The 115,343-nt window shown below is 38.8% G+C and carries 97 protein-coding genes, 1 tRNA gene and 1 pseudogene (1 of these 99 running past the window's edge); 30 read left to right on the plus strand and 69 right to left on the minus strand.

Features of this window, described 5'->3' with window-relative positions:
- Positions 1-763: 763 nt before the first annotated feature.
- Positions 764-1,045, minus strand: coding sequence for a hypothetical protein (locus tag H6571_21650; protein ID MCB9326359.1), 282 nt, complete (start codon positions 1,043-1,045; stop codon positions 764-766).
- Between the two features lie 26 nt (positions 1,046-1,071).
- Positions 1,072-1,341 carry a hypothetical protein gene (locus H6571_21655; protein ID MCB9326360.1) on the minus strand — a complete coding sequence of 90 codons (270 nt, stop codon included), beginning with the start codon at positions 1,339-1,341 and terminating at the stop codon, positions 1,072-1,074.
- Positions 1,342-1,668: 327 nt separating this feature from the next.
- On the opposite strand from H6571_21655, the gene H6571_21660 reads away from it, so the two are divergent.
- On the plus strand, positions 1,669-3,132 hold the full coding sequence (locus H6571_21660; GenBank protein MCB9326361.1) for a hypothetical protein: 1,464 nt from the start codon (positions 1,669-1,671) through the stop codon (positions 3,130-3,132).
- Between the two features lie 42 nt (positions 3,133-3,174).
- Here H6571_21660 and H6571_21665 read toward each other — a convergent pair whose 3' ends face one another.
- Positions 3,175-4,791, minus strand: a complete 1,617-nt coding sequence (locus H6571_21665) for a T9SS type A sorting domain-containing protein (protein MCB9326362.1) — start codon at positions 4,789-4,791, stop codon at positions 3,175-3,177.
- Between the two features lie 606 nt (positions 4,792-5,397).
- Here H6571_21665 and H6571_21670 point away from each other — a divergent pair.
- Positions 5,398-7,161 carry an ABC transporter ATP-binding protein gene (locus H6571_21670; protein MCB9326363.1) on the plus strand — a complete coding sequence of 588 codons (1,764 nt, stop codon included), beginning with the start codon at positions 5,398-5,400 and terminating at the stop codon, positions 7,159-7,161.
- Positions 7,162-7,368: 207 nt separating this feature from the next.
- On the opposite strand, the gene H6571_21675 is transcribed toward H6571_21670, so the two are convergent.
- From H6571_21675 to H6571_21690, 4 genes are all read right to left on the minus strand, one after another.
- Positions 7,369-7,728, minus strand: coding sequence for a four helix bundle protein (locus tag H6571_21675; protein ID MCB9326364.1), 360 nt, complete (start codon positions 7,726-7,728; stop codon positions 7,369-7,371).
- A gap of 194 nt (positions 7,729-7,922) precedes the next feature.
- Positions 7,923-8,858 carry a succinylglutamate desuccinylase/aspartoacylase family protein gene (locus H6571_21680; protein MCB9326365.1) on the minus strand — a complete coding sequence of 312 codons (936 nt, stop codon included), beginning with the start codon at positions 8,856-8,858 and terminating at the stop codon, positions 7,923-7,925.
- A gap of 140 nt (positions 8,859-8,998) precedes the next feature.
- Positions 8,999-9,535, minus strand: a complete 537-nt coding sequence (locus H6571_21685) for a hypothetical protein (GenBank protein ID MCB9326366.1) — start codon at positions 9,533-9,535, stop codon at positions 8,999-9,001.
- A gap of 61 nt (positions 9,536-9,596) precedes the next feature.
- Positions 9,597-10,991: a choice-of-anchor B family protein gene (locus tag H6571_21690; protein MCB9326367.1), complete on the minus strand. Its 1,395-nt coding sequence runs from the start codon at positions 10,989-10,991 to the stop codon at positions 9,597-9,599.
- Between the two features lie 920 nt (positions 10,992-11,911).
- On the opposite strand from H6571_21690, the gene H6571_21695 reads away from it, so the two are divergent.
- Together H6571_21695 and H6571_21700 are read left to right on the plus strand one after the other, a co-directional pair.
- Positions 11,912-13,846, plus strand: coding sequence for a CBS domain-containing protein (locus tag H6571_21695; GenBank protein MCB9326368.1), 1,935 nt, complete (start codon positions 11,912-11,914; stop codon positions 13,844-13,846).
- A 68-nt stretch (positions 13,847-13,914) separates the two neighbouring features.
- Positions 13,915-14,334, plus strand: a complete 420-nt coding sequence (locus H6571_21700) for a hypothetical protein (GenBank protein MCB9326369.1) — start codon at positions 13,915-13,917, stop codon at positions 14,332-14,334.
- 59 nt (positions 14,335-14,393) lie between these two features.
- On the opposite strand, the gene H6571_21705 is transcribed toward H6571_21700, so the two are convergent.
- The 5 genes from H6571_21705 to H6571_21725 form a co-directional block, all read right to left on the minus strand.
- A complete protein-coding gene (locus H6571_21705; GenBank protein MCB9326370.1) occupies positions 14,394-15,818 on the minus strand; it encodes a redoxin domain-containing protein in 1,425 nt (474 codons plus the stop codon).
- 145 nt (positions 15,819-15,963) lie between these two features.
- Positions 15,964-28,158 (minus strand): HYR domain-containing protein, encoded by a 12,195-nt coding sequence (locus H6571_21710; GenBank protein ID MCB9326371.1) that lies wholly within the window; start codon positions 28,156-28,158, stop codon positions 15,964-15,966.
- 416 nt (positions 28,159-28,574) lie between these two features.
- Positions 28,575-33,959 carry an HYR domain-containing protein gene (locus H6571_21715; GenBank protein ID MCB9326372.1) on the minus strand — a complete coding sequence of 1,795 codons (5,385 nt, stop codon included), beginning with the start codon at positions 33,957-33,959 and terminating at the stop codon, positions 28,575-28,577.
- A gap of 342 nt (positions 33,960-34,301) precedes the next feature.
- A complete protein-coding gene (gene raiA, locus H6571_21720; GenBank protein MCB9326373.1) occupies positions 34,302-34,604 on the minus strand; it encodes a ribosome-associated translation inhibitor RaiA in 303 nt (100 codons plus the stop codon).
- Positions 34,605-34,695: 91 nt separating this feature from the next.
- A complete protein-coding gene (locus H6571_21725) occupies positions 34,696-35,589 on the minus strand; it encodes a tyrosine recombinase XerC (GenBank protein MCB9326374.1) in 894 nt (297 codons plus the stop codon).
- A gap of 183 nt (positions 35,590-35,772) precedes the next feature.
- Here H6571_21725 and H6571_21730 point away from each other — a divergent pair, with 183 nt between their 5' ends.
- A complete protein-coding gene (locus H6571_21730) occupies positions 35,773-36,228 on the plus strand; it encodes an energy transducer TonB (protein ID MCB9326375.1) in 456 nt (151 codons plus the stop codon).
- A gap of 110 nt (positions 36,229-36,338) precedes the next feature.
- On the opposite strand, the gene H6571_21735 is transcribed toward H6571_21730, so the two are convergent.
- A complete protein-coding gene (locus H6571_21735) occupies positions 36,339-37,223 on the minus strand; it encodes a DDE-type integrase/transposase/recombinase (GenBank protein MCB9326376.1) in 885 nt (294 codons plus the stop codon).
- Positions 37,220-37,642, minus strand: a complete 423-nt coding sequence (locus H6571_21740) for a transposase (GenBank protein ID MCB9326377.1) — start codon at positions 37,640-37,642, stop codon at positions 37,220-37,222. Before H6571_21740 ends, H6571_21735 begins: the two co-directional genes overlap by 4 nt.
- A 100-nt stretch (positions 37,643-37,742) precedes the next feature.
- On the opposite strand from H6571_21740, the gene H6571_21745 reads away from it, so the two are divergent.
- The 4 genes and pseudogenes from H6571_21745 (at position 37,743) to H6571_21760 (ending at position 40,691) form a co-directional block, all read left to right on the plus strand.
- Positions 37,743-38,468, plus strand: a complete 726-nt coding sequence (locus tag H6571_21745) for a hypothetical protein (protein ID MCB9326378.1) — start codon at positions 37,743-37,745, stop codon at positions 38,466-38,468.
- A 13-nt stretch (positions 38,469-38,481) separates the two neighbouring features.
- Positions 38,482-39,603, plus strand: a complete 1,122-nt coding sequence (locus tag H6571_21750; GenBank protein ID MCB9326379.1) for a Gfo/Idh/MocA family oxidoreductase — start codon at positions 38,482-38,484, stop codon at positions 39,601-39,603.
- Between the two features lie 60 nt (positions 39,604-39,663).
- Positions 39,664-39,816, plus strand: a pseudogene (locus H6571_21755) (GxxExxY protein).
- Positions 39,817-40,286: 470 nt separating this feature from the next.
- Entirely contained in the window at positions 40,287-40,691 is a 405-nt protein-coding gene (locus H6571_21760; GenBank protein ID MCB9326380.1) for a GxxExxY protein, read from the plus strand.
- A 200-nt stretch (positions 40,692-40,891) separates the two neighbouring features.
- Here H6571_21760 and H6571_21765 read toward each other — a convergent pair.
- Positions 40,892-40,960 (minus strand) — tRNA-Phe (locus tag H6571_21765).
- A gap of 142 nt (positions 40,961-41,102) precedes the next feature.
- On the opposite strand from H6571_21765, the gene H6571_21770 reads away from it, so the two are divergent.
- The 3 genes from H6571_21770 (at position 41,103) to H6571_21780 (ending at position 42,971) form a co-directional block, all read left to right on the plus strand.
- Positions 41,103-42,314, plus strand: coding sequence for a phage integrase SAM-like domain-containing protein (locus H6571_21770; GenBank protein ID MCB9326381.1), 1,212 nt, complete (start codon positions 41,103-41,105; stop codon positions 42,312-42,314).
- Positions 42,315-42,447: 133 nt separating this feature from the next.
- Positions 42,448-42,738, plus strand: a complete 291-nt coding sequence (locus tag H6571_21775; GenBank protein MCB9326382.1) for a helix-turn-helix domain-containing protein — start codon at positions 42,448-42,450, stop codon at positions 42,736-42,738.
- Positions 42,738-42,971: a hypothetical protein gene (locus tag H6571_21780; protein MCB9326383.1), complete on the plus strand. Its 234-nt coding sequence runs from the start codon at positions 42,738-42,740 to the stop codon at positions 42,969-42,971. The genes H6571_21775 and H6571_21780 overlap by 1 nt, the downstream gene beginning before the upstream one ends.
- Positions 42,972-43,083: 112 nt before the next feature.
- Here H6571_21780 and H6571_21785 read toward each other — a convergent pair whose 3' ends face one another.
- The gene (locus H6571_21785; GenBank protein ID MCB9326384.1) at positions 43,084-43,305 is read right to left on the minus strand and encodes a hypothetical protein; all 222 of its coding nucleotides are present in this window, start codon (positions 43,303-43,305) and stop codon (positions 43,084-43,086) included.
- 182 nt (positions 43,306-43,487) lie between these two features.
- On the opposite strand from H6571_21785, the gene H6571_21790 reads away from it, so the two are divergent.
- A complete protein-coding gene (locus tag H6571_21790; GenBank protein MCB9326385.1) occupies positions 43,488-45,875 on the plus strand; it encodes a tetratricopeptide repeat protein in 2,388 nt (795 codons plus the stop codon).
- On the opposite strand, the gene H6571_21795 is transcribed toward H6571_21790, so the two are convergent.
- The gene (locus H6571_21795; protein MCB9326386.1) at positions 45,870-46,643 is read right to left on the minus strand and encodes a response regulator transcription factor; all 774 of its coding nucleotides are present in this window, start codon (positions 46,641-46,643) and stop codon (positions 45,870-45,872) included. The two genes, H6571_21790 and H6571_21795, sit on opposite strands and share 6 nt — an antisense overlap.
- 321 nt (positions 46,644-46,964) lie before the next feature.
- Between H6571_21795 and H6571_21800 the strand changes: the two genes are divergently transcribed.
- From H6571_21800 to H6571_21820, 5 genes are all read left to right on the plus strand, one after another.
- Positions 46,965-47,486 carry a hypothetical protein gene (locus H6571_21800; protein ID MCB9326387.1) on the plus strand — a complete coding sequence of 174 codons (522 nt, stop codon included), beginning with the start codon at positions 46,965-46,967 and terminating at the stop codon, positions 47,484-47,486.
- 241 nt (positions 47,487-47,727) lie between these two features.
- Entirely contained in the window at positions 47,728-49,485 is a 1,758-nt protein-coding gene (locus H6571_21805; protein ID MCB9326388.1) for a hypothetical protein, read from the plus strand.
- 619 nt (positions 49,486-50,104) lie between these two features.
- Complete coding sequence (locus H6571_21810) at positions 50,105-51,640, plus strand: type IV secretory system conjugative DNA transfer family protein (protein ID MCB9326389.1); 1,536 nt, start codon at positions 50,105-50,107, stop codon at positions 51,638-51,640.
- 19 nt (positions 51,641-51,659) lie between these two features.
- Positions 51,660-52,295: a hypothetical protein gene (locus H6571_21815; GenBank protein ID MCB9326390.1), complete on the plus strand. Its 636-nt coding sequence runs from the start codon at positions 51,660-51,662 to the stop codon at positions 52,293-52,295.
- The gene (locus tag H6571_21820) at positions 52,276-53,127 is read left to right on the plus strand and encodes a relaxase/mobilization nuclease domain-containing protein (protein ID MCB9326391.1); all 852 of its coding nucleotides are present in this window, start codon (positions 52,276-52,278) and stop codon (positions 53,125-53,127) included. Before H6571_21815 ends, H6571_21820 begins: the two co-directional genes overlap by 20 nt.
- A 252-nt stretch (positions 53,128-53,379) precedes the next feature.
- Here the strand turns inward: H6571_21820 and H6571_21825 are convergent, their stop codons facing one another.
- A complete protein-coding gene (locus H6571_21825; protein MCB9326392.1) occupies positions 53,380-53,643 on the minus strand; it encodes a helix-turn-helix transcriptional regulator in 264 nt (87 codons plus the stop codon).
- 152 nt (positions 53,644-53,795) lie between these two features.
- On the opposite strand from H6571_21825, the gene H6571_21830 reads away from it, so the two are divergent.
- Positions 53,796-54,347: a hypothetical protein gene (locus H6571_21830; protein MCB9326393.1), complete on the plus strand. Its 552-nt coding sequence runs from the start codon at positions 53,796-53,798 to the stop codon at positions 54,345-54,347.
- A 17-nt stretch (positions 54,348-54,364) separates the two neighbouring features.
- Entirely contained in the window at positions 54,365-54,661 is a 297-nt protein-coding gene (locus tag H6571_21835) for a hypothetical protein (GenBank protein ID MCB9326394.1), read from the plus strand.
- Between the two features lie 11 nt (positions 54,662-54,672).
- Here H6571_21835 and H6571_21840 read toward each other — a convergent pair whose 3' ends face one another.
- The 18 genes from H6571_21840 to H6571_21925 form a co-directional block, all read right to left on the minus strand.
- Entirely contained in the window at positions 54,673-55,170 is a 498-nt protein-coding gene (locus H6571_21840) for a hypothetical protein (protein ID MCB9326395.1), read from the minus strand.
- A gap of 7 nt (positions 55,171-55,177) precedes the next feature.
- Entirely contained in the window at positions 55,178-55,438 is a 261-nt protein-coding gene (locus H6571_21845; protein ID MCB9326396.1) for a hypothetical protein, read from the minus strand.
- A gap of 1,220 nt (positions 55,439-56,658) precedes the next feature.
- Positions 56,659-58,215: a hypothetical protein gene (locus H6571_21850; protein MCB9326397.1), complete on the minus strand. Its 1,557-nt coding sequence runs from the start codon at positions 58,213-58,215 to the stop codon at positions 56,659-56,661.
- Positions 58,212-59,519 (minus strand): DUF4365 domain-containing protein, encoded by a 1,308-nt coding sequence (locus H6571_21855; GenBank protein MCB9326398.1) that lies wholly within the window; start codon positions 59,517-59,519, stop codon positions 58,212-58,214. The genes H6571_21850 and H6571_21855 overlap by 4 nt, the downstream gene beginning before the upstream one ends.
- Positions 59,520-59,636: 117 nt before the next feature.
- Complete coding sequence (locus tag H6571_21860; protein ID MCB9326399.1) at positions 59,637-60,743, minus strand: hypothetical protein; 1,107 nt, start codon at positions 60,741-60,743, stop codon at positions 59,637-59,639.
- A gap of 684 nt (positions 60,744-61,427) precedes the next feature.
- Positions 61,428-62,084, minus strand: coding sequence for a DUF3105 domain-containing protein (locus H6571_21865; GenBank protein ID MCB9326400.1), 657 nt, complete (start codon positions 62,082-62,084; stop codon positions 61,428-61,430).
- Positions 62,085-62,120: 36 nt separating this feature from the next.
- Complete coding sequence (locus tag H6571_21870; protein ID MCB9326401.1) at positions 62,121-62,837, minus strand: thioredoxin domain-containing protein; 717 nt, start codon at positions 62,835-62,837, stop codon at positions 62,121-62,123.
- Between the two features lie 22 nt (positions 62,838-62,859).
- Positions 62,860-65,001 (minus strand): heavy metal translocating P-type ATPase, encoded by a 2,142-nt coding sequence (locus H6571_21875; GenBank protein MCB9326402.1) that lies wholly within the window; start codon positions 64,999-65,001, stop codon positions 62,860-62,862.
- Between the two features lie 32 nt (positions 65,002-65,033).
- Positions 65,034-65,471 carry a hypothetical protein gene (locus tag H6571_21880; GenBank protein ID MCB9326403.1) on the minus strand — a complete coding sequence of 146 codons (438 nt, stop codon included), beginning with the start codon at positions 65,469-65,471 and terminating at the stop codon, positions 65,034-65,036.
- Entirely contained in the window at positions 65,468-66,019 is a 552-nt protein-coding gene (locus H6571_21885; protein MCB9326404.1) for a hypothetical protein, read from the minus strand. Before H6571_21885 ends, H6571_21880 begins: the two co-directional genes overlap by 4 nt.
- Before the next feature lie 13 nt (positions 66,020-66,032).
- On the minus strand, positions 66,033-66,521 hold the full coding sequence (locus H6571_21890) for a DUF1573 domain-containing protein (protein MCB9326405.1): 489 nt from the start codon (positions 66,519-66,521) through the stop codon (positions 66,033-66,035).
- A gap of 51 nt (positions 66,522-66,572) precedes the next feature.
- Positions 66,573-67,439: a DUF1573 domain-containing protein gene (locus H6571_21895; GenBank protein MCB9326406.1), complete on the minus strand. Its 867-nt coding sequence runs from the start codon at positions 67,437-67,439 to the stop codon at positions 66,573-66,575.
- Between the two features lie 28 nt (positions 67,440-67,467).
- A complete protein-coding gene (locus tag H6571_21900; GenBank protein MCB9326407.1) occupies positions 67,468-67,737 on the minus strand; it encodes a metal-sensitive transcriptional regulator in 270 nt (89 codons plus the stop codon).
- 310 nt (positions 67,738-68,047) lie between these two features.
- Positions 68,048-69,892 (minus strand): ATP-dependent helicase, encoded by a 1,845-nt coding sequence (locus H6571_21905; protein MCB9326408.1) that lies wholly within the window; start codon positions 69,890-69,892, stop codon positions 68,048-68,050.
- Positions 69,893-69,921: 29 nt separating this feature from the next.
- A complete protein-coding gene (locus H6571_21910) occupies positions 69,922-71,913 on the minus strand; it encodes an AAA family ATPase (protein MCB9326409.1) in 1,992 nt (663 codons plus the stop codon).
- A 218-nt stretch (positions 71,914-72,131) separates the two neighbouring features.
- Positions 72,132-72,314, minus strand: a complete 183-nt coding sequence (locus H6571_21915) for a hypothetical protein (GenBank protein ID MCB9326410.1) — start codon at positions 72,312-72,314, stop codon at positions 72,132-72,134.
- A 233-nt stretch (positions 72,315-72,547) separates the two neighbouring features.
- A complete protein-coding gene (locus H6571_21920; GenBank protein MCB9326411.1) occupies positions 72,548-73,027 on the minus strand; it encodes a replication protein in 480 nt (159 codons plus the stop codon).
- Positions 73,028-73,040: 13 nt separating this feature from the next.
- Positions 73,041-74,642: a recombinase family protein gene (locus H6571_21925; GenBank protein MCB9326412.1), complete on the minus strand. Its 1,602-nt coding sequence runs from the start codon at positions 74,640-74,642 to the stop codon at positions 73,041-73,043.
- Positions 74,643-74,961: 319 nt separating this feature from the next.
- Here H6571_21925 and H6571_21930 point away from each other — a divergent pair, with 319 nt between their 5' ends.
- The 3 genes from H6571_21930 to H6571_21940 all read left to right on the plus strand — a co-directional run bounded on the left by H6571_21930 (position 74,962) and on the right by H6571_21940 (position 77,850).
- Complete coding sequence (locus H6571_21930; GenBank protein MCB9326413.1) at positions 74,962-76,140, plus strand: type IV secretion system DNA-binding domain-containing protein; 1,179 nt, start codon at positions 74,962-74,964, stop codon at positions 76,138-76,140.
- Positions 76,141-76,241: 101 nt separating this feature from the next.
- Positions 76,242-76,697, plus strand: coding sequence for a JAB domain-containing protein (locus H6571_21935; GenBank protein MCB9326414.1), 456 nt, complete (start codon positions 76,242-76,244; stop codon positions 76,695-76,697).
- A gap of 217 nt (positions 76,698-76,914) precedes the next feature.
- Complete coding sequence (locus tag H6571_21940) at positions 76,915-77,850, plus strand: DUF1738 domain-containing protein (protein ID MCB9326415.1); 936 nt, start codon at positions 76,915-76,917, stop codon at positions 77,848-77,850.
- Positions 77,851-77,965: 115 nt separating this feature from the next.
- On the opposite strand, the gene H6571_21945 is transcribed toward H6571_21940, so the two are convergent.
- The 30 genes from H6571_21945 to H6571_22090 form a co-directional block, all read right to left on the minus strand.
- Entirely contained in the window at positions 77,966-78,304 is a 339-nt protein-coding gene (locus H6571_21945; GenBank protein ID MCB9326416.1) for a hypothetical protein, read from the minus strand.
- A gap of 14 nt (positions 78,305-78,318) precedes the next feature.
- A complete protein-coding gene (locus tag H6571_21950) occupies positions 78,319-80,019 on the minus strand; it encodes a multicopper oxidase domain-containing protein (GenBank protein MCB9326417.1) in 1,701 nt (566 codons plus the stop codon).
- Positions 80,020-80,148: 129 nt separating this feature from the next.
- Positions 80,149-81,453 (minus strand): APC family permease, encoded by a 1,305-nt coding sequence (locus H6571_21955; protein MCB9326418.1) that lies wholly within the window; start codon positions 81,451-81,453, stop codon positions 80,149-80,151.
- 73 nt (positions 81,454-81,526) lie between these two features.
- Positions 81,527-81,796, minus strand: coding sequence for a hypothetical protein (locus tag H6571_21960; protein MCB9326419.1), 270 nt, complete (start codon positions 81,794-81,796; stop codon positions 81,527-81,529).
- A gap of 38 nt (positions 81,797-81,834) precedes the next feature.
- A complete protein-coding gene (locus H6571_21965) occupies positions 81,835-82,062 on the minus strand; it encodes an SHOCT domain-containing protein (protein ID MCB9326420.1) in 228 nt (75 codons plus the stop codon).
- 53 nt (positions 82,063-82,115) lie between these two features.
- Entirely contained in the window at positions 82,116-82,310 is a 195-nt protein-coding gene (locus H6571_21970) for an SHOCT domain-containing protein (protein MCB9326421.1), read from the minus strand.
- Positions 82,311-82,322: 12 nt separating this feature from the next.
- On the minus strand, positions 82,323-82,847 hold the full coding sequence (locus H6571_21975) for a hypothetical protein (protein MCB9326422.1): 525 nt from the start codon (positions 82,845-82,847) through the stop codon (positions 82,323-82,325).
- 87 nt (positions 82,848-82,934) lie between these two features.
- On the minus strand, positions 82,935-85,304 hold the full coding sequence (locus H6571_21980) for a multicopper oxidase domain-containing protein (protein ID MCB9326423.1): 2,370 nt from the start codon (positions 85,302-85,304) through the stop codon (positions 82,935-82,937).
- Positions 85,305-85,633: 329 nt separating this feature from the next.
- A complete protein-coding gene (locus H6571_21985; protein ID MCB9326424.1) occupies positions 85,634-85,792 on the minus strand; it encodes a hypothetical protein in 159 nt (52 codons plus the stop codon).
- 4 nt (positions 85,793-85,796) lie between these two features.
- The gene (locus H6571_21990; protein ID MCB9326425.1) at positions 85,797-87,041 is read right to left on the minus strand and encodes an MFS transporter; all 1,245 of its coding nucleotides are present in this window, start codon (positions 87,039-87,041) and stop codon (positions 85,797-85,799) included.
- Entirely contained in the window at positions 87,038-87,181 is a 144-nt protein-coding gene (locus H6571_21995) for a hypothetical protein (GenBank protein MCB9326426.1), read from the minus strand. The genes H6571_21990 and H6571_21995 overlap by 4 nt, the downstream gene beginning before the upstream one ends.
- Before the next feature lie 22 nt (positions 87,182-87,203).
- Positions 87,204-87,902: a hypothetical protein gene (locus H6571_22000; GenBank protein MCB9326427.1), complete on the minus strand. Its 699-nt coding sequence runs from the start codon at positions 87,900-87,902 to the stop codon at positions 87,204-87,206.
- Positions 87,903-88,004: 102 nt separating this feature from the next.
- Positions 88,005-89,066 carry a class I fructose-bisphosphate aldolase gene (locus H6571_22005; protein ID MCB9326428.1) on the minus strand — a complete coding sequence of 354 codons (1,062 nt, stop codon included), beginning with the start codon at positions 89,064-89,066 and terminating at the stop codon, positions 88,005-88,007.
- A 105-nt stretch (positions 89,067-89,171) separates the two neighbouring features.
- Positions 89,172-90,098 carry an alpha/beta hydrolase gene (locus H6571_22010; GenBank protein MCB9326429.1) on the minus strand — a complete coding sequence of 309 codons (927 nt, stop codon included), beginning with the start codon at positions 90,096-90,098 and terminating at the stop codon, positions 89,172-89,174.
- Between the two features lie 72 nt (positions 90,099-90,170).
- A complete protein-coding gene (locus tag H6571_22015) occupies positions 90,171-91,007 on the minus strand; it encodes a restriction endonuclease (GenBank protein MCB9326430.1) in 837 nt (278 codons plus the stop codon).
- Positions 91,004-92,059 (minus strand): type II glyceraldehyde-3-phosphate dehydrogenase, encoded by a 1,056-nt coding sequence (locus tag H6571_22020; protein MCB9326431.1) that lies wholly within the window; start codon positions 92,057-92,059, stop codon positions 91,004-91,006. Before H6571_22020 ends, H6571_22015 begins: the two co-directional genes overlap by 4 nt.
- A 39-nt stretch (positions 92,060-92,098) precedes the next feature.
- Positions 92,099-92,371, minus strand: a complete 273-nt coding sequence (locus H6571_22025; protein ID MCB9326432.1) for a hypothetical protein — start codon at positions 92,369-92,371, stop codon at positions 92,099-92,101.
- 15 nt (positions 92,372-92,386) lie between these two features.
- Positions 92,387-92,929, minus strand: coding sequence for a hypothetical protein (locus H6571_22030; protein MCB9326433.1), 543 nt, complete (start codon positions 92,927-92,929; stop codon positions 92,387-92,389).
- 199 nt (positions 92,930-93,128) lie between these two features.
- Entirely contained in the window at positions 93,129-93,953 is an 825-nt protein-coding gene (locus tag H6571_22035; GenBank protein MCB9326434.1) for an ATP-binding protein, read from the minus strand.
- Between the two features lie 155 nt (positions 93,954-94,108).
- Positions 94,109-94,534, minus strand: coding sequence for a hypothetical protein (locus tag H6571_22040; GenBank protein MCB9326435.1), 426 nt, complete (start codon positions 94,532-94,534; stop codon positions 94,109-94,111).
- A 54-nt stretch (positions 94,535-94,588) separates the two neighbouring features.
- Positions 94,589-94,849, minus strand: coding sequence for a cytochrome c (locus H6571_22045; protein MCB9326436.1), 261 nt, complete (start codon positions 94,847-94,849; stop codon positions 94,589-94,591).
- A 31-nt stretch (positions 94,850-94,880) separates the two neighbouring features.
- Positions 94,881-96,095: a hypothetical protein gene (locus tag H6571_22050; GenBank protein MCB9326437.1), complete on the minus strand. Its 1,215-nt coding sequence runs from the start codon at positions 96,093-96,095 to the stop codon at positions 94,881-94,883.
- Between the two features lie 49 nt (positions 96,096-96,144).
- On the minus strand, positions 96,145-96,570 hold the full coding sequence (locus H6571_22055; GenBank protein ID MCB9326438.1) for a cytochrome c: 426 nt from the start codon (positions 96,568-96,570) through the stop codon (positions 96,145-96,147).
- Positions 96,571-96,698: 128 nt separating this feature from the next.
- Positions 96,699-97,532 carry a universal stress protein gene (locus tag H6571_22060; GenBank protein ID MCB9326439.1) on the minus strand — a complete coding sequence of 278 codons (834 nt, stop codon included), beginning with the start codon at positions 97,530-97,532 and terminating at the stop codon, positions 96,699-96,701.
- Positions 97,532-98,179 (minus strand): L-2-amino-thiazoline-4-carboxylic acid hydrolase, encoded by a 648-nt coding sequence (locus H6571_22065; GenBank protein ID MCB9326440.1) that lies wholly within the window; start codon positions 98,177-98,179, stop codon positions 97,532-97,534. The genes H6571_22060 and H6571_22065 overlap by 1 nt, the downstream gene beginning before the upstream one ends.
- Positions 98,180-98,199: 20 nt before the next feature.
- Positions 98,200-98,538, minus strand: coding sequence for a P-II family nitrogen regulator (locus H6571_22070; GenBank protein MCB9326441.1), 339 nt, complete (start codon positions 98,536-98,538; stop codon positions 98,200-98,202).
- A 49-nt stretch (positions 98,539-98,587) separates the two neighbouring features.
- Positions 98,588-98,851, minus strand: a complete 264-nt coding sequence (locus H6571_22075; GenBank protein ID MCB9326442.1) for a hypothetical protein — start codon at positions 98,849-98,851, stop codon at positions 98,588-98,590.
- A gap of 160 nt (positions 98,852-99,011) precedes the next feature.
- Positions 99,012-99,446 (minus strand): hypothetical protein, encoded by a 435-nt coding sequence (locus H6571_22080; GenBank protein ID MCB9326443.1) that lies wholly within the window; start codon positions 99,444-99,446, stop codon positions 99,012-99,014.
- Between the two features lie 15 nt (positions 99,447-99,461).
- Positions 99,462-101,816: a hypothetical protein gene (locus H6571_22085; protein MCB9326444.1), complete on the minus strand. Its 2,355-nt coding sequence runs from the start codon at positions 101,814-101,816 to the stop codon at positions 99,462-99,464.
- Positions 101,817-102,577: 761 nt separating this feature from the next.
- Positions 102,578-102,763 carry a hypothetical protein gene (locus H6571_22090; protein ID MCB9326445.1) on the minus strand — a complete coding sequence of 62 codons (186 nt, stop codon included), beginning with the start codon at positions 102,761-102,763 and terminating at the stop codon, positions 102,578-102,580.
- Positions 102,764-102,860: 97 nt separating this feature from the next.
- Between H6571_22090 and H6571_22095 the strand changes: the two genes are divergently transcribed.
- The 7 genes from H6571_22095 to H6571_22125 all read left to right on the plus strand — a co-directional run bounded on the left by H6571_22095 (position 102,861) and on the right by H6571_22125 (position 112,669).
- Entirely contained in the window at positions 102,861-107,171 is a 4,311-nt protein-coding gene (locus H6571_22095) for a CusA/CzcA family heavy metal efflux RND transporter (protein MCB9326446.1), read from the plus strand.
- A 13-nt stretch (positions 107,172-107,184) separates the two neighbouring features.
- A complete protein-coding gene (locus H6571_22100; protein ID MCB9326447.1) occupies positions 107,185-108,411 on the plus strand; it encodes an efflux RND transporter periplasmic adaptor subunit in 1,227 nt (408 codons plus the stop codon).
- A 66-nt stretch (positions 108,412-108,477) separates the two neighbouring features.
- A complete protein-coding gene (locus H6571_22105; GenBank protein ID MCB9326448.1) occupies positions 108,478-108,816 on the plus strand; it encodes a P-II family nitrogen regulator in 339 nt (112 codons plus the stop codon).
- 60 nt (positions 108,817-108,876) lie between these two features.
- The gene (locus H6571_22110; protein MCB9326449.1) at positions 108,877-109,530 is read left to right on the plus strand and encodes a methyltransferase domain-containing protein; all 654 of its coding nucleotides are present in this window, start codon (positions 108,877-108,879) and stop codon (positions 109,528-109,530) included.
- Positions 109,531-109,534: 4 nt separating this feature from the next.
- Positions 109,535-111,571 carry a cadmium-translocating P-type ATPase gene (cadA, locus tag H6571_22115; GenBank protein ID MCB9326450.1) on the plus strand — a complete coding sequence of 679 codons (2,037 nt, stop codon included), beginning with the start codon at positions 109,535-109,537 and terminating at the stop codon, positions 111,569-111,571.
- 154 nt (positions 111,572-111,725) lie between these two features.
- Positions 111,726-112,037: a hypothetical protein gene (locus H6571_22120; GenBank protein ID MCB9326451.1), complete on the plus strand. Its 312-nt coding sequence runs from the start codon at positions 111,726-111,728 to the stop codon at positions 112,035-112,037.
- Positions 112,038-112,120: 83 nt separating this feature from the next.
- Positions 112,121-112,669, plus strand: a complete 549-nt coding sequence (locus H6571_22125; protein MCB9326452.1) for a hypothetical protein — start codon at positions 112,121-112,123, stop codon at positions 112,667-112,669.
- 98 nt (positions 112,670-112,767) lie between these two features.
- Here the strand turns inward: H6571_22125 and H6571_22130 are convergent, their stop codons facing one another.
- The 3 genes from H6571_22130 to H6571_22140 form a co-directional block, all read right to left on the minus strand.
- Positions 112,768-113,007 carry a hypothetical protein gene (locus H6571_22130; GenBank protein MCB9326453.1) on the minus strand — a complete coding sequence of 80 codons (240 nt, stop codon included), beginning with the start codon at positions 113,005-113,007 and terminating at the stop codon, positions 112,768-112,770.
- 167 nt (positions 113,008-113,174) lie between these two features.
- Positions 113,175-113,390 (minus strand): heavy-metal-associated domain-containing protein, encoded by a 216-nt coding sequence (locus H6571_22135; GenBank protein MCB9326454.1) that lies wholly within the window; start codon positions 113,388-113,390, stop codon positions 113,175-113,177.
- Positions 113,391-113,419: 29 nt separating this feature from the next.
- Positions 113,420-115,343: the 3' portion of a copper-translocating P-type ATPase gene (locus H6571_22140; protein MCB9326455.1), read on the minus strand. 329 nt of this gene lie beyond the right edge of the window; 1,924 of the gene's 2,253 nt are visible here — the last part of the coding sequence; its start codon lies beyond the right edge, outside the window; the stop codon is at positions 113,420-113,422.

The following is a 115,343-nucleotide window of genomic DNA, read 5'->3' on the forward strand; positions in this document are numbered from 1 at the left end:
TTTTCAAATCTAGTAAGTGGGCCATAAAAATCACTAATACGTGAACAATTCGCTTTTTATACCTCGAAAATGGTAAGTAGGTATAAAACAATTTAAAATAACTATCTGGACAAAATTAAACGAATAAAATTTAGGCACTCAGCTACACCGACCTTCAGGTCGGTGTAGTTTCAAACCAGATAAATTAAGGCCTTCAGGCCTTTATTGTTGGTAAATTCAATAATAAAAGGCCAGAAGGCCCGGGTTTTACTGATTACTACTTATGCCCCAACCTGAATGTCAGGATAGCTGAAAATAATTCAATATTCATTTAATTTTGCCCAGGAACTTACAACCAAATAGTTTACAATTCTATTTTTTCGTTCATTTATAAAACTTTTTTAGTTATATTTTTGCAATAAATAATTTTATTGATTACATTTGTATTGAAAACAAAACAAACACTCTTTCACTATCAGCACTATCCGGACACCAGATGAAGTCCTTATTTATTACTTACTAAAAACCAGGAAACGCGCTTTCCAAAAATTACCCGGAACCTCAAAACGGGTGATTTACCCGGAAAATCTATTTTAACCAGTTTGACACGCGCTGTACATTTGAGATCTGAAAAAAGGTATGGCAAAAACGAAAGCCTGTCGGAGCATCAGCTCTTGGACAGGCTTTCTTCGTTTTCAAGGCGGTGGGTTAATACAAGAGACATTGGTTTTTTGGGTACAAGAGGCGTAAACGTGTTTTTAAGGGTTATCTCTGTTAATCAGAGTCATAAATAGGACAATTTCAGGGCCACAGGATCAAAGAGAAACTGTTTGCCCCGGATATCAACCTGAAGTTTTCTTTCCGGGATTGAAGCCTTCTTTTTTTTGTCGAACGAAATCACCTTTACACCATGTTCCAAATCATCTTCATCAATAAGTACAATGAGAAAGGCATTCTCCTTACTGGTGACGAGCTTGTATGTGGCACGCAAGTGGTTTGCTTCCTGAAAAATGCTGTACTCCTTTGAGAGATTTTTCAGGAAATTTTTCGGGTTCTTTTCTGCCATAGCCAAATATTGGGGGGATTAAAAAATCATTTCTTTATTTTTGTAAGTATCGGTACATCTGGATTGGTTACATCCAGATCATATTCATCCGTATCTGAATCAATAAGATTAATAATCTGCGGGATGCCGTCGGCCATGCCCACTTCAATTTCATTAAAATTTCCCTGGAGCGTTATATCGCCTTCGTCGATAACAATGAAAACCCTGCTTTCATATTCAACCACCTTCATCGGTACCGCAACACCGTTCGCGTCCGTAAAAATTCCGCTGTAAATCTTATAAGGTTTCCGTGCCATTTGTCTTGTTTTTTAGGTTTATTAAGATTTTCGTTTTATTTCCACAAAATTCGGTCAACCGGAATAAACATACTTACCATATTTTCATTTATTTTAGGTTTCTAATATTTTAAAAAATTTGATTAAACATTTATAATCAATTACTTACAATGTTATTGTATAAAATCATATTTTTACTTATTTTAAATGTCGTTCCATTATGAATGCAAAGAAAAGGGAATAAATTGAAAAAAAATTACACATTTTTTGATAATTTTAGGTTTTTAAATTTAAAATAAATTTTCTTTTAAATTGATTATCAATACTTTATAAAAACCAAAGTAAATCATGGGAAAATCAACAGAGCTCTTTGAGTTGATAAAATCGTTCAATAAAGCCGAAAAAAAATATTTCAAGGCTTTTTCAAGCCAATTCAAGTCGGAGCAGGAACTAAGTTATGTGGAGTTATTTGATTTGATCGACGCGCAGGAGGAATACGATGAAACAAAAATTGAAGCACAGTTGAGCAACAGGGTATTCGCCAAAAATCTTTCCAACGGAAAAAACTATCTCTACCATTTTTTACTAAAGTGCCTGCACAATTTCCACTCAGGAAAATCGGTGCGAATTCAAATCCGGGAGTTATATATAAACGCTGCCCTGCTCACCGAAAGGAGATTGAACACACATGCTATAAAACTCCTTGCCAAAGCGGAAAAAATCGCACTTGAGTACGAGATGAACCACGAATTACTGACCATCAATTTATTACAAAGGCACCTTTTTAGAACGTTTACTGAAAAAAACGTAAAAGAAAGGATCCATAAACTTCATAATACCTTTAACCAGGCCATACGACAAATTGAAAGAGAGCACCTGCTGCAATCCCAATATGAGAACCTGTATATCATTCACCGCCCGAATAATACTCCGATAGAAGCACTGGACGAATTGTTCCAAAAATATCAGATAGTTATTGATGCCCTCATCCCCAAAGACCCGATTACTTTTAATGAATTATCTATACGTTGCTGGACCAATTCAACCTACTACCGCAGGAAAAAGAAATACAAAGAGGCGGCGGATAGTTATGAAATGCTGAACTTATATTTTGATCAGCACTCCCGGTTTAAGATCGAATACCAGGCTCGTTATATAAACTTTGTCAGTAATTTCATAGCCTTTTTATTATACAGTTTAGAGGACGAAGATTCGATAAAAAGGGCCTCCCAGCTCATCACAGAACTTGAAGGTACGGAACCCAGTAATAGCCAGTTGAGTATCCATAAGTACGACAATCTTTATTATTGCAAAATAATTTACTATACACGTGCAAAACAATTTGAAAAAGCCGTTGAACTCGCTCCTGAAGTATGGTCCTTTTTAATCAAATACCGGCAACAGCTATCGAAAACCCGAAAGATGTCCATTTATTATAATTACGCCTTTGCGATTTTCATGGCAGGGGAATATGAACTTTCGCTGGACTGGCTCGAATATTTGCTTGACAATTTTGATCCCAAAATCGTACCCGACACCACCTTTATGGCTCAGAGGTTGCAAATTATCAATCATTTCGAACTCAATAACGATATCCTGGTAGAGCATCTCATGCGCACCATTTTACGTAAATACAGAAACCCAAAATACGGGACAGTAATTGTGCCCACGATCAAGGTAATCAAGAAAATACTTCGTCAGCCCGCTTCAAAAAAAATCCTGTTACAAGACTATTGTAAGACATTGGAGTCCACTGCTTTGCTTGGGGATGTTAAGGAGTGGATCGATTATAAGTATAACCGAAAAGACTGAGTTTAATCTCCTGCCACTCTACCCTACCCTGAAAAATCTTACTCAATGCTTGATAAATTTCTTTCCCGTTACGGCTCCTTTTTCATTGACCAGGACAAAGGAATAAACTCCGGAAGGAAAGCCGGCCACATCAAATTCGGCCCAAAATTCACCTCCAGTGGGAATGATTTCTTTGGCCAACACCATTCGGCCCATAGCATCAAAAATTTTCACCTGCATGATCTCCCCAAAGTAGGTTTTATTTTTGGCGACGAGCTTATCCGAAACGGGATTGGGATATAGTGTTAAAGGCTCATTATCGGCGAATGAAAAGACGCCGGTAAAAACATCCAGTTTCCACAATTCATGCCCGGTAACCCCATCATTTGCCTGGAAAAACAGGATGTCATTGGAAACCGTCAAAAAGGATGGATCGCAACTGCCCACCGGATTGATATCGGCCACCATTAACGTGCCCTGGGTTGTCCCGTCGGTCATCCATAATTCTTTCCCGTGCGGCCCGTCGGTGGATTGAAAAAACAACCTGTCGTTAAAACCCGTAAGATAGTTAGGCGCTGAATTAGAGCTTCCCTGTGGATTGATATCCTTGACCAGTACCGTGCCTGCTTCGGTTCCATCTGATTTCCAGAGTTCATGTCCGGTCAGACCATCCGTGGCACTGAAAAACAAAGTTCCGTTGAAAGCAGTGAGGTGCTCAGGATTTGATCCAATGGCTTCGTTGATATTTCTCACCATTACCGTTCCGGTTTCAGTGCCGTCGCTTTTCCACAATTCCACGCCCGATACGCCATCTGTGGCATTAAAAAAAAGAGTGCCTTCCACATCCGTTAATTCCTGTGGATCAGAATTTCCATTAGGATTGATGTCTTTTACCAATTGGGTGCCTTCGGCCGTGCCATCAGATTTCCACAATTCAATTCCAGCTCCCGGGGCGGTCTTGGCCTGGAAATAAAGGAAGTCTCCTGATACGGTTAACTGCTGAGGTTCGGAACTTCCTGCCGGATTAATGTCGGCAACCATCTGAGTGCCTTCGGAAGTGCCGTCAGAGCGCCACAATTCACGCCCGTGACTCACATCCTCCGCAGAAAAATAGAGCATCCCGTTGTATTCGGTCAAAAACCGGGGGGCACTGCCTCCGCCAGGTAAAATATCTAAAACCATTCCTGTGCCGGAAAGCGTGCCGTCGGATGTCCAAAGTTCTATGCCATTTTGGCCGTCGTTGGCAGCGAAGTAGAGCATTCCGCCCATCCAGATAAGATATTCGGGGTCTGAACTGCCTTCCGGGTGAATATCGGAAACCAGGTAGGTGCCTTCGTCTGTACCGTCGGTAATCCAGATTTCATTGCCGGCGTTTCCATCATTTGCCATGAAAAACAACCCCGGTCCGGCCGGCGTTAGCCAGGACGGATCGCTACTGCCGTCGGGATTGATATCCAATACCATTTGGGTGCCCTCGGTGCTGCCGTCGGAACGCCACAGTTCATACCCGTGGGCCAGGTCATTTGCTCTAAAAAGCAACACCCCGTTCCAGTCGGTCAGCTCTTCTGGTTCAGCGCCTCCTGTGGGATGTATATTTTTAACCAGGACTGGCGTCTGGGTATACATGAAACATGGAAAAAAAACGAGAACCAGCAAGGATTGGATAAATGACTTTTTCATAACCTATTGTTGTTTTGTTACACGTAATTTCTACCAGGCACAAGCCATGGTACGGCGAATATAGCCTTGTCAGTATTTAGGTTAATATGAAAATTGATCTTTACCTGTTAAGAGAAAAAACTCCTCTTGTCAGCAGAATGGACACAAAGACAAACAGGGCCACCCCATTTGTCCTAAAAAACAGGCAGTCTGATGGTTTTCCCCAAAAAAATAAAATAACGCAGGGAAAATAAGCTCGTTCCAAAAGTATAAATCTCCTGTTCAACCCTCCCTGATAAAAATCACAAAAAAGAAATGATTTTCATCAGGTTTCCATAGTTTTAAATTTCTCCGGAAATCAGAAAATCTATTTGCTTCCAGGTTGCGATTCATGGAAATTTGCCGGAATATGCATTGAATCATCTCCTGGATAGGCATTACCTATTAAATTGTTGCTACCTTCGTCCTCAGTTAATGTGCAGAGGAATTGGACCATAAAAAATGGGTAAAATTTTTAGCCCATCCTGTTTTCAAGGACCGTGAGCTAAAATGGTCAGACTAGCCGGTTCCAAAAATTCCGCTTTGTCCGACAAACAAAAGAACACCAAAGCTGTTTAAACCTAGTGTATGACGAAAAATAAAAAAAAGCTGAACCTGTCCCTCTTATGGCGTGTCATGGCACTTGCCAAACCCTATCAGATGGTCTTTGCACTTGCCGGAGTATTAGCCATTGTGCTGGCTCCACTGTCTGTGGTACGCCCGCAATTGATGAAAGTCATGGTAGATGACTATATCGTATCAAAAGATATCAACGGACTACTTTTTATCGCCCTGATCGCTTTTGGAGTGTTGATCATCGAGGGCGTGGTGCGGTACAGTTTTATTTATTCCACCAGCTGGCTCGGTCAATCCGTTATTCGGGATCTTCGGGTGCGGGTTTTTAATAAGATCGTTTCGCTCCGGCTTTCCTACTTTGACAAAACACCGATTGGCACTTCAACCACGAGAACCATTAACGACATAGAAACCGTCAATGAAATTTTTTCCCGGGGAGTCATCACCATCATTGCCGATATTCTCGCCTTCGTTTGGGTATTGGGCGTCATGCTTTATACCAGCTGGCAATTAACCTTGATCTGTCTGACCGTGTTGCCTTTTCTCATTTATGCCAGTTATGTTTTCAAAGAAAAAGTAAAAGCATCTTATCAAATCGTCAGGACACAAATAGCCCGGATGAATGCTTTTTTACAGGAGCGCATTACGGGGATGAGGGTGGTACAGATTTTTAATGCCGAAGCCCAGGAAGCCCAGAAATTCCGCACTATCAACCGGGAATACACCCAGGCCAACCTCGATTCCATTTTGTATTATGCCGTATTTTTTCCGGTGGTGGAAATCATTGCAGCGGCTGCCCTGGGGCTCATGATCTGGTGGGGTGCTAAAGATATCCTTTCAGCAGGCGGAGTCACCGCGGGGGACATGGTAGCCTTCCCTATTTACCTGGACATGTTGTTCCGGCCCATACGCATGCTGGCGGATAAATTCAATAGTCTTCAAATGGGGCTTATCGCTTCGGAAAGGGTTTTTGACCTCCTCGACCGCGATGAATATATTGAAAACAAAGGTAAGCTTCAACCCAAAAGATTTGAAGGCAAGGTTGAATTTGATAATGTAGGCTTCAGTTATGATGATGAAAATTATATACTAAAAGGGCTCAATTTTGGCATAGAGCCCGGAAAAACCCTGGCTATTATCGGCAGCACCGGCTCCGGAAAATCAACCATCATCAATATCCTGAACCGGTTTTATGACATTCAAAAAGGCCATATTAAGGTGGATGGAAAAGATATTCGCGACTATGAATTATCTGCCTACCGGGAGCGCATCGCGGTAGTTTTACAGGATGTTTTCCTTTTTTCCGGCACTGTTCTGGAAAATATTACCCTCAGAAATGACTCCATCACCCGAAAGCAGGTCATCGATGCCTCTAAAATGATCGGAGCCCATGAATTTATCGAAAAATTGCCCGGGGGCTACGATTACCAGGTGATGGAAAGAGGCGCCACCCTTTCCATGGGCCAGCGCCAGTTGATCTCTTTTGTACGTGCGTTGGTATTCAACCCGGACATTCTTATCCTGGACGAGGCCACCTCATCGATCGACCCCGAGTCCGAATCGGTCATCCAGCACGCCATTGAAAAACTCATTGAAAAAAGAACGTCCATCATCATCGCCCACCGCCTGACTACCATCCGGAATGCGAGCAATATTATGGTACTCGAAAAAGGTAAGATCATTGAATTCGGGCCCCATGAAGAGCTCCTGAAATCAGAAGAGGGCCGCTACAGGGAACTGTATGAAATGCAGTTTTTGGAAACCCAGAAAATCTAATTAACCGCAAAATGTAAAACAAGGAATGTAAAACTTGTATACTGTCAAAGGGCAGTTGTTGAAAATTGCCCAAAGTTGAACTCAGTGAAATCCAAGTTTATCATCCAGTGAAGACATCTTCGTAGACAAAGTTTTCGAGGGTGAGTTAGGAGAAGCGTGTGAGAGTACAAAAAAATTCTTTATCACTGAAAGCATGGTATTCATCCTTTATGCATTTTTCTGAGCTGTTTTTATACTTGATGTAAAGATAGCGAACAGTTCTCCACATTCGTTCAGTTTTGGCAATACTTCAGCATCGTCAAAATATTTACATTGGAGTATTATTTTAAGGCAAACCTGAGTTTCTCGCAATTCTTTCAGGCATATTTTCATTTTATGGATAAAATCCTTTGAAGATTCGGCAGCCTGAGCTTCTCCATAATTCAAAGCAGGAGAAATCCCCGATCTGACCAATTGATTTCCGGTATGGTTCCCTGCAAAATCTTTAGGCAAGCTCTGTGATAACTTGAGTATACTTACTGCAAAATTGACGAGTCTGTCTTCGAGGTCGAAAATTCTTGTTTTCATTTTAAAAAATTTGGAGTTAAGGAATAATAATTACACCTTTCCTTCAAAAAAGGTTCCTCTTGGCTTTGAAATTTCTTATAAAACCAGAAATTAACTACCCTGATCTGGTTATTGCAGCCTGACCCAACTCACTCTCAAAACTCAAACACTTTTACATTTTAAATTACTTGTTTTACATTTTGCGGTTCAATGGGTTACACCCCTTCAACCTTTTTTATCAAAAAAAACCCGTCTTCTCCTTGTTTTTGGTACAATGGCATAAGAATATGCCCATTGACGGGAGCTGTAATCGCTCCATTTTTATCATAGGCGAGCACCTCTCCGGCCTTAATCTCCTGGAAATTATTGTAACCGGGCTTCATGATAAATTCATCTTCATCGGTAATATGATGACAGCTGATGAGTTCGGCAACCTTGGGCAGGTTTTTGGAATACTTGATCAATAATTCGTCATGGCGATTTTCGACGTCGCGCGCGCTTACACAACCGATGGTACGCATACAATTGATAATAGCGGCGATGGCCCGGTTTACTGACAGAAGATCTTCGTGTTGCCCGGATTCAAAAGAAACAGGCACCATTTCCCTGTCGAAATTTTCGGTATTAAAATAGTGAAGCGTTGTGCCCTGGATGCCCTGGAGCATTCCTTTGATCACAGGTGCATGCATTTCGACCCCGATCCTGACGCTTTCAGGATCATCTGCAGCAATCACAAAGATTCCGCCATGAGCGGTTGTGGTATGCAAATCAAGGACTACTACTTTTTCGGGTTGATACATCCCGATTTCCAATTCGATGGTTGTTATGAGTTCTTTGAGTTCTTGTTCTTCAGGATTCAAATCTTCAGGAGAGGTAATCTTAACTTTCTCAACCATTTCTTTCCGCCACATCCGGTTCAGATCCTGTTTCAGGTAGCGGGTGCCCGCTGCAATGGCCTTGAGGTTCCCCCTCAAACCGATCATCCTGCCCTTGAAGATAAAATCCGGATTAACCAGAGGCTCCCGGTCCAGAAGTTTAAAAATGACCTCCAGCGCTTTTACTCCGGCCAGTTCATTCCCGTGCATTCCCCCAAAACAAATGAATAGCGGCCCTTTTTCCTTTCCTGTGTATTCCCCAATGTATCGTTCCATAAAATTTGTCCCCCAAATGTGCTTATTCGAGGAAAATGCAAGATAATTTCTTCTCCTTACTTTTCTTAGTTTTAAGGACTAAAATTATGCCTTTCACGATACTGATGATGGATATAAACTACAGACGGATCCCGCTCCCCTTACTCCGTCACTTCAAAGGTCATGTTCAAATGGCTGAGTTGATTGTAAGGGGTGATCTGGCCGAAGTTGAGAAAGAGCACCACTTCGAGTCTGAAGTATTCTCCTGACATGAGGGACTTAACATTTTGAAGTCCCGGCTGGAGATCGATGATACGATTAGCCCGGCCATTGAGGTCTTCGATGTAAAATACGCCGTCCAACTGGGCCGTACAATCGTTTTGTTCGCTGGAGCAAACACGAATTTCAACTTCCTGGATATAATAATAATCACTATCATCAAAAGAGGTGATCCTGGCATTCAACGGATAAATGCCCCCAATACGGGATAAATCAGCATTATGCAGGTCAAGAAAACTTTGGAAATTGGTCTTCAGTTCAGGAAATTCAAAGATCAGGGCCTGGGAACCGTTGATTCCCGCAGGAATTTCGAATTCCAGGTTCTGGTAGCCCATTTCAAAAATACGCACCCTTTTCTCTTTCCGACAGGAAAAGAAAAGCAATACCACGATACTAAGCAGGCCAATTTTTTTCAACATGGGAGATTTCTTTATAAAACATCAACACGAAACATCCATTATTTATTGCCCGAACGGAAATTTACCGGCGTTGCACGACCAGCTTCCTGGTCAGGGCAAAATCGTCGGATTCAATATACAAAAAATAAATTCCATCCACCAAATTGCGGCTCCAGTCGAAATCAAAACGGTTAGCACCCGCGGGCAACCGCTCAGTGGTCCGGAAAAACAGCTGCTTACCAGCCAGATCGAACAGCTTGAAATCAACCTTAACTGCCGGAGATTCCAGATTGAGCTGCACGTGAAAGCTGTTGGTTACAGGCTGCGGCCAGACAGTGATTGCTGATGTGAAAATTTCAGGAGCCTCCGTTGCCGTAATGGAAGCATCGATAGATTCCAACACAAAAAGTCCCGATTGCATATCGGACACCAGAATGTTTCCGGAAGGCAGATACGGATATACGCCCCAGGCTCCTTTAAAACCGGCAGCATCGGGCCCGGAATAAGTGTCGTAATAATATACCCGTACAGGGTGCTCCGGGTCGGAAATATCATATACCTGAACCCCGTCATAATAATAGGAAACATAAAGATAATTCCCCCGAACCAGCAAATTATGGGGAATGGAGGTCTGGGCCGGGGATTCCGCATCAAAAGTATTGACGACGTACATATCATTATGATCTTCTACGTTGACCACTTTCAGGTCCATCCCATGGGTTTCATCCCCCAGGTAATAATAAGGCAGCGATTCATGCATCCAGCCAGAGTGATTGTACCCCTGCTGTTCGTAAATGGTCATATTTCCCAGCAATTCCGGGTTTTCGATATCGGTCAGATCAACCACCCACAAGCCACTGTTTCCGCAATTCAAAAAAGCAGTATCCCCACGAACATAAAGGTCATGAGTATAGGGAACATCCAGCTTTCCATTGGGGAAAGAAGCGATCAAAACGGGATTTACCGGATCTTCAAGGGAAAGTACTTTTATCCCTGCGCTTCCCGTTGCATAAAGCCGTGCAGCCGTGGAATCGATGAAAATATTATGTGCCTTTTGAAAAAACTGGTCGCTGTCATAAACCAGAAGTGCCGTGTCCGGCAAATGTGTCATGTCGATGATCTGCAGTGAACTGGGGCCTTCATCCGCTACGGTGTAAAGATACCCGTGGTAATCATGGTAATCCCTGTGAATGATATTGGCCCCTGCCACCAACCCGGGTACAAACGCGCTTTCAATTTCATAACTGTTCACAGGATCGGTAACATCGATAAAATGCACCCCTTCCGTAGAGCCTATAATGCCTATTTCCAGGCCATTGATGGCCACCCCCCATACTTCGTTATAACGCCCTCCCGGCCAGTTGTTAACAATGAGCGTGGTATCGTTCCAGTTGTATAAAAGATTGGCTTGCTGGGCCTGGCCTGACAGCATGAAGGGCAAAAACAAAACCAAAAAGGGTTGGATCAGATTTTTCATTTGTTTAAAAATTTATTAATATTTTAAAAATGAAGTGATTAACAAATTTTAAAACAAATGTAACCACTTCGTTCCTGCCTGCTGACCGCAGGAAGGCAGGTTCGCATAAACTTTTTTAATCATAGGTGAATGGTATGTTTAATAAAGTTTATGCTCATTTCATGAATAATTTTTCTTTTTAACCGCACACTACACGGCTCATTATTTGTTCGGGTTGCGAAATTAAAATAATTTCCAAAAAAAACTGAATCGTAGAAAGGATACTGACTGTTGAACGACAGAAAAATGGAAGGTGCCCCACAAAGGAATCTTTATCCAATGGGCAGAAGTGATCCTGTTGGGTTATGCTAAAAAGTGAGGGGGAGTTCCCAAAAAACTCGAATAAAATACTTATTTACTGATGTTACGCGGACAGATCCAATAATAAATTATTTTGATTCTTTTTGGAAAATGGTTCTCGCCCGAATATCAGATAGGCACGTTGCTTTTAGCTTTTGAAATGCCTGTTTTAGATGTGTTCATTTTGAATCCTTTATCTTTTTTTCCGGCCAAAAAAAGATAGAAAAAAGGCCTGGAAATAATCAGAACCCTTCCCGGAATTAATTTAAAACAGAGTTAACGCGTAACGTCAGTTATTTAGATAAACGGGGCATGATGCTATAATACCTCTCCATATATTTCAAAAAACATATTTGAGAAAAGCCGAAAATACCGGAGAAAAAACAACTGCTAAAGGGATAACATGAAATTTATGTGCCAATACATGGATAAAAATCCACATTTTATACCGAATAAAATTTAAAAAAATTAAAAGTTTGCCGGTTATTTATTTCTTTGCAACAAAATATTCCTACTTTTAAACCTGAACATTGACGAGCCCAAATATGGTCGATCGAATCAAAAAAAAATAATAAAAACTCATGGGTGAACAGAGAGTTACCATTGCCAATGAAGAGGCAGTAATGCAGGAATTTGTCAAAAATCTTTTACGGGATGTAGAAGCCCTTGAATACATGCTCGATAACAAATGGTTCGAAACAGATACCATCCGGATCGGGGCGGAACAGGAAATGTGCCTGGTATATTCGGACACCTATAAACCGGCTCCGCTGGCGATGGAAGCCCTGGCGCAAATGCCAAATTACAACTGGGTAGAAACGGAGCTGGCCAAATTCAACCTGGAAACGAACCTTAAACCCCGAGAATTTAAAGGCAAATGCCTCAGTCAGATGGAGCATGAACTGGTAACCAATCTGGATAAGATCAGGAAAAAGGTCGCTCCCTTGAATTCGGATATTATTTTGACCGGCATCCTGGCTACCCTGCATAAAAGAGATCTTGATTACGACAATCTCACTCCCCTGCCCCGTTACAGGGCGCTGATGGATGCCTTAAAATCACAACTGATTGGCGAGCAGTTTGAATTAAGGCTCACCGGAATTGACGAGATCCTGGTCAAACACAATACGCCCATGCTGGAAGCCTGCAATACCAGTTTCCAGGTGCACTTACAGGTCACGCCGGATTCTTTTGTAAAAATGCACAATATTGCCCAGATGCTGGCAGCCCCGGTTATGGCGATTGGCGCCAATTCTCCTATCGTTTTCGGAAAACGAGTATGGCATGAATCCCGGATCGCCCTATTCCAGCAAGCCATTGATGTTCGTACTTCTCATGACCATATGCGCGAGCGGAGCCCCAGGGTAAGTTTCGGTTCCGGATGGACGGAGGATTCCGTTATGGAAATTTACAAAGAAGATATCGCACGCTTCAGGGTTCTGCTGGCAGCGGAACTCCAGGAGGATGCGCTGAAGTCGATCAAAGAAGGGATAACACCAAAATTAAGAGCATTACAGGTGCACAACTCCACCGTGTACCGCTGGAACCGGCCTTGTTATGGCATCAGTGAAAATGGAAAACCTCACCTGCGTATTGAGGCCCGTGTATTGCCAGCTGGCCCTACCGTTTTGGATGAAGTAGCCAATGCCGCTTTCTGGTTAGGGAGCATGATCGGTCTGGCCAACAAATACGATGATATCCGGGATCTCATAGAATGGGAAAATGTAAGGGATAATTTTGCCAAAGCAGCCCGATTTGGGATAGACACCAAATTTACCTGGATGAACGACAGGAAGGTCAGTGCCTGTGACCTGGTATTGGAGCTGCTGCCTATCGCCCGGGAAGGACTGGAAAGTAAAAAGGTGGATCCGGCAGATATTGATAAATACCTGGGCATCATTGAAGAACGCGCCAAAAAACAAATGACAGGTGCGCGCTGGCAATTGAGGGCCTACACCAAATTGATCAAGGAAGTAGAAAGAGATGAAGCACTAACAATATTGACCGCCTCTATTATTAAAAATCAAAAGGAAGGAAGTCCTGTACACAACTGGCCTATGCCCGAAAAAGATGATCTCGACGTTTACCGGCCCTCAATTTTGCGGGTGGAAGAATTTATGGTGACTGACCTTTTCACCGTCCAGCAGGACGACCTGATCGAAATGGTTGCCGAACTGATGAACTGGAAAAGAATCCGGCATATGCCCGTGGAAGATGCTAAAGGAAATCTCGTCGGTTTGATCACCTCGCGTACCTTGCTGAAACATTTTACCAAGCAATATCTCAGCGGAATCAAAGAAAATACTACTGCCAAAGATATTATGCAGGTCAAACCGATCACCATTGATCCAGAGGCGACCATCGTTGAGGCGATGCGCAAAATGAAAGAGAACAAAATCGGTTGTCTCCCGGTGGTCAAAAAAGGAGAACTTATCGGTATGATTACAGAAATGGATTTCCTCAGAATATCCGGGAGACTTATTGAACGTCAGGAGAACAAGAGGAATAAAAAATAATTCATAGCGCTAATCAGGTGGCTCCTCAACCCTTGATTTGTATTTATTGTAAATAAAAAAACAAACACATGTCATTCCATCAAAACAAACGCCCCCTGTCCGTTGTATTTTCAATCATTGTTTTCGCCTTTTTATTTACCGCCTGTTCCGGCAACAATTCCAAACCGGAGCAAACGGCCCCGGAGAATCCCCCGGGAAAAATGACGACGAAAGACGGCTTAAATGAAATTAATAAAACTCGCGACCATACCCTTTATGCAAAGATGCAGGATGGGCAGGTCGTAGGCTGGGAAGTCCAGGATAATGATGGAAAACCCGTTGATATCACCTTTAAAAAGGAAGAAACCCCTGGTTCCGGAGTCTTCAAATGTCTGGCTTGCATTGAAAAGACCAACGATGACAATACCACCGTGACCAAATGCTGGGAAATCCCATGTGCCTCCATGCCTGATATTCCGGCAACGGAGGAGCCAAAGGCCACTCAGTAAAAATACGCGTTAGCCTCTGTTTCTGCCTGCTAAAACCTTAATGCAATGATATCACCGTATCATTTCGATTCCTGATCTCTTTGAATCACAATCCCGATCTGGTCCACCTTCAGGTTTTTCCCAATGATGGTTCTGTCAGGATTGAGCACATAAATTTCAGGGGTATTATCGACGTAATACTTTGCGTAAATAGACTTGTTTGTGGGGTCAAAAACATGAATTCCCGGCAATCCGCTCGTCCGGATAAAATTTTTCCATTGGGCTTCATCCGTATCCAAAGCAATAGTAAAGACTTCCAGGCCTTTATTTTTCCATTCATTATAAAACCGCACGAGTTTGGGACTTTCTTCCTGGCAATGTTCGCATTCAGGATTGAACATGAATATTACGATATATGGAGCCGTAATTTCATAAATGGATCTCATCTGCCCGTTGATGTCCTTGGTTTTGACATCCGGTCCTTTTTTACCGAGCAGACTTCCTGCCATTTCATTTGCCCGCGTTTGCAAGGCTCTTATCTGCAGGGAATCTGCCCAAAAAGCACGTTGATAAGTAAAATAATTTTGGACCATAAACACATAAACGGCTTCCGGATCCATCAGGGTAGTTTTGGTCGGTTCGTATTTTATAGTAATCGCATTGGCGAAATATTTGAAATACTCAGGATATTCGAGCACCTGATCCACGAGAGCTTTGGCGGATTTAATAATAGAATCCTGATTTTGAGGTGTAATTTCGCTTATATACCGGTTCAGTTTATTGCTGATAACCGGAGTGTAAAGCAACCTTTCATCACTAAAATCGACATCCTTCCAAAATTCCTTTCGGTAGAGATAAACCTGCGTGGCATTATCCACTGTGCCGTCAGCCTTTCTCACATCCCTGACTTCAGGATTTTGTCCCGCTTTTTTGAAGATGGTAAAAAAGCTTTGAGGATATTTAGCATAAATTTCATCCAGATGGATCTTTCGTTCTTCCAGCAGCTTTTTTTCCCGGGCCTTCAAAGCATCAAATTCGGGGCTGCCCTCCTTGTGTGATTTCAATTGATTGGCAATATCATTAAACGCTGGCTGCTGTGCCGCCTGGAAATTCAGGTTTTTATACAATAATTCGTTATCTAAACTGCCTTCGACTTTCAATGATTCATAAATGGAATTCGCATTGGTGGTCATGGTAAACGTCTGATCCTTATCGATGAGCATCTGAATCGTCTTGTTACCGGGAAACCATGCCAGGTAGAATCCTGCCGGATAAGGTTCTTCCCGTGAGAAAACTAATTTGCCGGTTCCGTCTATTTGTGCCGAATCCAGACGGTATTGCTGATCCGTAAAAATACCGATCAGGTAAGACTGGCCGGAAGTTAACCCTTCCACCTGTATCACAATATTGGGAGATTCAGCCTTTTCTCCTGTGGCCGGTTCATTGGCCTGGGATTCACACGCCAGGAATAATACCGCAAGGGAAAACATTACAAAGTATCTCATAATTAAAAATTTGGCTGCCAAATTAAAAAAATATGTTCAAAGCAACACCACTATTACACTCAAAAAAAAGAGCCTGTTGCCAGGCTCTTCCTAATTCTCGATTTTCTATTTCAAAAAAATTGTTCCCTATTTTCTTAATGCCAATCTATCTGGTCAAAACAAACCGTGCACTCTTCATTTCTGTTTCTCCCTTCAGACTCACCTGATACATACCATTGGCAAACTGTGCAGACGACATGTCCAGGGATATAGTCGGAATTTCGAGCTGGTCGATCGTACTCCTCATCACTTCCTTGCCGAAGGAGTCGTACACGGTGTACTCTACTTTCTGGCCCAGGAAGTCCGTAATATCAATGTTGACCACACCTGAAGTCGGGTTCGGATATACATTCAATCCTTCCTTAGTGGTATTGGAAGTTTCAATGACCTCCTGATCCGGCGATGCGGCAAAAGGAATATTCCCTCCGGTCGTTGGGAGGTAACTGCAATTCAGGTTCCAGTTCCAGATCACATGATGATCCGATGCCACCTCGTCGTTGCTGATGAACATTCCCGTCATGTAAGTCGTCAGGGAGGCACCGGAATCACTTACGTTAAGTCCCTCCGGTGCATATATGTTCAAAGTGACTACTGAGCCCTGGCCTATAGAAACCTCTCCACTTGCATAAATCACACTGGTATAACCGTCCGGATTCACCGTATTGCTCTGCCCGATGCTCATCTTGCCACGGATTCTCATCTCTGTCGGCTGATTGAAAATGATGGTGGCATTTTTGGCTGTCACCAGGTTTTTGATGAAGATCTGTGGGTTGGCTATGATCAGCGTTGCCCCTGCTTCTACCGTTACATATCCGTAATTGCTGCCTGAGAGCGTCACTGTAGCATTCGCCGGTACATTGATATTGTTGAAAGCATTGTACGGATTGCTCAGGAAAGCAGGTAATGTCACGTTGAAGTTCGCATTGATAAAATTGTTCACAAAACTGCTGCCATCCACCGTCACACCAGCGGCATTCGCCCGCATGAAAGTCAGGATGGAGGAATTTTGAGAAATGACACACTCATTGGCATTTTTGACGCCCACGCCACCACCGAGCACATCGGATTCATACATCTCTAATCCCTTTCCGGAAATGATGGTATAAGCAGAAAGCAGGGTGGAAATATCCACATTCACGGTCGTCGAAACTTCAGTGGAACATCCCAGTGCATCCGTCACCACAACGCTATAAGTGCCGTTGGCCGGAGCAATAACCGTCGGGCTGTCGCCCAAACCGTCAGACCATACAAAGGTCAGCGGATAGGTCAGCGCCTGTGGATTCAGCACATTGGCCGTCAGCACCTTGATGCCCTGGCACCAGGTCGGCAGGTTTGTCTGACTGATCGTCACTTGAGGGACCGGATTGATGGTGATGGTAAAACTACAAGATACCGATAAGCCGGCGGCATCGTAGAAAGTATAAGTGGCCGTATAAGTACCCACTGCGAAGAAGTCTCCCGGGTTGTAGTTGTTGACCGTTGAAACCACACCGCAGTTGTCATCCGCTGCAGGAGGTGTCCAGGAAACATTCTGGGCTCCGCAAAGGGTAATGTTGCCAGGACAAGGCGTGGTCAGCCATGGAGCCTGGGTATCATTTACAATAATATCAAAGGTACAAACATCCGTCAGGCCGGCTGCATCTGTGGTCGTACAGGTCACGGTAGTCGTTCCCACCGGGAAGAAATCCCCTGAAGATACCTCGGTAAGCGGGCCACCACCTGGTGCTGGTGTTTCCACACAGAAAGGCGTCTTTTCAAAAGAAGAAAACGAACCTCCCTGGGCGAAGGTCTGTCCATTGCCGGACAGGGCGTAAGAACCACTGCCGTAGGTACAACACATGCCGTCTCCTGCAGAGTCCTTGATCAAAAACAGATATTCCCCATCCGGAAGATTGATCGGAATGTTCAGCGTGGAACCATCCGGTTCAGATCCATAGGTGCCTCCTGAAGCGACCATAATTTCTTGCGGCAATTGCAGGATCATCCAGGACGTTTCCTGAGGATAATTATCAAAAGTCAGACTGAGATTGAGGTTGTTGGTGGCGCAGTTGCCTGAGCCGCCGCCATTGTCGCCACCGATGGTGCAGACAACGGTTACATCGCCACAATTATCCGTAGCACTGACGTTGAAGGGTACGTTGGCACCGCATTGGCCTGTAGTATTACCAACAGTTATCGAACTGGCAGGGCAGAAAATTGTCGGTTCGGTCACATCATTGATCACCACATTTTGAGTAGCCATGATCACATTGCCATTGCCATCATCAAAGGTCCACGTGATGACATGCGTGCCCTGGGTGCTATAAGTCAATGGATCAGCTGTTGTTCCAGTAATGGTTCCAGCGCAAATATCTGTAGTCGTCGGTGCCGTCGCGGTGGCGGAACATTCGCCCGTTACATCGGCTAAGGTTGGCGTGACAGGGTCTTCATTATCTTCCACAGTAATAACAAATGTACAACTTGAGCTACCCGCGGAATTTGTTGCTGTAGCGGTAACCATTGTCATACCTAATGGAAAAATACTCCCCGGATTATATGAGTAAGAAATCATCGACGGTGGATTACCTGTTGTTTCTGTAGCGGCAAAAGTTACTATGGCACTACATAAACCAGGATCGGTATCAGCAGTAATATTTTCAGGACAAACTATGTCAGGTGCCGTGCCGCCAACAGTAACGGCAAAGGAACAAGTAGCAGAGTTGCCAGCTTGATCCGTTACAACAAAAGTATTGGTCGTCGTGCCTATCGGGAAGGTCGTTCCACTGACCTGCCCTGCTGTCTGGTTAGTTGTTGGGGCACAATTGTCGGTTCCTACCGGAGTGGTGTAAGTTACTATTGCTCCTGCAAGACTGGTTGCGGATGTTGTGATGTTAGCCGGACAGCTTATTTCAGGATCGGTCACATCAGCTATCACCACATTTTGAGTGGCGGTGATCACATTGCCATTGCCATCATCAAAGGTCCAGGTGATGACATGTGTGCCCTGGGTGCTATAAGTCAATGCATCAGCTGTTGTTCCAGTGATCGTTCCAGCGCAATTATCTGTAGTCGTTGGTGCCGTCGCCGTTGCTGAACATTCGCCCGTTACATCGGCTAAGGTTGGTGTAACAGGATCGGTCACATCATCGATCACCACATTTTGAGTAGCGGTGATCACATTGCCGTTGCCATCATCAAAGGTCCAGGTGATGACATGTGTGCCCTGGGTGCTATAAGTCAATGCATCGGTTGTCGTACCGGTAATCGTTCCAGCGCAATTATCTGTAGTCGTCGGTGCCGTCGCGGTGGCGGAACATTCTCCCGTTACATCGGCTAAGGTTGGTATCACCGGATCGGTCACATCATCGATCACCACATTTTGAGTAGCGGTGATCACATTGCCGTTGCCATCATCAAAGGTCCAGGTGATGACATGTGTGCCCTGGGTGCTATAAGTCAATGCATCGGTTGTTGTTCCGGTAATCGTTCCGGCGCAATTATCTGTAGTCGTCGGTGCCGTCGCGGTGGCGGAACATTCTCCCGTTACATCGGCTAAGGTTGGTGTCACAGGATCTTCATTATCCTCAACCGTTACCACAGCCGTACATGTTGACATATTTCCATTATTATCTGTTACGGTAAGGATTACCTCCGGCCTAAGGTTTATCAGGGTTTGACCTGAATTTTGACTGCCGGGGGTACTTGTCATTGGGTTAACCCAGGTGAAGTCGCTGTAGTCACTTCCAGTTCCCTGAAGTTGTAAGGACTCTGTAGTCAATGTAGTAGAATTAGATTCCACCACTCCAACATCTGTTGAAGTCATTCCATTGGCAGGTCCTGTACTGGCCGTAAAAGTACCTTCATAACTAAGCAATTGTACCACATGGCCCAAAGCGTCCACTAATGCAAAACCGTCATTCCCTCCATTTTGGAGCCCGGGTGTATTAATGGCATAAAATGTGAATCCTCCTGCCATAGAAATCGTAGCTCCTGTCAAAGGATATGTTTCATATACTACGCCCTGGTTATACAACACAAGAGACCAGGTAGATATATCCCCGTTTCCGACAATCTCTACAAATTCATTAACGTCCCCACTAACATTATCATAGTGAAATTCATTGATCCACCCCGTTAGGTCAACTATATCCTCACAATCAAAACCTGAATTATCCAAGCCTAAACCCTGAATGCCACAAGCATCACTGGAACCAGCGTCAACATTCCCTGCTGTTATAGTTCCCATGCCGGCTCCATTCAGTTGAACCGTCACTGCCTGGCATTGTGCATCGGGAGCTTCATTATCTTCTACGGTAACCGTAAAGGAACAATTTGAGCTACCCCCTGCATTTGTTGCCGTAACCAGAACGGTTGTCGTTGCAACCGGGAAGGCCGTACCGGGATTTTGTGAATAGGTTATGGTAGCTCCTGTAGTTTCCGTAGCCACAAAAGTTACCACTGCATTACATTGCCCAGGATCTGTATCTACTGTAATAGTTGCCGGACAAGTTAAATCAGGCCCCAATTCAGAAACAATCACATCAAAGGAACAGGATGCACTATTGCCCCCCTGATCCATGACTAAAAAAGTATTGGTCGTGGTTCCTACAGGGAAGGTCGTTCCACTGGCTTGCCCTGCTGTCTGGTTCGTTGTTGGGGCACAATTGTCGGTTCCTACCGGAGTGGTGTAAGTTACTATTGCTCCTGCGGGACTGGTTGCGGATGTTGTGATGTTAGCCGGACAGCTTATTTCCGGATCGGTCAAATCATCGATCACCACATTTTGAGTAGCGGTGATCACATTGCCATTGCCATCATCAAAGGTCCAGGTGATGACATGTGTGCCCTGGGTGCTATAAGTCAATGCATCGGTTGTCGTACCGGTAATGGTTCCAGCGCAATTATCTGTGGTCGTCGGTGCCGTGGCCGTTGCTGAACATTCTCCCGTTACATCGGCTAAGGTTGGTGTCACAGGATCGGTCACATCATCGATCACCACATTTTGAGTAGCGGTGATCACATTGCCATTACCATCATCAAAGGTCCACGTGATGACATGCGTGCCCTGGGTGCTATAAGTCAATGCATCAGCTGTTGTTCCAGTGATCGTTCCAGCGCAATTATCTGTAGTCGTTGGTGCCGTCGCCGTTGCTGAACATTCTCCCGTTACATCGGCTAAGGTTGGTGTCACAGGATCGGTCACATCATCGATCACCACATTTTGAGTAGCGGTGATCACATTGCCATTGCCATCATCAAAGGTCCAGGTGATGACATGTGTGCCCTGGGTGCTATAAGTCAATGCATCAGCTGTTGTTCCAGTGATCGTTCCAGCGCAATTATCTGTAGTCGTTGGTGCCGTCGCCGTTGCTGAACATTCGCCCGTTACATCGGCTAAGGTTGGTGTAACAGGATCGGTCACATCATCGATCACCACATTTTGAGTAGCGGTGATCACATTGCCATTGCCATCATCAAAGGTCCACGTGATGACATGTGTGCCCTGGGTGCTATAAGTCAATGGATCGGTTGTCGTACCGGTAATCGTTCCGGCGCAATTATCTGTAGTCGTCGGTGCCGTCGCCGGTGCTGAACATTCGCCCGTTACATCGGCTAAGGTTGGCGTAACCGGATCGGTCACATCATCGATCACCACATTTTGAGTGGCGGTGATCACATTGCCGTTGCCATCATCAAAGGTCCACGTGATGACATGCGTGCCCTGGGTGCTATAAGTCAATGCATCGGTTGTTGTTCCGGTAATCGTTCCGGCGCAATTATCTGTAGTCGTCGGTGCCGTGGCCGTTGCTGAACATTCGCCCGTTACATCGGCTAAGGTTGGTGTCACAGGATCGGTCACATCATCGATCACCACATTTTGAGTAGCGGTGATCACATTGCCATTGCCATCATCAAAGGTCCAGGTGATGACATGTGTGCCCTGGGTGCTATAAGTCAATGCATCGGTTGTTGTTCCAGTGATCGTTCCAGCGCAATTATCTGTAGTCGTTGGTGCCGTCGCGGTGGCGGAACATTCGCCCGTTACATCGGCTAAGGTTGGTGTCACCGGATCTTCATTATCCTCAACCGTTACCACAGCCGTACATGTTGACATATTTCCATTATTATCTGTTACGGTAAGGATTACCTCCGGCCTAAGGTTTATCAGGGTTTGACCTGAATTTTGACTACCGGGGGTACTTGTCATTGGATTAACCCAGGTGAAGTCGCTGTAGTCACTTCCAGTTCCCTGAAGTTGTAAGGACTCTGTAGTCAATGTGGTAGAATTAGATTCCACCACTCCAACATCTGTTGAAGTCATTCCATTAGCAGGTCCTGTACTGGCCGTAAAAGTACCTTCATAACTAAGCAATTGTACCACATGGCCCAAAGCGTCCACTAATGCAAAACCGTCATTCCCTCCATTTTGGAGCCCGGGTGTATTAATGGCATAAAATGTGAATCCTCCTGCCATAGAAATCGTAGCTCCTGTCAAAGGATATGTTTCATATACTACGCCCTGGTTATACAACACAAGAGACCAGGTAGATATATCCCCGTTTCCGACAATCTCTACAAATTCATTAACGTCCCCACTAACATTATCATAGTGAAATTCATTGATCCACCCCGTTAGGTCAACTATATCCTCACAATCAAAACCTGAATTATCCAAGCCTAAACCCTGAATGCCACAAGCATCACTGGAACCAGCGTCAACATTCCCTGCTGTTATAGTTCCCATGCCGGCTCCATTCAGTTGAACCGTCACTGCCTGGCATTGTGCATCGGGAGCTTCATTATCTTCTACGGTAACCGTAAAGGAACAATTTGAGCTACCCCCTGCATTTGTTGCCGTAACCAGAACGGTTGTCGTTGCAACCGGGAAGGCCGTACCGGGATTTTGTGAATAGGTTATGGTAGCTCCTGTAGTTTCCGTAGCCACAAAAGTTACCACTGCATTACATTGCCCAGGATCTGTATCTACTGTAATAGTTGCCGGACAAGTTAAATCAGGCCCCAATTCAGAAACAATCACATCAAAGGAACAGGATGCACTATTGCCCCCCTGATCCATGACTAAAAAAGTATTGGTCGTGGTTCCTACAGGGAAGGTCGTTCCACTGGCTTGCCCTGCTGTCTGGTTCGTTGTTGGGGCACAATTGTCGGTTCCTACCGGAGTGGTGTAAGTTACTATTGCTCCTGCGGGACTGGTTGCGGATGTTGTGATGTTAGCCGGACAGCTTATTTCCGGATCGGTCAAATCATCGATCACAACATTTTGAGTAGCGGTGATCACATTGCCGTTGCCATCATCAAAGGTCCAGGTGATGACATGTGTGCCCTGGGTGCTATAAGTCAATGGATCGGTTGTTGTTCCAGTGATCGTTCCGGCGCAATTATCTGTGGTCGTCGGTGCCGTGGCCGTTGCGGAACATTCTCCCGTTACATCGGCTAAGGTTGGTGTCACAGGATCGGTCACATCATCGATCACCACATTTTGAGTGGCGGTGATCACATTGCCATTACCATCATCAAAGGTCCACGTGATGACATGCGTGCCCTGGGTGCTATAAGTCAATGCATCGGTTGTTGTTCCGGTAATCGTTCCAGCGCAATTATCTGTAGTCGTCGGTGCCGTGGCCGTTGCGGAACATTCTCCCGTTACATCGGCTAAGGTTGGTGTCACAGGATCTTCATTATCTTGTACAGTGAGGGTAGCCGTACAATTACCTGAATTACCCGCTGCGTCAAAAGCAGTTATGACAATTTCGTTATTTCCCGGACCCACCACAGTCCCCGGAACAAGATTTTGGGTTACATTCACCACTGCGCAATTATCCGTCGGGCTTACACCGTTGACTGTAGAAATTACGGCAGTAAAATGGGTGTCATCACAAGCTGCATCAAATTTCGGGTCAATGACAAAGTCTAAGACATCCCCAACCACTACATTCAGATTAAAGTTATAACCAACTGAACCTGTTGAAATATTTAAGTATTCATATTTTTGAGTTCCATTTAGGAGAATGCGAACATTAGCACCATCTCCACAATTTCCATCCCTGTCGTAAAAATTACCACTGAGGTTGACCTCTCCGGTAAAAGTACTCGTCCAGCGGCGTACGGCCCAGGTCAGGCCTTCAAATTGAGGGTGACCTCCATTGGGATCCAACTGTGGAAAATCCAAAATGGCACCCACGCCTAAATTGTTCCAAACAAATCCGGTCCAATTAGGTAATTGCGAAAAACCAGCAGCATCAAAAGCAGCATATTTACCATATTGCCAGCCATTGTTCCCCTGAGTTCCTGAAAAATCAGCAGAACTATTGGCCAGGGTCGTTCCGGCAGGCATGGTAAGGTCAGGAATCACTGCGCTACAACCCACTACGGTCGCTAAAGTCGGGCAGGAAATCTGAGGATCTTCCGCATCGTTGACGGTAATCGTAAAGTTACAACTGGCCGTATTTAAGGCCACATCCGTTGCGGTAGCCGTAACGGTTGTCGTACCCACGGGGAAGAAATCTCCTGAATTATGGGTAGTTCCAATAGAGAAAGCGCCACAGTTATCGGAACCTGTTAAGGCAAAGGTAACATTGGCACCACATAACCCCGCTGTATTAACAACCGTAATATCTGCAGGACAATTTACTACTGGATCAATACCATCGGTTAACTGAACGGTACCGCTGCAAGAGGCAACAGGATTATCACCGTCATCAATGGTAAACGTGATGGTCAATGAACCTGCACCTGAGGCAGTAGTCCCCGGAGCCGGGCTCTGCACCAGGTTCGCGCAGGTCGCATCAAAAGTCGCCGTTACCTGGTTTGTGTAGTCCGGCACGATCACAGAACAGGAATTGTCGAGTGTGAGGATTGCAGGAGACAAGCTACCCGGGCAAGTTATGGCTGGGGCGATATCGTCATTCACGATGGTTCCAACGCCCTGATTATCTATTATGGTTCCTGCCGTGCTGCTGGTCAGGTTGACATAAAACGTTTCGTCAGGTTCTGCGAGACAATCTTTATTGACATCGATAGAAATCGTTGCAGTTGTTTGAGTTCCGGTGAAGGTGACAAAACCATTCGGCACTCCATTGATATCATCAGCCTGAGCTGTTCCTAAAGAGGTATTATAGTACAATGTGATAGGATTGGCCGAATTATCGTCGACAGTGGCCGTGAAATTAAACGTAGTGGTACCTGAAGCCGATCCTTCATTCATGGTTACATCCGTGATGGAAATTTCCTGAAGATCCGGAGGCATTGCCTGTACCGGGTAATCTTCTACTTCTCCAAAGGTATTGCCACAGGCTGCCGCCGCAGTAAAGTAGGATAATCTCGTACGCAAACGAAGTTGTTTGGTGGTAATGGCCGACATTGGGACTGTAAAAGTGGCGGTCGCCAGGGTATTAGTTGTTTTGACTAAACCCAGGCTCTCACCTGACCCAAACTCAGCATCCCCGTTATAATCAATCCAAGCATCATAATCATTAGCTGCATAATTAACACTTCCCTGAACAGAAATAGTATACGTTTGCCCTTGTTCTAAATTAACAAGATTACTAAACAAGGTATAATAAGCATTATCGGAGGTAGTATTATTTACGTTCGCGATGGTAACATTGCTGATGTGCAATTCGTTATATCCTCCGTTATTATTACCTGTTGCATCACAATAAACAAAAGGCTTTACCGTATACATAAATTTATAGGTTTCGGTAATGTCGCCAGAAGCCCCCACGGCAAAAACTTTAAAATACATTTTTGTCCCGGCAGGATAATCCGGAAGAGGAGTATCGGATACCCAGGTATTGCCTCCTGTATTTGACATGGTAATTTGATTGCCAAAAGTGGGTGAATTGACTGACCATTCCAAATACACACTGGAAAGCGTATTATTATAAGTGATTTCAGAAGTTACATATTGAGGAACCGTTTCCTTGGGCAAATCATCCGTAGGTTGGTCGGTGATATAGGTTTTTAAAATAGAAGGGTAATCCGTTCTGCCAACGAGGGTATATTCCCATAATCCACGTCCCCATGACGCGGCTTTAAGGGTATTGGAACCGTATACTATTTCCAGTTCTTCCACGGATACATTGGGCAAATCCGGATTGTATAAAGTCCAGGTAGTGCCCGTCATCGGTTTGGTGAATACACCGATTTCAGCACCGAGATAAATATTGGAATCATCAGAAGCGTCGATGACGACGGTATGCACGGGCATATTCCCCAGATTGGAGGTTATATTCGTCCAGTTGGCACCGCCGTCGGTAGTCATAAAAACCTTATTGCCGTTATTTTGATAAGTCGCATAAACTACAATGATCACATCATCATCCAAAGGATCAAAAGCGATATCCTGGATGGCATCGCCGGGTAAATTATTTTTTATATCCACAAAAGTGGCCCCTCCATCAGTTGATTTTTCAATTTCACTGTCCAATGCAATAACCATTATATCTGAATTGTTCTCAGCGATGGCTGCTTGTTTTATTGGATCAGTAAAGGTAACAGGACTGCCTTTAGCCGTCCATGACGATCCAAAATCTTCACTTACATTGACAATAGTGCTAAAATGATAAACCCTCATCTGATTATTCGGATCATAAAGCAATGGAGCTTCCCAAGCACCATTTCCGGAGCCTGTTTGTCCTGCAGGGTTAACCCCCCCCTGGGTTTGCCCGCCGTCTTTTGTTCTTATTCGTCCTCCGTACTGAGAACTACCGATCATCCAGTCGTCATTTAAAGGATGAACGATGCCCTCCATTCCGTCTCCTCCGTAAAATTCAATCCAGGTACTTTGCTGTTTTATACTGGTTCCGCAATCCTGAGAACCTGAGATACTTCTGTAATGATTGGACTGGCTCACTCCCAATTTATAATTTTCCCTGATAGCCGTACCTTGACTCAGGTAATGCCAGGTAGCCCCATTGTCTGTACTTTTACATAAAAATCCATCGGTGGCCACGTAAAAAACGCCATTCACACATTCAGCATCTCTTAAGTCAGCATGGACATAAGCAGTCGTTGTTAAAAAATTATCTTGTGGAGACCCTGGGCCGTTGTTGGCATTGCCCAAACTCCACCAGGTTACCTGGTTAAAAGAAACTCCTCCATCGGTACTCGCTTCCGTATCTAAATAACCATAAATCATGTTGTCGACATCCAGGTCATTAACGGCAAATCCTCCGTGACATTCAGAACCCGGGTTGATAAGAAAGGTGAAATTCGCCCCTTGGTTTGTCGATTTCCAGATTCCGTTATTACTTGCAAAAAACACGCAATTGGGGCAATCAGGGCTGACAGATAAATAACCTGTGGCACCTGCATTCCCCGCAACCTCCATTGATTCAGAAAAGGTCTGTCCCTGATCTGTTGAGGTATAAACATAATTGTGGTTATTATTCCAATAATAAGTGTCAAGCGCATAAATAACGTCAGGATCCGTCGGATGAAAATCAATATCGGTAACCTCCGCAGAGTATAAATCAGTAACTTTAAATTTCGACAATCGAGTCCAGGTAAGCAAATTATCAGTCGACCAGTACAACCCTTTATTGGTACCTATGAAAACGAGATTCGGTACGGTGGGATGATAAACGATTTTAAAAACCTTGAAATTACTGCCCAAACCACCATACCCAACATTGGCAGGACTGAAATTCGTCAAAGTCCAGGAATCTCCTCCGTCGGTAGATCGATAAATCCCATTAGAATACCCATTCTTTGCATTTTGCACATTGATAAGAATATTCATGGGCTGTCCAGGAGGTGTAGCAATGGCATTCACACCCGATGCGATTAAAAAATCCGTAGTACTTCCCTGCCAGGTAACTCCTCCGTCAGTCGTTTTCCAAAATCCCCCGCTCCTGGATCCCAAATACATCCTGTCCGGATCATTGGGATCAACATATATCTCTTCCACCCGGCCTAAACCAGCCGAGTATCCGCCCATAATATTATCAACGACATATGGCCCCAGTTCTTCCCATCCGTTATTAAACAGGCTTTTTACGTTTGCCTGGGACGGGTTGTTTTTCAAATAGGCCTCAAAGGCATGTTCCACAAAATAAGGATCAATCCTGTCCCTTTGGCCCGAGGGATAAAATTTATATTCATTGGCATACTTCCAGCGCTGGTACCCTTTATAACCAGAGCCCTTTTGATCTTTATTGATCGTTTCGAAATATTTGTCTGCTTCCTTACAGACATCATAAAAATTGACGGATAAATCGTCCATCATTTCTTTATAACGCTGTGCATTCAAACTAATTGAAAATAATACTACTGTGAAAAGTAAAATTAGCTTTTTCATCAAATGTGTAATTTGTTACGAGAGAAAGAAAATAGTTTTACCTCATTCAACATTGCCCATTGCCAATTAGCCCTATTACGATTAAATCAATAAAGGATTTATCAGTCAATGAGAACAATCGCTGTCAAGGTACAAATGGAAGGTATGAAAGAAAGCCTTTTAGTGGGACGGGGGGAGTATGACAAAAATAGAACTCTTCGTCCTTTTTATTAAGATTGGGTGTAAATATAATTTAGTTGCAAAGCTAAGAAAACATAAAATTAAATAAACTTTTTTTGAATATAATTTTTATTCTTTCGGACAAAAATAATAAAGGGTATTACTGTTAATAGATTTATATCAATTATCAGTAATACCCTTCTGGTTAGGCCCTTGTTTCCTGGAAAAAATCAAGATCTAAGGAACCGTCAGTTATTCTATTTACTCAAAACAAACCGCGCCGTCTTCATTTCCGTATTCCCCTTCAGACTCACCTGATACATACCATTGGCAAACTGTGCAGACGACATGTCCAGGGATATAGTCGGAATTTCGAGCTGGTCGATCGTACTCCTCATCACTTCCTTGCCGAAGGAGTCGTACACGGTGTACTCTACTTTCTGGCCCAGGAAGTCCTTAATATAAATGTTGACCAGACCTGAAGTCGGGTTTGGATATACATTCAATCCTTCCTTAGTGGTAATGGAAGTTTCAATGACCTCCTGATCCGGCGATGCGGCAAAAGGAATATTCCCTCCGGTCGTTGGGAGGTAACTGCAATTCAGGTTCCAGTTCCAGATCACATGATGATCCGATGCCACCTCGTCGTTGCTGATGAATATTCCCGTCATGTAAGTCGTCAGGGAGGCGCCGGAATCACTTACGTTAAGTCCCTCCGGTGCATAGATGTTCAAGGTGACCACCGAGCCCTGACCTATACTGACCACATCTGATGCATAGATCACACTGGTATAACCATCAGGGTTCACCGTATTGGTCTCTCCGATGCTCATCTTGCGACGGATTCTCATTTCTGTCGGCTGATTGAAAATGATCGTGGCATCTTTTTGTGTGACCAGGTTCTTTATGAAGATCTGGGCATTGGCGATGATCAGCGTTGCCCCTGCTCCTACCGTTACATATCCGTAATTGCTGCCTGAGAGCGTCACTGTAGCATTCGCCGGTACATTGATATTGTTGAAAGCATTGTACGGATTGCTCAGGAAAGCAGGTAATGTTACGTTGAAGTTCGCATTGATAAAATTGTTCACAAAACTGCTGCCATCCACCGTCACACCGGCGGCATTCGCCCGCATGAAAGTCAGGATGGAGGAATTTTGAGAAATGACACACTCATTGGCATTTTTGACGCCCACGCCACCACCGAGCACATCGGATTCATACATCTCTAATCCCTTTCCGGAAATGATGGTATAAGCAGAAAGCAGGGTGGAAATATCCACATTCACGGTCGTCGAAACTTCAGTGGAACATCCCAGTGCATCCGTCACCACAACGCTATAAGTGCCGTTGGCCGGAGCAATAACCGTCGGGCTGTCGCCCAAACCGTCAGACCATGCAAAGGTCAGCGGATAGGTCAGCGCCTGTGGATTCAGCACATTGGCCGTCAGCACCTTGATGCCCTGGCACCAGGTCGGCAGGTTTGTCTGACTGATCGTCACTTGAGGGACCGGATTGATGGTGATGGTAAAACTACAAGATACCGATAAGCCGGCGGCATCGTAGAAAGTATAAGTGGCCGTATAAGTACCCACTGCGAAGAAGTCTCCCGGGTTGTAGTTGTTGACCGTTGAAACCACACCGCAGTTGTCATCCGCTGCAGGAGGTGTCCAGGAAACATTCTGGGCTCCGCAAAGGGTAATGTTGCCAGGACAAGGCGTGGTCAGCCATGGAGCCTGGGTATCATTAACAATAATATCAAAGGTACAAACATCCGTCAGGCCGGCTGCATCTGTGGCCGTACAGGTCACGGTAGTCGTTCCGACCGGGAAGAAATCCCCTGAAGATACCTCGGTAAGCGGGCCGCCACCTGGTGCTGGTGTTTCCACACAGAAAGGCGTCTTTTCAAAAGAAGAAAACGAACCTCCCTGGGCGAAGGTCTGTCCATTGCTGGACAGGGCGTAAGAACCACTGCCGTAGGTACAGCACATGCCGTCTCCTGCAGAGTCCTTGATCAAAAACAGATATTCCCCATCCGGAAGATTGATCGGAATGTTCAGCGTGGAACCATCCGGTTCAGATCCATAGGTGCCTCCTGAAGCGACCATAATTTCTTGCGGCAATTGCAGGATCATCCAGGACGTTTCCTGAGGATAATTATCAAAAGTCAGACTGAGATTGAGGTTGTTGGTAGCGCAGTTGCCTGAGCCGCCGCCATTGTCGCCACCGATGGTGCAGACAACCGTTAAGCCATCGGCACAATTATCGGAAGCGCTGACCTCAAAGGAAACATTTGCACCACAGACACCCGGATCGGTGCCTGAGGTCACCGGTTCAGAAGGACATTCTATTTGTGGCGCTATATTGTCTTCGACCATAACGGTGGCCTCGCATTGGTTGTAGTTGCCGTTATTATCAAAAGCATACAGATAAACAATGTTGCTTCCGAGGTTTTCACAAGTGAAATCAGGATTCCAGATACCACTTTCTGCAATACCACAGGCATCGGAAATCTCTTCCCTTATTTCCGCTACGCTTACGCTGGCCATACCCTCATCATTCAATTGAACCGTTGCAGATTTACACAATACAGTTGGTGACGTATAATCGTATACCGTTACGGAGGTGGCACAACTGGCCGGATTGCCGGCAGCATCTTTGGCTAAGATCGTCACCGTCGTTGTTCCAACCCCTATCGAAGACCCCGCTGCCGGACTCTGCATAAGGGACTCTATTCCACAATTGTCATTGACCGTAATCAGAGCCAAAAAGTCCGGCGTACTGCCTGAGCAGACTCCCTCGTCGGTCGTGATGTCTATCGCTGCAGGGCAAGCTTCGTTTGGAACCACAAAAATTTCATAAGTATTGGTATTGCTGTTAAAACTGAACGTTACGATGGAATTGTTGTCCGGCACCGTGAATGGAAGGTTGCTTCCCGGGTAACTTACATTCCAGTTCTCGTTGAGTGCTGCTTTAGATTCATAACTTCCTGCCGGGATACCGGATATAGACCTGGTGTAAATGCCGTCTCCGTCCGCATCCTGTAGCCAACTGCGCAGGCAATCCGGCTGCCAGTCGCCCGGACAGCCGATCTCACTTTGGAAGTCTCCTGCCGCCGTCACGATAAGGCTATTCACATTATCCGTGATCCAGTGAGATTGTGGATCGTAATAAAATTTAACATTCGTTGCTGCACCAAGTCCCAAACCGATATTTGGTCCAAAGTAAGTGGCATTCGCACCGTAATTTTCATCCCAGGAATCATCAATGGCTGCTTTATACTCCCAATAGCCTGCCGGGATATTGAAAGTCCCCTGCCATACCAGGTCACCGGCATCATATACCAGCTCTATATTCGGACAATCCGGCTGCCAGTCACCGGCACAGCCCAGTTCACTGTTGAAATTTCCGGGGATAGCAACAGAGCCCGGATTGACGAAGGCGCTATTGTTCACACCAATGGTCGGTGGTGTCACATCCGTAACAGTAACCGTTGCGGCACATGTGGACACTCCCCCATTACCATCTTCCACGGTAAGGGTCACACTGGTCATACCCAAAGGATATGGTCCTTCCGGACTAACCGAGAAGGTGAGCGGATCTCCATCAGGATCAGTGGAACCTCCGTCAAAAGCGGAAGCAGCTACATCCGCCTCACAATTGCTGTCTGCATTGAGTTCGAGGTTCTTACAGACAGCCACGGGTGGTTCATTACAAAACCCTCCTGGATCTGTAACGATAAAGTTTACGTTACAAGGAGTCTGGTTGCCGTTGATATCGTTATTAAGGATAGTTACCGTAGTCATTTGTCCAACGTCCGAACAATCAAAAAAGTACCGGGAAACCCCAATACCGGCCTGCCCCGTTACCAGGCCGCAGTTATCAGATTGGTCCTCGATTAGTTGGGTAACAATAATTCCAAGATAGAGAATGTATTCTCCATCCGAGTTAAGTTCAGCGGTAAAGTTTTCTACACAGTTCAGCGTAGGCGCTTCTGTATCATTGACCGTTACGGTGAAGCTACAGGAAGCGCCACCTCCCTGATTAATCTCATACGTCTCCGTAGTCGTACCTACCGGGAAGAAGGCTCCGCTGCCCAGACCGCTGGTCTGAATCAATGGAACCGGGCCGCAATTATCCTGTCCCGTTGGAGTGGTATAATTGACGATAGCGCCACATTGTCCCGCATCGTTGGGTACTACGATATTGGTTGCCGGACAGTTGACTATAGCAGGAGTGGTATTGTTCTCCACCGTGATGGTGGCATTACAGGTTGAAGAGGCTCCCATCACATCGGTAACAGTGAGGGTCACACTGGTGGTTCCCAGAGAATAAGGTCCGGCAGGGCTTACTGAATAAGATAAGGCCTGACCTTCAGGATCTGTTGAACCACCATTAAACTCAGATGCTAAAACTATTGCCTGGCAGTTATTATCCGCATCCCTGGTCAGGTTTTGACAAACTGCATTTGGCGGAGAATTCAGGACACAACCTATTGTTGCTTCCCAGCCATCACCTTCAAATGCAACATCAGAAAAAAAATAGAAGGTCAGACAACCCGAGGAATTTGTTGCTGTTAAAGAACCTGGACTATTATTACCTACAAAAAAAAGGGTTCCAATTTGATTAGAATAATTAACTGTCTCGTCGTCAAATACATACAAAGGATCCCAGTTGGTAAATATTGTTGCAGTGGCAAAAAATGTAAAGTTAACCTGTATAAAATAACCCGGATCATCCGGGCAAATAGTCAGGATATATTCTTCATTATTCGAATAAGGATCGCCTGCACCACCACTATCGTAAAAGGTACCCGAACAGGTGTTTACCGTGCCGTTTTGCATCAGGATTACCGGGCCGCCGGGAACGCAGGAGATCTCGGCCGCCCAGCCGGGTTGGGTAACGGAACCATCAGAAGTAAACCAGAAGGTCAAACATCCTGAAGCATGGGTTGAAGTCACCGTTCCGGGGCTGTTGGTAGAGGTATAAGTACCAATTAACGGATCACCAGTGGATGAGCCGTCATATATCCTTAGAAAATCAAAGTAATCTTCAATTAAAAAACTGGAAAAAGTAACTTCGGTCAAATCGCCCGGGTTATCCGGGCAAATGGTGAAGGTGTAGTTCTCAGAATTCAAATAATTACCGCCCAGGCCACCGCTGTCGTAAAAGTTGCCCGAACAGGTATTTACCGTACCGTTTGTCATGTAAAAATTTCCTTCAGCTATCAGGGTTGCCTTCAGGGTCATACAAACACCGTTGACGTCGGGGGCACAGTTAAACTCATTGACCTGAATACGATAATTCCCCGTGACGGGAGGTGTAAAATCAATACTGGACTGCAAGCCGCAGTAGTCGTCATTATATGCCACAGGACTGCTACTGAATTGAGGGAATATCGTCAGCTGGGTATCGAAACTAGCGTCACCACAGGTTTCGATCCGGTAGGTATTACCAGCGATCATATTGTTTAATAGTAAATATTCTCCCCCATAGATACAGGGCCCTATAGTAACCTGCGTACCCACTGCAACCGGAGCAGAGGCGAATCCATAATAAACATCGTTAAAACTACACTGGGCATATATTCCCACAGCCAGCAGATTTAACAGGACCGGTAAAAGAAAGTAATTTTTTTTCATTCTGAATTAGTTTTAATAAATGGTCGATAGTTCAGTCAAACCCAATGATGGTTGGACTGAATATTTAACACATTCAGGTTGCAATAAAAAATAGCAGAACCTCAATGATAATTTCCAAAAAGACGAAAAAGCCATGCCGAAGCATAGTCCAAAACAGCCTGAAGGCCACTCAAAGTAAATATTGTTTAGCCACTCAAAGGGGGAGGAAATGTAAGGATTGGATCTATTGTATGTGAACAGGTGGACAAGATAAATAAAAATATGTTAATGTCCAAAAAAGGGCAAAAAAAAGCCGTCCGAAGAATAATCTCCGGACGGCTTAAAATATTCAGATATTTAATTTCACGACTTCACGCGTATTTTTTCTTTATATTTAATCAACTGACGCTTTAGGGTATCAACTGCACTATCGATCGCCGCTTCGAATGTTTTGTGGGTATCCTTCACGACGATCGTTTCGCCGGGTACTTTCAAAATCACTTCTGTAATTTTATCCCTAACCTGTCCGGAGTTTTCCAGTTTCAAAATCACCTGTGCATCCAGGATACGATCAAAAAAATGTTCCAGTTTTCCTACTTTTTTTTCAACGTAATCAATCAAACTTGCATCGGCTTTGAAACGAACAGCTTCAGTTTGTACTTTCATTTTTCAATTTTTTTGTTAGTAAACGAATTTCTTTCTACTCTGCTGCATCCCTGGTGGTCATCTTTTTGACCGGGGATCTCTCAACCGGCACCTAACTCGATTTTGCTTTTGGGTGTGCCTGTTGGTACGTTTTTTTCAGTTTTTCTATCGAATTATGTGTATATATTTGGGTCGCCGCTAGATTGCTGTGGCCCAGAAGTTCTTTGATCGCATTCAGATCGGCCCCGTTTTCCGATAAATGGGTGGCAAAAGAATGCCGCAACACGTGGGGGCCTCTATGATCGACGCTGGTCACTTTCGACAAGTTCGTCTTCACTATATTATAAACGAGTTTTGGGTAGATCGGTTTGCCTTTCCGAGTCAAAAAAAGCACTTCTTTCGACGAACCGGGAAATTCGGCATTCCTGATATCCAGGTAATCATTGATACTTTTATCCAGTGACTTTCCAAACGGAATGAGCCGCTGTTTATTTCCTTTTCCGGTGACCTTAAGATATCTTTTAGCAAAGTTAATATCACTTGCCCTGAGGAAGAGCAATTCAGAACGACGCATGCCAGTGGCGTATAACATTTCGAGGATCAGGCGGTTACGTACCCCTTCAAAATCATTGCCAAAAGGAATCTCTGAAAAAAGAAGATCCAGACTTTCTGGTCGCACCACCGACGGCAAGCGTTTTTCCACCTTGGGTAAATTGACCTTAAGCATCGGATCATGGAGTACGGCCCCCCTTTTCATCAGGAAATGGAACCATGTTTTTAAAGTGGATAATTTTCGACGAACGGAACGGGCCGAGTAGCCTTCGGACATCATCTCCACCACCCAGGAGCGTACATGGGTATGGGTGATCTGGTCAGCCTTATCTATCCCGTAAATCGTTTCAAGATAACGCAAAAATTGATCCAAATCGTTTTGATAGGCCAGAACGGTATGCGGTGAAAACCGCTTTTCATAACGAAGAAATTGAATAAAGGTGTTCCTGTGCATTCACTAATTCTTTTCTCGTCGCATCTTTTGGAAATGCTTATTTGTTGAGTATTCAATTTACGCTTTTTTATTGAGAAACGCCAATTTTTTTTGACTTTTGTTTAGCTTTACAAAACCGTACTTTCTCCCGTTTGAAACATAACTTTTTGAGCCACAGTCCAATTGTATCTCAATAAAAATAATATGCACAAAGAAAAAAAAGATAAACATTTTTTAAACAAGCCCGTCTACGAAGGCGGCCCCAAAGCCATGAAAAATTTCGTAAGGGAACATTTAAAATATCCTGAGGAAGCACTAAAAGCCAAGGTAGAAGGTAGTGTTAAAGTGAAGTACTCTATTGATTTTAAAGGCAATGTGACGAGTACAAAGGTCATTTCAACCCTCGGGCACGGCTGCGATGAAGAAGCCGCCAGGATCGTAAAAATGTTTAAGTTCCAGGTTCCCAAAAACAGGAAAATCAAAGTGGTATTTTACAAAAACATTACCATTCATTTCAGGCTGCCCAAACCGCAGCTCACCCCGGTAGCGACGAACATCCAATACAATATTACCATTACCAAACAGCCGAAAAAACCGACCGTAATAAAGAAAGAAGAGCAGAAAAAAAGCGGGAGTTATTCTTATACGGTTGAGTTATAGGGGCGGGATGCTGGTTACCTGGTTACTGGTTGCTCGTTACTGGTTGCTGGTTACTGGTTGCTGGTTACTCGTTTGTCAATGCCTAAAATAGCTTGACCAATTTTAATTAATTATAAATCAAATTGTAATTCAAGTTGCATTGGATTATCTAACATTTTGTTTATTGTAAAGACTTCCATTTCGGGTCTTTCTTTTTCCTTTAGGTCTTTGATATATGTTTCATAAACCATTGGTGTCATCTTTAAAGAATTGTGTAAACGGTTGTTGTAGTTTTCAACAGCCATGGCTACTCGTTTCTTTAACTGTCCAAAATTTTGGATACTCCACCTTTTGAGGTATTCATTTTTTATGGTTCCATTTGCCCGCTCGCAATGTGCATTTTCAAGTACGTTAGTACACATACTGATCCTTATGCCATAGGATTTAAGTAAGTTCGTATAATCAGTACTCGTATATTGCGAACCTCTGTCAGAATGATGAATCAACTCATTATTATAATCATCAATGCCTCTGAGGTTGAGTGCCATTGTTAATGCAGCAATATTATTCTCTGACCGCATATTGTCAGAAACCGAATATCCTATGATCCGTCGAGAATAAACATCCATTATTAATACAACGTAATAATGCTGTCCCCCTAATGGAAAATAAAAAAGGTCACTAACCCATAATTGGTTGACATTTGTAAACCTCTTTCCTATCAGTACATTACCATATTGACTTCCCTTATCGCTGTAAGTAGTCTTATAGGGACTTTCTAAGGCCCGTAAACGATAGCCTTCGCGTAAACCTAATATTATAAAAGCATCCCGTCCAATGCCTTCTGGTTCGAACTGTTCATATATCTTGCGCAGGCCCATCCCCGGATGCATCTCCCTAATCTCCTCAATAAAACCTATGTAAAGGGGAGCTTTTAATAATTGCTCTCGTTCCCGTTTCAGGGCATCCATATGCCCTTGTTTGCTGATCCCCGATAAACTGTATAATGTCTTCATTTTATATCCGTGTTCGTCAGGGTGTTTTCGGAACCATTCCAGGGTTGGAGTACGTACTTTTTTTTTACATCATAACCCAGATCTTCACTCGCAAACTCGTACCCCTTCTCCAAGAGATCTATTGTCATCTGTTTTTGTCCGATTATGCGTTCATATTCGGACAATCGTTGCATTAATATTTTCGTCTTTTGTGCTTCACTTTCCATTTGTACTACTGTCTTTACTTCTTTTGTACTGTCAGAATACAAATATATCCATTTATATACACTTGTTCGTGATACTTCATATAGCTCACATATATCTCGTACCTTTATTCGTCTTGAAACCAGGTCTTTAACTTTGCTCCTTTTAAAGGATTCACTGAAAGTCCTATTGCTATTTGGTTGTTTTTGAAACTTTTTGTTATTTTTGTTTGCCATGTTTAGTTGACTTTTTTGGTCAAGCTATTTTAGGCAATGACAGTTGCTGGCATTGGGTACCGGAAAAAATAAAAGGGGAAATCAATAACACAAAATTGAAATGAAAGAAAGTAAAATAGCCAAAGAGGAAAACGCTTTTAAAACAGCTCTCTTGCTTTTGCCAAGCAGGCTGTTCTTGTTTTTGGCATTCCAGTTATTGCTGGCCTGGCTGCTGGGTTCCTTTGCGGAATCTCAAAAATACTGGTTGCTGACAGCTTCCGCCACAAACCTGGTCAGCATCACTATCCTGGTCTGGCTCCTTAAATCCGAAAGAAAGCGCTTTTTTCCCCTTTTCCACTTCGACAGGAAAACCCTGAAAAGAGATATTTTTACTTTCCTGGGAATCACCTTACTTTGCGGCCCTGTCGTTTTTGGGCCCGAGTATTTTTTAAGCCGCTGGATATGGAGTGATCCTTCCATCCCATTCAACATGATGTTTCAACCCATTTCGCGGTCGTTGATTTATGTCCTCGCGGTTGTTTTTCCTGTAACCATTGCTTTGGCTGAATTATCCACCTACTTTGTTTTCATCATGCCCAGGTTAAATCGCAGGATCAAACAAAAATGGATGGTAGTGCTTTTACCTGTCCTTTTTCTGGCCATTCAGCATTGCACGCTTCCCTTTATTCCGGATATAAACTTTGTACTTTACAGGGGATTAGTGTTCCTGCCCTTTGCAGGCCTCATTGGGATTACCTTATACTTCCGACCGACATTATTTCCTTATTTTGCCATCCTGCACGGCCTGCTTGATTTTGGAACCGTAATGGTATTATTAAATAATTGACAAACCGAATTTTATGCAAATTCCAAACCTCCTAAACGCCCCTTTAGTGCTGCTGATTTTTTCAACCTTAATGATAACCCCTCAAATGCTCGCGGGTCAAACCAAAGCAGCTCCCGTAAAAGTGGGCGTTATTGGTCTTACTCATACTCACGTGCATTGGATATTAGGCCGACAGGCCAGCGACGATATTAACATAGTCGGAATCGTGGAACCCAACCGGGAACTGGCGGAACGCTACTCGAAGCAGCATGGATTTCCCATGGACATCGTTTTTAATTCCATGGATGAAATGATCAGCGCCACTAAACCCGAAGCCGTTTTTGCCTTCGGCTCCATATACGAACACCTGGAAGTCGTGGAAACCTGTGCCCCCCTGGGCATCCATGTGATGGTGGAAAAACCACTGGCGGTGAGTGTAAAACATGCCCGAAAAATGCAAAAACTGGCTCAAAAATATCACATTCATCTGCTCACCAATTACGAAACGACCTGGTATGCCACCAACCATAAAGCCAAAGAAATGGTCGATGCCGGCGCCATCGGGGACCTCCGGAAAATAGTCGTCCACGACGGACATAAAGGCCCCATTGAAATTGGTTGCAACCCTGAATTCCTCGACTGGCTGACGGATCCCGTACTCAACGGTGCCGGAGCCCTAACGGATTTCGGTTGTTATGGCGCCAACCTGGTCACCTGGCTGGCACAAGGCGAAAAACCTGAATCCGTTTCTGCCGTGACCCAAACGATCAAACCCGATTTGTATCCCAAAGTCGATGACGAAGCCACCATTATTTTAAAATATCCCAAAATGCAGGCCATCCTCCAGGCCTCCTGGAACTGGCCCATCGACCGGAAAGACATGGAAATTTACGGTAAAAGCGGATACATCATCAGTAAAAACCGGGAAGAATTTATTTACCGGTTGAATGAAAAGGAAAAAGTCACCAGCGAAACATTAGATCCCCGCCCGGCTCCGTATAACGACCCTTTTGCCCTGTTTGCCGCCGTGATCAGAAAGGAGATCACCCTGCCGGCTTATGATTTGTCCTCTTTGGAAAATAATATGATCGTGGTGGAAATTTTAGAAGCCGCAAAGAAAAGTGCCAAAACCGGGAAATCAGTTAAGTTGAAGTAACTGTCATGACACGATTGGTGGGGGATTGCAGAATGGACAGGATAAAAGCAGATGCGGGAAAATGCCCACAAAGCTCAGGCCATTAATTATTGTGAAGCCTATAACATTGCCGATGGTCTCTTGATCAATTTTGGTTATACAAGCCTAGAGTTTAAACGAGTTTACAACAAAAAACTGATCAAGCCTCAACCATTCCCCAGGTTTGATCCCTAATGACCCCTATTAAAAATCCTGTTCATCTCCTAATCCCCAAAATCGTGCCAAGACAATGGCGCCCAAAAAACAAACCATTCCCCGGGTTTGATCCCTAATGACCTCTATTAAAAATCCTGTTCATCTCCTAATCCCCAAAATCGGGTCAAGACAATAGCGCCCAAAAAACAAACCATTCCCCAGGTTTGTCCCCTAATGCCCCTTATTAAAAATCATGCTAATCTCCTAATCCCCAAAATCGTGTCAAGACAATGGCGCCCAAAAAACAAACCATTCCCCAGGTTTGATCCCTAATGACCTCTATTAAAAATCCTGTTCATCTCCTAATCCAGACAATCGTGTCAAGACAATGATGCTCCAATACTTTTGTCTATGTACGACAATAGAGTTGTAGGATAGACAGCAAAAAAGCGGGAGAGGAAACTTTTTTTGATCAAATCAGGTTCAATGGATATACCAAAAAATTTCAAATGAACCTTAATGAACTAACCCATAAAATTATTGGTTGTGCCATGACCGTCCACAACACCCTTGGCAACGGTTTCCAGGAAGTCATTTACCAGCGAGCGATGGCCATAGAAATGGAATTGGCCGGACTAAATTTTGCCAGAGAAATGGAAATGCCCATTTTTTACAAAGATTTCCCCATTGGCATCAGGCGGGTAGATTTTTTTGTAGAAGACAAGGTAATGCTCGAATTAAAAGCGGTTATAACATTAGAAAATGCCCATAAAGCTCAGGCCATTAATTATTGTGAAGCCTATAACATTGCCGATGGTCTCTTGATCAATTTTGGGAGTACAAGCCTAGAGTTTAAACGAGTTTACAACAAAAAACTGGTCAGACCTCAATCCTCCCCCCGGTTTGATCCCTGATGCCCCTCTTAAAAATCCTGCTAATCTCCTAATCCCCAAAATCGTGTCAAGACAATGGCGCCCAAAAAACAAACCATTCCCCAGGTTTGCCCCCTAATGACCCTTATTAAAAATCATGCTAATCTCCTAATCCCCAAAATCGTGTCAAGACAATGGCGCAAAAAACAAAAAAGCCCCGACAACTGCCGAGGCTTTTTTTGTGGTGTGGGGCGGGTTTGAACCGCCGACACCAGGATTTTCAGTCCTGTAATTTTTGGTCTGACATATTCCTATTTGGTTGATTAACAACTTAGTACCATTATAACAATTTCATATTTGTCTATATAAATCCATATAAAACCAATAAATGTTGTACCCATGTTGTACCCAAATTTTGTATCTTTGCATTAAGGTAAGTAAAATCAATCAACTATGGGATCCATCAAAGTGGTACTGCGCAAGAAAAAAAACGCTAAGGGATTATTCCCAATTATGGTTAGAATCACTAAAGACCGTAAATCAAGTTACCTTTCCACAGGGCAATATGTTGATGAAAAATTTTGGGATGAAAAAAACCAGAAGGTTAAGAAAGCTCACCCGAATTCTACAAGGTTAAATAATTTTATTATAAAAAAACTGGCAGAAGCAAATGATAAACTTTTAGAATTAGAAAGTACCCAAGATGGAATAACTGCTCAAGTTGTTACCAATCAGATAAAATCCAGAAATAAAGTTACCACCTTTTTTAATTTTGCAAGAGTCTATATTGATCAATTAGAAAAGAAAGGTCAATATAATAGAGTATGCGCAGAAAAACCGAGGATTAAGCATTTCCGCGTATTTTTAAAGAACAAGGATATTTCCTTTCCAGAAATTACAGAAGTTTTATTAAAAAAATTCCAAGCTTATTTAAAAGCAACCAGGAAGGTAAGTGATAGAACTATTGTTAATTATCTTATTGTCATTCGGACTATCTATAATTTAGCAATCCGTGAAGGAATTATAGATAGAAAACATTACCCATTTGGTAAGGGTAGAATTGTTATCAGGTTCCCACAATCTGTTAAACTAGGCCTTTCTATGGAAGAGGTCAATGCATTGGAAAAAATTAACCTTAATATTGAACAGGAGAACTATGCAAGAAATGTTTGGTTACTTTCTTTTTATTTTGCGGGGATGCGAGTTTCAGATGTTTTAAGACTCAAATGGTCTGACTTCAAAGATGAAAGGCTATACTATCAAATGGGAAAAAACAAAAAGGTTCTTTCTTTGAAAGTCCCCGAAAAGGCTACAAAAATACTGGCACAATACGAGAGCGATAAATCTTCAGATAATGATTTCGTTTTTCCCTCATTAGTTGGGACTAATTTAAACAACGAATATGATATAAATCAAAAAATTGCTAATGGCAACAGGTTAATCAATAAATACCTCAAAAGAATTGCCAAAAAGTTAGCATTAGATAAACCCTTGACTATGCATATTGCTCGACATACCTTCGGAAATATTTCAGGTGATAAAATTCCTATCCAAATGCTCCAACAGCTTTATCGTCATTCTGATATTACGACAACAATAAACTATCAAAAGAATTTTATTTTCAAAGATGCTGATGATGCTTTGGACAAAGTTTTAGGTTCTTAGGAAATCTTTACTCTATAATTTATTAATTAACATCACTTCTCTTTTTCAACAAATAGGTCTTGGTATTAAATCATTGGATTCTTTATAAAAATCCTTTACCTTTAAAGGCGTAAGATCACCAATCCTCATACAAGTGGCTGAGTTTAATAATCCTTTAAATATTATTTGTCTTGAATCCGAAGCTTTTTATGCCTTGGTTAATGATGTAGTGGAAAAACTCAAAGAAAAGCAAGATATCAAACATGACAAATGGATTAGTGCTGAAGAAGCCATGCAACTACTTAGGATCACTTCCAAATCAACTTTGCAAAAATATCGGGATGAAGGTGAAATACGCTACACCCAAATCGGTAAAAAACATATCTTGTACGACTACGAATCAATTCTCGATTATTTAGATAAAAAATCAAAAAACACTTTCTAATGAAACTTCGTGACTTAGCCATAAAGGGGTTCAATGCCGGATACATGATTGAAAAATTCAATCCTCAACTTTCTGATTCATTGAGCACGGGGATTAAAGAATCTAATAGTCCTTTTGTATTGGGATTTTTACTCGGTAGAATGAAGCTATTACGAGAACAAGAAAAAACCACCATCGTTAAAAGAAAAGATATTGATTTAAATAGAAGAATGGACGATCTGGAACTTGAGTGATTTTTAATATTTGAAAGACTCTCGTTGGTTAGGTTTTATTTTCATGGAATTAGCTTACAAAAAAATCCCCTTCTAATCAAGAGGATTTTTAATTTGATGTTTTGTTAAATTATTATTTTTCCTTTTTTTCTAAGGTATCTACAAATTCCTTTAATTTTCTGTTAATAAGTTTACTTTTTTCTAACTCATGATTAAGGCGTTTTATTTCCTTTTTCCTTTCGCGTGAGTCTGAAAAAGTCATATGAAGGTAATATATACCACATGCCAAACCGACAATAGATAAAACTAAAGGTATAATAGTGTAGATTACAGTAGCACCATCTAAATTATCCATGTTAACTACAGGTTTTACTGACTTTGAATACAAAGAATTCAAAGAAAATGAACAATTATTATATCTAACAAACTATACACGATTATATAGAAATTGCAACAAATAATTATTTAGGAATTTTGAACAAAAACACTTAACTTTAAAAAGACTTTTAGTTTTTATAGTTTTTACTCCAAAATGAAATGAAGAAAACACCTTCACTCTTTACAATTTTTATTTTGGCTGTCACCTTCGCATGTCAAAATAAAAATTCAACTCCGACCCATGATTCTATCATGGCGACAATTACCTCTTCTAAGGTTTCAAAAGATTTCGCGGTATCAGATTCATTATTGGAAAAAGCCTATCTGGAAAGCAATACAATTAGAGACACCGGATTAATGGCTTTGTCCAGAGTTGTACAAGGGAACTTATACCTAAAAAATAGAAAATTTGACTCTTCTTTAGAAATTTTAATGAAAGCGCTTGATTTACTAAAATACATTGAGAATGATACTCTAAAAATAAGTTGCTATGGCATTATTGGGAATAACCATTTGCAAAAATCTAGAACTTTAGAGAGAGAATATCATCTTAATAAAGCATTAGAGTATTTTAAGCCTGCACTTTCTTTAGGGTTACAACTAAAAGATTCTTCTCGAGTTGGTACTACGGAGATAAATATTGGAATTATTTATAAAAGTTTAAATAATATTGATTCCTCGTTTATTCATTTTGAAAATGCGTCTCATTATCTTGAAAATTCTGAAAACAGAAATCTCAAAGCCACCGCTGATTTTAACCTTGCTCAATTATATCTTTACATAGGTAACTTAAGGGAAGCCCTTGAATATAATAAAAGAGCGTTAGCCATTTATGAAAAAATTTCTGGAGATGAAATTAATCAATGCCAAGCCTACCTCCATCTAGGTGATATCTTTCGTGTCGGCGGACAATTAGATTCTGCAGTTTATTATTATGAGGTTTCGCTAGTTACATCTGATTCTATAAGTGTTCCAGTTGGGAAGGACTTAATAAAAATGCGAGCAAGTGACAATTTAGGGGTAGTTTTTAAAGAACAAGGGAAGTTAGTCAAAGCAAAAAGTAGCTTGGACACCGCGTTAACCTTAACTAATTCATTGAATGATGTCTATATGGCAGGACATATACACATTAATATTGGAAATGTATTACTAGAACAAGATTCTTTCTCCTCTGCACTTTCTCATTTTAAGGAGTCTTTGTCCATATTTACGAATTCAAATTACTCGAAAGGAATAGGTACGAGTTTAGGCTCCATAGGGAAATACTATTCTCAAATTTCAAAACCAGATAGTGCAATTTATTATTACAATGAATCTCAAAAATTACATGAGTCTACAGGTGATAAGATAAATATTGTTACCGATTATTTAAATCTAGGAATTTCTACATTTAATAAAAATAAATCAAAAAACGTTAACCAGGCAATCCATTATTTTGAAAAAGGTTTAGAATTATTAAAACAAATTGGTTCAACAAAAAATAAAGATGAGCTTTTGATCAATATTGCCGAATTATACGAATTTAAAGGTAATTACAAAAAAGCAAATCAATATTTTCAAGAGTTTATCTCACTAAGGGATTCGTTAAATGATTTGGAGATTTCACAAAAAGTAGCATTAATTGAAGGGCAATTTAATACTGAGAGGTTTTCTAGGATTGATAAGGAAAATAAATTAGAAATCCAAACCTTAAATTTAAAAAATTTGCAAAAATCCCAGCAAATAACTAATAGAAACATAACCATAATTATAACAAGCTTGTCCATCCTGTTTCTTGTTACAATTTTGATAATCAGAATCCGGGCCTACCAGCGGGCAAAAAAAGACAAACAGGTTATTGAGCAAATAAACGAAAAACTCCAACAGAGTAATACTCAAATCGAACAGCGTAACAAACAAGTTGAAAGGTTATTGCAAGTTCTAAGACATCAAGTTAAAAACGACTTTAATCGATTTGGAGTACAACTCGATTCATTTACAAATATTCCAAATGTACTTAAAGACGTAAAAGAAAATATTAAAGACCTTCAAATGAGAGCTATTACTCAAGGGAAATTTTATAGTTTACTTTATGGCAAAAGAGAAGACTACCAAACAATTTTCTTACCTCAATTTTTAAATAAATGGATAGAAGAAATTATGTTAACCTTTGGCTACACTGATTTAGACATGCTAATTGAAAAAGAATTTTCAGTCGAACCCACTATTTTAACTGATGATGGTAAAACTTTAGCTCTAATTATAATCGAAATTGTAATAAACTCATTCAAATATGCTTTCAATGATGGAAGGAAACCTCATTTTATAATAAAATTATATAAATCTGAGGATGGAAAAACGACCTTTTTCATAAAGGATAATGGAAATGGATTCCCAACCAATTTCATTAAAACAGATTCTTCAAAGATTTCAGGAATTGGGCTTATCAAGATGCTTGTCAAGGAATCCCTTAAGGGACGTGTAGAAATTTATAGTGATCATGGAGCAGTATTTGAAATCACAAGTTCAAAATTCAATTCATTACCATCAGATAAACAGTTTTCATAGTTGATCGAAAAAATCAACAGGAGCATATCTACTCGAAACAGTTAGTAATTCATTCAGTTTAGCCACGTAAATTCCATTTCCTGAGGTTCTTTTCTCAATTTTGGTGATGTTAACAATAAATTGTTGATTTATTCTCACCAAATCAGGGTGACCCTTTAAAGCATTTTCTGTTATTCCAATACGATGGGATACTCGATAAACTTTCTCTTTTTCCATTTTTCCATTTGGAAAAGTATGAAAAGCGCTGTATTGCCCATCTCCCACTACCCAATAAATTGAATCAATTAAAACTTTATGAAAAAGGTTGTTATCTCTGATCCAACACCATTCCCTTCCTTCTAAAAAATCAATTTGAGAACTGGGCCTTTCTAAAGAAATAATATCCGTTTCAATACCTGGCGGCCATAAAGCATCACTAATAGCTCGTTTTAGCTGTTTTTCACTGAAAGGCTTATCAAGGAAACTGGTATAACGTGTCATTTTAGCCTCCTTCTCCAGGGCTTCATTGTTTTGACCGGTGAGATATATAAACGGAATTTTGTAGTGCTTGTTAATATGTTTACCAACTTCAATACCTCCGGTTTCATTGTCAAATAGAGCTATGTCCAGAATCGCTAAGTCAACTCGATTCTTAGCAAGAGAGGACTTTGCTTCACTTTCAGTTCTAACTTGATCAGAAACTTTATAACCAAAACTTATTATTTTTTTGGCGATATGCTCTGCCTGCATTGGATCGTCTTCTACAATCAAAATTCTTGGTTGATTCATTGTTATGTTTTTTGTTCTTATCTAATACTAATCCTCAATATTAGAAACATTACCTCTTCTATACAATTAAGTTTCACATATCTAACCAAATATTTCAAATATACGTTTCCATGCACCAATTCGGCAATTATTTTTCTAGAATATGAAGTCTATGTTCTAAAATATGAATGAAAAATAGAGCTCATTTCAATCACCCATAAATTGCATAAAAATAAGCAATTGGTTCTAAAATATTTTAACCACCCCTCATTTACCAATTTAAAAAGCTTAAAATAATTTGGCTCCATGATCACCTTATGGTATTGAAAATACAAAGTAGACATGAAAAACACAAAAAATAATCAACACATCACATTACTGTTAAATAGTCTTTTCTATAGCAAAACCGATTCCCGATTTAAAGCAAGCGGTTCTATCGAAATAAATAAAACTTTAGTTTCTCCAATAAAGGTAATCTGTGATTATGCAATAAACAGCCTTATCAACAATGGTGGATTTACAATATCTCACACTGGCTTAGTTCCTATTTTCGGTTACGCCATATCAATATACAAAGACAGAGAACGCAAATACACAACATTAGACAGACACGATATAGCCGAATACATAAAAGCAAATACCGACCTTCTGAAACTTCCCAACAGCTTCCTTGGTGGTTGGAAGTTCCAGAAGCATATCTTCCTGGATGTTTCTTTAGTCCTTCAAAGTCTTGAAAAGGCAAAATATCTGGCCCGGAAACATGAACAAATTTCCATTTTTTCACTGTACGAGAATGTTGACTTTTCTAACGAATCATTTACTAACTCAATTAAAATTTTAGATCATGAAAAATCAGAAAAATAATTCATTTGTCGAGCTTAATAAAAATCAAAAAATGAACTCTACCACCACAGTAATTTATGATCCGGTAGCTGAAAAAGTTCTGGAAGAACTGAAATTAAACATGCCGGAAATTGAAAGGCTTGCCAGGCAAAACGGAGCTATAGGTGTTCCCAGATTTGACCAGACTTCCCTTTCAGAAGTAGAATTGGGACTCAAATCCAAGTTCGAAGGACACCTCCGGGATTCCTTAAAAAGAATCTCTTTGGTCATTACCAATCTTCAAAATAGGTTAGAGGGGGTAAAAAGAACCGTAAATCTTTTTTCCGTTAGTCCGAATGATGCGATAGGAGCCATGCATGGATATGACAACTCGATTATTAATGAAATTCAAATAATCGAGCAGGAGTCAGAAGGGAAAGTACAGGTCTTGGAAACAAAGATAAATCGATTAGAATTGGAAAAAGGAAAGGATATAACCGAGAAAAACGTTACCGAGGATGCACTGAAGGAACGGCCCCGTAAAAAGTCCTGGTGGTCTATTTTTCTATATAACATATTTTTGGTGATCGCAACTTTCTTTGATATTTCAATAACATTTAAGAACATAGAAAATGCTGCTGAAATTCCACGTGCGGGAAGTTACATTGCTGCTTTTTCTATTGCTACCGGCATTGCCATTTCCGGTCATTTCTTCGGAAGGTCCATCAGGACTCGCAATATTACAGGGATGGTTCTATCCCTTTTGCCAGCAGTTACTATTCTTGCTATCATTTCCGTTCTTGCTTTTAAATATGGAAATGGACTCACGGCATTCTTAAACATCGGTATGTTTTTGGTGGTATCTGTTGTTGCCTACTTCTTTACTGAAAAAAAATCAGAATTGATCAAGAAGTATTTCGACGATGAAGCTGCCATTGAGAAATTGGAAAAACAAATAGCAGGAATTAATTTAAATATTGTCCGTATCAGAGATAAGGCAAACAAAAAGAAGTTGCAGTTAATCCGGAAATTACAGACAGAAGTTATGGACGAATATAATTCAATAAGCCGGGAACTTTCAGAATGGACTGCCTACCAGGTCAATGTAAAGGATCGTTTTATTGCTTTGTATCGCCAGCAGATTCATAAATACCGAAATGCAAATCAACATGAAAGGATGGATAAGAAGATCCCTGTAGTAAAAATTTGGGAGCAAAAAAACCAGATTCCTCCACTTTGCATATCTACTGCAGAAGATGATGTTGGGTATAGAGAAGAACAATTTTCAAAGAATGGTAAACCCACCCAATTCGATAACGGGATATTATCTCTCCTGCTTTTGGTTGTAATGCTATCTTTTGGAAGTTGTGTTGCTTTTGAGGCAAGCCAAGAACAGGATACGGCCATTTCCGTTTTAAATGATCAAACCGACATACAGGTTTTTGAACCATACAAAACTGTGGAGTTTATTTCCAATGTGGTCAGTTTGGATACAATGCACCTGTTTAGACCTTCTGTTTCGATTGAGATTTCAAACCTTAACGATAAATACACTAACCGAAAATGGAATATCACCCTTGAAAGGGGTGGGGATAGTTTTTCAGAAATTACCAAAGAAAGAATCTCAAAGCAGAAGGAGTTTTACGATCAAATGATTGAGGTCTTAAATCAAAGCAACCAATTTACAGGGGAACTCCCTCGATCGAGACTTTACAATTCGATATGCGAGACATTACAACGACTGGAGCAATCATCGGCTGAAAAGAAGATATGTCTGTTGTTCACTGACGGATTGGAAAATACCAGCCAAATATCTTTCTACAGTTACCGAAAAAAGCCTCAAAAGCTATTGGAAGATAAAGAAACAATCATCCAAAAGCTGGAAGCTCAGTGCGTGTTACCTGATTTGACAGGTATTGATATTTACATCATTCACCAACCAAAGCCTGAGGTGGATGAACTGTTCTATGTAACGAAACAATTCTGGAAAGATTACTTTGAAAGTTACGGAGCTGCAGTTCACTTTAAGGCTGAATTATGATTCACAATTAAAATCTGTAACCATGAATTCAGTTGAGCATTTCATTGTTCGGTTCCTTGACCGTATGGCGGTGTGGATATTCCGAATTTTAAATTCCGGTATTATCACCCGTGAATTAATCTTTGGCGTGTCTCTATTTGATCTCCTGGTTATCTGGGTGATGATTAAAATAATCCAGTGGTTATACAAACGTAGTAAGAAAAAGGGTGGTTTTTTCTTCTGACCTGAAAAAGTCAAACTGCTCCTGGGAGTTAATCCTGGGAGTAGTTTGCTATTCAAAAATTTGTCATAATGTTCCAGGTAATTTTATATTATCAATTTCCTCTGGCGTATCAATTCTTCGCACTATTCCTATTATATCTTATGGTGCGGTTTGTGTTTCAATTTATTGGCAACGCACCAAAGGGAGTGGAAGGAAGGTTTTTGAATCTTGGAAGCATAATATGGCGAACGGTTTCAAAAATCTTCTCATGGGTAGTTAAAAGGGTATTTTCCAGGGCCTATCGAATGTTGAAGTACATTCTTAGGTCAGACCGAATACGATGGTTTCTCCACAGGATAAAGATGAAAGTACATCAGATTAAATCTTACTTTTCCAAATCTTCATAAAAACGAACGCATGAACAGCGGCATCATAATTATTCTATCACTTATTCTGATTGCAGTAATATTGCTCTTCCTGTCCAGTTTCTTTTTTCCCATTGAATCTAATAACTCTAAAATACACGGAAGCGCCGAATTTACAAATAAGTCTTCCATGCGATATGGGAACAAAGGTTGGGTTATTGACGGGGACATGAAGGCCTTAAGTCGATCAGATTCCTATACCCACCTTTTAACACTCGCACCGACCGGATCTGGTAAGAGTACCCGGTTTTGTATACCTAATCTCCTCCGGTTGGATAATTGTTCCATCGTTTGCACAGACCCTAAAGGTGACCTTTACGAAAAGTGTGGTGATGCCCTTAGACAAAAAGGCTTTGATGTTCTTTTATTTGATGTTGACAATCCAACTTCTTCAAGCCACTTTAATCCCCTGCTTCGCTTAGAGGACGATGCAGATATCCAACACTTTGCTGGCTCCCTCATTGCTATCGAAAATAAGGCAGTTGAAGTACAGGCTATTTGGACGCTTGGCCCGGCAAGGTTACTTCAAGCGCTCATTACTTGTCTCAAAAACATTCCTGACAAACGGTTTTGTAATATGTCTGTCCTTATTCAACTTATGAAGTCTTTGAACACCGAAAAAATGCAGCGATTCGTTGAACTTTATGGTGACCTGGACACTAAAGAATGGTTCTCCGATTGGATAATTAAACCAGACAAAACCAGAGAAGGTCAGGTCATGTCTGCACAAGCGGCATTAACCCGATTTGATACTCAAAAAGTGAAGCTCTTGACTGCCGATGATTCCATTGACTTTTCTTCTCTTCGACGTAAAAAGACGGCAATTTTTTTAAAGGTACCCAGCGGAGATCCCGATAGACTCGGCACTATCATCTCAGTTTTCTACTCCCAATTATTTAGATTTCTTCTGTCCACCAAACTTTCCAAAAATGATTTGGGAATTATGATGATATTAGAGGAGTTTGGTAATCTTTCTGTGATCCCCAACTTTTCATCCGTTATTGCACTGATCAGGTCAAAGAAGGTCGGCTTGGCTCTTATTTGCCAAGATCTTCAACAGGTGTATAGTCTTTATAAAACAAAAGCTCATACCATAGTTAGTAATTGTAGCAGTATCCTCGCCTACCCCGGCATTAAAGACCCTACAACATTACGGTACCTCACTCAGCTTCTTGGTAAGGCAACAATTGAAATAAAGACAACCGGTCGGTCATCACACCTTATGGGAAGAAACCTCCTTAATCAGGACGAAATTCGCACACTGGAAAGTTGGGCTGGTATTTTCATTCATGGTAATTATTATGGAGAAAAAATCACAACTATTCCGATTTACCAGAACAAAGGAATGATGAAAAAATTTGGCTTACAATCAATAGATGGAAGTCTTATTCCACAAGAGATTATTAAACAACCGGAGGTAGAACTTTCTGAGGAGTTTACCCGGTTCCCATTAGAGAAGGAATTAGAAACCCAGACTGAAATTGACATAAAGAAAAAGTTAGACCAAATTTTAGAAGATGATCTATAAGTCTTGAGTCATGAAAAAAATGCCTACACTAAAGGAATTTCTTTACCAGGCTGGTGTCAACAAAGATACGCCTTCTGACAAGGTTCAATCTTTGAAAAAGCAGTATAGCAAAGCCTATCAAAAATGGTATCAACTTAAACGAAAAAAAGACACTCTCCGATATACCTTACGGTTTTCCAAAGCGGAATTTTCAGAGCTAAAGCGAATGGCTGCCAGATACGCCCCAACAGATTTGCCAACCATAGCAAAAAAGGTCAAGTTGGCTCCTTTCATCAAAAAAGCTGTTTTGACTTACCTGTCAAATCAATACCTTCCTCGCGATGAAATGCTGGTTAGAGCACTTGGAAAAGATATTAGAGCCATTGGAAATAATATTAACCAGGTAATCCAAAGCGTCCACCGGGCAAGGAGAAAAAACCAACTTTCCGGGACTTTTAGCGATGATGAATTCAATTCCCTCTACTCCAACTATTTTGCTCTACAGAGCCTTATTGGCGACCTTGAGAACAGGTTAAATAAATTCATGCAACAACCAACAAAAACCTTAAAGCAAGCTTTGGAAGAATCCCTCATTGATAGGCCTAACAAAATCGACCAGCTAGTTGACTACTTACTGACTTTAAAAAATCAAAGTAATGCCAGTAGTGAAAAGTAAAACTCGGAAGGATAATTCTTTTAAACAATTGGTTGAATACATTTCTGAAAAAGATAACTCTTTTAATCAGCTCCTTGGATATATTAATAAAGAAGAAGGTAAGAACTTACAGAGCCAAATCCTCCTCCATAATATCAGCGGTATCTCTGATAATGATATACCTGGGATCACCCAGGCTTTTCAGGAAAATGACTCTTTCCGCAGACAACGCAAAAACGGCGTTGTTCAATATCATGAGATCATTAGCTTTTCCCCTAAAGACCGTGAAGTCCTGGAAAAAGACCCTGGTATACTTTTAGACATGGCCAGAAAATACCTCGATTGGCGAGCGCCAAATTCTCTTGCAATAGCTCGCCCACATTTTGACACCAATCATATTCATATACACATTATGATTAGCGGGAATCAAAACATGAGTAAAGAAACCACCAGGGTGAGTCAGACAGAATTTAATCAAATAAAACAGAAGTTGCACGAGTATCAGCTTGAGCAATATCCTGAATTGGTTCACTCCATAATCGAAGAGCATAATGAACCAAAGCCTAAGTTGGAAAAAGACAGTAATACACAACTTGAAACTCAGGAAAAGGAAATGACATATTCAGTTGAAAATAATGCTGAACCGTTACCTGACCATGAAGATCCTAGTGTAGCTGAGTTGGCACTTGATATAAACGAGATGACTGAATTTGAACAAGAAGTTACTGATGATGTTTCGGAACCCGAACTAAGTCCTTATTGGGAACAAGACTCTATACCCAGCCCATACTGGGAAGAATTGGAAGAAGAACAATCAGAATCAGATGATGAACCAGACGACGATGAAGATTAATTCTTCTTTTCTTTTGCACAATAAATGGCTCCCTTTCTCCAAAACTATTCTATATGGTTTTTAGCACCGCAGGTCAAGAGCAATTTGGGCAGCAAAAAAGTTTTGCGTCCAAATTGCAATCTTGCAAATTGATTTTCTTTGAAATTATAGGGTATTAAGAATTTTTTCGATCAAGCCTATCGGACATTAATAACAATTCGATAAATGTCCGATAGATTCGGTTGGACTTTTTAAAACTAGTTTAAAGGCCAATTAATCCCTTTTGCCTCCCTTTTTAAAAGTAAATCCTTCGCTAAAAAACTCTACCGGATCAATTTCCATAGCACGAAGTAATTTTAGCAGACTGCTTAGACGCAAGTCACTTCCTTTTTCATAACGGCCATATTGTGCCCGGCCAATATTATGCTCGTAGGCAAACTGCTCATAATTGGTAAATCCCTTCTCCTGGCGGATTTTTTTCAAACGTTTGCCTAAATTATCGAGTTGTTCTTTGATGTATTTGTCATTATCATTCATATATACAAAGAAACATCTAATCCATGTCTTAAGGTACGTTGTTTTAGTTACACCTTTTTAGGTGGTTTTTGTTTTTATTTATATCTTTACAAACAATTTAGCTGAATGGTATTTGTTCTGTTATCTTTTTTATTAATCGATTTTATAGATAAATGACTGCTTCGCATCACTCCAATTCAATATTTAATATCCAATTTGATCCTGGGCGAAATAACAAAAGCCTGAACAACAGACCTTTGTTTTGGCTTTTGTTGTTCTGTGCTGTTTTCATTGGTTACTTGGTTTATGGTTCCCTTGGATATGATGATGTTGTGACCTCTGATCCAGACGGGAATCCAATCTTGGTTCCGGAGAGACAAGCCGAAATAGAAAGAAGGCAAAGGAAAAATTCAGAAGGAGCAGAGCAATATGTTCTTCGAGCTATTGTTCCAGGTTACCGAGAATGTTATCTTTGTCCAAAAGGTAAGGTTTGGCTTGAGGCGAATGAAATTGCTAAAATCGGTATTACTACGGATGGTCAAAGCAGATATTCTATTGAGTATTACGAAAAACATGGAGTATATTATGTAATGGAATATCGTGGAGATCTTACTTCTGCTAAAAATCGAGAGGTAGCCAGGTTGGGTGCCTATCCCCTTTTACCGGAAAACCAGAAACGGGAGAGAAGGCTTGTTTACCCTCCACTGAATTCAAAGCTTGATTAATAACAAATGACAATTTGATGGAATTTTTTGTAACAAAAATTGTAGATCAGCCAGTTGAAACTAAGGTCAACCTTGTGGAGATAAATGAATTACTGACAACTTTAGAATTACCTGAAATTTTAAAAAAATTCGAAAAAATAATTGTCACATTTGTTGCACGAGAGCCTGATGATTTTGAATTCGACACTTGGAATCGGAATGGAAAAATTTATCTAACTATCCCCCTGCCTTACGGGGAAATACTAAACCTGGAAACGGATAAGATTTCTGAAAAATGCATTTCGCTTTTTAAAAACCACGTCAAAAAATTGTGACAGGGAGAACCCTATTCATTCAAATAATACCAGGTCAGAGCAAGAGAAAGGGCATCAAATATGGCCATATTCCTATCCTCACTGGTCCATAGTTTTCTTGGCTTTGGAGACTTTTTTTCTAGTTCCTTGAATTCGGTAACCAGAAGTTGCGAAATTTCATATTTAGTTACCACTCCGAATTGTTCAAACACATCCCTTACCTGATCACGGGAGTATTGCACAACTGTAAGGTTTTTCTCAGTGGCATAGGTTACAATTTTTTTAATCAGTTGCTTTACGCGTTTCCCCGTCCTTGAAGTCTTACCCTTAGGATCTTGTACAATTAGAACAAGTGGTTGAAAATATTCAACGGATTTTTTAATTCTTTCCAAAACCTTTCTGTTACTTATCGGATTAATTCTGACAGATCCGAAATCTATTAATTTACGAGGATTTCCCATGTACACGAATCCAAAACCAGAACTATTTGGATAAACTGAGAACACTAAGTTGCTTTTATTTTTTTTCATAGTTAATTTAATGGGTTATTCTTTTAAATACTTGCTCAAGGAATGTGATTATTGAAGTATCCTTTGGAATGTTATCTCTCTTTTTTATCTCGCTGATTAATTGCTTGATCTGCTCTGAAAGTTTTGTTTTAATTATTTCAACCTGTGGTTCAAAGAATGATTCAACAGAAGTATCAAAGAGAAGATGATAGACAAGCAATAATTCGATACCTGGCGTTCTTTGTCCTTTCTCACATCTGGAAATGTTTGAATAACCTGGCAATTTCATCAAAAAAGCAATATCCGCTTGAGTGAGCGGAGAACGTTTACGATATAATCGAAGATAATTAAATAGATGGGGCATAAAAAATTGGGCACCAAGATTATTAATCCTGATGCCCTAAGTCTAAGCGTTTTAGATATCTTATCGTAGAGGGTATTTGTTGCCAATTTGGCAATTTTTTTCAGTGGTAGTATTACGTTTTGTGGGAATACTGTGAATTTGGAGCAGAACAAAAAGGAGAAATCATATTGATGTTGATTATTACCTTATAATACGATTATTATATCATCTTCAAACCGTTGTATACCCAGCACTTTGCGAATGAGAGAATCGCAAAGTGAAAATCAAAGGTACGAAGAAGTTTAGTGTGCCCAAGGTTCTTCATTTCTGTATATATCGATTCCTTGGGAGCCTTTTCTGTCGCCTTCTTCCTCATTGATTTTCCGGCCAAGAAAGAACTTCTTAACTGGCATCCCAAGGAGTATCTTGCCAATCACTTATAATTCCATTATCTCCACAAACCGGACATCGCCAGTCAATCCTATCCGAATTCAAATCCAGTATTGCTTGGATTTTCCCTTTGCATGGTTTTCGCTTGGGTCTGCGACGGCATGAGATATTACTGTTCAAATATTGTTCATCCTCAAATGAAGTAGCAAATGTGACTATTGATCCAAAATATTCCGCTAACCTCCTGGTAGGACGATTCATGGAACCGGTTGAGCCATCTTCGTTAAGATAATGTTGCATATTTGTGATCCAGGTCATATGAATTTTTTTGGTCGCTCAATTAAAATAATGAAGAACAAGTCAAAAGGAAAATTGATTGGATTTTATACTATTTTAGAACACAAAATAGTTTTTAGTTTTTCCCTTCTTCTGTGTCCAAAAACATTTCAAACCTTTTTTGAGTGAGAAAATCCAAATTCTCATCAGCTAATTTTTTATCAAGAAACACATTCTAAAGGGTAAATTGATCCTGATAAATTCCTGTCGAGATTAACTTTTGAAAAAACTCAGAAAATGAAAGCTTTTCCTTTAACAGACAGACTTTAATTTACACCCTCTTTTTTCTTTACCTATATAAATTATTCACTCTACCAGGTGAAATGTAATTTGATTTGAATTCAAAAACCTGAAAACTCCGTATTCTTTTTAGTTTTTTAATTTTCTGATTTGCTTTCTTATAGAATCAAATCTATCTATTTCTATACTCAGTGCAAATATCACATATAATAATAATATCTATTAGGTGGCTCTATATCTTCTGGTATATACTGGATTACTTCCCCAACTTTTTGAGAGAACGTCAAAGTTATTGGCAAACTACTATAATAGTTGCAGTTATTAAAATTAAGTTTTGATAATGCCAATATTTCTTCACAAACTTGACGGAGTGTAGACTCTCCAATAACATCTACCATGACCCCCATAGGAACATGTACTCCAGGGTAAGTTCTGTAATAAGGTATATATCCGGTTGTGTAAAGTATTCCTGAGTAATCATCTATTTTTAAAAGAGACCCTCTCAAAACAGGATAAATACCATTACTCCGAAGTAATTTAATCTTGGTAGACCGTATTGAGACTAGATCAACCTCGGCATCATCTCCTAATAATTCCTTAGCTCCATCAATAAACCCATTAGCTTCAGCAAATTCTTTGTTAATAAAGTCATCCCAAAAAGTGGTAGTTTTATGAACAACTATTCTTTTTGGCGTGTAACCATTTAGTTGCTTGTATGTATTTATAACCTTTTGAATAAGTTCTTTTGCATAAAGGTATGTTAAATGAGGAGCAGCTACTCTTGTTTTTTTAGTATTCCATTCAAATTGTCTACCAGTAATTACAATGCCTTTACCTTCTCTATTGAATGCTTGTGCAACACTTGATCTCATTAGATTATTCTCTGCATTCAGAACTTTATGAAAACTAACACCCACAAAAATCGACTCCTTATCTATTTGTGTTAATGCCCATGGAATGCAACCACCGGTCTTATAATACTGTGCTACACAAAAATTCCAAGCAATCATTGACAAATCTTGTTTCCCTTTTGTTTTACCTATTACCGTAGATTCAAGTAATAACTGAACAGGAAATAAGTTTTTGCTTCTTGCTATTATCTCTGCCTTTAGTTTTCTTCGAAGATTTATCCATTGTTTTCCATAAGGGATTGATGAAAATTTATTAAATACATCAGTCGGTATGACAAGAAGACAAACATCTGGTCTTACATCATAAAACTCTTCCAAGCGAAGATAAGCATTCACATATAAGTCAATTATTAATTCTACTTTCTCAACTTTTGTTTTATTAGACTTTAATATCTTTTTTAGTTCCTGATCTTTTACTGATATATTATTAGATTTATCATTTAGCAGTTCGCAGCGAAATATAGAGTCTTTGTTAAAGCCTGGAAAATCAGGATTAAGCTGTTTATTATAACGATAAGTTACTTGATCATCTAGTTGTAGATCATTAATAGTCAGGTATTCATCGTCTTCACTTGTCAGATTTTCAACTTCACCGTCGATTATCTCAACCTCATTATTAATCAATACTTCTTTAGTCGCTTCAATTGGATATTTAATCTTTTCCACCCAATCAACTACAGATTCAATATCAATTTTTCTTCCAATAATTGCATATTGAATTTCTGATTTATGGTTCTGATGGGAAAGAGAAAAGAATCCACTAATTGTCAGGCCTTTTTTAGGATCATCACAAAGAAAATCATCTGAAAACTCAATTAAAGGTTCTTCTAAATATTCAACTCTCATAGCAAGGTCATTTGATTAGGATCTCCATCGTAATCATCTCGAATACCAAAATCTACTGAAAAAGTCTTCGATTGATAAACTTGGATTTTTTCTTTTGGAAAATCAGCAATATATAATGCTTGGCCATTATTAGCCAAAAATTTAAAAATAAAGTGTATTTGATTAATCACTGATTGATTAAGTTCCCTAGCTGTCTGGTAGTTAGTAAGTTTAGTAATTAATCGTGGTTCCTCTAAAACTTTATGCCCGTCGCTAGTAAAAAGATATTTTGGATTAATTGCTACATAATACTCCTCATCAGAGTAAACATAATCCAATTGAAAACCTAGATGCCTAACATGCTTTACTCCATAATAATCTTGGCGTTGGGCTACAACCCGATTAGTACTCCTACCTTTTTTTGACCTATATTGTTCCGTTCTTTTATCCTGATTATCTGCTAATTTAAAGTAATACCTATTATATCTACGATTATATCCAATGTACTTTTGATAACAATAGTCTTTGATGTAAATATTGATTAATTGGGCTATAATTCGGCGATTATTGTCGTCTTTCATAAAGGACTTAAGAAAATGTTCAGTATTAGCATCCTTGTCAAGTATAACTCGCTCTTCAAACTCAGGGAAAGATATCAATTCGGCAAAAAAGAAGAGTTTGCCGTTTTTAATTACGAATGGTGGGATCGAATAGTTTTCCATCGCAGTAAATATATCCTTGGGGTTAGTAAATCTACTTTGATAACAATAAATGAATTTCGGAAGTCTAAAAAATCTGTAAAGATTTGAAAACAATTTCTCTTCGTGAGATGAATCAACACGGCTTTTAAAATATGAAGAAAATTTTTGCTCAAATAAATTATCACCAATTACGAGTTCGTTTTCAATTTTTGAAAATAATATTGGTTGTGTCTTCCTAGCTAAGTTTAAATCTTTTTTTGATATTTTTCTTGCAAATAATTTTTCTTCGTTAACAAAATATACAACCAGAACCACATCACAGTCATGGTCAGACCAATATTCAACATCGTCTTGCTTTGCAATGAACTCAAAACTAGTAACTGTTTCTTTCTGAATGTACCCTTTTTTATCAGTTGATTTGAGTTGAACCTTAATAATCTTGCCTGATACGGCCAGTTTGTTGTCATTAGTTCGGTAAGTAAACTCGACTTCTCCATCAATACCATAATCATTCTTTGTTTCCTCTCTCCATACCAGTAAGGGGGTATGGTTTAAACAATACCGTTCAAATGCATTAACACCTTTCGCACCTGTAATATGCGTTTCACTTACAATTTTCGCCATATGAAACAATCTAGTTGTCTATAAATAGATTTATTTTGTCAAAAGAGAAAATTTGGATAATTTCTATTTTATATGCCTTTTACAATCAATGATTAGTGAGTATATGCCTTCTTTTTTCTATGGGATTTCATCAATTAACTTAATTGCCCGTTCAAAACCTGTGAACATCATCTGATTATGATTTATTAAGTAACTAACAATTCCTTCTTTCTCCTCTTGCAATTTTTGTATTTCTCCCTCATCTTTAAAATGACCTTTATACTGCTCAAAATATCTACTTTCAAGTGCAGAATAATGAATAATTTCATTCCTTTTATTCAGTAAATCTTGAAATTCATTATCTTTAAAACCTTTCAACCAAATATAGTTTGTAGAAGCATGATATTGATTAGGCAATTTTTTGATAACAGTCCCAAAATAAACATTTTTGCCAGCAGTGATCACTCCAAAGCAATTATCGAGTAAATCTCCAATCTTGTCCCAGTAATTATAAAGAAGGCCTATTATTAACCCACTTGTCATGAAAAATCTCTTGTCAAATATGCTTGGGAAATATCTAAAAAAAGTTTGTCCTTTCCAATAAGTCTTACCGGATAAATAGTTTGTTATATATGGTTTATACATAATCAATTGACCGATCAAAAACCTTATATCTTGAGTTACCCTGGTTAAATCATCAAATGTATTAAAGTCATGAAATGGCTTTGGAAATGCATTTGTTCTTTGCTTTCTAGTAATTTCGGTAAAAATTGAAGAAAGACCTTTGTCGTCTATTTTTAATTCTAAGTTATCAAACCCAATCAAATCTTTTTCTTTGCAAGTTTCAATTACTTTATCATTGAATTCTTTAAGAAATTTTTTCTCTTCATTGTATATTGTAAAATTGAAATCGTGTTTGGTGAAATTCAATATTGCTTCCACCATCAATGTCTCTAAATATTCTTTCTCAACTAATATCCCCGTTTCTGAACTCTTAAACCAAATCCCTCCTTCAAGGGTAAAACTCCTAATATATTTATGAGTATAAATTCTATATGGCTCTTCAAATTCAATTAATTTTGCATTTCCGTGCCACGTAATACTCAAATTGTTCCTTTCGATAAGGTATTTTTCAAATGGAGAATACTTCTCTGTTAGGAACAACATATTCTGACTATTTAAATTAGTCAACAAAGTTCTTCTGATATATTCTAGCAAGGAATTTATTGCAGCTTCTGTATTCATTTTCTTTTTTTCAAGTGGAAACGAACAGTTTGTATGCATGCCCCCTCAATTCCTGAGGACAAAAACTCACCTTATGTATTTCGGTTATACCTATTCGAAAAAGTGACTTAAGGAATTTAATTGATAACTTAGGGTGAAATATTAATCTGGTAACGAGTAAAACTTAAAATATTTCAGTAAGATCGAATAATAAATAACAGGTCGGTTATCAACGAGGAGTAAATTTTCCATTGGTTTGGCTTTAGATAGTTAAACAATTATTTTCAGCCTTTTCCCTTTTTAAGAAAAAAGTTATGATATGCCCTAAGTTACTAAGTATTTTTCAGATATGTTAAAAATAATTATTCCTTTTTAATTTTCTTGAATTACGTAGTTCAAAACTCCCCTATACTAACAATTCTTCCAATCCTTCTTCTCCTAAGTTTTGTCTCTTTTCTTTTGAATAATTAGTTTTATTATATGCACTATTGTTCACCGATTTAGGTGAAGAATGTGCAAAGGTCAATATGCAGGTTTTACTTTTGAGATAATGAAAAAAGGACCCGTTCGATTCGAGACTGGCCCTTTTTTCTTAACCAATTTATTGATATTTTTAACGAGAGAGTCAAATTCTATTAAAATCGGACTTATCTCTCTAATTTTTATTTAACTACTTTGTAGAATACTGTCTTTTTGGAACTGATTTCACTTTGCAAACGGTTCTGGAGATTCATTTTTGTGAAGTTTTATATATGTGTAGATAGTGGATTCATCGTATTCCTGAAGTTCAAGCTTCCTACCCCAAGAAGCGAGTACTATAGGAGCATCATTCTCCTCCCTTGGGGAAAGTATTACGCTACCTAAATTTCTTAAGTAGATTCCCTCTAATAAAGCTACTGTTTCCTCATCCACCTCACTCGTATAACTAATCCATATATTTCCATGCTCAAGTCCATGAACAGCTTCTTCGTCCTTTAGTCCTTTTTTATAAAAGCCTGCCCCAGGCGCTTCCGCATAATGAGGTCCTGAAGTTGGAGGATTAGAATTATATTCAGCATGATCTTCCCTCGTTCCTATGTGTGTAACTGTTTGAATCGGAACTTTCTCGCCAAGCTCTTTCACATCTTCAAGTAAAGGCACTTCGACCTTTTCTATCTTGGGTGCTGTAACTATAGCCACGACTAGAGCAATCACACCTATCAAAACTACACCCCAAACGATTTTGGCAGTAGTGCTCATCTTTCCACCTACTACTTTTTCATTTGAAGTTTTGTCTTCTTTCTTTTTCTGTCTTTTTAATTCATATTGTTCTTTGGCTGACAAATCTGAAGACGTATTTTTGTTTTCTATATTTTCACTCATATTATTTTTTTATTGTTTTTGTATTATTTAATAAATTTATTCTAACGCTATATCAATTAATGCTTTTATACCGGCATAAGGTTGTGCTCCATTTATGGGATACTTCTCACCACTTTCTGTTACAATAATACTCCATGGTGTTCCTCTCCCTCCTGTCGCTAATGCATTATTTATGTCATCTTGAATATCTTGGTCATATCTACCACTAGATACACATTCATCTATTTTCTCTTGTGAAAGTCCGAGATTGCTAATTATTTCAGGGAGTACTACTGCTACGTCTGTCTGATTGTTCGAAGGTGTAACTGCGAAAAATGCATCGGCAAACACCCAGAAGGCATCATTACCTCCAATTTCAGCGACACACTCTGATGTAGCTGCTTCAAGTCGGGCTTTCTCTGGGTGAAGACTATCAAGTGGGAACTGCCTATATACCCAGGCAACATCTCCACTTTCACCATATTCATCCATTACTTGATTCATCGTACTATGAAAACGTTTACAAAAAGGACATTCAAAGTCTGAATACTCTATGATTTTTACTTTGGCATTAATATTTCCCTTTATATGATCCTTGCTAATTACTTCTGCGACCTGATCAAGCGAAGGGTCAGCTTGTACTTGGGCTGCATCGTTCACTCCTTGCTGTGATTGATCCGCTAAAGGGCCTGATCCTTTTGTTACTATTATAGCCAAAGCTATGACAACACCTGCTACTATTATCGCTATCGGTACACTCAATTTTTCTTTCATATAATTATTTTAATTAATATTATTAATCTAACGAAACTTTCTTCAAAGTCATAGCATTTACTACGACTATCACAGTGGAGAGGCTCATGACGAGCGCCCCTATCTCAGGCCTTAAGAAAAATCCTGCGAAAGCGAACACTCCTGCTGCGGCAGGAATAGCTACGACGTTATATCCTAGTGCCCATACGAGGTTCTGTATCATCTTCCTATACACTGCACGTGAGAGCTTTATGAGCTTCACAACATCTTTAGGATTATTCTTTGTCAGCACCACGTCCCCAGCTTCTACTGCTACATCAGTCCCTGCTCCAATAGCGATACCCACATCCGCTTGAGTAAGAGCAGGAGCATCGTTTACTCCATCACCCACCATCAGGACGACATTGCCCTCCTTTTGCAAACTTTTGATATGAGCGTATTTATCTTCGGGTAATACTTCTGCGAAGTATGTATCGATTCCTAACTCTTCCGCTACACCATGTGCTACTTTTTCATTGTCTCCTGTGAGCATCGCAACTTTTACACCTAAAGAATGCAAATCTCGTATAGCATCAAAGGATTCTTTCTTTATTTCATCTGAAAGAGCAATGATGCCGATTAGATTTTGCTTGTCTGAGATTAATATTGCTGTCATACTTTTCGATGAAAATTCATCTATTTTTTCTTTCAAAATATTTTGTATATTCAAATCATTCATCAAAGCTTTGTTACCAATGTAGTACTCTACACCCTCTACAACACCGCTAATTCCTTTACCTGCAATGTTCTTGAACTCTTTAGGTTCCGTGAGAGCAAGATCTTTTCCTTTAGCAAAATTTACAATAGACTGACCAATGATATGTGAAGAATGTTGTTCCAATGATGCTGCAATTTTTAGAATCTGCTCTTCTGAATACGAATTAAGCGGAGCTATATCAGTCACACCAAATTCACCTTTTGTAAGAGTTCCTGTTTTATCGAACACTACGTAATCTGCTTTTTTAATAACTTCAATTTTAGATAAGTCTTTTATAAATACACCGTTTTTAACAGCCAGAGATGTAGTGATAGTCGTAACAGTAGGTATAGCCAAACCCAATGCATGAGGACAGGCTATTACGAGCACAGTGATAGTGAGAGTTATTGCAAAAACAAAAGTTTCTCCTACTACAAGCGTCCAAACGAGAAGTGTCAAAAGAGCAGTGATTCCAGCCACAAATGTCAGGAGAGCAGAAGCTTTGTCTGCAATACGTTGAGATCTTGGTTTTGTTTTTTGTGCTTCACTAATTAGTTTTTGTATTTGACCGATAGTGGAATGTTCCCCGACGCGACTCAAAGTAATCTTCAGAGACCCATCAAGACAAATAGACCCGGCTACAACCTCATTACCTATCTTTTTATTTACTGGTTTTGATTCACCACTGATGAGTGACTCATTTACATTTGCAACACCTTCCTCCACTATTCCATCAGCAGGAATCTTTTCTCCTGGTTTTACTAATACAGTATCTCCTTCTTTTAGTGTCGCTATGTCTACATCCTCTTCTTTTCCATCTATAATTTTGTGAGCTTTTTTGGGTAATAACTTTGCTACTTCTTGTAAAGCATTTCCGGCTGCAGAACTAGAGCGTGCTTCTAGATAGTGCCCAAACAACAAAACCCAGATCAGAGTTGATATTTCAAGATAAAACTCTACTTCAAGAGCAGGTAAGAAAGTAGACACTACAGAAAAAATATATCCAGCCGAAACAGCCAGGGATACGAGAGTCATCATTCCATAGGCTCGGGATTTGATTTCCATCCATGCATGTTTGAAGAACAAAAAAGAAAAACCAAATACTATAGTAGCAATTCCAAATCCAATCCATTTTGCATATGGAAGTGGGGTAATATGCAAAAATTCCATTACGGCTGCATTAGTGAAAATAAGCGGAATAAGTAAAAACGTAACAACCCAAAATCTACGCAAAAAATCTTTGGCAGAGCCATGACTCATACCAGGCGCACCATGATCATGGTGGCTACCAGAATCATGACAGCTAGAAGCATCTTTTGCTTTTTTATCCTTTTTTAACACTAACTGCATGCCTCCACATTTTTCACACACAGCAAGAGGATCTTTTGATACAATTTCAGGGTGCATAGGACACCAATATGTTTTTTCTTTTTTGTTCATATCATTCATAACTTAATTTTTTACCTGATAATAAGTACTCCTTACCAATTCTTACAACATTCGACTATTTCCTTAAACCACTTTGCCCCCTGCTTATTTCTTGAAAAATATATCAAGAAAAATACAATCCAAAGACTAATTATTAATATCACGATATTTGCTTCAATATTTTTTGACAACGCCATATACACTAATCCAAATGCCGTAATTAGATAAGGTAATTTAAATATCTGCCAACTCTCAACTTTATCTTTAAAAAGATAATACATCCCACCGACAGCACTACCTCCCATCAGAACACCAAGAGTAGTACTATCGATAGATCCAATACTACTTGTGTCAAATACCAAATACCCCACCAAACCTACCAACCAAGTTGTAAATACAGCGAAGCAAATGGCGCACATTTCTGGAAAGAATTTTCTAAGTAATATTCCAACGACAAACAGAACAGTAACACTCAGTAAAAGGTACATCATGACGTCAATAAGAAAAGATCAATTAGTAAAGGAATTACGACCAGTAGAATAATAGTTATTATTATTCCTTGGAATGGAATGATTTGTTTCTTGGCTAGCATTGTTACCTTCCTACTTATATATGGAGAAACGATGAGCACTATGGCTCCTACGACAACACCCACTATGAATAAATCCACAGGTATAGTCTCAGCATATTTATCAATTCCTAAGAATGGTATATATAATGCTTTAAAATCTTTCAAAATAGGCCACAGAGGTATAACAGTGGATAAATATATAAGCCAAGTAACGACTAGATCCTGATGTGGGAAATATTTCTTCTTTATTACATTTTTCATCCACAGACCCAAGGCCAGAGCAAATCCTCCGAGCAAACTCGCAATAATAATTCCAGGGACACCGAGAGATACTGCTATCACAGCTAAGACTCCAGCACCTGCTGTGCAGAGTGGGCAATGCGCGTGAGAAACAATTGGAAAAATAGAAACAAATACAGCTACTAACGATATTCTTAACTTACGTATTTTTTTAAGCTTAGTATTCATTTAGTTATGTTATTTATTCATTCTTAATCACCATCGCTTTAATACGAACTTCTACTTCTGGAGTCATGTCAGAATTTGTTTTAAGAAAAACACTACGCTGAATCAATCCAGTAGCATCTGGTCCGTGAGCTAAAGGATCATATATTACATTCATATTCTCTGTACCACCTGCAGGAACGACTAAAGTATCCTTCATTCTCTCGTGCATACCAAAAGTGATTCCACCTATATCTGCATCGGTGCAAGCACAACTAGTAGTACCTGCGAGGATTGTTATATCCTCAGATCCGTTATTTGTCAAACTAAACTGTGTAGTAACTTTCCCTCCGAAGATATCTATCTCTCCAAAATCAAATAGTTCCTTATCTGCGACAAGCGCTGAAGTAGCCACTGCTTCAACTTTATTTGACTGACTGTTTTTACCAGGAGCTGCAACCATCAAGATCACGACTAGAACAACTAAGCTAATAATAGAAATTAATGTTATTTTATCTGTTTTCATATATTTTTTACTTTAACCAAAAACTAATCCGTCTTTGGTAATAATTAATAATTACTCTCCTTCTAATATATCCACTGTGATTTTTACCTCAGCTTCTGGCTGATTTATATCATTGGTTGGTATGAAGACTGTTCTTGTAAGCTTATCTGACGGTTCACTATGAAAATCTGGATCGAAAGATACGGTCAAGGTAGCAGAATTTCCTGGGTCAATACTTTTTCCTGAAATCTCAGCCGTGGTACATCCACAACTAGTACTCAAGGCACCTATTTCAAGCTTCTCATTACCTATATTCATAATTTCAAAAGTCGTACTTATAACTCCAGCTGATTGGGGCACATCTCCGAAATCATACAAGATACGGTCAAAGAAAATTCGAGGACCACTATCAACTTCTTCGCTCATTTCTGTATTAGAAAGTACTCCTTTATATTCACCAGACTCAGTGAACGGATAATTATCTTCCTCCCAATGCACCATCCCTCCTGACACACTCTTTATATTTGTATACCCCAGAGAATCCATGATGTCGTATGCTGTTTTACTCCTATTCCCACTTCGGCAATATATTATGATTTCCTTGTCTTTCATATCTTCCCCAAGGCCGATTTTATTCAAAGCCTGCTGTGAAAGCTCTTGCACTGGCAGCAGAAGTGAATTTTCTAAATGAGTTTCTTGATATTCTTCAAGAGTACGCACATCTAGCAATATAACATCTTCATTGTTCTGAATTTTCTTTACCACATCACCTGGATATATTTCAAAGTCAGCTACTTCCCCGTCATCATGATCTTCTTCGTATTCTACAATGCTGTCACCCACATAATCTTCATGAGCATGTCCTACGTGTATACCGACATGCATGACATTATTAAAAGTAATAAAGACAAGAATGAAGGAAAGGAAGATTATAAACATATCTGTCGAATTTAAGTCTTTCCTCATATTATATTTTCTTTGCCAACTTATAAACTTTCAAAACTTCTTCTGTGGCCTTTTTCGTTTCTCCCTTCTTCATTTGATGCATTACATGTGTTGAAAGATGATTCTTTAGCATCAAATTCTCGACAGATGACAATGCTTGGCGTATGGCAGAAGACTGCGTGATAATATCCACGCAATATTTTTCTTCTTCTACCATTTTTTGCAAACCTCGTACTTGTCCCCCTATGCGATTAAGACGATTTGATACTTGTTTTTTGATGTCTTTTATCATACCCAAAAGTATATACCCTAGGGGGGTATATGTCAAATACGTACTTATCCACATATTGAGTATTGGGTTCTTTCTGCCTTTTAAAAGAGGAATGAATAGCTGTGCTTAGAAGGACCTACTAGGACATTTTATTAAAATAATAATGATATCGTAGATAAATTCGTGATTAGGCCCAATAAAATAGATGATATAACACTCATTAAAAATATGGGAGCTTACCATTATCAGAAATTGAAGAAGAAGGAGTAATAATGTTCACTCTAGGCAGTCAAAAAAAATCATTTTACTGGATGCTACCTATAGTTGAAAATCATTTACTGTAATTCTTTACTTCTACTATTCCAGATTTTTGTAATACACCATAAAAGGATTTAATGTCTTGGTTTAGTTGTTGTCGATTATGTCTCTCTTTAGAAAAAGTAAAAACCAAGTTTGTTTCAGCCCTAGACATTGCAACGAAAAAAGCGCAAGTATCTTCTTCAGGCTGATTTTTAAAACTCCAAAATGCTCCATCTTCTAACCCTAAAAATATAACCGTATTATACTCAAGTCCTTTACTTTTATGGATCGTCATTACAGGAATAGAATCTATTCCCATAAATCCTTCAATGGCATTACTCCAATCCTTAGTTCTTTGATGTTCATTCCAAAGCAATTCGGCAATAGCAAACTTTAGTTCTCTGACATAGCTAAGGTTTCGGTATTGGGTGTAGTAAGAGTTAATTGCTTTGACACCTAAATAATCAATAATGGTTTGAACACAAACTTTAAGATCTTCTACATCACCTATATTAGGTAAGGTATTTATGCACAGGTCATTTAGAAAATCTTTTAGTTTAGACTCTTGTTTTATCCCTTCCTTGTCGTCATGAATATCTATGACTTTTTTGATAAAGTCATATACAAATTGGTACCCTTTTGGATTTCCTTTGGAAGTTGCTAATTTAATGATATTGAGTATGTATAGAACAAGGTCTTCGGTAAGAAGGTCTTGGAAAGTCGTTTCATTTCGTGCATTAATTCCTAAACCTCTTAATGCTTCAATTATTTTCGCTGAATACTTGGGAACTTGTTGTTTTACAAGAATACAGACTTGATCTTGTGATAGTTTGTTTGTATCAATAATTTCTTTAATATTTTGTGCTGAAATTCTTGCTTCGTCATCCTCATTATTATAGAACCAAAACTCTACATTGCCATCATCTTCTTTCCATTTTGTTGGGTATTTCACATCTATTTCCACCATCATAAGTTCAGACATAAGAACCTTCTGAAGAGCAATAATTTTTGGAGCGCAACGATAATTCATCAATAAGCTTGTACGCATCCCATCAAACTCTTTTTCATAATCCTCGAAAATATCTTTTTTTGCTCCAGCCCAACCCATGATCCTTTGTTTGTCGTCCCCAACAGCTGTTGAAATTGCGCCAGCCCCTTGAAAGCACGATTTTAAAAGGTCATATTGATGATGAGTTGTATCCTGAAATTCGTCAAGAAAAACATGAGTATAAGTCGCTTGGAGATATCTTTTTATATGTGGATTTTTATTTACAATAAGTTCTGCTAGTCTTGAAATCATTGGAAATGTTAGTCTCGGTTTTTGCCCTTTTAAAAAATGTTCCCAAACCTCCTTTACCACAATTTCTTTTTCATCTGTTGGCGATTCTTTTAAGGGTAATTGCTCTTCTGTTAAAAACCTAACCAATTCATTTCGATTATGGGAGGTAGCGAAACCAACATTTATGTGTCTGAAAATTCCTTCAACATCTCTGTAATCAAGTAACACTTCGTATGTTATAGGTTTATATCTTTCAGGCAATGCATGAATAAACCTATCTAAGATTCCTTTTGCAAACGTATCGAATGTAACTGAATTAAATCTAACTGCTAAATGCTTTTTACATCTTTTTTCGACTCGATCATTTAAGTTTTTTGCCGCATCTCTTTTAAAACTAATTGCAAGAATCTTTTTTGGAAAAAGGCAAGAATTAGTTTGTAATAAAAAACTTGCTCGTTGAGCTAACAACTCAGTTTTTCCAGCGCCAGGGCCAGCAACAACAAGATAATTATCTTTTGATTCGGTAACAACCTTCAAGGCATTTGGCTCCAGCGTCAATCCATCACTAGGTTTCCAGTTTTCAGGCTTTACATACATATATAATGGAATTATGGTGTTGTAGTTTCTTATGAATTAACTAACTCGTTTATCCTCTTAAAGATTTTCTTAAAAACATCAGGCATGCGATCTTTTAATTCTTGGTCGTCCAATTCTGCGAGAGCCGCGATATGTGTTGACGGTTTTCCTCTTCCAAGGAAAAAATAGTTATACCAAATCATAAGTTCTTTTTCATCATCGGTATAACTCTCTCCGCTTCCTCCAGCAGGTTTCAAAGTAGCCTGTATTCCTTTTTCCAATTTTTCCGTAAAAGCATCTGGATCAGCTACTTTATCAGGAATTTGTGGGCCTCCTCCCTTAGGTAAGGTCCTTTTGTATTCTGTTTCAAATTCACTGAGGAATAAAAAATCTAAATCCAGAGGTTGGGAATAATAAACATCATATTGTTCTAGGTGACTTACCCATGAATAAATGGTATCTCGTTCTTCAATATCCCATTTATGCATACCGTCAATTTCATCATCAGTAAAATTTTCTCCTCCTTGTTTTCCAATTTTTTCTGCTTTCCCGATTTTCCTAAGTTGTTTGACAATGTATTTAATTCTTCCCCATCCTCCACCATGACGTTCAAAGTCAAGATCCAAAAGGGTTACATGAGGTATCGACAAATCATTGAGTAACTTCCAAATATGATTTACAAACCGATGCCCAAGAGGAGCAATCGTGATTCCCATTTCATCCGCTGGTTGATTAACAACTCTTGAGAAACGATTGAACACAATTTCTTCGCTATCACCTTCTCCAATAACTACTATACTTGCAAAGTAAATTTCAGGGTAATTCCTTACCGCTTCTTTTACATATTTGTAAGCTTCATCTGTTTTTTCAGGAAGTGTAATCTCCTTAACAATTGTACAATACTCATTTTTCTCAATTCTTAGATGGCGAACCGACTCAGGATCAATTCTTTGAATTATCGCAGGAGTGTGAGAAGAAAGAATAGTTTGAGCATTCGGTTGAGAAGCAATTTCCAATAAGTTTTTAATCACTTTTCCTAATAAATGTGGTGAGATATGATTTTCTGGTTCCTCAACAATTAGTAGAGTTAATAAAGGCTTCTGAATTACCTCACCTGCTTCTGGTTCATAGTCTTGTTCGATTTTGAGTAAAGAACAAACTAATGAAAGATAAAATAATGACCTCAGTCCTTCACCTAAATCTCCAATCTGATACGGACGACCTGTTTCGGTAGGTAGAAATTCAATTTCAATTTTCTTAAGTAGTTCATTAAAATCACTACTCCCGACAGTTAAAGAGGAAGACTGATATCTTTCATCCCCATGAAAATTTTTCCAAAAATCTCCAATCGTAGTTTTTACAGAATCAAAATCCGTATGACTGGATAAATGACTGTTAACTTGGTCAACCCTATTTTGTAATTCATCCATGAAAGCATCACCCCATTTTACTTTCTGCATTAATCGCCAAAGGATAGTTCCAGAGGCAAACTTCAATTGCTCTGATGGTTTTCTGATTGCAGGAACATACATTGCCTGGATTAATAGTCGATGTCGAGATGGTACAGGAGTTCTATTCTCTCCTTTAGCTCCTTCTTGACCTTCAGGAGCAGTTATATAAACAAGCTTACTTTCAATTTCCCCTTCGGGTGATAGTTCTGATTTTTGCCAAGTAGCTTCCAGTCTTATCCTTAAGTATGGAGGAGAGCTCCCATCATTCACCACCATCTGATCAAAAAAATGAGGTATTGCATTATCGTCATGATTCCCATCTTTATCAAGAAAGTCAAAGGCCGTTTCGATATAAAAAGAGCTTTCTTGAAGACTAGAAGGTGAGGTTCCTTTTGGCAAATGAAAGTCAGACCTTGTTATTTCTTTTTGAGTAAAGCTGGTTCCAAAGATTTTTAACAAAGCTTGGAATGTTGCCGATTTACCTGTGCTATTCGCACCAACGAATGCTGTTAAATCTTCTTTTACATTTATTATTACTTCATTATCTCCATAACACTTGAAGTTTTTAATCTTAATTTTCGATAGCTTCATGGTTTATGATTATTCTTTAATAGAGGTTATCTTACATTATTTGTTACTCATTCTCATATGCTAACTACATAATCTTCTTTAAGAGTTCATGATGAGTTTTGATATCTGTTTTGGAAATTCTAAAACGATATTTCCCCCACTTCTTCAAGTAACCCATATCGTCAATACCAGATTCGTCAATCAATTGCTGGAGTTCTTCTGACTGTGGAAGACGAATCTCAACTATGAGCTTCATCAGTTTTGCCGAGTCGAATTTCTACCTCATATCGACGATTGGCGTCTGGGACTTGAAGTAATAGATTAAATTGTTCTTTAAATTCTACTTCTTGTCCTTCTATATGAAATAAGTATTCGGATTCTATAACTTTCAAAATTTCCTCCTCCATAGCTTTTTCAATCATTAATTTTTAGCTAGTCTTACCATTATTTATTTTAGCAAACAAAATCTCTTCATTACGTTTCAAAAGGTGAATTATACCATTATACTATTACAATTTTTATGTTATTGCAATCCAATTCAAAAAAGTGACACAGGATATAAAAATGGTGAGTGGGTTTTTTTAGGATATACAATACAAATAATTGCCTAATTTACTTAATTTTTATTAATATTTCAATAGGTGGATGACATCATTCAATAACTCATAGAATTCATTACCTCCCCAACACTAACAACTCCACCCTTTCTTCTAGAATTTTTCTCCCTTAGTTTTGTCTTTTTTTCTTTTGTATAGTTAGTTTTGTTATATGCACTATTGTGCACAGGTTCAGGTGTAGATTGTGCACAGGTAAGTGTCAAAATATGCACTGGATGAAAGGAATAGAAGATGTAGGATTTTCCTTTCCTGTCACTGGAATCATAGAGTTCCTTTCTTTCGAAATCAGAAGCAATAATTAGCTTCTTTTCTACTAAAGATTTGATGGTTTTCGATATTACTCTACGAGATAGGCCTGTTTTCTTGATGAATTGGCTTTGGGTAATTCTATCTCTGGTTTTTCGTTTACCGGTTTTTGTATTTACCCAGCCATAGGTTTGACGGATGATGATGAGAAGTATTTTTAGTTCTGATTCTTTGAGGTTTGGTAGATATTTATCGAATATGATATTTGGCACTTGTGTAGTCCTTTTATACATAATCATCTTGACCCTCCTTCTTTGCTTCTTTCTCGAAGAAGGCAATTATAGTTTCTAACAATTCCCGCATGCTTTCTCTTAGTTCTGGGTTATCCACAATCTGAGGGGGTGCATTTATGTCAGTATTGGCAATTTTGGGTATACAACTTCGAGGCGTGTGGTGATTGAGTACACATGATGAAAAACTATGCCGATTTCCAATCTCTTGATACGGAGATACCATTGAAATCATTAGCTTTTTTCCTTGAATCATAAGGTTCGAGGTAATGATTTTGATAACTTCTCTTTTTTCTTCCAATATTCCTATTAAGTAGGTTTTTTTAAGGCTTTTTACCAGTTCGAGGTAATTTTTAGCTTTCTTAAAAACAGCCTCTTTTTGACCTGAAATACACTGTATTTTGTGGTGTAATCCCTGCTGTTCTATCAGAAGTTTTTCCTTTTTACGCTCAAATAGTTCCTTGTCAATGGCATTCTCAATATAAGCGTCGGTGAGTCTCTCTAATTTTTGAGATATTTTACTTTGTTGCATTAATAAAGAATCCTTTATCCCTTTCTGAGTTTCTGACCAATTGTTCTCTGCCTCTTCCAATAACTCAATTAAGATACTGTTTTCAACATCATGCAATTGAAGGTTTTCTAAAGACCGAATCAAATACTTTTCAATACGTTCTTCACGTATTGTTTTAGTTGGACAGCCTTTAGTTTGGCAACGGTAATATATATGTCCTTTTTGCTTTTCTCCGATAAGAGATCGCCCACAATCAACACATTTCACTTTTCTGCGGAACAAGAAATCATGTTTTAAGTACCTGGTATTTGTTTTACCTTTCAGAACGTTTTGAATTTGCGCAAAAAGCCTGGGAGTAATTAAAGGTTCATGCTTTCCAGCAAATGTTTTGCCTTTAACTTTTAATACTCCTGCATAAAAAGGGTTGTTTAGCATTCTGGACATTGCATTTATGGAAATTAAGTTTCCGTTCATATTCTTTAGTCCAAATTCATCCATAACCTTCACTAGAGATTCAAGGTTATATTTTTCACTTGCATATAGTTCAAATGCTTTCTTTACCAATGGCCCTTGAACTGGATCAATTGTTTTTAATTGACCACCACCGTTATTAACATATCCGATTGGAGCACTGAAAGGATAGATACCTTGCTTTAAGCGACCATAGAGGCCTTTAATTGCCTCTTCACGAAGATTTCTGATGTAATCCGATGCAATGACTGCTTGTATATCAGCTGCCAAACGTCCACCCCTTGTATCCAGGTCAAGGCTTTCGTGGGCAAAATGAATTTCGATACCTTCATCAATTAAATCTCCTAACGCTGCCCAGTCTTTTAGGTTACGAGCACTTCTATCTATTTTATGAATAATGGCTCCTTTGGCTTTCCCAGCTCGCAACAATTTCATCATTTTTGTAAATAATGTTCTTCCTTGTTTGGCTGCTGTTTCTTTTTCTTCAAACCATTGAATAATATGAAGATCATTCTTTTCTGCATACCGAATTATCGCTTCTTTTTGCTCTTGAAGCGATACGCCATTACCTTGTTTAACGGTTGAAACCCGTATGTATCCATATACTTTTTTCATGATTATATACTTAATTTTACTAGATTTTTTACAAATCGTCAAAGTCAGAAACGCTCTTTCCTTCCCGTTCCAACCGGTCACATATTCTTTTTATTACCAATAAAAGTTTCCTGAAATTTTCTTCCGCTTCTAACAATTCTTCCTCTGTTTTACCTTTGCAGACGTCTCTAATGAACAAGCTTATTTTGCTTTCTTTTTGTTTTTGATTCATAAACCCCAGTCTATGCAAATCCTCGAAACATTTATAGAAGGTATAAGGTGCCATATTTGCAATAAAGGCCCTCTATGAGTGAAGAATTGTTTCAATACAATTAGGGCTATGTCAAAAAATTCCAAAGAGGAAATAACCTACTTTGCTCAAACCACCTGGCGAAGCGATCGAAGGCATTTTGGTATTAGACAAAAAGATCGTTTAATGCACACCTACATGATCGGTAAAACCGGAACCGGAAAATCAACTTGTATTGAAACCATGATATTACAAGACATTCAGTCTGGAAGAGGATGCGCTCTTCTGGATCCCCACGGAGATCTTGTAGAAAAAATTGAAAAAAGTATTCCTCCTGAAAGAAAGAAAGACCTGATATATTTCAACATCCCCGACCGCAAGCTAAATCTTAAATACAACCCTTTCAGAAAGGTTTCCTATGAGAAAAGATCATTAGTGGCTTCTGGTATTTTAGAAGTGTTTTCTAAGCTATGGGATAAAGCCTGGGGTGTAAAATTAGAGCATATCTTACGCCATGCGATTTTAACACTACTTGATCAACCTAGAGCAACCGTTGCGGATATTCCTGAGATCTTACTTAACAAAACTTTCAGAATTGAAGCTCTTAGATACATAAAAAGTGATTTGGTAAGAAAATTCTGGAAAAGAGAGTTTCCTGAATATCATAAATATGATCTACTGCCGGTGATGAACAAAATTGGAGGAATGTTGGTGCATCCTGTGATTAGGAGAGTTTTGATTGAAAACACAGAAGAGGTATCTCTTCGAAAGGCAATGGATGAAAAAAAGATCGTTTTGGTAAATCTATCTAAGGGACATTTAGGTTCCGATGTAGCTCATATCCTAGGCGCCTTGTTTGTTACTTCCATTGCTTCTGCTGCTTTTAGCCGGGTTGATACTCCAGAAGATGATAGAGTTCCTTTTATGGTTTACATGGATGAATTTCACAACTTCACTACTCTTTCCCTGGTCAATATGTTTTCTGAACTACGAAAATTCAAAGTGGGAATGATCTTGGCTCATCAATACATGCATCAGCTTGATGAGAAGATAAAAAGGGCTGTGCTTGGTAATATAGGAACTGTTATTTCATTCCGAATTGGAACAGAAGATGCAAGGCACATGTCAAAGGAAATGTATCCTGAATTTGATGTTGAGGATTTTATAAACCTGGCTAATTACAAGATTTACTTAAAATTGATGATTGATGGGACGCCAAGTAGGCCTTTTAGTGGAATAACGGTTCCTCTTTTGCAAAAAAGCCAATAATCAAAATTGCCATATTGGCAATTATCACCCTCTTGGTATGAGTACTGTATTCATATAAACTGATTTTGAAATATTTCTTTGACAATCAAAATCAGTAGGCCATGAGAAAAAAATCTTTATACCAGGTATCGGAAATTAAGTTGGTATATACAAGCAAGATTAATATTCAGGACAGGCCACAAATCCGGCAGTCACGTGATGCATACGATATCTTTCTCAATAATTGGAGTGACCAACTTGAATTCATTGAAGAATTTAACATTCTATTACTTAACCGGACAGGTCGTGTAATAGGTATCTATTATGTATCAAAGGGTGGCCACTCAGGAACTGTAGTGGATGCAAAAGTTGTATTTTCTGCGGCTCTTAAAAGTCGGGCGGCTTCAATTATTGCTGCACACAATCATCCATCTGGAGGAAGCAAGCCCAGTGCATCCGATATTGCTTTAACAAAAAAGTTAAAGAAAGCTGGTGAGTATTTGGATATTGCTGTACTGGATCACTTAATCATCACCCCTTTTACATACTATTCATTTGCTGATGAGGGCATGATTTGAAAATTAAAGTCCGGGAACCAATTCCTGGACTTTTTTTATCCACCCCTCTATTGCCACCCTGGCAATTATTGCTGTCTTGGTTTGTCTGCCTGATCTTAATATACTGGTTTTAGAATTCTTCCTTGACAATCAAATCAACACAGCTTTGAATTGATATTCCTCTAACGGTCATTCTTTTAACCTGTCAGTTCACTCCTGACAAAAAACTTCTAATACCATGAAAAAATCTAACCACACCAATGGAAAGGTTAACCTTTACCAGGTTGTAACAAACCAAATTATTGATCTACTTGAAAATCAAAAACTGACGTGGGATAAACCGTGGGTGGCGATAACCTCCGACGGTAAACGAGCACATAATGTAACCTCCCAAAGAACCTATTCAGGCATAAATCAAATTCTGTTATCAATTAGGCAGATTGAATCTGGATATCCATTCAGCGGATGGTTGACGTTTAATCAGGTAAAAAAACTTGGAGGTCGGGTACTTTCCGGTCATAAGTCCTCGGAAATTTTCTTTACTCAATTAGTCTATTACGACAAAAACGGTAAACGATACGATTACGAGCAAATACAGGAGATGTCCGAGAAAGAACAATATGATTTAAGGAAGTATTTAATACTTCGGCACTATAATGTTTTTAACCTTGCTCAAACCTCAGGTCTTGAAGATTCTTTCTATGAAAGAGAAGATATTCCGGTTCTTCCAAATTCAGAGAAGGATGAAAGTGCAGAGCGTTTGATTAATAACACAGATGCAAGCATTATACACTGGCCAAGTAACGAAGCATTTTACAATTCGATCAATGATGTGATTTGCCTGCCCAAACGTGAACAATTTAAAGGCAAGACTGCCTACTACGAAACTGTATTACATGAACTTGGCCATTGGACAGGTCACCCACTACGGCTTAATCGTAATTTGAAAAATGTATTCGATTCAGAAGATTATGCAAAAGAAGAATTGGTAGCTGAGCTTTGTTCATCCTTTCTTTGTGCTGAACTTGGATTTTCGAAAACTATTACCAATAACGCTGCCTATATTCAAAACTGGATTGATGTTTTAAATAATGACTATCAATTCATCTTCAAAGCTGTGAAAAGTGCGGAAAAGGCAGCGATGTATATTGATTCATTTCAAGGAGTAACCTAAAATGGTTACTCCTTTTTATTGTAGGCTTCACCCGTTTAAAACCACCTCCTTAGGTGGTGGATAGTCGAGGATAAAGATTTTTATTTACTTACACTAATAGTAAATTCTATCCAATCTATTTGAGCGTTTCCAAGCCTAAAACTTCAAACTTTTTCTCCTTATGATTATATTGTGCCATAAGATTTGAGACTGCAAACCTAGGAGCTATACTGGGATTATGTATTTTTGATGTACCTTGGCGGTATACAATATCTATTGTCCCTAAGATAAAGTCAATTTTGAATGGAGTACCCTGGAAAATTGAATTAGAAAGATGATTAAAATATCTATCTTCCATAAAAACGGATCTTACTTCGTCAATTTCAAAGTTTTTAAAAGTTCCTAAATTTTCAATATGGTTTTTCACTTCAATTGAAATTGCCTGTTTAAGGGATTTTATTTCCGATAAGTCCATAAAGTTGGTTTTAATTAATTTTTTATCACCTTAAATGTACGATTCATATCCATATCTTTCACCTTAAGATAATAAACTCCTGAAGAATAATTAGACAAGCCGAAAGATTCAAGATTTTTACTCGTTTCCCTTTGTTCTAAAAGTTGACCGGAAGTATTAAAAAGTTCAATTACAGAAGGTTTTAGGCCTTTTAGCGTTACAGATTGAGTAGTTGGGTTAGGGTAAAGGGAAATGGACTCCCCTTCAAATTCATGTATTCCTGTTGAATAATCAACTACGGTAAATTGTCCCATCATTCCTTCATCTTCATGAGTTAACATATGGCAATGATACATGTAAGGAACTTCATCATCGGCAAAATCTTCGAATTTTGTAATAAACCGGATACTCCCAAATTGTGGCGGTATTAAAACTACATCCTTTCGGCCCTGCTCATTTTCAGGCACCGGTACACCGTTACGAGTCAGCAAATAAAATTGGACATCATGAATATGGAATGGATGAGCTATCATGGTTTGATTGGTAATCTCCCAAATTTCCACATTATCTAATGGAATGACTTGATTAATAACATTTAAATCAAAGCTATTGCCGTCAATAACAAAGGGGCCATTTACCATTCCACTTGGGCCAAAAGCTTCTGGGGTGAAAAGTAAATTTCGGGTTGTATCAACATCATTTTGATCCCATGGGGTAAGCATAGTCAAATGGGTTGGAATAGTTGTGACGCCTCCAGATGGTTCATCAACATTTATTTGCAGGATGTTAAAATCAGCTCCATTTAATGGGTTGGAACTATATCCAGGGATCGTCATTTGAGCATTCATACCTACCTGTAATGCCCCGTAAAATCCAGTAGGTAATTCGGAAGCATAACTCTTAAGGAAAATACTTTGCCCTTCATTAGAGGCCAGATCAATAAGTATTTCAGCCCTTTCTCCCGGAGCTAATGGCAATCGGGTTAATTCAATCGGCTGACTTAAAAGTCCTCCATCGGAAGCAATCTGAAAAAAGGTTAAATTATTTGAAAGTCCCAAATTAAAAATACGCTGGGAAGCACCATTCAATAATCTGAGCCTGACCACCTGGGCAGGAACATTAACAAAGGGATTTCGGGTCGCATTAACCAAAACAGTAGTATCCATCGCATTAGCACCAAGCACTATTTGTTTATCGGCATCAAAAGTTTTAGTCTGAATGACTATTGGAAAATCATCTATACCGTAAGTACGTGGTAAATCAAGTGTTGCTTCCTCTTCATCCTGAACGATGATAAAGCCGGCGATTCCCTGTAAAACATGATCGTTTGTTTTTTCATGCAGGTGCGGATGATACCAATAAGTAGCTGCATTATCCATTACTGTAAATTGGGGATTCCAGGTTTCCTCCGCGGCAATAACGGTATGAGGTCCTCCATCATTTGCAGCGGAGACGTGCATGCCGTGCCAATGAATGGTGGTGCTTTCTCCAATTAAATTATTTACAGTAATGCTAACTTCCTGTCCTTTTTCAAGCATTAAAGTTGGCCCAAGAATATTGCCATTTACACCCATAGTAGCAGTACTTGTACCTGGGTAAAATTCAACACTCCCCTGCTGAAGGGTTAAATCAATATTTTCACCGGAAAGTATTGGAGGAATAAGTAATGGATTTTGAGCAATGCCTGTGTACGAAATAAATAAAACCAATTGGATGAAAAATAGAATTTTGTGCATAATGTAAGTTTGGTAAAAAGTAAAATTATAGTTTGGGTTTTAAAAATAAGTTCGTGCTCTTACAACTTTGCTTTTATTTCAAAATTTATCCGTCTGTAGTATTGCATTTGTGACAATTACTTCAAAGTCTTATTCTCCATCTTTAATAGGGATTGATTGCAGGAACCATTTTTCACCGATAAAAATCAAAACCATTAATACGGCTGCAACGATAAGTACAAGGATGTCTTTTGAACCCTTCACCCACAAAAATGCTCCCAGAACAATGGAATCAAGAATTATAGCTGTGATAATAATGGATGCTTTCGCCTGAATTTCTTCTCGGATATGTTTAAGGACCCCCCAATGGATCATGATGTCCATTACCAAATAAAGTATAGCACCCAAAGAGGCAATTCTGCTTAAGTCAAAAAACACGGTGAGAATAATAGCGATAACCGCAGTGTAAACCAGCATGTGTTTCTGAATGCTTCCAGACATTCCAAAATGACTGTGCGGTATCAAATCCATATTAGTCAACATAGCCGTCATTCTGGAAACAGCAAACATGCTGGCTATGATTCCTGAAATAGTGGCCACAATAGCAATACCAACAGTGAACCAAAGTCCAATTTTTCCGAAAGCGGGTTGTGCTGCCTCAGCAAGGGAATAATCCTTTGCTTTAATAATTTCAGGAATGGATAAGTTGGCGGATACGGCAAATGCTACAAGCACGTAAACTGCCGTACAGATAAGCAAAGAAATTATAATTGCCCGTCCAACATTTTTATGAGGTTTCACTATCTCATCACCACTATTGGTAATAGTAGTAAAGCCTTTGTATGCGAGGATAGACAATGCTAACGCACCTAAGTAACTGGCAACAGAATAATCGGGCATTGATTCCGGGATGGCTTCACCAAATGAAAAACCAGCTGCCCATAGCCCTGCTATTGCAAAAATAGAAATGCCTCCAATTTTGAGAATTGCCATCGCCAGAGAAGACTTTTCTATGAACTTATTACCTGATATATTGATCAGAAAAGCTACAATAATGAGTAAAACGCCTAATAATGGTGTCAAAAAGGTGTTGTCTCCACTGTCGAATAATTGAAGGGTATATGTACCAAAAGTCCGGGCAACAAGACTTTCGTTAATGATCATTGAAAAAGCCATTAAAAGGGCCGCTGACGCTGTAATGGCTCCTTTACCGTATGCCTTGTTCAGGTACTTGGCAATTCCTCCTGCCGATGGATAGGCATTCGACATTTTAATATAAGTATAAGCACTAAAGGCAGAAATAACTGCACCTACCAGAAAAACAAAAGGAAACAACTCACCTGAAAGCTCTGCCACTTGCCCAAGTAGGGCGAAGATACCTGCACCAATCATTACGCCCGTTCCTAATGAAACAGCTCCTGTTAAAGTCAAACTATTTTTCTTGTAGTTACTCATTTATGTTCTGTTTTATTCCATTATTGAGTTCCTGTAATCGCTCCATAATTGGTTATTTATTATGATTTTTTCTTCAGGTCTTTTTCCAGTTGTAAATTGTTCCGGTTAAGAACCCGGTTATCCATCCTAAGCCGAAAGTCAGGGCGATGCCGGCAATGGATTGTCCGGCAGGTACGTTCATCCGGCTTACTGATGATACATCCAATCCGTGTAGAATGCTGTTAAAAAACCAGGTTGTTCCATCTTGCCCCGCAATCAACATCAGGCACATACAACCGAGGTATAATATGACACCTGTTGTTCCAAGAGCCAATCCAAGTTTATTTGAATTTATAGTATGCATGATTTAAAAAGTTTTTGTTAAAAAATTATTACAAACCTTTAATTGATGACATCCCTCTCTAAAATTGCTTTACGTTCTTCGTATTCCTCTTTTGTAATAGAACCTTCAGCGAATCTTTTTTGTAAAATTTCGAGGGGACTTTTTTGCCTTTTTCGTTTACCGGGAATTTCGTATGGTGTGGCAAAAATCCAGATGAGGAATATTATCCATAAAATCCACCAAATGAGGTGCATGCCCCAAAAATGAGAACCTTCATAAAAATGCATAATGATTGATTTTAAGTGAGAAGGAAAATTTCCTTCTCACGGTTAGTATTTATTTATTCACCTTCTTTAAGTGCAGCTCTTCTTTCTTCGTATTCTTCCTCAGTAATTTCGCCTTTAGCAAATCGGTGTTTCAAGATGTCAATGGGAGAATCTTTCTTCTTTCCAAATGAAAAATCACCGTTCTTTTTCCCAAAATGCCACACCGCCCAAACGATACCTGCTAACAGGATAATCCAGAAATACATCATGTCTTTAGGGTTTTATTGGTTATGAGACTTTTGATTATCTCCATTCTTACCTTCCATCATATTACCCATGTCCATACCTTTATCGCCCATCATTTTCATACAGGACTGCATACATTCTTCGCTCATCATCCCTTCCTTGTTCATCATTTGCATCATGTTTCCCATCATCTTTCCGTCCTTCATCATGTTTCCCATCATGTTTCCCATCATGTTTCCGTCCTTCATCATTTCTCCCATCATGTTCTGCATCATTTCGGGCTTATCCTTCATCATTTTCATCATATTGTCGTCGCCCATCATCAGGTCTTTCATTCCGTCATGTTCCTTCATCATCATCTTTGCGTGTTCGTTGTTCATCGTGGCTTCCATAAACCCGGTCATCATTTCATGGTCCGCAGCAATTTTTTCAAACACCTGCTGACGGGTTGTTTCATTTTGTAAAAGCTGGTCAACATTGACTGCATTATTGCAACTTGTGATTAGCAATAACCCAATGGCTATTGTCGTAAATAAGAAAATGGTTTTGAAATTCTTCATTATTTGAAATTTTTAAAAGTGAGTAATATATATTTAGTTAGAAGGTCGCTCATATTGGCAGCAACCAGTTAAGTTATTTGAAGTGTTTTAAAACCGAATGCTCAATCCACCCCCTCCGCCAAATCTGTTATCATAACTTGCAGTCAGGGATATATTTTTAGAAAGCAGATATTCTGCTCCCGCACTCCACACTATTTCGCTTTCATAATTTTTATCCTTTTCAAAATGGGTTACTACTCCAAAGTCAGCGAGGTATTCGTAATAACCAAAAACAGAGAATCGAGGAAACAACATCACACTCCTGCCAATACCAATACGAAGGCGCAATTTAGTGTCCGCACGCACATCGAGGTCAAATAGATAAGGCGTGAGAAAACGCAAACCACCTATGCCAACCACGTCGTATAAACCAAGACTGTCTGGCGTGGTATTCTCTACATTCACTCCTGCGAATACACTTGCATAATCGTATATATAACGTTGATAGGAAAACTCGGCTTCCAGATTTTCATTATAGCCAACCTCCGCTCTAAGATTGAATTGGTTACGGGTATTCGAGGATACGAGATCAATTGAACTCATGTGTGAAGCTGCGTCCAATGTTCCCCATGTGTAAAACATATCTGTTTCGTGAATCAGCTTTTTTAAGGGATACTTTGCCATGCGTTCGTCTCTTGGCGTATCATAACTAAAAACACGGGCCATGCCTGACATCATGTGATACAGAATATGGCAATGAAAAAACCAATCACCATATTCGTTGTCATAAAATTCAATGGTCACCTCCTGCATGGGTGGAACATTGACGGTATGCTTTAAAGGAGAGTATTCCCCATTTTTATTCAATACCCGAAAGAAATGACCGTGCAGGTGCATCGGGTGGTGCATCATTGTCAGGTTGTTGAGTGTGATACGAGTAACTTCCCCTTGCTTGATTTTGATTTTATCGGTTTCTGTAAGTGGGATACCATTTATACTCCAGATGTAACGATTCATATTACCCGTCAGGTTAAGCAGAATTTCTTTGACTGGTGCACCTTCGGGGAAAGTCGTTTTATGGGGTGATTTTAAAAAATCATAACTGAAATCGTCACTCATATTCATCCCTGCCATTTCAATATCACCCATGTTCATTTTTTCTTTGGGAATAGCATCCATTGGCATGTCCATCTTCATTTTAGGCATGGAATCCTGCGGCATCCTCCTATTATCTTTCATTTCATTATGATGCTGCATTTCTGGCATGGGCTTTTTATCCTCCTTCATTTCAATATTGCCATGATTCATCTCTTCCATATCACTCCTATTGTCCATTCGCATCCCATATTTTTCTTTCAAGGCAAATGGGTCATCGTTTTTAGGATTGGCTTTAAGGGCAGGTGCGCCCATTTTCATGTTCATTTTTGCCATCGCTTTCATCATGGCTATTTTATCAGGTCTTGGCACATCAGGAGCAGCCATCAACATACCCTGTCCCAAGAAAGCAGAAGTTTGACCCAACCCATCTTGGGCAGTTGCCCGAATTTCCAGCTTGCCATTTTCTGGAATAGTCACAATGAAGTCATACGTTTCTGCTACCGCAAAAAGCAGCTTCTCTTTTTGAACGGGGACAACATCCAGTCCGTCATTGGCGACCAGTAATGGCGTTTTCCCACCGAACGTCAGCCAGAAATAAGTTGAGGCAGCCGCATTTATCATCCGTAATCTGACTTTTTCGCCTGCCTTAAATTCTGAATATTCTTGTGTAGCTTTTCCATTGGTTAAAAATGCAGGATAATAGATATCGGCAATATCGGCACTCTCCATTCGCTGTTTCCAAAAATTGAACTGTGCGCCCAAGGCTCCTTTGGCAATGACTTGATTGAGAGGGGTAGCTGTTCCTTTTTTGATACCAAACCATTCATTACCTCTTTTCAAATTTCGCAACACATTCATGGGTTTATCATCTGTCCAATCAGACAAGACAATCACCAAGTCTTTATCATAGTTTAGAGTTTTTTCTTTAGGTTCAATAACAATAGAGCCGTACACGCCTGATTGTTCCTGCAACATGGTGTGGGAATGATACCAATATGTACCAGATTGTTTTAAAGCAAATTCATAGGTAAAGGTTTCCCCAGGCCTAATAGGTGGTGTAGTCAGATAAGGAACACCGTCGTAAAAGTTGGGTAATAATAGACCATGCCAATGCACCGATGTTTCCACGTTCATGTTATTGGTTACATGAATTTTGGCGTAGTCGCCTTCTGTAAAACGAAGCGTTGGGCCAGGGATGGAATTGTTAATTGTCATTCCCATCACTTCTTTCCCTGTGATATTGACCGATTTTTTGTCAATGGTCAGGTGGTATTCCCTCACGGGCAAATTATCCACATTACCTTCGTAGGAAGGAGTGGATTGTGCAATGCTTACCGTAGAAAAATATAAAACAAATAATATAAAAAGTGAATATTTCATTAGCGTTATTACTTTCAATTTAATGGTTATGAATGCCCTGTCGAATAATTAAAGCTCGCTCCTCGGAAGGATTTTTGAAGTCTTTTGTAAATTAATACTTCTCTTTTTTTAAATGCTCAGTACAAGCAATTAGGGCTTATTTGGAATAGACCAAAGAGTATTGAACCAGTCATGCAGAACATGGAGGTTTAAATGTAAATGAAAATAAACGCTATAAAAGGAATGATTCAAAAAGGACAGGGATATCCCTCGATATATACTGCTGATTTTGTTCATTTTATGAATTAAACATCTACAATAATAACAATTTTTCTGCTAAAAAGTTTTATTCAATTTCGTTGTAAGTGGTTCACCAAACTCCTTCTTTCTACAACTATTTTAATCGGAAACGCTTTGGATAAATTTATTGAAAGAACAGAACCAACTGCTCCGTATCCTCCAATGATCAATATTTTGTCCTTTTCTAATTTCATTTTCACTCCTTCCATTTTATTAATTTTTGACTGTAATAATTCTTTCTCTAATTCCAAGAATCAATGCTACTCCAATAGCAATTATCCCAGCTAAGAAATAAGGCAATGAACTGTTGACTGTTAATAACCAACTCCCTGCAATAGGTCCTATTACTTGCCCAAGACTGTCAGTAGATTTTTGAATCCCCAAGGCACTTCCAGAAGTTTCTCCACCTTTAAGAGATATTAACGAGGTAATATTAGGGATGATAAAAGCTCCTCCTAATGCCAATATTCCAATTATTATCAATACAGATATTAACTGATCGGCATTTATCAAAAGTAATATGCCTAATCCAAAAATGAAGTATCCTAAAATAAGTTGATGGTGTCCAGGTATTTTCTCTACTACTTTTTTTGAAACTACAAATGGTTGTAATATTGCCATCACAAAAGCACAAACCATAAAGCCATATCCAATAGCAATCGCATCAAACTGTAATTCATTTTTGGAATAAATCGAAAAGACAGCTTCAAACAATGTAAGAGTGACTTGATAAATAAATGATAAAATCAAAAGTGGGAATAGCTTCTCTACCATTAATTGCCATTTCATTGGAGGATCTTTTTCTTTTATTTTTCTTGAATCTTTATTACCTAGTTCGCTTTGTAATCCTTTTTCCGCCATTGACAATAACAATATCCCTACAAATACAAGAAAAAAGAATGGAATGGAATAATCATTTATCAGAAAGTGACCAAACTTAAAGTTTAAATGTAAATCCGTTTGACTTAAAATACCTCCTATAAAAGGACCTGCAACAATTCCTAAACTATACGAAGTACCAGCATACGCAATTCCACGAGCTCGATTCTCTTTAGTCGTTAAGTCACTTATTAAAGCATAACTGACTGGAATAACAGCAGAGATGAATACCCCTCCTATTATTCTAGCTAAATAAAGCATCCAAAGAGATGTGGAAATTCCAATCAAAAACTGCATAATTATAAATCCTAGTATTCCAATTATGAGAAGTGGTCTTCTCCCCAATTTGTCAGACCACCGTCCCCAAAGTGGAGCAAATAACATTTGAAAAAAAGGAAAGATGCTAGTCAAGAATCCTATGTGAAAAATGATACTTTCATCAGTAGCTCCAGCTCCTAATGCTAGTCGCTCTGTATAAAATGGCAGGACTGGTAAAATCACACCATACCCTAGAGCTACTATAAATAGGGTGGCAAATACCGTTACCAGTTTAGAATTGAAAAACGCCTTCCCTCTCATATCTTTTTTCCGATTTTACGCTTTAACAATTGTGCATTGATAGCAACAATAATGGTACTCAAGCTCATAAAAACAGCCCCTATTACAGGACTCATCGCTTCAGCATAAGTTCCATAAGCATCTACTAGTACTCCTTTCATTCCATCTTTAGATTGTCTTGATTTATTTTAAAATTTCTATGGTAAAATAATCTCCAATTTTATCTGTAAATTTTTGTTTTATTATCCCTTTCTCCATATCTATCTCTTCGAAATATTTATATTCTATTGAGGTAACTTTAATACCTATCACGTAGGCTCTTATTGACATTTCTCCACTCACACGAAAAGAGTTTTCCAAAGGCATCACTTTTCTATTTGTTATAGATATATTACTTTTCGTTCCGAAAAAACCAACCACACCGTCCTTGAAATTAAGACTAAAATTGAAGTCATTTAATTTGGAAAGCTGCCTCCATCCAGAAGGATACATTATAGCTCCATCTTCCATATCTACTACCAACGACCGTTTGGATTTTTTGCCAGCAAAAGGGAAAACTCCCATCAGTACTTGTTTCGACTCGGGTGAACAAACAAGGTTAGTTTGTGAAGCATCTCTCAATGTGCCATCAGGTTCATAAGTGATAACTGTCATTTTGGTTTCTATTTTTTCACCTTCTTTTTTGACTTTTCCGACTTCAATAATTTGGTAATTAATGAGCTTTGCTTGTTTGTTAAAATTACTTCGTTTATAGCGATTGCCATCCACTTGAAAAATCAACATTCCGTCATCTACCTGACCGAGCAAAGGATTTGTATTTCCAAATTGGAACAGAAAAATAAAAAAAGGCAACAATGATATTTTGGAAAAAAATATTTTCATTTTTAGGTTATTGTTTTTTCTTTTTCATAATTTTTGAGTGTTAATGCCGAGGTGCTTGAGTTTTAAAACATTTAAATTATTCTTCATCATTTTTACTTGCAGTTAGGCAATAGTGATTGTTTCTTCCAGGTAAACTTGTTGGACACTATTGATAATTTCTACACCTTTTTTCATGGGTTGCTGAAATGCTTTTCTGCCGAGAATCAATCCCATTCCTCCAGCACGTTTGTTGATAACAGCAGTTCTTACTGCTTCCGCCAAATCAGATTCTCCCTTTGAACCACCACCTGAATTTATCAAACCAATCTGTCCCATATAGCAATTAGCTACCTGAAATCGGCAGAGGTCAATTGGATGGTCGGAAGAAAGAGCTTGATACATTTCTTCATTATATTTTCCGAATTGAATATCCCTAAAACCATAATTGTTGACTGGTAATTTTTGCTTGATAATATCTGCTTGAATGGTCACGCCAAGATGATTAGCTTGCCCCGTCAAATCTGCGGATGCATGATAATCTTGTTCTTTGGTTTTAAAATTATCGTTACGCGTATAACACCAAAGAATGGTTGCCATTCCCAATTCGTGAGCTTGGGAAAATGCTTGAGCAATTTCTTGTAGTTGTCTATTGCTTTCTTTTGAGCCAAAATAGATAGTGGCACCAACAGCTACAGCTCCTAAATTCCATGCTTCCCGAACATTGCCAAAAAGTATTTGGTCATATTTATTTGGATAAGTCATCAATTCATTATGATTAATTTTTACAATGAAAGGAATTTTATGAGCGTACTTTCTGCTATTAAGTGCTAGCACTCCAAAGGTGGAAGCTACCGCATTGCACCCTGCTTCAATTGCCAAATGGATTATGTTTTCAGGTTTGAAATAAATTGGATTTTTATAAAATGAAAATGCTGCGCTATGCTCAACTCCTTGATCAACCGGAAGAATACTTAAATAACCTGTACCCCCTAAATTTCCATTTTCAAAAAGCTGTGTTAGGCTTCTCAAGACTTGAGGACTACGATTACTATTGATAAATACTTTGTCTAAAAAATCTGAAGAAGGAAGTTCTAACGATTCATTCGGTATTAATTTACATTGATGACTCAATAATTTTTCAGCATCATTTCCAAGTAATTCGATAATTTTATTGTTGACTGTCATTTTATTGATTTTAATTTTTTAAGAAATTAATGCTACAATAGATTATGAAGCGTATGCAGCAACCATTCAATCAAAGTCCTTTTCCTATGTAGTTGAATTTTCATTCTACTTAGATTTCTTTTTGACTATTTGAGTACTTTCAGATACTCCTTCATCCTGTCCAAAAAAATCTTGTATCAAAGACCAGACTTTCGATGGTTCTGCTAGATAAACCTGATGATCAGCTTCAGGTAACCCTACATATTTTGCATAATTGAAAATAGGAAGCAATTCTTCCATATTTTCAATAGGAGCTGCTGAATCATTTTCACCATGAATAAATAAAATTTTCTTATTCTTAATTTTGGAAGCCAATTGAACTAAGTCAGTATTTATTATCACCTCATCTAAAGTGCGATAATAACTTATCCAAGTGTGCTTACCAACATCTCTAAAAATATCCATAGGAATATTTTTAGGTCGGAAAAAATCGGTTATATAAAGAGGATGAAAAAAACACACAAACTTATATCTTGAATCTACACTGATGCTGTCCCATAAAGAAGACTTACTAAATCTATTCTTGATGGCCTCTTTTCCATTATAATTGGGAAGCCCAATAAGGGCTAAACCCTCTAACCAATCAGGATATTTCCCAACAAGTCCCATACTCAATATTGCCCCTAACGAATGTCCAATAACCATACAATTGCCAGAATCAAATCCTTCCTTTTTAATTACCTTTCCTATTGCCATCAAATGTTCTTCAATGTCATATTTGCTTTTAGGTTTGGGAGAATCACCAAACCCTAAAAGGTCAATCAACAAAAAAGAATTTGATTTTGGTAAATCTCCTAATCCTCCTTTCCAATATTTTAAAGAACCAGTCAAACCGTGTAGAAGAATTATTTTTCTTGTACCGTTTCCAATTCGCTCATAGTTGAGTATCATTTTTTCAAAATCATAAGTAGGCGACATGATTCCGTGGAGGTATCCACGGAGTGCGACTGCTGCTAGAAATAGTAATATGATTATTAAAATATAGGTTAACATTTTTCTAGGTGTTTAAACATTTGAATTTGATTAACAACCTGTTTTCTGAATGGGAAAAGAATTTCATTGTTTTTAAATTTCACAGAGTGCTTTGGCTTCCGCCAATACTTTTTTTATTCTCGTTTCTTGTAAGCCAATACTCAATAATATTTTTTCATCCTTACTAATATCTTTACAGAGGACTATCATTTTTTCCAACAATAATTGTTTTTCTCTTTTGGTCAAAGTTGTCAAACAGGTAACCGGATGTAAGCCCGAAGCATCAATTCGTTCTTTAAGGCTTCCTTTTTTCGGATGATTCCAACCCAATAAATACAATCCTATGCAAGTTCCATATTGGATAGCATCAGTTGTAAATCGAGTATTGGTCGCTACCCAGCCTTGATGGAATTTTGTGTCGTGTCCAGTTTTTTTCTTCCATTGTTTTTCTATATCCAAAAAACGGGATTGGATATATAGAGGAATTTTAACATTGCAATTTCGGCTACTATCGCTGTGGAATTTGCATTCAATCATAAAATGCTGATTGTCTTTTTCTGCGATAACATCTACCTCGTGTTGGACACAATGCCCTTTTACTATTTGTCCAACTTTAACATTGAAACCTTCATATTTCAAAATTTCAGCAATGTATCTTTCAAAAGGAAATCCAGTAGGCCCCAATTGCATGATGGCTTTTTTCAGTTTGTACTTCGCTGCTGTAGGACTAGGCGTTTTTCGTAACATTGAAAAGGCTTTTTTGTAGATTTCCTTGGTGTGCATCCCTTCATATAATGTCTTTGAAATTTTCAAAGCGATATTTTGAGTGATTTCCTCAGATGCACCCGAGCTTTTCAACGAATTTTTTAATTTATCAATTTCAAAAGGTACTTTCTCGCCATTAGCTTTAATGATGGTTATTGGTTTCATTTTTCTACTTTTGTTGATTTCAAAAAGAAACTCCCTCTAATTCCTAAAGAGGCATTGGTTTGAGAGGTCGACTTTTTCACATCCAATTCAATTCCTGTCAATGCCCGAATAGCATCAATGGTTTCAGGAATCACAATGGCTTGGTTATCCACTAAGTAGGCGTAGTATAATTCATCACCTTCTACTTTTAGCATATCTTCCCAAATAGCGACTTCGTACATGTCACCATGTGGTCGGCCTAGGTCAAGCATCAATTCTTTCACCGCATTATTGGCAGAAAGCCCTTCATCGTATTGGATAAATGCAATTCGAGAAGAGGTTCGTAATGCTTTCAATACTTCTTCTTTGGATGCCTCCCTAGTCAGTCGAACTGTCCAATAATGTAAATGACTAAGTGTTTCTGGAACTTTTACAGCAGCAGTTATTACATCTAGTTCTGGGTCAACACTTTTAGCATCGGGTCCTTGGTGACTAGGAATTTCTTTTTCAGGTACAAGCGTATTCATGATTCCATTCAGATGACTTTCCCAAGGGTCAGTTGCTCGACGTAAAAGTGTGCCTCTGGCATTTTTGAGTAAGCCAGCATTTTTTAAAGCAGTTAAAGTTCGAACGATTGAGGTCGTATTACAAGAGACCACTCTTACGGCTTCCTTTCCAATGGCTTTTTCATAATTGGATTCTGCTACAAAAGAAAGTCCTGTGGTTTCATGTTTTTCTCCTCCTTGTACAATGTATTTCACATTGGCTTGTCGGTAACGCTCTGCATTTTGTGCGCCGAATTTTTTGGGTGCACAGTCCACGACTATATCAACTTTAGTAAGAAGTTCATCCAATGTCCCATGTGTTTCTATTCCAGCGGCATTCATCTTTTCAACTGTCGACTGGTCAAAACCATAGATTGGAATTTCTTTGATTCCAGCTACTTTAATTCGCCAATCTGTCGCTACATCACAAATACCTATCAGCTCCATATCAGTTTGTAATGCTACAGCATCTGCTACTCGCTTTCCAATTACGCCGTATCCATTGACGGCTACTTTTATCTTTTTCATCTGTTTAAAAATTTATTAATTCTTTCATTTATTTAGAATTTATTTTTTATTTTTTGAAGTTTGACAGCATCCAGGCAGTTCATTTTTTTGAGATTGTACACCTTCTTTTTGTATTGCGAGGTACAGATCCCTATAATCAGATTCTATCAGATTTGCTACCTGATTTGTGAGTTTAGGGTCAGAAATGGCCAGGGTCAACATTGCTTCAATAGCTTCTTTGAAAAACACACTGTCGTTTTCTAACATTTGAAAAAAGTATTCCTTTTCATCTATTACCTGGAATCGGATTTTATTATTATCAGCTGACTTCATAATTTTACCTGTAGTTCAAAATTTATCCGTCTGGAGTATTGCATTTGTAACAATTACTTCAAAGTCTTCTTTAAAATTAATAGGCAATTCAAGATCCAACTCCTTAAGATTTAAGTTTAGGACCAAACCTAACATACATGCAATTTGATCAGAATCTCCAATGTGGTGTAGTTCTCCTTTTCCCTCAATAAGTTTTTTTTGATTTGACATTTCTAACCACCCCTGAAAGCCAAAATTTAAAGGGGGATGTTTTTTTGTATTGATAAATTCTAAATCCAACTTTCCTTTAAAAACTATTTCATCCGTGTTATTCCTCAACATTTGATTTAAAGTATCAATGGTTGTTTCTAATGTACCCAGTTTGAATCGAATTATAATTTCAGTGGTCTCATAATCCAACTTTATAGAAAGATTATTGGTCTGCAATTTTATTGGCTGCTCTTCATAACTTCCATTAACAAGGAGGGTGGCATGTTGTGTGAAATAAATTTCGTCTTGAGAATATATTACGGACGTGCAAAAAAGAAGTATTATGGATGATAACAATAGATTTTTCATTATTCCTGATTTTAAAGAAGTAAAGAATTTTAATTTAAAATATCTACATGATTAACTCGGTCCCCTGAACCATTACTCCAACGCGAACGTGAAATCCCTGGTGTTTCAAAATTCCTCCAAGGTTTTTTCAAAAGGATAACCACTTGGCCCTAGCTCTTGGATTGCTTTCTTTAGCTTATATTTAGCAACCACTAGCTCCTTAATGCTCTTTTTTAAGATTGAGGTAATTGACAGCTTCTTTTACCGTAAGTTGTTTAGTTGAATTCCCCGCTCTTAAATAAAAAATGGTTTTCCCATCAAGGTTGACATAAACAGGTGAAAAAGACTCGTTTATTTCAAGGCTACAGATATCCTTTCCATCAATATTGTAAAATAATATGCGAACTAATGCACAATTTTCTGTTCCCAGATGAGCAGAAATTAATTGCATTAATTTTAGCTCGAAGCCATCACGATTTTTCTTTTTCAATGAATGATAATCTTGTTCTAGCCCCAAAATTCCACCATCGTCATCAACGCCAAGTAATAAAGTTCCACCTCTGGCATTTAAAAAACCAGCAATAGTTTTCAGGAAAACTTTTTCCAGCGTTTTGTTAACCGTATTATTATTGTAGTCGAATCTGAGGGAAGATTTAAATTCAACTTTTTCACTTTCTCCCTCGGCAATTAATAGTTGAATATTTTTACCTAATTGGGCTTCCTGAGCTTTAAGTGTTTTATTCTTTTTTAAAATCATTTTATAATAAATGCCTGACCCAAGTCCAACCAAGCCACCGATTACTATAAAAGTCGTTGACATTCCCATCATATGAAGAGAAAATGAATCCTGAATTCTTCTGCCCATTACTTCCCATAATAAAGCGAAACTAAATGTTGTATTGCTAAATTCGAACCAGTAAATAACCATAGTTAATGGATGAATGATGAAGTAAAAAATAGCAATACCGATTATAAGATGTGAAATAATAATTTTGCGCTTAAGCAAACTTTTAATTTTATCACTCACATCAATTTGTCTTTCCATTATTAAGCAGGATATATTTTTTAAAAAACAACAACTTCACACCTGAATTATCAAAAAAAAAATAAGCCAAGTCAGGTAATGAAAGTTGCTGCTAAATAAATCAAATCGTGAATCTTTTCACTCGTCTACTGAGATCCACTTCACAAGGCTACCACTTATTCCGGATGCACAGGTTCATGTAATAATCTTAATTCTTCCATCCACTCATTCGTCTCTGTATTATGATCATATCCATGTTCGTCACCATGATCACAACAATTATTGTTCATGTTGATCATTGAACCTCCTTCGTGACGATGATCATCAAAATCATTTCCATGGCTATAATTTTCATGGTGATAATCAAACATAGAATCAAACTGATGATATAACTCATCATATTGAGCGATAGTTATTGAATCACAAGCTGTTGCCACATCGGAGCAGAGCACCAGGGACTCATTATATTGTACTGCTTTTTCATAAGCTTCCTCCATACTTTCAAGAGCAATCAAGTCTGCTTCGGAAAGACTATCTTTGTTTTTGTTGCAAGCCATAAGGAATAATAATCCCAAAACGGGAATCAAATATTTAAAATTCATAATTAAAATAGTTTATTAAAAAAATGTGTTTATAGAAAATGTGTTTGGAACCATCTAATTTGCTGTTTTCAAAAAGTCCACAATTTTAAGTGCTTCATCTTCCGTTAAGTTAGCTCTTATTCTCATATGCAAAACAGCTATATCCCACTCCGTATCGCTGAATGTCTCCGGAGAAGGTGCATTGTGACAACGGAGGCAATTTTCTCCCCATAATTGAGCTCCGGATTTAGCTGCTGACAATTGACTAGTGGAAGAGCAGCTATTTATAAAAAATCCAATTGTGAACATTGCCAAAACAAATATTAAGAATGATATTTTTTTCATGATTAGTTTATTTATGTGAAAATTAAAACCCTATAGCCCAATGAATAAAGAAGACATTACCAGTGACTTCCTCCCCGTGTACGTCCGGCACATCTGGTTCGTCATGCGCAGCTTCCGCTGAACCACTTATTCTATAGCTAAATTTGAGTACTGTGCGCCAATCAAACCAATAATTAATACCTAAATCCAATTGGGTTTGATCTACTTCCCACTCGGATCCTTCAGGTGTTATTAAAGTTGAATAGCGGCCTGCAAATTCAATATTTCTAATAAAATTATTATCTACCAGGGCAGGGCGCAAAGAAAGTTGAGCAAACCAGGTTGAACTGGAGTTGTCAAAAGTGATAAATTCTCCAGGATTTTCGTGATCCGGATATTCTGCATCATCCACTTTAACCGAGCTATATTGAGCCTTAAAATCAAGGACACTGCTCAGAGATGAAATCATCGTAACATAAGACATATCGAAGGCGAAGTGCAGTGCATTTACGTCCTCAAGTTTGGTCCCTGCTGCACCTACTTTTCCATACATACCTGAAAACCCCAATTCTAAGCTGGAGTTTGACATGGGGAATATTCCCAATCTACCGCCAATAGTTTTTCCTTTATTATTATCAGGGAAAATAGCATGATGTAAGACTCCAGCTTCTTCAGGCTCTTCCACTCCATCATTTAGTTGAGAACCATTCACTGCATATATAGAATAATTTAGCTTTAAATTTCCAAGGTAGGAGCCACCTCTTAACTCAATCCCAATATCATTTGTGGGAATTATCCCATCATGACCGGCACCCAATGGACCGCCAGGAAATTTATTAATCCAGGCGGGATGTAAATTGGGTACAAAAATCCCAAAAGGAACCAGAAATTTACCAGCTCTAACTGTAAGGCTTTTATTGAGAATATAAGACATGTTTGCATATTCCACACCAAATTCGACTTCCCCTCCTACAAGTTCCAACTCCAATTCACTTTCAAAAAGCAGTTTGTCAGATTGTTTATAGATAAAAAGTGGATTGAAAGACCCTCCAACAAAACTGAATTTTTCTTCAGTAACCTGTAACCCGGAATGGGCGTAACCTCGTAGTAAAAAACCGCTTGTCCCTGGCCTGTAGGAATCAATTTTCTGTGATAACGCTTGTATCTGCCCTATAGTATCTATTTCCTGAGCCTGTACATTTGCAGTAAAACCAAATACCAATGAAACCAGAGAGAATAATATTAAACGTACTTTCATAATTGAATCTTTTTTTATTCACAATTTGTTATGAATTGGTTATAAAATATCATTTTTTCAGAGTGGTAATATAATTTACCAATTGCCATCGCTGCTCTTCTGTTAAAACAGTTTTATATGATGCCATTGGCGCTTTCCCTTCGGTTAATTTCCAATAGATTGCACCATCCGATTGTTTAAAAAAAGCTTCTTTTGTAAAATTGGCTGGCCGAGGTTTTAAACTCATGCCTGCCATACCATCCCCTTTACCTTTGTCTCCATGGCAAATGGCACAGTAAAGTTTGTAGAGCGATTTCCCTGAATCCGTTGCAGTTTTATCGGCCTTTAGTGGATTTTTTAAACTATTTGCGCTTTTCGGTGCGGTCCAGGATGATTGCCCAAATGTCTCTTCGATTGGAACGGTGAGAGCAATCATTAAAACAATAAGTGTAAATATTCCTTTTCGGAACTTGTAAGAAGATTTTTTTTTATACATCATGATATATTTTTGAGTGTAAACTGATACGAAAGTGTAGGCCCACGCCTATTTATTCCTTTCCAGATATATTAATCAAGAGAATATTTCTGTGAATATTTGTTTGAGAATATCCCTTTTAAAAAAAACTATAATTTTATACTCAATACTGGCAGGATCGATTGATTGGCTACCTTTTCAGCGATGCCAGATGAGAACAATCGTTGTAGGCCACTTTTTCCGTGAGTACAAATCGCGATCAAATCCATTGATTTTTTAACTGTAAATTCTTTTATCCCTTCCTCGATGGATGTGGCATTGATAACGTTCCTGGAACAGCTATCTTCTCGATTACAGTGTGTCATAACTCGATCCATATTTTGAGAAGTCTCAGCAGATTCCTCAAATTGACCAGGAGTATTGATAAAAAGTAGATCAATGTGCGCTTCAAGCACATCAGCAAAATCTGTTAATGTATGAAACGAAGCTCTGGACACATCTCTAAAGTCTGAAACAAAAACGATGTTTTTTACAGGAGTCTTAATAGGTTTTTTAATTATTAAGACAGGTACAGTTGCATTTCTTAGAATAAATTGGGCATTGCTCCCAATAATTTTTTTTAACAATCCTTTTGAACCATTCGACCCCATGACTAAAAAATCGTGATTCCGATCTTTAATATGTAAGAATAATTCTTCCCATTTTGGGACATAAACCAAAGAATTTTTGGCTCTTACATTGCTGTTTTTGGCTTTATCAACCCATTGCACTAAATTGGAACTAGCGAAACTAATAGCACGAAGTGTATCCGGATATAATTTTTCTTTCTCCTTTGGCAACTTTACCCAATCTACATGAGTTTCAAGCAAATGAAAAAAATTAATTTTCGCCCCAGACATTTGACCAAGCTGTATCCCATATTCCGCTGCAGCATTGGCGCATGCTGAAAAATCTGTTGTGATGAGGATGTTTTTCATTATCATTATTTTTTTTTCAAATCAGCATCATTTACCTTCCATCTAAAATCACATTTATCAAATCCTTCTGCTATACTTCCTGTTCTTTCTAATTCGGAATTCCATAATTGAGCTAAAGGAAAATCAAGGGCACACCAGGTATTTGAACAAAAGGATGAAAGTTTATGTGCTTTAAAATAATCTGCTACCGGGCATTTTGTACAATTAAACCCAACCATTGAGTAATCTGTCTGAACTTCTTCCCAATGATAAGAAGGGCTATTAAATGGAAAAAACCTGAACAATTGGGTAGCTTTTAGTACCCTGTCATAACCACTTCGATTTCCTCCCTTAGCTATCCACCATGAAAATTTCCCCATTTTTTTGTAAACCTGCCATGCAATATCATAAAACAACTGGGTTGCAACTTTTTCATTTTGACCTCTTGCTGTGACTTCCACATAAAAGCCTCTGGACATAGCAGCAAGGTGTACCATGATTGCTCCTCCCAGGGTCGGCATTTTAGGCACTTCTTTTTTAAATTGTAAATACCTTTGCCAATAGCCATCCAGTATTTCCTGAATTTCTTTAAAATTATATTGACTAATTAACACTTTTTGAGCAGCGCTTGCAGCCTGCCATTTAAACCACTGTAAAATTAGTATTCGAATCATATTGATATTATTGTAGAAAATTAATAGGCTTCTTCTCCTTTTTTTCCATTCCGAACTTTGTATAATTCCCCCACATCAACTGTGTATATAATTCCATCGCCTGATCGTCCTGTTTTACCATATTTTTGAATAATTTTTATTATTTGTTCGGCGTCATTTTCAGGGCAGACTATTTCGATCTTTACAACTTTACTGTGCATAAAAGGGAATTTGAAACTAGGAAAATCTACATCGGGATCAGTATACATTCCTGTTCCTTCACTTTCCGTTAAAGTCATGCAACAAAAACCATTGGTTCTTAAAGCTTTGCATACCTCAGGTACTTTTATGTGCCTTATAAATGCTTTGATTTCTTTCATGATAAGTGGTATTTTTGAATAAATTTATTGTGTATAAACTTAAGTTGAATTAAATTTCTTTGCAGCACCCTTTAATTCCTTTTTCATTTTCTTTTCCAAGTACTTTTTTCATAATAACCAGATAAAGATTTCTGTAATCTGACTCTATCAAGTCAGCCACATCAAATGTTAATTTTGGATCTGAAATGATCAAAGTCAACATCACTTCCAGCGTTTCATTAAATAATTGTTCGTCGTTTTCCAGAACCTGGAAGAGATTTTCCTTTCCCTCCGGCGTTTGAAAATATTCGTGACTTAAAAGCGGTGAATACATGGTTGCATGATTTTTAGTGCTGAAGAAAGTGTTCAATTAACTGTGCCTGTGAGCTTCTAAATCCTTGATAATCAATAACAATTTGAACTTTGAACCTGGAACTTTGAACAGACCCGTGCTGAACATCGTGATGGCCTGCCTTTTTTTTCATTTCACTATCCTAATCTTTATTCATATCCATTTTCATTCCCTTATCCGTCATCATTTTCATGCATGATTCCATACATTCATCGCTCATCATTTCTTCCTGGTTCATCATTTTCATCATTTGCTCCATCATTTTCCCATCCTTCATCATATCACTCATCATGTTGTTCATCATTGCCGGTTTGTCCTTCATCATTTTCATCATGGTACCATCTCCCATCATCATTCCCATCATTTCATCGTTGCCTTTCATCATCATCATCGCATGATCGTTCGACTTCATTCTGTTCATAAATTCGGTCATCATTTCATGGTCTTCCAAAATAGCACCAAATAATTGGTCTTTAGTTTCTGTAATTTCAAGTAGGGAGTTGACGTCAGTTTGTTGATCACAGCTCGACAAGAAAAAAGTAAATACTACGAGAAAAAAAATAATAGTCTTTTTCATGATTCAATGTTTTTATTATGTTTTAAAAATCATCTTGTACCCAATTACCAGTAAAATAAGCAGCCCATACCCAATAAGTCCCAATAGAAACACCATTTTGTAGCCAATGGAAATAGCGATTACAATAGCAAATACAGACGCAGCAACGCCTGCCATACTCGAAACTCCCAATAAAATAGGAATTGCCTTTTTATCTTGGTATGTGATACCCATTTTAAGGATTATTGGAAAGGGCATCCCAATAAAAAAGGATGGCAAAAGTAGAAGCAGCGCTATTTCCATTCCTGACAAATGAGATTTTGAAATGGAAAGCAAAATAAATACCGTAATCAAACTGGCAACAATAATTGCGGATGTTGCTATCATCAAAGCCTTTGGCAGAGAGGTTTTGAAAAAACTGGTTAATAAACTTCCCAGCCCGTTGCCAAGCAAAAATGCAAATAACAATAAGGAAAATGATTGTGTTGGGTTTGAAAGCCTTAAGTTTAAAATTTGAAATAAATAGGCCTGGACAAAAAAGTAAGAAAAACCAAGTATCATTACCATGAAGGTCAGGTACCCAAAACTATTTAACTTTTTAGTTTTATCATCACTATTGATGGAAACCACTTTCCAGCCTATAATTATTTTGTATAGAACCCAGGCAATGATCGCAAAACCCAGCCAGAGTGGAATGGATAAGGCTTCCGGAATACCTCGAGTATAATTGAAAAAGAAAGGCGTGTTGTCATAGGAAGGGCTAAGGTTGTGCATGGAAGCTTCCCAAATTTTGCTATAGGCATATTTTCCCTTGGAAATATCATATAACAGGTTGTCAAACATGTACCAGGTATTATTGATATCTTTTGAACTTGTTTCATTGCCATTAATCTGATCGATATAAGGAAAGAAAAATATATCCCCGTCCATTTGATGATGATGAGCGGCGGCATGGATTTCTTCGATCCTTTCAGGGGTGAAAACATTTTTTCGAATGGCCATTACCGGGTTCATACCATTGGAAATAAGGTAAACGCTCTTTAAGGCTTCATCAGTTGAAATTCCTTTGCTGGTTTGTAATTCCAAATAATTGGCCAGCATTTTATAAGCTTCACTTTTCCCGTGCATCGTGAAGAAAATTATCCCTTCTTCGGTCAACGATTCCAGATAGTCATTAAGTGCTTCAACAGTAAAAAGGTAATTCTCTGTCAGGCCGTAAAAGTCAGCACCACGTCCTCCTTTTGTGATGGGAATTGTGAGTAAGATGGCATCATATTTACTATTACCCTCTTTGACAAAATTCCTGCCTTCGTTAAGAAAAATCTCAATATTATCCTTTCCTCCAAACGTCGGCTGATTGAAATTTTCCATTAATTCAACAAAGGATGGATTCACTTCTACCGCCTTAATAAATTTAAATCCGGCAATCCATGAAGCAGCAATATCTATCCCTCCGCCAGGGCCAATTATCAATGCAGTATCTTTTTCATTTTCTTCTAGATAATTCAGCGAAAAAAAAGCAGGAAATCCACCTAACTCATTCAGTAATTTAGTGGTATCACTTAATAATTCATCAATGTTGATTACGCTTGTTCCTGCTGCTCCATCTATGAATAAGACTTCAGATTCAGATTTATCCTGGTAAGTAAATTGAACCAAATCTGTCTTGCCAAAAGCACTCCATTGACTTGCCAGGATTTTAGTTTCTACGCCAGGACTTTTCATTAGCCTTAACATATCTTTTGATGGGTCATCAGCAATGGGTACGTTGGACAAAACTTTTTCTCCTCCAATAAATAAAATCAATAATAGGAAAGCGATGGCTGCAATGCCAATCTTTGAAAAACCTTGCTTATAGGATAAAATATGAATGACAAATGCCAATACCATAATTGAGGCAGCAATACCTATTACAAACCCAAGGTTTAATGAATTCAATAACAGGACAGAAAGTAGAGCTCCCAAGGCAGCTCCTAACAAATCAAAACCATATAAAAGAGCAATATGCTTTTTGTTGTTTTGAAATAGATGGGCATATATGAAACCTATAAAAATGAAAGGAAGTGTTGATAAAATTATAAAAAAAAGTAGGCCGGCATTGGCATTTGAAAAAATACCAAGCCTGGGAAGAACCAGTAGTGTGAGATAGCTGAACAATAAACTACCGGGCACAAAGGCAAACCAATTATTGATTGATTCTCCAACTTTATCTGAACTTTTTGAATACCACATTTGTCCTATCCCAAGTCCTAAAATGGAAAAGGCAATAATAATAAGCACAAAATGATAACTCAACATATAAGAGAACAGTCGGGAAAGACTAATCTCAAAAATAATAGTTCCTGAGGTTAAAAGAAAAATGATGGATATAATTGAAATATACCGTTTCATATTTACTCAAATTTTGATTGGCCCGTATTGATAATTTATACCAATGGCTTTCAAACTGTCAACCGATGAATGCTTGAGCTATAATCGTTTTGAAAAAAGTGTGTAAAATTGGCTTCGATCTTTAAACTAAAATCTTAAAAAAGAATCAATGATTATTTGAATAACAAAAAGGCCTTATTATTCCTTAACTATTTAATAATCATAAATTTACGGCTAAATATTAACGATTTATTGTCTTTTTTTGGGAGATGTTTATACAATCTTGTTAAGTATGAAAAAATCGAAACGAATGGATTAAGTAAAGTTCAATATTGAGGCTAATTTGTCGGCCGAATCATTTAAGGCACGTCGCTTCAATTACAGTTTTCGGAGAATACCGTTAAGCAGTATGTTCTATCTGGCAATTAAATAACCAGAACTTTTCCTATTTACTTTTATTATTAGATTCAGAACTGACAACTATTTTCATCCTCCTTTAAGCGAACAATTAAATGAGGAAAGCTAGGAAAAAAACTAACCCTCCTAAAAATGTTACCAGAACCATCAATAGAACACCACCAACTAAAGGAAGGTAACTTTAAAGGCCATTATACAATTTACAAACACATTTTTTTGTTATCTTTGCAACTTATGAAAATAACAATCCACATATTCATCATATACATGCTGGCGTTATCGCTCGTACCCTGCGGCGATGGGGGTGGTGGAATCGTGGAAATAACTAATCTACTCTTTGGAGAAGAATATCAGGATATTTCAGATCATGAGCAACATTCCAATGACTGTGGAGATGACCCATGTTCACCTTTTTGCATTTGTAGCTGTTGCTCCCCTGCTTTAGATATTCCTACAAAATTACCTTTCCATATAAAATTTCTTCCTCCAATACCAGTAAAAGCATCTTCTTTTCTTTCTAATATTATCCATTCCTCTTTCCACTCTTCCATCTGGCAACCGCCCAAATTTAGTTAGATCATTTTCGCAGGCTAACCTATGCCTGTATATCTCATTTTTTTATTGGTTTAACTAAATATCACATTCAATATGTTTGATAAGATTATCGCTTATTCGATACAGAATAAGTTCGTGATAGGGCTATTGGTAGCCGCCCTCATTGTTTGGGGATTATTCTCCTTGCGACAGATACCCATTGATGCCGTTCCTGATATTACGAATAATCAGGTACAAGTCATTACTTTATCGCCAACATTGGCTACCCAGGAAGTAGAGCAATTCATTACTACTCCCATTGAGCTGGCATTACAAAACATTCAACAATTAGTAGAAATACGTTCTATTTCCCGTTTTGGGCTTTCAGTAATAACTGTCGTTTTTGAAGAAGATATGGATGTTTACTTATCTCGCCAACTGGTCAGTGAGTATCTCAAAGAAGCTGAAGGCAACATTCCTTCAGGATTGGGAACACCAGAAATGGCTCCAATTTCTACTGGTCTGGGAGAAATTTACCAATATGTTATTCGACCTGCTGACGGGTTTGAAGATAAATATTCACCTACGGATTTACGAAGTATTCAGGATTGGATAGTTAGCCGCCAGTTGTCTGGTATTGAAGGCGTCGTAGAAGTAAATACAATGGGTGGTTTTCTAAAACAGTACGAAGTTGCTGTAAACCCTAATTTACTCAAATCCATAGGCATTAGCATAACCGATGTTTTTCATGCGCTTGAAAATAGTAATGAAAATACGGGTGGGGCTTATATCGAGAAAAACCCCAACACCTATTATATTCGAACAGACGGCGTTGCACAGTCATTGACAGACTTGGAAAATATTGTTGTAGATGTCCGAAATGGGAGGCCCATTTTGATAAAGGATGTAGCAACCGTTCAATTTGGCAAAGCTCCCCGATATGGCGCATTGGTAAGAGATGGAGAAGAAGCCGTTGGTGGTCGGGTAATGATGCTCAAAGGTGCAAATTCCGCAGCCGTCACCGAACGGGTCAAAGAACGGGTTGAGCAAATCAAAAAATCTTTGCCTGAAGGTGTAGTCATTGAACCTTATTTAGTCAGAGATAAATTAGTATCCACCGCTATTGGAACGGTTAAAACGAACTTACTGGAAGGAGGGCTAATTGTCATATTTATCCTTGTACTGATGTTGGGTAATTGGCGAGCAGGTTTAATAGTAGCATCAGTTATTCCACTGGCAATGTTATTTGCGGTTTCTATGATGAATTGGCTGGGAATCTCTGCCAATTTGATGAGCCTCGGAGCAATTGATTTCGGATTGATTGTAGATGGTGCGGTGATTATTGTTGAGACCGTTGTACATCGGTTACAAAAAGGTTTTGCAGGGCAAAAACTGACCCAAGTTCAGATAGATAAGGAAGTACAAACCGCTTCCATAAAAATAATGAATGCTTCGTCTTTTGGAATGATTATCATCTTGATGGTTTATATTCCAATTCTGGCTTTAGTAGGTGTAGAAGGAAAAATGTTTATCCCAATGGCTCAAACCGTAATGCTTGCAATCGGTGGTGCATTGATACTTTCATTGACTTATGTACCAATGATGTCCGCTTTATTTTTGAGTAAGAAGATTACTGATAAGAAGACTATTGCTGACCGTATTATTTCTTTTCTACAAAATTTATATACACCTGTTTTGAATGCTGCCTTGCGGCTGAAAGCAATTTTTGTATTGGCTACGGTGGCTCTTTTCATTTTTAGTTTTATCATTTTTAGCAGAATGGGTGGGGAGTTTATTCCCACATTGGAAGAAGGTGATTTAGCCATGCAACAAATTCTTCCTCCTGGTACTTCACTTTCGCAAAGTATTGAGATGGCATCCCTCATACAGAAGAAACTATTAAATGAATTTCCTGAGATTGAAGATATCGTTACTAACATCGGTGCTGCCGAAATACCTACCGACCCTATGCCAGTCGAAATTGGTGATTACGTTTTGGTAATGAAACCAAAATCAGAGTGGACTTCGGCGAGTAATCGAAAGGATATGTTTGAAAAAATAGAGAAATCATTAAGTGCCATTCCTGGAGTGGGTTACGAATTTTCTCAGCCTATACAGCTCCGGTTTAATGAATTGATGACAGGATCAAAGTCAGATATTGCTATTAAACTATACGGTCAGGACTTAGACCTAATTTATAGTAAAGCCAAAGAAGCAGAGAGTGTGATCACTAAAATTGATGGTGTAGGAACGGTCAATGTCGAACAAACCATTGGGATGCCTCAAATCATTATTAAATTCAAATATGATAAAATGGCGCAGTATGGTTTGCAGGTTAAGGAGGTTAATCAAGTAGTGAGAAGTGCTTTCGCTGGTGAAAGTGCAGGGGTCATTTATGAAGGGGAAAAACGATTTGATTTAGTGGTTCGACTGGATGAAAAATATCGTAATGGCCTGGCCGATGTTCAAAATTTATACATCACTTTAGACAATGGAACACAAGTGCCTTTGCAAGCAGTAGCAGATGTTGAGTTGATTGATGCACCTATGCAGATTTCCAGAGAAAACACCAATCGTAGAATTGTTATTGGGGTTAATGTAGGTGATACCGATGTCGAAACATTAGTCAGTAAAATCCAAGCGGAATTAGATGCTAAAGTTGAATTACCTGCTGGTTATTATTTCACTTATGGTGGTCAATTTGAAAATCTTAAAGCTGCCAACGCACGGCTAATGATAGCTGTACCGCTTGCACTTGCGCTTATTTTTATTATGCTCTTTTTTACTTTTGGTTCTATCTCACAAGCAGCATTGATTTTTACCGCTATTCCGCTTTCCGCTATTGGAGGAATTTGGGCATTAGAGCTTCGAGGGATGCCATTTAGTATTTCGGCAGGTATCGGATTCATCGCTTTATTTGGCGTTGCCGTTTTAAATGGTATTGTACTGATTGGTTATTTTAATCAATTAAAAATTGAAGGAATGACCAATATTCGAGAGCGGATTATCACGGGTACAAGTGTTCGATTAAGACCCGTATTAATGACCGCAATGGTGGCTTCTTTTGGTTTTCTTCCAATGGCACTTTCCACTTCTGGAGGTGCAGAGGTTCAGCGACCATTAGCAACGGTGGTCATTGGAGGTTTGTTAACCGCTACGTTCTTGACCTTAGTGGTATTGCCAATTTTATATAGTTGGCTGGCTCAATGGCAGGAAGGAAAAAACAAACCGTCTTTACCAACAAATGGCGCAATAATATTGTTACCCCTGCTATTTTTGGGTTGGTCTGCACAGGCACAACAACGATCGATTACAATGAGCGAAGCAGTTGAAATGGCTATTGCCAATAACCCCTCTGTTCGAGCTGCCAATTTACAAATTCAGCAAGGTCAGGCTTTACAGAATTTGAAATATAATCTTGGTTCAACAGATTTTAGTTATCAGGGTGATGGACTTTTTAAAGAAAATGGTCAGCGTGTAAACCAAATCGGGGTCATACAAAATATTCCCAACCCTGCTACGATTAGGGCACAAAATAGTTTACAAAATGAACAGGTGGCACAAAGCGTTTTGCGAAAGCAATTAACTGAAAAAGAATTGCGATTACAAGTACAGCAAAGCTATTTGGATTTACAGCAACGCAAAGAATTACGACAATTATATGAAAGGCTCATTCAGGTTTACGAACAATATGCGCAAATGGCAAAAGTTCGGGCAGATGTTGGAGAAGCCAATCGAATAGAATTGTTGACTATTCAATCCTCCTTGAATGAATACCAATTATTGGTGAATCAGGTGAATATAGAAATCACCAACTTGGAAAAGCAATTAGCAGGCTTACTCAACACCGACGAAGTCATTACCTCAACAGATAGTTTGATGGTCATTCCATTTGCTTTAAATGATAGTATCAATTCTTTTCGGGTACAATTAGCTAGTCAAAATATTCAGATTGAACAGGCTAATATTGAGATACTAAAAGCAAGGATGAAACCTGATTTTAATGTGGGTTACGCTGCTCAAAATTATTTTGATGGTGGTTGGCTACATGGACTACAGGCAGGAGTTCAGATTCCACTTTTTAATAAACAGACAAAGCAAAGAATTACGGCTCAACGATTACAAGTTGATGTTGCCCAAGCTAATTTAGAGACAGAACGTTTGCGAACTAAACAGGAATTACTCTCTGTCGGAAATGCCATTCAACTGTATGCAGCAGGAGTAGATTATTATCGAGAACAACTGGATAATCTCAATCCAGAAATGGAGAGAATTTCCGAACTTAATTATCAGGCAGGGGAAATTTCCTATCTCGAATTACTCAACACCCTCAACCTGCTTTCCAAAAATAACAAACAATACTGGGAACAGGTTCTATCGCATAACAAAGCAGTTGTGTTGTATCAATTTTTGTCAAATCAATAAAAATATTTCAAAAATGAAATTTATAAATCAATCAATCATATCAATTTTGTCAGTAGCGGTAATGCTTCTACTTTTCTCTTGCGGTAACGAACATAAAGAAGGAGATGGTCACAACCACGAAGACGAAACAGTTCATCATTCTGAAGATGATGGTCATGGAGAAGAACTCGAAGAAGGTGAAATTCATCTGACCAAAGAGCAAATAAAAACCATGAATATTCAATTTGGCGATTTTTCTAAAATCAAAATTAATGACTATGTAAGTGCTACGGGTACTTTAGGTTTACCTCCTAATGCTTTGACTTCCGTCAGCGCAAGGTCAAGTGGTTTTATTAAAAACAGCAACAAATATGTGGAAGGCAGCTATGTGAAAAAAGGAATTATCATGGCTTATTTAGAAAATCCTGAATTCATTCAACACCAACAGAAATATCTTGAAGTGGCTGCTGAATTAATTTTTGACCAACAAGAATTAGCTCGACAAAAATCTTTGGTTGTATCAAAAGCAGGGGTTGAAAAAAATGTGCAAAGACTTCAATCGCAGGTTAATATGAAAACCGCAACATTAAAGGGTATCGCCAAACAATTAGCTTATTTGGGAATCAAAGTGGATGAATTATCACCGGATAATATTGTCGAACGAATCCCGATATACGCTCCTATGGGAGGTTATATTACTTCGATTAATATGCACAACGGAATGTATGTCACACCTGAATTGGAACTGATGGAAATCGTCAATGAAAATCACCTGCATTTGGAGTTAGATATTTTTGAAAACGATATTGCCAATATAAAGGAAGAACAGAAAATCAGCTATACCGTTCCTGCTTTGGGAAATACGGTTTATGATGGCGAAGTTCATATTATTGGAAAAGAATTCAATACCGAAAATAAGACGGTTCGTATTCACGGTCATCTTGAAAAAGTACGCCCCCGATTCATCAAAGATTTATTCATTGAAGCTAAAATTTGGTTGACCGACCAAACGGTACAGGCATTACCTGAAAAAGCAATCATCAAAGATGGGGCTTCTTCTTACATCTATGTCGCTAATGACAAAACAGATGAAGACGAAATGAAGTTTGAACAAATCATGGTAATACCAAGTACTACTGACAAGGGCTTCACTTCCGTAAAATTGATTGATAAAATTCCTGATGGGATGAAAATAGTAACAAATGGAGCTTATTATGTTTATGCTCAATCTAAAGCAGGAGAGTTGGAGCATAAACATTAATGATAAAAATTGGTGGTGCTATTCCAAGCACTACCACCTCTTTAGTTTTGAATAAAAAATGAAAAAATGAAAGAAATAAAAGCATTTATAAAGCCTTCAAGAGTAACCAAAGTAGTAGAAGCCCTTGAAGCAGCAGGCTTCGAAAGTTTAACCCTGTCTAAAGGAGAAGGAACAGGTACGCATGAACGACCCGATGCAAGCCTTGATTTAGAGTATTTTTTTACCAATAGTTTGGTAGTAAAACTGGAACTGGTATGCCAGAACGAGGAGGCCGAAAAAGCAATTCAATTAATTTGTGAAAATGCACGTTCTCCTGAACCAGGAGATGGTATCATTTACATAACTGAGATTGAGGATGCCTTTAGTATTAAGACTAGAGAATCTCTTAAACGGTTTGATTTGTAAATGGGATATACAAGATTAATGGGGAAGGAATTATTTTGTTCCTTCCCCTAAAATTTATTTATGGTGCAATCATCAATAGAAGAAAGACAAAAACGAGCCATTCAATACTATGACAGGTTGGCAAAGATATACGATATTATCGCAGGCAAATGGTACTATCGCAAAGCCCGAAATTATGCCATTCAACAGATACAACTGAAAGAAGGGGAAGCCATCCTTAACCTCCCCTGCGGGACAGGGCAAAATTTTGAATATTTCCAGCGATATTTAAAAAGTACAGGAGTAGTCATTGGCATTGACCTATCAGATGGAATGATGGCACAAGCCAAAAAGAAAAAGGCTGAAAACAATTGGACAAATGTCAAAATCCTAAAAGGGGATGCCACAAAAATCACGAAAGATTGGATAGCAGAAAATGTATCCCCTCCTGTCCAAATAGATGCTGTATTGTGCGACCTGGGATTGTCAGGTTTTCCGCAATGGGAAAATATAATTGACAATATGCTTTCCCTTTTGAAACCAGGTGGCATTATGGTCATTATGGATTGGTACCTGCCTAAGCCTTCTTTGTGGGGAGCGTTTATTAAATGGATAGGGAAAGGCGAAGTGAACCGACCAATCTATCAATATTTAAAAACCAAAGTTGCTGAATATTCTGTCAATACTTCTTTTAATCGAGGAGGGGTCTTTGTGGCAACTGGAATTAAAAAATAACAATATGAAAAAAGATAATCATATTCATACCCATGACGAAAACGGCAAAATGACTTGCTGTTCATTAGAAGAAAAAATAGATAAAAATACTACTCCGTTGATAGTTCGCCAGAGCGTTGAACATAATGAGGAAGACGGACACGACCATTCAGATGAGCATAACCAAGATGGTGAACCTACTTGGAAAATATATTTCCCTTCAATAGTAAGTTTGGTATTACTTCTATCAGGATTAGCAATAGAACATTTACTAAAAGCAAGTTTTTTCGCAGGTTGGGTAAAAGTAGTTTGGTACACACTTGCCTATTTACCTGTTGGTTTGCCCGTTATCAAAGAAGCGTGGGAATCCCTTCGAAAAGGCGAAGTATTTACCGAATTTTTTCTAATGAGCATTGCCACTATTGGAGCTTTTGCGATTGGAGAATATCCCGAAGGAGTGGCGGTAATGCTCTTTTACGCCATTGGAGAGTTATTCCAAACCGCAGCCGTAAAACGAGCTAAAAACAATATCAAAGCCTTGCTTGATGTCCGTCCAAAAACGGCAAGTGTTCTAAGAAATGGAAATTATGAAACCATTAACCCCGAAACGGTACAAATAGGAGAAATTATTCAAGTCAAAGTTGGCGAGAAAATACCCTTAGACGGAACTTTGATTTCTAAAAAAGCAGCTCTCAATACCGCAGCACTTACGGGGGAAAGCAAACCGAAAAATGTCCAAAAAAATGAAAAGGTAATGGCTGGCTCTATCAATCTTGACGGTGTGATTGAAGTAGGAGTAGAAAAATTATTTAACGATAGTTCCATTGCCCGTATTCTAGAATTAGTACAAAACGCAACTTCTCGTAAATCAAAGACAGAATTGTTAATCAGGCGTTTGGCAAAAATCTATACGCCAATTGTGGTTTATTTAGCGATTGCTATTTGTGTAGTCCCCTATTTCTTTGTATCGGATTATCTGTTTGCAGATTGGCTATATAGGGCTTTGATTTTCTTAGTAATTTCCTGTCCTTGCGCTTTAGTAATATCTATCCCATTGGGATATTTTGGAGGATTAGGCGCAGCTTCCAAAAATGGCATATTGTTCAAAGGGGCGACTTATCTCGACCAGTTGACAAAAGTAAACACTTTGGTCATGGACAAGACAGGTACAGTTACTAAAGGTGTTTTTAAGATTAAAGACATTGTATTGTTAGGTGATTTTAATGAAAGTAAATTCATGGAATTACTAATGGCAATTGAGGCAAAATCCACACATCCAATTGCCAAAGCAATTATGGCATATTCGAAAAATGGCATATTGTCCGAAGCGACCAATATTCAGGAAATTGCAGGAAAAGGGTTAAAAGGTGAAGTGGAAGGAAAAACGCTTTTAGTCGGCAACAAAAAGTTGATGGAGCAGTTCAATGTCATTATTCCGGCCGAAACAAATGAGATAGTAGAAAGCATTGTGATGGTGGGTATTGACAGTCAATTTGCAGGCTACATTACCATTGCGGATGAACTAAAAGAGGATGCAATTCAAAGTATCCAACAACTCCAAAAAGTAGGCATCAAACACCTAACCATGCTATCAGGTGATAAAAATTCTATCACACAAAAGGTAGCTAAAGAATTGGGTATTGAGGATGCCAAAGGTGGTCTATTGCCCGAAGACAAATTAAACGAAGTTGAAAAAATTAAAGAGGACCCCACTAAGGTGGTCGCTTTCGTTGGTGATGGCATCAACGATGCTCCTGTTTTAGCGCTAAGTGATGTTGGAATAGCAATGGGTGGTTTGGGAAGTGATGTTGCCATTGAAACTGCTGATGTTATTATCCAAACTGACCAGCCTTCTAAAATTGTAACGGGTATCAAAATAGCGAAATCTACTCAACGGATTATTTGGCAGAATATCGTTTTAGCTTTTGGAGTGAAAGTAATTGTTTTGATTTTGGGGGCAGGTGGTTTAGCTACGATGTGGGAAGCGGTTTTTGCTGATGTGGGGGTGGCCTTGTTGGCTATTTTAAATGCGGTGAGGTTGCAGCGGATGGAGTGGAATTAGCAGCCCCATGTATCATGCTCTTTCTAACAAATATTTTTCTTAATAAGAATAAATAGATGATAAAAGTTTCATATGTTAACTGACATTGATCACTAACTTGGATAGTTTAATAGTCTAATTTTGTGTTTTAAATTAAAACTTCGTCCAATTTATTTTGAAAATAATTATTCAAATATTAATTATTCATGTTGCCTTTTTGGGCAATTTCCCTAATCAGTGTAACTGTAATAATGGACAAAGTGGTATGGACGATTATTCTTGTAAAGATGATGGTCTCGGGAACAAACACCCTAATTCGTGTTCACCATTTTGTGGACATTTTTGTTGCGGTATAACAATCAATATTGTTGAAATTGCACAGCTTGAATTCCAGAGGATTCCACCTCCTGAAGAAGAAATATTTTATTATCAACAGTCCATTCTGTCAAACTTTTTTCACGCTGTTTGGCATCCTCCTAAAGCATAATATTCTTATTCCTCCGGCCTTTTATGAAAAGGTTTTTATTAGATGCAGCTTTTGCATTAATTAATGACTTATAAAGTAATATTATGAAAAACGTAAAAATAAATTTGATGGCTATTGCAGCGATGATAGCCATATTGTTTTCTTCTTGTGATAAATTGGATCTTGTTTCTAATAATCAGTTTGGAGATATATTAGGCACCTATACAGGTACAATGGTTAACGATAATGACCCGGGTACAATTTTTGATGCTACCGCTGTGGTGACAATGGGAATAGATTCGATTTTACAAATCCATTGTTTTACTGAGCACTTTGATACCACTATTATGCTTGATACCTATCACCATGGTGACAGTATTATGGTTTGTAATACCGGTCAGGATTTTTTCAATGAATATGGACACCACCAATCAGGACATTCAAATAACTGTAATGGTATGATGGGCAATGGAATGATGGGTAACACGGATAATCCTTCATGCGAATGGGAAGAACATATGGCCAATGATCATAACCCTGGTGATAGGCATTTTGGAAGTTTTAATACACTAGACAATTCTTTTGGTTATGACTTTGGAATGCAATCCAACGGTTTGAATTATTTTAAAAAATTTAGAGGTACAAAAGAATAAAGATTTTTTTTATTTCTAAATCTCATAAATAAACTTGATACATCCCGAATTTTACCTGACGGCAAAATTCGGGATATTTTTTCGTAACCTATTGATTGTCAATCCTCCGGGTATTTATTTTTCGGCCTTATGGATTTTTGGGTAACAATTCTTAGTGTAGATTTTGAGGGCTGGCCTCGTGAAAGCACCCATGTTTGAGCCTGCCTTCCGTCGCAGTCGCGGAGCAGGCAGGCCTGACAAAGGAAGGCGAGCCTGCCTGACGGCATAGGCAGGTTTGGGTGCGTGGCCAAAATTGAACCTGCCTGCAGCAGCAGGCTTAGATTTGTCCAAAAATACATAAAGCCTTGATTTTTTGGTACTTTTTTATCAAGAAAAAAGTACATAATTAATTGAAAATCAATTCTTTAAAATGGATAAAATTGGTTAAACTCTAAAAACCAATACAATTAATTCTATTTACAAAAAATTCGGGATGATTCATGTTTTTTTCTAAGTGCCAACCGTTCTATAACTCTATAAGCTCTGCATTGAATCCTGCTTTTTGGACAGTATTTTTGATTTCTCCAGCAGTTAAACCAGTGGATTGAACAGTCAATATTCTATCAATACTGGCCAAGTCGACTGCCCATGCTTCAATTTGATTCTCATTATCTAAAACAGGAGTCACTTTTGATAAACATCCTGTACAATTTATGTTCGTTTTAAATTTTAATTCATTCATAATCTTTAATTTTTTTCTTTGAAATTTAATTATAATTTGCTTGCTTTTAAACGAAGGCTATTGGCTACCACCGAAACTGAACTAAATGCCATGGCTCCCCCGGCGATCATAGGATCAAGCAAAAATCCATTTATCGGATACAACAGGCCCGCTGCTATTGGAATTCCTATGAGGTTGTAAATAAAAGCCCAGAATAGATTTTGACGGATATTCAAAACGGTTCTTTTTGATAATTCCAGTGCTTTGGGTATAACACCTAAATCGGAGGTGATCAAGGTCATTTTGGCTACATCCATTGCAATATCGGAACCATGTCCCATGGCGATACTTACATCTGCCTGGGCTAAGGCATGAGAATCGTTAATTCCATCACCGACCATGGCAACTATTTTCCCCTTCTCCTGAAGATCCTTTATAAATTCTGCTTTGCCTGAAGGAAGTACCTCTCCTTGGTAATTTTTTAAGTTGACTTGGTCGGCTACTGCTCGGGCCGTTTCTCTATTATCTCCAGTGAGCATAAAGATTTCTATTCCCCTGTTTTGGAGTGTTTGAATGGCCTGCTTTGAAGAAGGTTTGATTTTGTCTGAAATGGCCAGGATTCCTAATGCTTTTATTTGAGTTGCAAAAAAGATTACCGTTTTTGCTTTTGATCGCCATTCTGAAGCTTTTTCCAAAAGCAAATTTGATATAGCTACTCCATGTTCACCCAGAAGCCCGGTATTACCAACCAAATAATTGGTGCCTGATTTATCTCTTGCTTCAATACCTCTTCCTGTAATACTATTGAAATCCATTAAGTCTGCTTGCTGCACACCCTCTCCTTTGAGCTTTTGAACCACTGCTTCGGCCAACGGATGTTCAGATTGTGATTCCATCGCCAACAAAATCGGTTTAAGTTGATCAGCCTGATTTTGATCTTCCCAAAACATATCCGTAACAGTGGGTTTTCCTTCCGTGATGGTTCCTGTTTTATCTAAAACGATGACGTTTACTTTATGACTTAACTCCAGGCTTTCAGCATCTTTTATCAGGATGTTATTTTCGGCGCCTTTACCAACTCCGACCATTATGGCGGTAGGTGTTGCCAGACCAAGAGCACATGGGCAGGCAATAACTAAAACAGTTACGGAGGTTAAAATGGCATGGCTAAAGGCATTTTCTCCTCCAATTATCATCCAGGAAATAAAAGTAATTACAGCAATCCCCATTACAACAGGCACAAACACTCCTGCTATCTTGTCAACTAACTTTTGAACCGGAGCTTTACTTCCCTGAGCTTCCTGAACCATTTTAATAATTTGTGACAACAATGTTTCTCCCCCTACTTTTTCTGCCGTAATACGAAAACTTCCTTTTTGATTGATCGTCCCGGCAAATACTTTCTCTCCTTCTATTTTTTTAACAGGAACAGGTTCCCCTGATATCATGCTTTCATCCACATAGGAGCGTCCTTGAATCACTTCACCATCCACAGGAACTTTTTCTCCCGGTCGGACAATGATTTCGTATCCTTTTTGCACCGAAGCAATAGGCATGTCTACTTCCTTACCATCTATGATGGCTTTTAAGGATTTGGGCTGAAGCCCCATCAAATTTTTAATGGCGGAAGAAGTGTTGGATTTAGCTTTCTCTTCCAGTAATTTTCCTAAAGAAATAAAAGTGATGATCACCGTAGCTGCTTCATAATACACATGGGGTTGTATTCCACGGCTTAACCAAAATTCAGGAAAAACAGTATTGAAAAAACTAAATAAAAACGCAATCCCGGTACTTAAAGCTACAAGGGTATCCATATTAGCTTTACCGTGCCTGGCTTGTTTATAAGCATTGATAAAGAAGTAACGTCCAAACCAGAATAAAACGGGAATGGTCAACGCCAATGAGATCCACCTTCCTGCCTCCCACTCCATAAAGAACATACCGATTATAAAAACCGGCAATGTTAAAATGGCG

It is taken from the genome of Lewinellaceae bacterium (genome assembly GCA_020636105.1).
GTDB lineage: Bacteria > Bacteroidota > Bacteroidia > Chitinophagales > Saprospiraceae > BCD1.

Coding starts and splice junctions, on each gene's coding strand:
- H6571_21860 (MCB9326399.1), bottom strand. CDS start 60,743: ATGAATACAGAAGCTGCAATAAATTCCTTGCTAGAATATATCAGAAGA.
- H6571_21670 (MCB9326363.1), top strand. CDS start 5,398: ATGACGAAAAATAAAAAAAAGCTGAACCTGTCCCTCTTATGGCGTGTC.
- H6571_22010 (MCB9326429.1), bottom strand. CDS start 90,098: ATGTTAACCTATATTTTAATAATCATATTACTATTTCTAGCAGCAGTC.
- H6571_21740 (MCB9326377.1), bottom strand. CDS start 37,642: ATGGCAAACAAAAATAACAAAAAGTTTCAAAAACAACCAAATAGCAAT.
- H6571_21715 (MCB9326372.1), bottom strand. CDS start 33,959: ATGAAAAAAAATTACTTTCTTTTACCGGTCCTGTTAAATCTGCTGGCT.
- H6571_21660 (MCB9326361.1), top strand. CDS start 1,669: ATGGGAAAATCAACAGAGCTCTTTGAGTTGATAAAATCGTTCAATAAA.
- H6571_21885 (MCB9326404.1), bottom strand. CDS start 66,019: ATGAATACTAAGCTTAAAAAAATACGTAAGTTAAGAATATCGTTAGTA.
- H6571_22130 (MCB9326453.1), bottom strand. CDS start 113,007: ATGTATTTTTGGACAAATCTAAGCCTGCTGCTGCAGGCAGGTTCAATT.
- H6571_21855 (MCB9326398.1), bottom strand. CDS start 59,519: ATGGCGAAAATTGTAAGTGAAACGCATATTACAGGTGCGAAAGGTGTT.
- H6571_21965 (MCB9326420.1), bottom strand. CDS start 82,062: ATGCATTTTTATGAAGGTTCTCATTTTTGGGGCATGCACCTCATTTGG.
- H6571_22050 (MCB9326437.1), bottom strand. CDS start 96,095: ATGAAAGTACGTTTAATATTATTCTCTCTGGTTTCATTGGTATTTGGT.
- H6571_21725 (MCB9326374.1), bottom strand. CDS start 35,589: ATGCACAGGAACACCTTTATTCAATTTCTTCGTTATGAAAAGCGGTTT.
- H6571_22040 (MCB9326435.1), bottom strand. CDS start 94,534: ATGAATTTTAAATATTTGATTCCCGTTTTGGGATTATTATTCCTTATG.
- raiA (MCB9326373.1), bottom strand. CDS start 34,604: ATGAAAGTACAAACTGAAGCTGTTCGTTTCAAAGCCGATGCAAGTTTG.
- H6571_21690 (MCB9326367.1), bottom strand. CDS start 10,991: ATGAAAAATCTGATCCAACCCTTTTTGGTTTTGTTTTTGCCCTTCATG.
- H6571_21705 (MCB9326370.1), bottom strand. CDS start 15,818: ATGAGATACTTTGTAATGTTTTCCCTTGCGGTATTATTCCTGGCGTGT.
- H6571_21890 (MCB9326405.1), bottom strand. CDS start 66,521: ATGAAAACAGATAAAATAACATTAATTTCTATTATTAGCTTAGTTGTT.
- H6571_21820 (MCB9326391.1), top strand. CDS start 52,276: ATGCCAGTAGTGAAAAGTAAAACTCGGAAGGATAATTCTTTTAAACAA.
- H6571_22080 (MCB9326443.1), bottom strand. CDS start 99,446: ATGAAAAAGACTATTATTTTTTTTCTCGTAGTATTTACTTTTTTCTTG.
- H6571_21990 (MCB9326425.1), bottom strand. CDS start 87,041: ATGAGAGGGAAGGCGTTTTTCAATTCTAAACTGGTAACGGTATTTGCC.
- H6571_21795 (MCB9326386.1), bottom strand. CDS start 46,643: ATGAATCAACCAAGAATTTTGATTGTAGAAGACGATCCAATGCAGGCA.
- H6571_22030 (MCB9326433.1), bottom strand. CDS start 92,929: ATGAAAAATCTATTGTTATCATCCATAATACTTCTTTTTTGCACGTCC.
- H6571_21695 (MCB9326368.1), top strand. CDS start 11,912: ATGGGTGAACAGAGAGTTACCATTGCCAATGAAGAGGCAGTAATGCAG.
- cadA (MCB9326450.1), top strand. CDS start 109,535: ATGAAAAAAGATAATCATATTCATACCCATGACGAAAACGGCAAAATG.
- H6571_21945 (MCB9326416.1), bottom strand. CDS start 78,304: ATGGACTTATCGGAAATAAAATCCCTTAAACAGGCAATTTCAATTGAA.
- H6571_22055 (MCB9326438.1), bottom strand. CDS start 96,570: ATGTATAAAAAAAAATCTTCTTACAAGTTCCGAAAAGGAATATTTACA.
- H6571_21985 (MCB9326424.1), bottom strand. CDS start 85,792: ATGGAAGGAGTGAAAATGAAATTAGAAAAGGACAAAATATTGATCATT.
- H6571_21760 (MCB9326380.1), top strand. CDS start 40,287: ATGAACCTTAATGAACTAACCCATAAAATTATTGGTTGTGCCATGACC.
- H6571_22060 (MCB9326439.1), bottom strand. CDS start 97,532: ATGATAATGAAAAACATCCTCATCACAACAGATTTTTCAGCATGCGCC.
- H6571_21685 (MCB9326366.1), bottom strand. CDS start 9,535: ATGTTGAAAAAAATTGGCCTGCTTAGTATCGTGGTATTGCTTTTCTTT.
- H6571_22100 (MCB9326447.1), top strand. CDS start 107,185: ATGAAATTTATAAATCAATCAATCATATCAATTTTGTCAGTAGCGGTA.
- H6571_21875 (MCB9326402.1), bottom strand. CDS start 65,001: ATGAATGATATGAACAAAAAAGAAAAAACATATTGGTGTCCTATGCAC.
- H6571_21735 (MCB9326376.1), bottom strand. CDS start 37,223: ATGAAGACATTATACAGTTTATCGGGGATCAGCAAACAAGGGCATATG.
- H6571_21940 (MCB9326415.1), top strand. CDS start 76,915: ATGAAAAAATCTAACCACACCAATGGAAAGGTTAACCTTTACCAGGTT.
- H6571_21915 (MCB9326410.1), bottom strand. CDS start 72,314: ATGATTGAAAAAGCTATGGAGGAGGAAATTTTGAAAGTTATAGAATCC.
- H6571_21790 (MCB9326385.1), top strand. CDS start 43,488: ATGAAGAAAACACCTTCACTCTTTACAATTTTTATTTTGGCTGTCACC.
- H6571_21975 (MCB9326422.1), bottom strand. CDS start 82,847: ATGAAGAATTTCAAAACCATTTTCTTATTTACGACAATAGCCATTGGG.
- H6571_22025 (MCB9326432.1), bottom strand. CDS start 92,371: ATGAAGTCAGCTGATAATAATAAAATCCGATTCCAGGTAATAGATGAA.
- H6571_21905 (MCB9326408.1), bottom strand. CDS start 69,892: ATGTATGTAAAGCCTGAAAACTGGAAACCTAGTGATGGATTGACGCTG.
- H6571_21830 (MCB9326393.1), top strand. CDS start 53,796: ATGACTGCTTCGCATCACTCCAATTCAATATTTAATATCCAATTTGAT.
- H6571_22005 (MCB9326428.1), bottom strand. CDS start 89,066: ATGACAGTCAACAATAAAATTATCGAATTACTTGGAAATGATGCTGAA.
- H6571_22135 (MCB9326454.1), bottom strand. CDS start 113,390: ATGAATGAATTAAAATTTAAAACGAACATAAATTGTACAGGATGTTTA.
- H6571_22105 (MCB9326448.1), top strand. CDS start 108,478: ATGAAAGAAATAAAAGCATTTATAAAGCCTTCAAGAGTAACCAAAGTA.
- H6571_21955 (MCB9326418.1), bottom strand. CDS start 81,453: ATGAGTAACTACAAGAAAAATAGTTTGACTTTAACAGGAGCTGTTTCA.
- H6571_22000 (MCB9326427.1), bottom strand. CDS start 87,902: ATGAAAATATTTTTTTCCAAAATATCATTGTTGCCTTTTTTTATTTTT.
- H6571_22015 (MCB9326430.1), bottom strand. CDS start 91,007: ATGAAACCAATAACCATCATTAAAGCTAATGGCGAGAAAGTACCTTTT.
- H6571_21780 (MCB9326383.1), top strand. CDS start 42,738: ATGAAACTTCGTGACTTAGCCATAAAGGGGTTCAATGCCGGATACATG.
- H6571_21835 (MCB9326394.1), top strand. CDS start 54,365: ATGGAATTTTTTGTAACAAAAATTGTAGATCAGCCAGTTGAAACTAAG.
- H6571_21665 (MCB9326362.1), bottom strand. CDS start 4,791: ATGAAAAAGTCATTTATCCAATCCTTGCTGGTTCTCGTTTTTTTTCCA.
- H6571_22085 (MCB9326444.1), bottom strand. CDS start 101,816: ATGAAACGGTATATTTCAATTATATCCATCATTTTTCTTTTAACCTCA.
- H6571_21880 (MCB9326403.1), bottom strand. CDS start 65,471: ATGATGTACCTTTTACTGAGTGTTACTGTTCTGTTTGTCGTTGGAATA.
- H6571_22020 (MCB9326431.1), bottom strand. CDS start 92,059: ATGAAAAAGATAAAAGTAGCCGTCAATGGATACGGCGTAATTGGAAAG.
- H6571_22125 (MCB9326452.1), top strand. CDS start 112,121: ATGAAAAACGTAAAAATAAATTTGATGGCTATTGCAGCGATGATAGCC.
- H6571_22035 (MCB9326434.1), bottom strand. CDS start 93,953: ATGGAAAGACAAATTGATGTGAGTGATAAAATTAAAAGTTTGCTTAAG.
- H6571_21710 (MCB9326371.1), bottom strand. CDS start 28,158: ATGAAAAAGCTAATTTTACTTTTCACAGTAGTATTATTTTCAATTAGT.
- H6571_21900 (MCB9326407.1), bottom strand. CDS start 67,737: ATGATAAAAGACATCAAAAAACAAGTATCAAATCGTCTTAATCGCATA.
- H6571_21850 (MCB9326397.1), bottom strand. CDS start 58,215: ATGAGAGTTGAATATTTAGAAGAACCTTTAATTGAGTTTTCAGATGAT.
- H6571_21800 (MCB9326387.1), top strand. CDS start 46,965: ATGAAAAACACAAAAAATAATCAACACATCACATTACTGTTAAATAGT.
- H6571_21870 (MCB9326401.1), bottom strand. CDS start 62,837: ATGAAAGAAAAATTGAGTGTACCGATAGCGATAATAGTAGCAGGTGTT.
- H6571_21810 (MCB9326389.1), top strand. CDS start 50,105: ATGAACAGCGGCATCATAATTATTCTATCACTTATTCTGATTGCAGTA.
- H6571_22070 (MCB9326441.1), bottom strand. CDS start 98,538: ATGAAAGAAATCAAAGCATTTATAAGGCACATAAAAGTACCTGAGGTA.
- H6571_22075 (MCB9326442.1), bottom strand. CDS start 98,851: ATGTATTCACCGCTTTTAAGTCACGAATATTTTCAAACGCCGGAGGGA.
- H6571_22095 (MCB9326446.1), top strand. CDS start 102,861: ATGTTTGATAAGATTATCGCTTATTCGATACAGAATAAGTTCGTGATA.
- H6571_21815 (MCB9326390.1), top strand. CDS start 51,660: ATGCCTACACTAAAGGAATTTCTTTACCAGGCTGGTGTCAACAAAGAT.
- H6571_21750 (MCB9326379.1), top strand. CDS start 38,482: ATGCAAATTCCAAACCTCCTAAACGCCCCTTTAGTGCTGCTGATTTTT.
- H6571_21910 (MCB9326409.1), bottom strand. CDS start 71,913: ATGAAGCTATCGAAAATTAAGATTAAAAACTTCAAGTGTTATGGAGAT.
- H6571_21865 (MCB9326400.1), bottom strand. CDS start 62,084: ATGAGTGAAAATATAGAAAACAAAAATACGTCTTCAGATTTGTCAGCC.
- H6571_21970 (MCB9326421.1), bottom strand. CDS start 82,310: ATGATGTATTTCTGGATTATCCTGTTAGCAGGTATCGTTTGGGCGGTG.
- H6571_21650 (MCB9326359.1), bottom strand. CDS start 1,045: ATGGCAGAAAAGAACCCGAAAAATTTCCTGAAAAATCTCTCAAAGGAG.
- H6571_21785 (MCB9326384.1), bottom strand. CDS start 43,305: ATGGATAATTTAGATGGTGCTACTGTAATCTACACTATTATACCTTTA.
- H6571_21730 (MCB9326375.1), top strand. CDS start 35,773: ATGCACAAAGAAAAAAAAGATAAACATTTTTTAAACAAGCCCGTCTAC.
- H6571_21700 (MCB9326369.1), top strand. CDS start 13,915: ATGTCATTCCATCAAAACAAACGCCCCCTGTCCGTTGTATTTTCAATC.
- H6571_21825 (MCB9326392.1), bottom strand. CDS start 53,643: ATGAATGATAATGACAAATACATCAAAGAACAACTCGATAATTTAGGC.
- H6571_21925 (MCB9326412.1), bottom strand. CDS start 74,642: ATGAAAAAAGTATATGGATACATACGGGTTTCAACCGTTAAACAAGGT.
- H6571_21995 (MCB9326426.1), bottom strand. CDS start 87,181: ATGAAAGGAGTACTAGTAGATGCTTATGGAACTTATGCTGAAGCGATG.
- H6571_21675 (MCB9326364.1), bottom strand. CDS start 7,728: ATGAAAACAAGAATTTTCGACCTCGAAGACAGACTCGTCAATTTTGCA.
- H6571_22110 (MCB9326449.1), top strand. CDS start 108,877: ATGGTGCAATCATCAATAGAAGAAAGACAAAAACGAGCCATTCAATAC.
- H6571_21950 (MCB9326417.1), bottom strand. CDS start 80,019: ATGCACAAAATTCTATTTTTCATCCAATTGGTTTTATTTATTTCGTAC.
- H6571_21745 (MCB9326378.1), top strand. CDS start 37,743: ATGAAAGAAAGTAAAATAGCCAAAGAGGAAAACGCTTTTAAAACAGCT.
- H6571_21930 (MCB9326413.1), top strand. CDS start 74,962: ATGTCAAAAAATTCCAAAGAGGAAATAACCTACTTTGCTCAAACCACC.
- H6571_21680 (MCB9326365.1), bottom strand. CDS start 8,858: ATGGAACGATACATTGGGGAATACACAGGAAAGGAAAAAGGGCCGCTA.
- H6571_21935 (MCB9326414.1), top strand. CDS start 76,242: ATGAGAAAAAAATCTTTATACCAGGTATCGGAAATTAAGTTGGTATAT.
- H6571_22090 (MCB9326445.1), bottom strand. CDS start 102,763: ATGGAAGAGTGGAAAGAGGAATGGATAATATTAGAAAGAAAAGAAGAT.
- H6571_21895 (MCB9326406.1), bottom strand. CDS start 67,439: ATGTTTATAATCTTCCTTTCCTTCATTCTTGTCTTTATTACTTTTAAT.
- H6571_21840 (MCB9326395.1), bottom strand. CDS start 55,170: ATGAAAAAAAATAAAAGCAACTTAGTGTTCTCAGTTTATCCAAATAGT.
- H6571_21845 (MCB9326396.1), bottom strand. CDS start 55,438: ATGAAATTGCCAGGTTATTCAAACATTTCCAGATGTGAGAAAGGACAA.
- H6571_22065 (MCB9326440.1), bottom strand. CDS start 98,179: ATGATTCGAATACTAATTTTACAGTGGTTTAAATGGCAGGCTGCAAGC.
- H6571_21770 (MCB9326381.1), top strand. CDS start 41,103: ATGGGATCCATCAAAGTGGTACTGCGCAAGAAAAAAAACGCTAAGGGA.
- H6571_21980 (MCB9326423.1), bottom strand. CDS start 85,304: ATGAAATATTCACTTTTTATATTATTTGTTTTATATTTTTCTACGGTA.
- H6571_21960 (MCB9326419.1), bottom strand. CDS start 81,796: ATGCATACTATAAATTCAAATAAACTTGGATTGGCTCTTGGAACAACA.
- H6571_21655 (MCB9326360.1), bottom strand. CDS start 1,341: ATGGCACGGAAACCTTATAAGATTTACAGCGGAATTTTTACGGACGCG.